This window comes from Shewanella corallii, assembly GCF_023349125.1.
Classification (GTDB): domain Bacteria; phylum Pseudomonadota; class Gammaproteobacteria; order Enterobacterales; family Shewanellaceae; genus Shewanella; species Shewanella corallii.
This window is the reverse complement of the sequence record NZ_JAKIKT010000014.1, coordinates 1-85242: the sequence shown is the minus strand read 5'-3', so window position 1 is coordinate 85242 and position 85242 is coordinate 1. Positions and strand designations below refer to the sequence as shown.

74 protein-coding genes are annotated in these 85242 nt (G+C 52.1%); 32 read left to right on the top strand and 42 right to left on the bottom strand.

Translation table 11 applies throughout. The annotated features are described in order from the left end of the window. A partial coding sequence (locus L2725_RS21990; RefSeq protein WP_249250941.1) for a hypothetical protein occupies nucleotides 1-280 on the top strand: 280 nt, incomplete at its 5' end. Between the two features lie 178 nt (nucleotides 281-458). On the opposite strand, the gene secA is transcribed toward L2725_RS21990, so the two are convergent. Continuing rightward, nucleotides 459-3182 carry a preprotein translocase subunit SecA gene (gene secA / locus L2725_RS21985; protein WP_249250940.1) on the bottom strand — a complete coding sequence of 908 codons (2724 nt, stop codon included), beginning with the start codon at nucleotides 3180-3182 and terminating at the stop codon, nucleotides 459-461. Between the two features lie 55 nt (nucleotides 3183-3237). Further along, nucleotides 3238-4140 carry a M23 family metallopeptidase gene (locus tag L2725_RS21980; RefSeq protein ID WP_248937633.1) on the bottom strand — a complete coding sequence of 301 codons (903 nt, stop codon included), beginning with the start codon at nucleotides 4138-4140 and terminating at the stop codon, nucleotides 3238-3240. 27 nt (nucleotides 4141-4167) lie between these two features. On the opposite strand from L2725_RS21980, the gene L2725_RS21975 reads away from it, so the two are divergent. Further along, a complete protein-coding gene (locus tag L2725_RS21975; protein WP_115138759.1) occupies nucleotides 4168-4620 on the top strand; it encodes a DUF721 domain-containing protein in 453 nt (150 codons plus the stop codon). A gap of 10 nt (nucleotides 4621-4630) precedes the next feature. Here the strand turns inward: L2725_RS21975 and lpxC are convergent, their stop codons facing one another. The 15 genes from lpxC to mraZ all read right to left on the bottom strand — a co-directional run bounded on the left by lpxC (nucleotide 4631) and on the right by mraZ (nucleotide 21651). Beyond that, entirely contained in the window at nucleotides 4631-5548 is a 918-nt protein-coding gene (lpxC, locus tag L2725_RS21970; RefSeq protein ID WP_115138758.1) for a UDP-3-O-acyl-N-acetylglucosamine deacetylase, read from the bottom strand. A 181-nt stretch (nucleotides 5549-5729) separates the two neighbouring features. Next, nucleotides 5730-6917: a cell division protein FtsZ gene (gene ftsZ / locus L2725_RS21965; protein ID WP_248937632.1), complete on the bottom strand. Its 1188-nt coding sequence runs from the start codon at nucleotides 6915-6917 to the stop codon at nucleotides 5730-5732. 32 nt (nucleotides 6918-6949) lie between these two features. Beyond that, entirely contained in the window at nucleotides 6950-8185 is a 1236-nt protein-coding gene (gene ftsA, locus L2725_RS21960; RefSeq protein ID WP_115138756.1) for a cell division protein FtsA, read from the bottom strand. Nucleotides 8186-8188: 3 nt separating this feature from the next. After that, nucleotides 8189-8953 (bottom strand): cell division protein FtsQ/DivIB, encoded by a 765-nt coding sequence (locus tag L2725_RS21955; protein WP_249250939.1) that lies wholly within the window; start codon nucleotides 8951-8953, stop codon nucleotides 8189-8191. A gap of 130 nt (nucleotides 8954-9083) precedes the next feature. Then, a complete protein-coding gene (gene murC, locus L2725_RS21950) occupies nucleotides 9084-10529 on the bottom strand; it encodes a UDP-N-acetylmuramate--L-alanine ligase (protein ID WP_249250938.1) in 1446 nt (481 codons plus the stop codon). Between the two features lie 2 nt (nucleotides 10530-10531). Next, on the bottom strand, nucleotides 10532-11638 hold the full coding sequence (gene murG, locus L2725_RS21945; protein ID WP_249250937.1) for an undecaprenyldiphospho-muramoylpentapeptide beta-N-acetylglucosaminyltransferase: 1107 nt from the start codon (nucleotides 11636-11638) through the stop codon (nucleotides 10532-10534). Nucleotides 11639-11641: 3 nt separating this feature from the next. Continuing rightward, complete coding sequence (gene ftsW / locus L2725_RS21940; protein WP_249250936.1) at nucleotides 11642-12856, bottom strand: cell division protein FtsW; 1215 nt, start codon at nucleotides 12854-12856, stop codon at nucleotides 11642-11644. Next, entirely contained in the window at nucleotides 12846-14189 is a 1344-nt protein-coding gene (gene murD / locus L2725_RS21935; RefSeq protein ID WP_249250935.1) for a UDP-N-acetylmuramoyl-L-alanine--D-glutamate ligase, read from the bottom strand. Before murD ends, ftsW begins: the two co-directional genes overlap by 11 nt. 5 nt (nucleotides 14190-14194) lie before the next feature. Further along, nucleotides 14195-15277 carry a phospho-N-acetylmuramoyl-pentapeptide-transferase gene (gene mraY / locus L2725_RS21930; protein ID WP_248937626.1) on the bottom strand — a complete coding sequence of 361 codons (1083 nt, stop codon included), beginning with the start codon at nucleotides 15275-15277 and terminating at the stop codon, nucleotides 14195-14197. After that, nucleotides 15277-16644, bottom strand: coding sequence for a UDP-N-acetylmuramoyl-tripeptide--D-alanyl-D-alanine ligase (locus L2725_RS21925; RefSeq protein ID WP_249250934.1), 1368 nt, complete (start codon nucleotides 16642-16644; stop codon nucleotides 15277-15279). Before L2725_RS21925 ends, mraY begins: the two co-directional genes overlap by 1 nt. Next, the gene (gene murE, locus L2725_RS21920) at nucleotides 16644-18134 is read right to left on the bottom strand and encodes a UDP-N-acetylmuramoyl-L-alanyl-D-glutamate--2,6-diaminopimelate ligase (protein WP_249250932.1); all 1491 of its coding nucleotides are present in this window, start codon (nucleotides 18132-18134) and stop codon (nucleotides 16644-16646) included. Before murE ends, L2725_RS21925 begins: the two co-directional genes overlap by 1 nt. Next, complete coding sequence (locus L2725_RS21915; RefSeq protein ID WP_115138748.1) at nucleotides 18131-19882, bottom strand: peptidoglycan D,D-transpeptidase FtsI family protein; 1752 nt, start codon at nucleotides 19880-19882, stop codon at nucleotides 18131-18133. Before L2725_RS21915 ends, murE begins: the two co-directional genes overlap by 4 nt. Continuing rightward, nucleotides 19879-20193 (bottom strand): cell division protein FtsL, encoded by a 315-nt coding sequence (gene ftsL / locus L2725_RS21910; protein ID WP_115138747.1) that lies wholly within the window; start codon nucleotides 20191-20193, stop codon nucleotides 19879-19881. Before ftsL ends, L2725_RS21915 begins: the two co-directional genes overlap by 4 nt. A gap of 20 nt (nucleotides 20194-20213) precedes the next feature. After that, a complete protein-coding gene (gene rsmH, locus L2725_RS21905) occupies nucleotides 20214-21155 on the bottom strand; it encodes a 16S rRNA (cytosine(1402)-N(4))-methyltransferase RsmH (RefSeq protein WP_115138746.1) in 942 nt (313 codons plus the stop codon). Nucleotides 21156-21180: 25 nt separating this feature from the next. Continuing rightward, nucleotides 21181-21651: a division/cell wall cluster transcriptional repressor MraZ gene (mraZ, locus tag L2725_RS21900; RefSeq protein WP_248937622.1), complete on the bottom strand. Its 471-nt coding sequence runs from the start codon at nucleotides 21649-21651 to the stop codon at nucleotides 21181-21183. Nucleotides 21652-22025: 374 nt separating this feature from the next. On the opposite strand from mraZ, the gene L2725_RS21895 reads away from it, so the two are divergent. From L2725_RS21895 to L2725_RS21885, 3 genes are read left to right on the top strand one after another with little or no spacing between them, the layout of a single operon-like run. Continuing rightward, nucleotides 22026-22721: a PepSY domain-containing protein gene (locus L2725_RS21895; RefSeq protein WP_283164412.1), complete on the top strand. Its 696-nt coding sequence runs from the start codon at nucleotides 22026-22028 to the stop codon at nucleotides 22719-22721. Continuing rightward, nucleotides 22718-23746, top strand: a complete 1029-nt coding sequence (locus L2725_RS21890; RefSeq protein WP_249250928.1) for a 2Fe-2S iron-sulfur cluster-binding protein — start codon at nucleotides 22718-22720, stop codon at nucleotides 23744-23746. The genes L2725_RS21895 and L2725_RS21890 overlap by 4 nt, the downstream gene beginning before the upstream one ends. Nucleotides 23747-23805: 59 nt before the next feature. Continuing rightward, nucleotides 23806-24171 carry a hypothetical protein gene (locus L2725_RS21885; protein WP_249250927.1) on the top strand — a complete coding sequence of 122 codons (366 nt, stop codon included), beginning with the start codon at nucleotides 23806-23808 and terminating at the stop codon, nucleotides 24169-24171. A 66-nt stretch (nucleotides 24172-24237) separates the two neighbouring features. Here the strand turns inward: L2725_RS21885 and glpK are convergent, their stop codons facing one another. Both glpK and L2725_RS21875 read right to left on the bottom strand, forming a co-directional pair. After that, nucleotides 24238-25722 carry a glycerol kinase GlpK gene (gene glpK, locus L2725_RS21880; protein ID WP_249250926.1) on the bottom strand — a complete coding sequence of 495 codons (1485 nt, stop codon included), beginning with the start codon at nucleotides 25720-25722 and terminating at the stop codon, nucleotides 24238-24240. Nucleotides 25723-25781: 59 nt separating this feature from the next. After that, a complete protein-coding gene (locus L2725_RS21875; protein WP_115138740.1) occupies nucleotides 25782-26399 on the bottom strand; it encodes a response regulator transcription factor in 618 nt (205 codons plus the stop codon). 150 nt (nucleotides 26400-26549) lie between these two features. On the opposite strand from L2725_RS21875, the gene L2725_RS21870 reads away from it, so the two are divergent. The 4 genes from L2725_RS21870 to nrfD all read left to right on the top strand — a co-directional run bounded on the left by L2725_RS21870 (nucleotide 26550) and on the right by nrfD (nucleotide 32492). Then, the gene (locus tag L2725_RS21870; RefSeq protein WP_249250925.1) at nucleotides 26550-28412 is read left to right on the top strand and encodes a sensor histidine kinase; all 1863 of its coding nucleotides are present in this window, start codon (nucleotides 26550-26552) and stop codon (nucleotides 28410-28412) included. A 279-nt stretch (nucleotides 28413-28691) separates the two neighbouring features. Continuing rightward, nucleotides 28692-30971, top strand: a complete 2280-nt coding sequence (phsA, locus tag L2725_RS21865; RefSeq protein ID WP_248937615.1) for a thiosulfate reductase PhsA — start codon at nucleotides 28692-28694, stop codon at nucleotides 30969-30971. A 4-nt stretch (nucleotides 30972-30975) separates the two neighbouring features. Continuing rightward, nucleotides 30976-31548, top strand: a complete 573-nt coding sequence (locus L2725_RS21860; RefSeq protein ID WP_115138738.1) for a 4Fe-4S dicluster domain-containing protein — start codon at nucleotides 30976-30978, stop codon at nucleotides 31546-31548. Next, nucleotides 31545-32492: an NrfD/PsrC family molybdoenzyme membrane anchor subunit gene (gene nrfD / locus L2725_RS21855; RefSeq protein ID WP_248937614.1), complete on the top strand. Its 948-nt coding sequence runs from the start codon at nucleotides 31545-31547 to the stop codon at nucleotides 32490-32492. Before L2725_RS21860 ends, nrfD begins: the two co-directional genes overlap by 4 nt. Nucleotides 32493-32621: 129 nt before the next feature. Here the strand turns inward: nrfD and L2725_RS21850 are convergent, their stop codons facing one another. The 5 genes from L2725_RS21850 to leuA form a co-directional block, all read right to left on the bottom strand. Then, a complete protein-coding gene (locus tag L2725_RS21850; RefSeq protein ID WP_249250924.1) occupies nucleotides 32622-33959 on the bottom strand; it encodes an outer membrane protein transport protein in 1338 nt (445 codons plus the stop codon). Between the two features lie 491 nt (nucleotides 33960-34450). After that, entirely contained in the window at nucleotides 34451-35056 is a 606-nt protein-coding gene (leuD, locus tag L2725_RS21845) for a 3-isopropylmalate dehydratase small subunit (RefSeq protein ID WP_248937612.1), read from the bottom strand. A 2-nt stretch (nucleotides 35057-35058) separates the two neighbouring features. Further along, on the bottom strand, nucleotides 35059-36477 hold the full coding sequence (gene leuC / locus L2725_RS21840; protein WP_249250943.1) for a 3-isopropylmalate dehydratase large subunit: 1419 nt from the start codon (nucleotides 36475-36477) through the stop codon (nucleotides 35059-35061). A 47-nt stretch (nucleotides 36478-36524) separates the two neighbouring features. Next, on the bottom strand, nucleotides 36525-37613 hold the full coding sequence (gene leuB / locus L2725_RS21835; protein WP_249250923.1) for a 3-isopropylmalate dehydrogenase: 1089 nt from the start codon (nucleotides 37611-37613) through the stop codon (nucleotides 36525-36527). Further along, nucleotides 37610-39178 (bottom strand): 2-isopropylmalate synthase, encoded by a 1569-nt coding sequence (gene leuA, locus L2725_RS21830; RefSeq protein ID WP_115138732.1) that lies wholly within the window; start codon nucleotides 39176-39178, stop codon nucleotides 37610-37612. The genes leuB and leuA overlap by 4 nt, the downstream gene beginning before the upstream one ends. Before the next feature lie 401 nt (nucleotides 39179-39579). Here leuA and L2725_RS21825 point away from each other — a divergent pair, with 401 nt between their 5' ends. Next, nucleotides 39580-41343, top strand: a complete 1764-nt coding sequence (locus L2725_RS21825; RefSeq protein WP_249250922.1) for a hypothetical protein — start codon at nucleotides 39580-39582, stop codon at nucleotides 41341-41343. Here L2725_RS21825 and recQ read toward each other — a convergent pair. Beyond that, nucleotides 41340-43145 (bottom strand): DNA helicase RecQ, encoded by a 1806-nt coding sequence (gene recQ / locus L2725_RS21820; RefSeq protein WP_249250921.1) that lies wholly within the window; start codon nucleotides 43143-43145, stop codon nucleotides 41340-41342. The two genes, L2725_RS21825 and recQ, sit on opposite strands and share 4 nt — an antisense overlap. 220 nt (nucleotides 43146-43365) lie before the next feature. Here recQ and L2725_RS21815 point away from each other — a divergent pair, with 220 nt between their 5' ends. Next, nucleotides 43366-43836, top strand: coding sequence for a thioesterase family protein (locus L2725_RS21815; protein ID WP_249250919.1), 471 nt, complete (start codon nucleotides 43366-43368; stop codon nucleotides 43834-43836). Between the two features lie 137 nt (nucleotides 43837-43973). Continuing rightward, nucleotides 43974-44882, top strand: a complete 909-nt coding sequence (gene rarD / locus L2725_RS21810; RefSeq protein WP_249250918.1) for an EamA family transporter RarD — start codon at nucleotides 43974-43976, stop codon at nucleotides 44880-44882. A 305-nt stretch (nucleotides 44883-45187) separates the two neighbouring features. Here the strand turns inward: rarD and L2725_RS21800 are convergent, their stop codons facing one another. The 5 genes from L2725_RS21800 to radC all read right to left on the bottom strand — a co-directional run bounded on the left by L2725_RS21800 (nucleotide 45188) and on the right by radC (nucleotide 48521). Further along, nucleotides 45188-45697, bottom strand: coding sequence for a PH domain-containing protein (locus tag L2725_RS21800; protein WP_249250917.1), 510 nt, complete (start codon nucleotides 45695-45697; stop codon nucleotides 45188-45190). Nucleotides 45698-45762: 65 nt separating this feature from the next. Then, complete coding sequence (gene argA / locus L2725_RS21795) at nucleotides 45763-47094, bottom strand: amino-acid N-acetyltransferase (protein WP_249250916.1); 1332 nt, start codon at nucleotides 47092-47094, stop codon at nucleotides 45763-45765. 211 nt (nucleotides 47095-47305) lie between these two features. Further along, nucleotides 47306-47479 (bottom strand): 50S ribosomal protein L33, encoded by a 174-nt coding sequence (gene rpmG, locus L2725_RS21790; RefSeq protein ID WP_011758450.1) that lies wholly within the window; start codon nucleotides 47477-47479, stop codon nucleotides 47306-47308. A gap of 6 nt (nucleotides 47480-47485) precedes the next feature. Next, entirely contained in the window at nucleotides 47486-47722 is a 237-nt protein-coding gene (gene rpmB / locus L2725_RS21785) for a 50S ribosomal protein L28 (RefSeq protein ID WP_011758449.1), read from the bottom strand. Nucleotides 47723-47843: 121 nt separating this feature from the next. Next, complete coding sequence (gene radC, locus L2725_RS21780) at nucleotides 47844-48521, bottom strand: RadC family protein (protein WP_249250915.1); 678 nt, start codon at nucleotides 48519-48521, stop codon at nucleotides 47844-47846. Nucleotides 48522-48700: 179 nt separating this feature from the next. Between radC and coaBC the strand changes: the two genes are divergently transcribed. From coaBC to folE, 6 genes are all read left to right on the top strand, one after another. After that, entirely contained in the window at nucleotides 48701-49897 is a 1197-nt protein-coding gene (gene coaBC / locus L2725_RS21775) for a bifunctional phosphopantothenoylcysteine decarboxylase/phosphopantothenate--cysteine ligase CoaBC (RefSeq protein WP_249250914.1), read from the top strand. Beyond that, nucleotides 49894-50352, top strand: coding sequence for a dUTP diphosphatase (gene dut, locus L2725_RS21770; RefSeq protein ID WP_249250913.1), 459 nt, complete (start codon nucleotides 49894-49896; stop codon nucleotides 50350-50352). Before coaBC ends, dut begins: the two co-directional genes overlap by 4 nt. A gap of 160 nt (nucleotides 50353-50512) precedes the next feature. Further along, entirely contained in the window at nucleotides 50513-51106 is a 594-nt protein-coding gene (gene slmA, locus L2725_RS21765; RefSeq protein WP_115138722.1) for a nucleoid occlusion factor SlmA, read from the top strand. 180 nt (nucleotides 51107-51286) lie between these two features. Continuing rightward, on the top strand, nucleotides 51287-53248 hold the full coding sequence (locus tag L2725_RS21760) for an alpha/beta hydrolase family protein (RefSeq protein WP_249250912.1): 1962 nt from the start codon (nucleotides 51287-51289) through the stop codon (nucleotides 53246-53248). A gap of 116 nt (nucleotides 53249-53364) precedes the next feature. Next, entirely contained in the window at nucleotides 53365-55332 is a 1968-nt protein-coding gene (locus L2725_RS21755) for an alpha/beta hydrolase family protein (protein WP_249250909.1), read from the top strand. A 164-nt stretch (nucleotides 55333-55496) separates the two neighbouring features. Continuing rightward, nucleotides 55497-56144 carry a GTP cyclohydrolase I FolE gene (gene folE / locus L2725_RS21750; protein WP_249250907.1) on the top strand — a complete coding sequence of 216 codons (648 nt, stop codon included), beginning with the start codon at nucleotides 55497-55499 and terminating at the stop codon, nucleotides 56142-56144. A gap of 82 nt (nucleotides 56145-56226) precedes the next feature. Here folE and pyrE read toward each other — a convergent pair whose 3' ends face one another. Together pyrE and rph are read right to left on the bottom strand one after the other, a co-directional pair. After that, complete coding sequence (pyrE, locus tag L2725_RS21745; protein WP_248937599.1) at nucleotides 56227-56868, bottom strand: orotate phosphoribosyltransferase; 642 nt, start codon at nucleotides 56866-56868, stop codon at nucleotides 56227-56229. 116 nt (nucleotides 56869-56984) lie between these two features. Next, nucleotides 56985-57698 carry a ribonuclease PH gene (rph, locus tag L2725_RS21740; RefSeq protein ID WP_249250905.1) on the bottom strand — a complete coding sequence of 238 codons (714 nt, stop codon included), beginning with the start codon at nucleotides 57696-57698 and terminating at the stop codon, nucleotides 56985-56987. Between the two features lie 268 nt (nucleotides 57699-57966). Here rph and L2725_RS21735 point away from each other — a divergent pair, with 268 nt between their 5' ends. After that, nucleotides 57967-58830 carry a YicC/YloC family endoribonuclease gene (locus L2725_RS21735; RefSeq protein WP_249250904.1) on the top strand — a complete coding sequence of 288 codons (864 nt, stop codon included), beginning with the start codon at nucleotides 57967-57969 and terminating at the stop codon, nucleotides 58828-58830. 67 nt (nucleotides 58831-58897) lie between these two features. On the opposite strand, the gene L2725_RS21730 is transcribed toward L2725_RS21735, so the two are convergent. The 7 genes from L2725_RS21730 to caiT form a co-directional block, all read right to left on the bottom strand. Further along, a complete protein-coding gene (locus tag L2725_RS21730; protein ID WP_249250903.1) occupies nucleotides 58898-59656 on the bottom strand; it encodes a TetR/AcrR family transcriptional regulator in 759 nt (252 codons plus the stop codon). Between the two features lie 301 nt (nucleotides 59657-59957). Continuing rightward, nucleotides 59958-60815, bottom strand: a complete 858-nt coding sequence (locus tag L2725_RS21725; RefSeq protein WP_249250902.1) for a MaoC/PaaZ C-terminal domain-containing protein — start codon at nucleotides 60813-60815, stop codon at nucleotides 59958-59960. A 130-nt stretch (nucleotides 60816-60945) separates the two neighbouring features. After that, nucleotides 60946-61731: a crotonobetainyl-CoA hydratase gene (caiD, locus tag L2725_RS21720; protein ID WP_115138707.1), complete on the bottom strand. Its 786-nt coding sequence runs from the start codon at nucleotides 61729-61731 to the stop codon at nucleotides 60946-60948. Nucleotides 61732-61802: 71 nt separating this feature from the next. After that, nucleotides 61803-63368, bottom strand: a complete 1566-nt coding sequence (caiC, locus tag L2725_RS21715) for a crotonobetaine/carnitine-CoA ligase (RefSeq protein ID WP_249250901.1) — start codon at nucleotides 63366-63368, stop codon at nucleotides 61803-61805. Between the two features lie 98 nt (nucleotides 63369-63466). After that, the gene (caiB, locus tag L2725_RS21710) at nucleotides 63467-64684 is read right to left on the bottom strand and encodes an L-carnitine CoA-transferase (protein ID WP_248937583.1); all 1218 of its coding nucleotides are present in this window, start codon (nucleotides 64682-64684) and stop codon (nucleotides 63467-63469) included. 61 nt (nucleotides 64685-64745) lie between these two features. Continuing rightward, nucleotides 64746-65879, bottom strand: a complete 1134-nt coding sequence (gene caiA / locus L2725_RS21705; RefSeq protein WP_115138704.1) for a crotonobetainyl-CoA dehydrogenase — start codon at nucleotides 65877-65879, stop codon at nucleotides 64746-64748. Between the two features lie 38 nt (nucleotides 65880-65917). Continuing rightward, nucleotides 65918-67516 carry an L-carnitine/gamma-butyrobetaine antiporter gene (caiT, locus tag L2725_RS21700; RefSeq protein WP_249250900.1) on the bottom strand — a complete coding sequence of 533 codons (1599 nt, stop codon included), beginning with the start codon at nucleotides 67514-67516 and terminating at the stop codon, nucleotides 65918-65920. A 943-nt stretch (nucleotides 67517-68459) separates the two neighbouring features. On the opposite strand from caiT, the gene L2725_RS21695 reads away from it, so the two are divergent. The 5 genes from L2725_RS21695 to L2725_RS21675 all read left to right on the top strand — a co-directional run bounded on the left by L2725_RS21695 (nucleotide 68460) and on the right by L2725_RS21675 (nucleotide 73231). Next, nucleotides 68460-69233 (top strand): electron transfer flavoprotein, encoded by a 774-nt coding sequence (locus L2725_RS21695; RefSeq protein WP_249250899.1) that lies wholly within the window; start codon nucleotides 68460-68462, stop codon nucleotides 69231-69233. Nucleotides 69234-69250: 17 nt separating this feature from the next. Further along, nucleotides 69251-70183: an FAD-binding protein gene (locus L2725_RS21690; protein ID WP_249250898.1), complete on the top strand. Its 933-nt coding sequence runs from the start codon at nucleotides 69251-69253 to the stop codon at nucleotides 70181-70183. 52 nt (nucleotides 70184-70235) lie between these two features. After that, entirely contained in the window at nucleotides 70236-71528 is a 1293-nt protein-coding gene (gene fixC, locus L2725_RS21685) for an FAD-dependent oxidoreductase FixC (protein ID WP_249250896.1), read from the top strand. Continuing rightward, nucleotides 71525-71812 carry a ferredoxin family protein gene (locus tag L2725_RS21680; RefSeq protein WP_115138699.1) on the top strand — a complete coding sequence of 96 codons (288 nt, stop codon included), beginning with the start codon at nucleotides 71525-71527 and terminating at the stop codon, nucleotides 71810-71812. Before fixC ends, L2725_RS21680 begins: the two co-directional genes overlap by 4 nt. 96 nt (nucleotides 71813-71908) lie before the next feature. After that, entirely contained in the window at nucleotides 71909-73231 is a 1323-nt protein-coding gene (locus tag L2725_RS21675) for an MFS transporter (RefSeq protein WP_249250893.1), read from the top strand. A 103-nt stretch (nucleotides 73232-73334) separates the two neighbouring features. Here the strand turns inward: L2725_RS21675 and L2725_RS21670 are convergent, their stop codons facing one another. Then, nucleotides 73335-73574, bottom strand: coding sequence for a hypothetical protein (locus tag L2725_RS21670; RefSeq protein WP_249250891.1), 240 nt, complete (start codon nucleotides 73572-73574; stop codon nucleotides 73335-73337). Between the two features lie 160 nt (nucleotides 73575-73734). Between L2725_RS21670 and L2725_RS21665 the strand changes: the two genes are divergently transcribed. From L2725_RS21665 to L2725_RS21630, 8 genes are all read left to right on the top strand, one after another. Then, nucleotides 73735-74013, top strand: a complete 279-nt coding sequence (locus tag L2725_RS21665; protein ID WP_249250888.1) for a 2Fe-2S iron-sulfur cluster-binding protein — start codon at nucleotides 73735-73737, stop codon at nucleotides 74011-74013. Nucleotides 74014-74323: 310 nt separating this feature from the next. Further along, nucleotides 74324-74671 carry a hypothetical protein gene (locus L2725_RS21660; protein WP_249250887.1) on the top strand — a complete coding sequence of 116 codons (348 nt, stop codon included), beginning with the start codon at nucleotides 74324-74326 and terminating at the stop codon, nucleotides 74669-74671. Nucleotides 74672-74827: 156 nt separating this feature from the next. Continuing rightward, on the top strand, nucleotides 74828-77071 hold the full coding sequence (locus L2725_RS21655; RefSeq protein WP_249250886.1) for a M14 family zinc carboxypeptidase: 2244 nt from the start codon (nucleotides 74828-74830) through the stop codon (nucleotides 77069-77071). Between the two features lie 90 nt (nucleotides 77072-77161). Then, nucleotides 77162-80047 (top strand): alkaline phosphatase family protein, encoded by a 2886-nt coding sequence (locus L2725_RS21650; protein ID WP_249250885.1) that lies wholly within the window; start codon nucleotides 77162-77164, stop codon nucleotides 80045-80047. A gap of 334 nt (nucleotides 80048-80381) precedes the next feature. Continuing rightward, complete coding sequence (locus L2725_RS21645; RefSeq protein WP_248937573.1) at nucleotides 80382-80984, top strand: paraquat-inducible protein A; 603 nt, start codon at nucleotides 80382-80384, stop codon at nucleotides 80982-80984. Between the two features lie 210 nt (nucleotides 80985-81194). Then, nucleotides 81195-82322 (top strand): S-(hydroxymethyl)glutathione dehydrogenase/class III alcohol dehydrogenase, encoded by a 1128-nt coding sequence (locus tag L2725_RS21640; protein WP_249250884.1) that lies wholly within the window; start codon nucleotides 81195-81197, stop codon nucleotides 82320-82322. A 116-nt stretch (nucleotides 82323-82438) separates the two neighbouring features. After that, on the top strand, nucleotides 82439-82765 hold the full coding sequence (locus L2725_RS21635; protein WP_249250883.1) for a DMT family transporter: 327 nt from the start codon (nucleotides 82439-82441) through the stop codon (nucleotides 82763-82765). A 69-nt stretch (nucleotides 82766-82834) separates the two neighbouring features. Then, nucleotides 82835-83353: a hypothetical protein gene (locus L2725_RS21630; RefSeq protein WP_249250882.1), complete on the top strand. Its 519-nt coding sequence runs from the start codon at nucleotides 82835-82837 to the stop codon at nucleotides 83351-83353. Here the strand turns inward: L2725_RS21630 and L2725_RS21625 are convergent. Both L2725_RS21625 and L2725_RS21620 read right to left on the bottom strand, forming a co-directional pair. Then, a complete protein-coding gene (locus L2725_RS21625; protein ID WP_283164408.1) occupies nucleotides 83325-83648 on the bottom strand; it encodes a CPBP family intramembrane glutamic endopeptidase in 324 nt (107 codons plus the stop codon). The two genes, L2725_RS21630 and L2725_RS21625, sit on opposite strands and share 29 nt — an antisense overlap. 7 nt (nucleotides 83649-83655) lie before the next feature. Beyond that, nucleotides 83656-84228, bottom strand: a complete 573-nt coding sequence (locus L2725_RS21620; protein ID WP_249250881.1) for a hypothetical protein — start codon at nucleotides 84226-84228, stop codon at nucleotides 83656-83658. Nucleotides 84229-85242 lie beyond the last annotated feature (1014 nt).

The window sequence follows — 85242 nt, the reverse complement described above, 5'->3', positions numbered from 1 at the left end:
ATTTTCAACCCCGAGGGCTGCGTATTCTACACAACCGCTTTTTGGCGTCAAGCCCTTTTTTCATGAGCTTTTTCATCTGTCGATGAAATGCTCAGAAGAGGCTTTTCATGCCAGGGTCAGTTGCCGTTGGCGACCTTCCCTTTCGACCTGCTCATCAAGCTTTGCTGCCCGTTGTGCCGTGTCGATGGAGGCGCATTATAGGGAGCAGAATTATTTGCGCAAGCCCTTTTTCAAAGAAAATTCGCACTTTTTGGTGATTTATGGGTTAAGCACAAACTAACTACGGGTTACCCCCAGAGTTATCAACAGAAGGCTTATTTTTAGCCAGTTTTTAGCCTGTATTAATCAAGCTAAGTTTATTTAATTCGGTGTTCAGCGAGTATTTGGTTAGTACTTATTAGCTATATAAGTAAAAAGGCGACCCTAAGGTCGCCTTTTCTATATTTGTACTATTGCTATCAGCTCAGTTTACCGTGGCACTGTTTGTACTTCTTACCACTGCCGCATGGGCAAGGATCGTTACGGCCAACTTTTTCGCCCTGGCGAACTGTTGGTACATGACCCTGTTGTTCTGGCATAGCTGGCTCGCCGGTAACTGATTCCGCTTCTGCGTGTTGGAAATCACGTTGCAGCTTAGCTTCTTCCTGGCGACGACGCTCTTCCATCTCATCTACATCAGACTGAGCCTGTACCTGAACCTTGGATAGAATGCTAATCACATCATGCTTCAGGCTTTCCAACATCTGCTGGAACAGCTCAAAGGATTCACGCTTGTATTCCTGCTTAGGGTTCTTCTGGGCATAACCACGCAGGTGAATACCCTGACGCAGATGATCCATTGCAGCGAGGTGCTCTTTCCACAGACCATCCAGAGTCTGCAGCATTACCGCTTTTTCGAATTGACGCAGAACCGGCGCACCGACCATCTCTTCCTTCGCTTTGTAAGATGTGCTCCAGGCGTCGATGATACGCTCACGCAGCGTATCTTCGTAAAGGTCTTCCTCTTCGTCCAACCATTTCTGTACCGGCAGTTGCAGAGCGAACTCCTGGTGCAGACGCTGCTCCAGGCCAGGTACGTCCCACAGTTCTTCAACAGACTGAGGTGGGATGTACTGATCGATCAGGGAAGCCAGTACGTCGAATTCGATATTCTTGATCGTGTCTTCAATGCTTTCGGCATCCATCAGCTCATTACGCTGAGCATAAACCACCTGACGCTGGTCGTTGGCAACGTCATCAAATTCCAGCAATTGCTTACGGATATCGAAGTTACGGGCTTCAACTTTACGCTGGGCGTTTTCAATGGCGCGGGATACCCACTTGTGCTCAATAGCCTCGCCCTCTTCCATGCCCAGCGCTTTCATCATATTGGATACACGCTCAGAGGCGAAGATACGCATCAGGCTGTCTTCCATGGACAGGTAGAAACGGGATGAACCTGCGTCACCCTGACGGCCGGAACGACCACGCAGCTGATTATCGATACGGCGGGATTCGTGACGCTCGGTACCCAGAATATGCAGACCGCCTGCAGCCACTACGGCATCATGGCGCTCCTGCCAATCGGCACGGATTGCAGCAACCTGCTCTTCGGAGGCTTCACCCAGAGCTTCAATTTCAGACTTCCAGTTACCACCCAACACGATATCGGTACCACGACCGGCCATGTTGGTAGCAACGGTGACTGCACCTGCACGACCCGCTTGAGCAACAATTTCAGCTTCTTTTTCGTGGAACTTGGCGTTCAGTACCTGATGCGGGATCTTATCCTGGTTCAGCAGGTGAGACAGCAATTCAGATTGTTCGATAGAAACAGTACCCACCAACACAGGCTGGCCACGCTCACGACAGTCTTTAATGTCTGCAATGATGGCGTTGTACTTCTCGGCAGCGGTCAGATAAACCAGATCAGCCATGTCGTTACGAACCATTGGACGGTTGGTTGGTACCACTACGGTATCCAGGCCATAAATGCTCTGGAATTCGAAAGCTTCGGTATCTGCGGTACCAGTCATACCGGCCAGCTTGTCGTACTGACGGAAGTAGTTCTGGAAAGTAATAGAGGCCAGGGTTTGGTTTTCGTTCTGGATCTTCACGCCTTCTTTGGCTTCTACCGCCTGGTGTAGACCTTCGGACCAACGACGACCAGCCATGGTACGGCCAGTGTGCTCATCAACAATCACCACTTCACCATTCTGAACCACATAATCCACATCCTTTTCAAACAGGGTGTGAGCACGCAGCGCGGCGTTTACGTGGTGCAGCAATGAGATGTTGGCCGCTGAATACAGAGAGTCACCTTCAGGCAGCATGCCTTTTTCAATCAGCAGCTGCTCAATCTTCTCCTGACCACGTTCAGTCAGGTGAACCTGCTTGGCTTTTTCATCTATGGTGTAGTCACCTTCACCAACATACTCTTCAGTATCTTCTTTATCCTGACGTACCAGATGCGGGATCAGGGTATTCATCTTGGTGTACAGCTCAGAGCTGTCTTCTGCCGCACCGGAGATAATCAACGGAGTACGGGCTTCATCGATCAGGATGGAGTCAACCTCATCGATCAGCGCGTAGTGCAGTGGACGCTGCACACGTTCAGCAGGAGAGAAGGCCATGTTGTCACGCAGATAATCGAAACCAAACTCGTTGTTGGTACCGTAAGTAATATCTGAGTTATAGGCGTCCTTCTTCTGGTCTGGGCTCAGACCGGCAACGTTGATGCCGACACTCATACCCAGGAATTCAAACAGTGGACGGTTGGTTTCGGCGTCACGACGGGCCAGGTAGTCGTTCACGGTAATAACGTGAACACCTTTGCCGGTCAGGCCGTTCAGGTAAGCTGGCAGAGTCGCGGTCAGGGTTTTACCTTCACCGGTACGCATCTCGGCGATGCGGTTACTGTCCAGTACCATGCCACCGATAAGCTGAACGTCGAAGTGGCGCATCTCAAATACGCGCTTGGACGCTTCACGCACAGTGGCGAAAGATTCAGGAATAAGGGACTCAAGAGTTTCGCCTTTCTCCAGGCGCTCACGGAACTCAGCAGTCTTTGCTTTCAGTTCTTCATCGGTGAGTTTTTCGAATTCTGCTTCCAGTGCATTGATTTTGTCGACGGCTTTGCCAAGGGACTTAAGGGTGCGGTCATTGCGACTGCCAAAAATTTTTGTCAGTAAATTACCAAACATCTGATTCACTTATTATCTTTGTAGGCTGTTCCACTATTCATGGTGTGAGCCAGGATTAATTATTTGCTTTGCGGTAGACATACTTACTCGGATCGATCTGCTGTCCACCCCGCAACACCTCATAATGCACATGAGGGCCTGTCGACCTTCCTGTGCTTCCCATACTGGCAATCTTTGCACCTTTGGCAACGACGTCACCTACGCTGACATGAACCGTCTTGTTATGGCCGTAACGGGTTCGAAGCCCATTACCATGGTCTATTTCAACCAAATTACCATAACCAAACATACTGCCTGCCCAAGTTACTACACCGCCGGCAGTGGCAATGACATCTGCCCCTTCACTGCCCGCGAAATCGATGCCTTTATGCATGGTGCGACGTCCATTAAATGGATCATTCCTTAGCCCATAAGGGGAAGACAACCAACCTTTGCCAATTGGTCGACCGGAAATATATCGCTCCTGATCTATATGGAGATTGGACGCCACAGTTTCAAGTAGCGGAAGCTGAACTTTGCTTGTGTCCATCCGCTGCACCATGGCATCCATGTCCTGGATCAACTGATCCAGTTCAATGCTTTGTCCGAGATCACTCATACCTCCCACACCGGCTTTGGCGGAGAAGTCGAATTGGTCTTCGAGTTTATAAGTTTGGGCAACCTGTTGCCCCATGGCTTCCAGACGGGTCATTTCCGCCTGCATACGCGCGACATGGGCAGCCAGGGTGGCCAATTGGGATTCGGTAGCGTGCTTAAGATCTTCAACTTGTTGCTGTTGAACTTTGCGAGCCTGACGCTCACTATCTACACGCGTTTCTTGATTGGAAAATTTTTCGAAGGAATATTGCGCGACACCAGCCCCTGCTGCCAATAATAGTATTGGCAGCACCAACCAGCTTTTGCCCGGTTGCCAACGGGTAACCCCGTTCCGACCCTGAATTAAAACTGTTACACTCATAGCCTTAGTTAGCCATCTCGTTTTTCTATGAAAAAGCACCCTCAAGACCTCAGTCGACTCATGCATCACTCAGGTAAACTGCCAAATCTGGCAGAGAAAGCAGAGTTACTGAGACAATTGGATCAGCAGGTCAAACAAATGCTGTCAGAGCACGTTGCCGAGCAGCTCCAGGTGGCTAATCTCCGCGAGGGCGTGCTGGTGATCGAAACCACCTCTGCTGCCTGGGCAGCCCGCATCAACTTTCAAAAGTCCATGTTATTGACGCAACTTCAGGCACAAACGCTCCCAATGCTTACTGCTATCGAGGTCAAAGTCAACCCGGCGTTGGCCATAAGAGCGACTGAGTCCAAAATCACGCACAGGCAACTATCGCCAGATGCTGCAGCTCATATTGAAGCCCTGGCAGAGCATACCGATGGCAGTCTGGCCCAGAAACTAAAACGGCTGGCTGCATTAGCCAGCCGTAATCGGCAGTCATAACATTTCGAATTTATGCCAGTGCCATTGCACCGGAGGCGAAGCGTACTGGCACTTCAGCTTCATTATCGAAGCTCACCAACTCCCAGGCATCTTCCTGTGCCAGCACAGCTCTAACCAATTGGTTATTCAGAGCATGGCCAGTCTTGTAGGCACAGAACTCACCCAGAATCGCATGACCTGATACATACAGATCACCGAATGCATCCAGAATTTTGTGCTTAACAAACTCATCCTCATAACGCAGACCATCGGGGTTGAGGACGCGGTATTCATCAAGCACAACCGCATTTTCCATGCTGCCACCCAACGCCAGGTTGTTGGCACGCAGGTATTCGATATCACGCATAAATCCGAAAGTACGGGCGCGGCTGATATCTTTGACAAAAGCATCGGTAGAGAAATCCATTACCATGTGCTGTTGACTGCGGGCAATTTCAGGATGCGCAAAGTCGATGGCGAAGTTCACACGGAAACCATTGAATGGGCGCAGTTCGGCCCACTTGTCTCCATCTTCAACACGAACGGTACGCTTAATACGCAGATATTTTTTGGCTGCACGCTGCTGCTCAATACCAGCGGTTTGCAACAGGAATACCCATGGGCTGGCGCTGCCATCCATAATTGGGATTTCAGGTGCATCCACTTCGATAATGGCATTGTCGATACCCAGGCCAGCCAGGGCAGCGAACAGGTGCTCGATTGTTGAGATACGTACGCCTTCATCGTTCACCAGTGCTGTACACATGGTGGTTTCACGAACCTGATCCGCAATAGCTGGAATCACCACTGCTGGTTCAAGATCGGTGCGCACGAGTTTAATACCCGAGTTAATCGGCGCGGGTTTGATGGTCAGAGTCACCTTGTTGCCCGAATGCAGGCCAACGCCGGTGGTCTTTACCATTTTTTGAACAGTTCTTTGAAAAATCATTCAGTTACCCGTGTAAGTCTCAACAAATCGCTGGTGTTATTGTTGCTAAAAACAGCCCCTCCAGCTCGAGCTGGTCGGATATGCTAGCACAAAACCACCAATTGGCAAAAATTCCTGCAATTGACGGGCGGGCAATCACCAGGCAACAGTGTCTGCCTTCGCCCTGTCAACACAGCTTTTATCAGTCTGCCTGCTTACGCAAAAACGCTGGAATATCCAGATAATCCAGATCATTCTTTGGCGCTGGAGCCGCTGCAGGCTGAGGCTTAGCCTGAGTCTGCTGAGGCGCAGTATTGCCCATGGCAGATGGCTGAGGTGCTGGAGTTTCCTCGGCGTAAACCGGAGTTTCCACACGCACTTCAGGCTCTGGACGAGGAGCAGGCTTGGATACCAGCTGGATATCAGGCTTCTTCTCAGCGCCAATACCAGTAGCAACCACAGTTACGCGCAACTCATCGCTCATTTCAGGATCGATCACCGCACCAACTACCACAGTGGCATTGTCAGAAGCGTAAGCCTTAACATGGTTACCTACAGTCTCGAACTCTTCGATGCTCATATCCATACCGGCGGTGATGTTCACCAGTACGCCGCGTGCACCTGCCAGATCGATATCTTCCAGCAATGGGCTGGCAACAGCCGCTTCAGCCGCTTCTTCTGCACGGTCTTCACCGGAAGCCACACCAGTACCCATCATCGCGTTACCCATTTCGGACATAACTGTCTTAACGTCTGCAAAGTCGACGTTAATCAGGCCCGGACGGGTGATCAGTTCGGCAATACCCTGTACCGCGCCCAGCAATACATTGTTGGCAGCAGCAAAGGCATCCAGCAGAGACGTACCACGCCCCAGCACTTTCAGCAGCTTTTCATTAGGAATGGTGATCAGCGAGTCAACATGCTTGGCCAGCTCACCAATACCCTGCTCCGCGAAGGTCATACGCTTCTTACCTTCAAACGGGAACGGCTTGGTTACCACAGCAACAGTCAGGATACCCTCTTCACGGGCAATCTGAGCCACAACCGGAGCAGCACCAGTACCTGTACCACCACCCATACCGGCCGCGATAAAGATCATATCTGACCCTTTGATCGCAGCACGGATGTTTTCTTTGTCTTCTTCAGCAGCAAGACGACCGATTTCCGGGTTGGCTCCAGCCCCCAGACCTTTGGTCACGTCACGACCCAGCTGAATAGTGGAGCCGGCTGCTGACTTACGCAGAGCCTGCGCATCTGTATTGGTTGCGATGAATTCAACACCTTCGATGTTGTGCTTCACCATATGTTCGACGGCGTTACCACCGCCGCCACCGACACCGATGACTTTAATCACCGCTTCGTCGGAATGGGTGTCCATGATCTCAAACATGGTCAATTCTCCGTTGTTGCCTGCGTTATCTTTTAAAACTCGCCTTTAAACCAGCTCTGAACCCGATTCCAGAGACTGGTAACCCCCTGGCGCTCAGGACGTTCGTACTGACGTTCCAGTACCTGTCTGGCGCCGTAATGCAACAAACCTACCCCGGTTGCATAGATAGGCTGGTCGACATATTCATGTAACCCTTTTACCGGCAGAGGTGATGCCACCCTCACCGGCATGCCGAAGGTCGCTTCCGCTACTTCGACTGCACCCTCAATGGATGCGGTACCACCGGTCAATACAATCCCGGCAGCAATCTGCTCCTCAAGTCCGCTGTCACGCAGCTCCTTGAGAACCAGTTCAAACAATTCCTGATACCTTGGCTCTACCACCTCCGCCAATGTATGGCGGGACATGGTGCGAGATGGACGACCACCCACGGAAGGCACCTCAATACTGTCTTCCCGACTCACTGCAGCACTGCGCGCACTGGCGTACTGCACTTTGATCTGCTCAGCGTGAGACAGAGGAGTACGGAAAATCTTGGCAATGTCATTGGTCACCTGGTTACCAGCTACCGGCACCACGGCGCAGTGACGCAAAGCGCCATTGGTGTAGACAGCGATATCTGTAGTACCACCACCGATATCCACTATGCAGACACCCAGATCTTTCTCGTCATTGGTCAGCACTGAATCAGCAGAGGCGATACCGGAAAACACCAGGTCATCCACCTTCAGGCCGCAGCGCTCAACACTCTTGGTGATGTTCTTGGCCATATCGTTGGCGCAGGTGACGATATGCACCTTGGCTTCCATACGCATGCCCGACATACCAATTGGGCTGCGGATACCTTCCTGAACATCAATCGCGTACTCCTGAGGCAACACATGCAGGATACGACGCTCTGTCGGTATTTTTACCGAGCGGGCGGTGTGGATGACGTTGTCCACATCTTCCTGGGTCACCTCTTCATCATTGATGGAGACCATGCCGTTTTCGTTCTGACAGGCGATATGCTTGCCGGAAATGCTCAGGTATACAGATGACACCTGACAGTCCGCCATCAATTCAGCCTGATCTAATGCCCGCTGCACGCTGCGAACGATTGAGTCGAGGTCGTTTACCCCACCCTTGTCCATCCCCCGGGACGGATGATTGCCCAGGCCGATCACACTGATCTCGCCATCAGGCATCACTTCACCGATGATCACGGCAACCTTGGACGTACCAATGTCCAGGCCAACAATGAGATTTCTATCCAGGTTCTTGGTCATTCTTTAACGACTCTCTTGTTGTGCATCATCCCAGCCGACTGCCAGCCCAGTGTCATAGCGCAGGTCTACCCGCGCGACCTTGTTCGGCTGCTTGGCCAATACCGGATACACATTAATAAACCTCTGTATCCGCGCCATTTTATCTTCGCGCCCCAACTCCAGCATCACGCCGTTGTCGAGCACGGCCCGCCAGGCATGACGGGCGTTCAAACTTAAACTCTTCAATCCGAAGCCATTGATTTGCAATAGCTCCCTGATTTGTCTGTAACTGGTCAACACATCCTTTGCCATGGCATCAGGACCCGCCAGTTGTGGCAGTTGATCTATCCCCTCTTTATGGGGGGCCTCAAACACCTGCCCGTGTTCGTTCAACCACTTGTCGCCATTCCAGTGGGCGACCGGTTGTTGTTCCTGCAAAAACACCTTCAGACGTGCCGGCCACTTTCTTCTGACCGATGCCTGATATACCCAGGGCAGCTCTTCCAGTGCTTCCTGTACCTGATTAACGTCTGCGCTGAAAAAGCTTCTGCGCATCAGGCTTTGCAAGGCGGCCTGGATTTCGGCATCACTGGTATATTGCCGATCGCCCTTGATAATCACAGACTCGATGGGCAGCGCCTCAGCGTCGCCAAGCAGGTCGTGTAACCTCAGTGCGCTCAGGGAAAAGGCACTGATCACCAGCAGCAAAAATGCCAGCCCACTGACCAAGTACCAATCCACTGCAGCAAGTCGTTGCCGCCAGTGGCGCATCTTATCCTTCCAGCTCACACTGTTTCCGCCCCATACACCGGCTACGCATGGCGAAAACCGGCAATTATATAGCGCTCACCCCCGGGGTCAAAAATTCATTTAAAGCACCGGGTTACAGTTCAAATTTCAAACTGCGATGGCGTTATTTTTACTTTTTATCAAAGCCCAGTTTGGTACTGGCAAGCTCACGGGATAATGCACCGATATTGCCCGCCCCCTGAGTCAGCAACAGATCACCATCCTGCAGAATGTCCGGCAGCATCTCCGGCAACTGTTCAGGGGTTGCAACAAACACAGGATCTACCTGTCCACGCACCCTGATGGAGCGACTTAACGCCCGGCCATCGGCACCGGCAATCGGTGTTTCTCCGGCGGCATACACATCCAGCAGCAGGAGCACATCCACCTGGGACAGCACATCCACGAAATCCTCATACAGATCCCGGGTACGGGTGTATCTGTGCGGCTGATAGGCCATCACCAAACGCTTATCCGGCCAGCCGGCGCGAGCAGCCTTAATGGTGGCAGCGACCTCACTGGGGTGATGTCCATAGTCATCAACCAGCATCACCTTACCGTTGGCAGTGTCGTACTCACCCAAATGCTGGAAGCGACGGCCAATCCCCTCAAAGCTCGCCAATGCACGCACAATGGCGCCATCGTCGATATCATCTTCAGTGGCCACTGCAATGGCTGCCAATGCGTTCTGCACGTTGTGACGGCCTGGCAAATTCAGCACCAGATCCAGATCGTCTTTATCTCTGCAGCGCAGGGTGAAACTGCACTGATGGCCATTCTGCTCAAAGTTCAGCGCCTGCACGTCGGCATCGTCACTGAAGCCGTAGGTCACTATATGGCGACCGATTCGCGGCAAAATTTCACGCACCACAGGATCGTCGATACACATCACAGCCACACCGTAAAACGGCAGGTTGTGCAGGAAGTCCACAAAGGTGGTCTTCAGTTGTTCAAAGTCACCGCCATAGGTATCCATATGGTCGGCTTCGATATTGGTGACCACACTCACCATAGGTTGCAGATGCAGGAAGCTGGCATCGCTCTCGTCGGCCTCGGCAATCAGATAACGGCTGCTGCCCAGGCGGGCATTGGTACCTGCACTGTTAAGCAAACCACCGATAACAAAAGTCGGGTCACGCTCAGCTTCGCCATACACGCTGGCGATCAAACTTGTGGTCGTGGTCTTGCCATGGGTACCGGCAACTGCCACACCGTGACGGTAACGCATCAGCTCAGCCAGCATCTCAGCACGGCGCACCACGGGAATGCGTTGCTCTCTGGCGTAGGCAATTTCAGGGTTTTCCTGATTAATCGCCGTCGATACCACCACCACGTCGGCATCCTTCATACACTCCTGTGTATGGCCTATGGTGATTTCGGCACCCAGTGCCAGCAGGCGATCTGTCAACGCGCTCTGAGCAATATCCGAACCGCTGACGTCATAACCTTCATTAACCAGTACTTCCGCAATGCCGCCCATACCGGCACCGCCGATACCCACAAAGTGGATTCGACGTACCCGACGCATCTCGGGGATCATTTTACGGAACTGCTTGTACTTCTCTGTCGTTCTCATGTTTAACCTTTTTCAGCCAGAGCCTTGCAGATATCTGCAACCCTGGTAGTGGAATCCAAAACCGCCACTTCTCTGGCTCTTTGTCCCATACGGACCAATTCTTCTCTGTCACTGGCCAGCATTTGCAGCTTGTCGGCCAGTTTCTCAACACTGACTATGGGCTGTGGCAGCAGGAACGCAGCACCTGCATCCACCAACACCTTGGCGTTCAGCGTCTGATGGTCATCCACAGCGTGTGGATATGGCACCAACAGACTCGGCAGCCCAACCGCGGCCAGCTCAGATACAGTCAAGGCACCACTACGGCAGACCACAACGTCAGCCCAGCGATAAGCCGCTTCCATATCATCGATAAACTCGGCGACTTTTACGCCGCCGTCCTGTCCCAGCTGCTGATAGTGCGCTTTAACCTGACTTTCATTATCTCTGCCAACCTGATGCCACACAGTGACCGACTGCTGCTTACTCAGCGCGGCAACCACATCCGGCATCAGATCGTTGAATACCTTGGCTCCCAGGCTGCCACCGACTACCAGGACTTTCAGTGCCTGATCGTCTTTACAGACTCTGGGACATGCCCCCAGTTGCATCAGCTCTTCCCGGATCGGATTGCCAACTACCTGAACGTCATCACGCAATCCGGTAAATGTGCCGTTATCAAAGGCGCAAAGCACCCTGGCTGCTATCCGGGACAACAACTTGTTGGTCATACCGGGAATCGCATTCTGCTCATGCAGAACCAAAGGCACACCGGCCAACCTGGCTGCTACACCGCCCGGGCCACTGGCGAAACCGCCCATGCCCAGCACGACATCGGGTTTGAACTCGTTTATCACAGTTCGCGCCTGCATAATGGAGCGCAGGATCTTAAATGGCGCTGCCAATTTGCGGATCAAACCGTTACCACGTACTCCTTTGATATCGATAAAGTTGATATCAAAGCCGTACTGAGGAACCAGTCGCGCCTCCATTCGGTCGGCTGTACCCAGCCATCTGACCTGCCATCCCTGTTTGGCCAATGCTTTGGCAACAGCCAGCGCCGGAAACACATGTCCCCCGGTTCCACCTGCCATTACCAGAATTCGTTTTTCCACTTTCTTCTCGGCCATCAGTTATTTGCCTTTGCCCTGTACCGTCTGGACCTGACTAAGGCGTCTCTCATAATCGATGCGCAGCAAAATCATGGCTGCGGCTGTCATAACCCATAAACTACTGCCCCCATAGCTGATAAAGGGCAGAGTCAATCCTTTGGTCGGCAACATGCCGATACTTGCACCTATGTTCACCACGGTCTGGAACCCTATCCAGATCCCCAGGCCATAGGCCAGATAACCTTCAAATGCTTTGTCTGAGGTCAGGCACCAGTTGCCAATCTGCACCGCCCGAATCACCAGGAACATAAGTACCGACAACACGGCGATAATGCCGACAAAGCCCAACTCTTCACCCACTACAGCGAAGATAAAGTCAGTGTGCGCTTCAGGCAGGTATTCAAGTTTCTGAATACTGTTACCCAGCCCCTGACCAAACCAGTCACCACGACCATAGGCCATCAAAGACTGAGTTAACTGGTACCCCGTACCAAAGGGATCCTGCCAGGGATCCAGGAAGGAGGTTACCCTTCGCATCCGGTATGGCTCGGCCACAACCAGCAGCACGAACAGCGCCAAACCCGCCATGATCAGGATAATGAAGTCCTTTAATCTGGCGCCCGCCAGCCACAGCAGGCCAACGGTAATCACAAACAGCACCACCACAGTGCCCAGATCCGGCTGCAGCAGAATCAGGAAGGCATAAACCGCCAGCACCCCAATCGGCTTGTAAAAGCCTTTGGCGTTTTCCCGAATCTCTTCGTGCCGTCTGACCAGGTAGCCCGCCATATAGATCGCAAAGGCAAACTTGGCCAACTCAGCAACCTGGATACGGATAGGCCCCACAGCCAGCCAACGGGTTGCGCCATTAACCGTGTGGCCCACGGCCAACACCAGCAGCAACATCCCCAGTACGGTAAAGAGCAATTTGTTGCTGTACTTATCCCAATAGACGATAGGTACTCTCAACACCCCGGCGGCAATCACCACACAACCGGCCAAATAGACCAAATGTCGAACCACAAAGTGGAACGGGTTACCGGTCAGGGTCTGGGCTTCGGCCAACGAGGCCGACATCACCATTACAAAACCAAAAGCGATCAGTGCCAGCACAGTACCCAGCAGGCTTCTGTCATACAGCTGCATGCCGGGTGCGTCACCACCGCCGAGCCAGTTCCGCCACGGCCAGTCAGGACGGCGTTCAAACAGCCCCAACTGACGTTCGTTACTGGCCATCCAGAGCCTCCACCTGAGCCCTGAAGTCATCACCCCGGGCCATAAAGTGCGGATACATATCCAGGCTCGCACAGGCAGGAGACAGGAGCACGATGTCACCGGCTTCAGCCAGCTGGGCGGCTCTGGTCACTGCCTGAGCCATATCCTGCACCTCAATGGCTCCCTCTTTCAGGGCAGCGATTCTGTGGCCGTCACGACCCAGAGTAATCACAGTCGCCACCTTCTCCAGCAATGGCTGCAGCGATGAGAAATCTGCGCCTTTACCATCACCACCGGCGATTAAAATCACCTTGCCCGGGTAATCTTCAAGTCCTGCCAACGCCGCGGCAGTTGCCCCCACGTTGGTCGCCTTGGAGTCATTTACCCAGGTCACACTGTTACGGCGGGCAACCCGCTCGCATCTGTGGCTCAAGCCGGCAAAGCTGGCAGCCACTTTCACCATGGCAGCCTTGCTGATACCTGCGGCGTAAGCCAATGCCATCGCCGCCAGCACATTGGCCACGTTATGACGGCCTATCAGCGCAACATCGCCTACAGGCATAATTTCTGATGTGCCATGAACCAACATGCCATCACGAATACCCCAGTCATCACCCTGGGGATTGTCCAAACCAAAGCTCTCGCGATTGCCCGGCTCCAGCGGCAGCGTTAACTCATCTTCTCTGTTGTACAGATCCAGGTGGCTCTGGCGATACAGACCCATTTTGGCGAATCGATAGCTAACCAGGTCTGTGTACCTGTCCATATGGTCTTCGCTGATATTCAGGCAAGTCGCCGCAACACAGTTCAGACTCTGGGTGGTTTCCAGCTGAAAACTGGACAACTCAAGTACATACAGCTCATGGCCTTTACCCAGCAGATCCAGCGCAGGCGTGCCAATATTGCCGCCAACACCCACAGACTTACCGTCGGCTTCAGCCATCAGTCCCACCAGAGTGGTCACAGTGCTTTTCCCGTTGGAACCCGTAATGCCAATGGTTTTGGGCGATTGATCTTTCAGGTCACGGGCGAACAGTTCGATATCACCAATCACCTCTATACCCATATCCAGCGCGGCGCGCACTTCCGGGGTGCTCAAGGCAATACCCGGGCTGATAATGATCTGCTGCGCCTGCACCAGATAACGACAATCAAAACCACCGCTGCCGAGCACCACATCAGGAAACTCACGGGCCAGATCGGCGGCACCGGGTGGGTTATCCCGACTATCCATCACCATGGGCACTATGCCCCTGGCGCAGAGGTAACGAACTACAGACAGGCCAGTAGCACCAAGACCCAGCACAATGTGGGTTGGGGCTGCGCCTGTCATAGCTACATCTGCACTACTCATCGCTATTACCTCAGTTTCAGGGTGGCCAGTCCCAGCAACACCAGGAACAGAGAGATAATCCAGAAGCGGACAATCACTCTTGGCTCAGGCCAACCTTTCAACTCATAGTGGTGGTGGATAGGAGCCATGCGGAAAATCCGCTGACCACGCAGTTTATAACTGCCCACCTGAAGGATGACTGAAAGGGTTTCCATCACGAAAACGCCGCCCATGATCACCAACAAAATTTCCTGACGCACCAATACTGCCATGGTGCCCAGCGCAGCCCCCAGAGACAGGGAGCCGACATCGCCCATAAAGACCTGAGCCGGATAGGTGTTAAACCACAGGAAGCCCAGACCGGCACCCACAATAGCGGTACAGACGATCACCAGTTCACCGGCACCCGGCAGATAGGGGATATGCAAATAAGCAGAGAACTGCACGTGACCGGACAAATAAGCGATCAGTGCAAAGGCGGCAGCAACCATGACAGTAGGCATAATTGCCAGACCATCGAGACCATCGGTCAGGTTTACTGCATTACTGGAACCCACAATGGTGAAGTAAGCCAGCAGGATAAAGAGCGCACCCAGTTGAGGCATCACGTCTTTGAAGAAAGGCACAACCAGCTGGGTTTCACCCGGAGCTGAAGCGCTGTAATACAGGTAGAAGGCGACAACCAGCGCACCCAACGACTGCAGCAGGTACTTCCAGCGTGCAATCAGGCCATCGGTGTTCTTGCGCACCACTTTGCGGTAATCATCAATGAAACCAATCAGGCCAAAGGCACCCAGCACAAACAGCATCACCCAAACGTAACGGCTGTCCAGATCCCCCCACAGCAGCACGGAAATAAAGATACCGGCGAGGATCAACAAACCACCCATGGTTGGGGTGCCACGCTTGCTGAAGTGAGACTCAGGACCATCATTGCGAACAACCTGACCGATCTGCAGCAATTGCAGACGCTCGATCAGACGAGGTCCCCACCAGAGACTGAAAGTAAGGGCAGTGAGCAGGCCCAGAATCGCTCTGAAGGTCAGGTAAGAAAATACGTTAAACCCGGTATAAAACTGGGTTAGATATTCCGCCAGATAAACCAGCATTAAGACAACTCCCCGCGCCCGAAGGCGGCTTTCAAAGCCTCAACAACGCGTTCCATCCCCGCGCTGCGCGACCCTTTTACCAATACCGTCACCTGTCCCGGTAACGCCTGTATATGGCTGATTAACGCGCTGACCAGTGCATCCAACTCTGTGTAATGAGCTGAGCCGAATGCTTCACTGGCCGCTCTGGACAGTTCTCCCAAACAAAACAGTTGGTTAATACCTGCCTGCTTCGCCGAAGCCCCCAGTTCGCCATGCAAAAGGGACGCATTGTCGCCTAATTCACCCAAATCGCCCAGTACCAGGGCGCGATTTCCTTCAATTTCTTTCAGCCAGTTGATAGCCGCGCCCACAGAGGCGGGGTTACCGTTATAGCTGTCATCAACTGCAGTCACCCGTCCCAGCTCCACCGGCATCATGCGGCCTTTTACCGGCTCAAGCAGGCTCAGGCCCGTCGCAATTTCCCCCAAGGAGAAACCCGCAGCCAGACAGATAGCGGCGGCAGCCAGTGCATTGGACACCTGATGACGCCCGGCCAGCGGCAACTGAATTTGTACCGAGTCATTACCTGCGCGGCACTCAAAGCTGAAACGACCAAAAGCATCCGGTTGAAGCTGTAAACCCTGCACGTCGGCGTGGTTTTCAATCCCAAAGGTCAGTTGTCTGTGTCCCTCGGCTGCGGCCAACATCACATCGCAATATTGGTCATCGGCATTGATGATGGCCACACCATCCTCAGCCAGATGATTGAAGATTTCAGACTTGGCTTTGGCAACACCAGCCTCAGAACCAAAGCCTTCGAGATGAGCACTGGCTACATTGTTCACCAGAGCGACATCTGGCCGCGCCAGCGCAGAGGTGTAATCAATTTCGCCGATATGGTTGGCACCCAACTCAAACACGCCAATCTCATCGCCGGGTTGCAAACGCAACAGCGTCAGCGGTACGCCGATATCGTTGTTGAAATTGCCTGCGGTATAGAGCACCCGGTGTTGCTGTGAGCAGATGGTCGCAACCATCTCTTTCACCGATGTTTTTCCGTTAGATCCGGTCAGTGCCAGACTCTTTGGGTTGACCTGCTGCCTGACCAGGGCTCCCAGTTGCCCCAATGCCTTGTGGCAATCAGCAACAATAAGTTGAGGCACATCAACGGCCAGTTGTCGTTCCACCAGAAGGGCAACGGCACCATTGTCCACTGCGGTCTGAGCAAAATCGTGCGCGTCAAAACGCTCACCTTTCAGGGCGATAAACAGACCATCAGCCTCTATGTTGCGACTGTCTGTGGTGACGCTCGAAATGCTTTTGTTATCACCCACTAAAATGGCCTGCAGTGGCTCAAGCAATTGGGTTAATTCAACGCGGATCATTACGCCTCCCCTACTGCCTGCGCAGCCAAGGTTGCGGCCAGAGCCCGCTCGTCATAGTCATGCTTCACGCCTGCTATTTCCTGATAGGTTTCGTGTCCCTTACCAGCCAGCAGCACTATGTCACCAGCACTGGCACGGGAATAAACTTGTTTGATGGCGTCACGGCGATCCGGATTAACCAGCGCTAAATCAGGCTGTTTAAGACCCGCCTGCATATCAGCAATAATCGCCATGGGATCTTCACTGCGGGTATTGTCGCTGGTCAGCATAATGCCGTCGGCGAATGCTTCCGCCACTGCTGCCATCATGGGGCGCTTGCCCTTGTCACGATCACCGCCACAGCCAAACAGACACCATAATTTGCCTTCGCTGTGAATGCGGGCCGCTTTCAATGCCTGCTCCAGACCATCCGGCGTGTGAGCATAGTCGACCACCAAAGTGGGCTTACCTTCAGCGGGGAAACACTCCATACGACCGGCAACCGGCTTGAGCCTGCACACAGCAGCACACATGGCGGACATATCAAAGCCACAGGCATGGAGTGCGCTCAGTGCAGCCAGAAGGTTGGACAGATTAAATGCACCCAACAAAGGGGACTGGATGCGTGCACTGGCTCCGGGCCAATTCACCGTGGCGCTGACACCGGCGGGGTGATACTCAACGTCGGTGACAAAATAGTCGGCGTCGGCATGCCCTTCGGTAGAGAAACCTGTGTACCGATCAGGGTTGGTGGAATACCAGGCCTGACCAATGGCATCGTCCAGATTAATCAGTGCCGACTGCACGCTGGCAAAGTCCAGCAGGCGCTTTTTGGCAGCGCCATAACTGATCATATCGCCATGATAATCGAGGTGATCGCGGCTCAGATTGGTAAACACCGCGACCTTGAACGGCACAGCATCCACCCGTCCCTGAACCAGACCATGGCTGGAGACTTCCATGGCGCAGGCACTCAGGCCGTCACGCTCAAAGCCATTAAGCTGACGCATAATAGTCAGAGGATCCGCGGTGGTATTGCCCACATCATGCAGGCTGGCAGGGTCAGCATTGCGCCACTCGCCGTTACCCATGGTGCCCATTACCGCGGCACGCTGGCCGTTGAGCACCAGCAGTTGAGCGATCAATTGGCTGACCGAGGTCTTGCCATTGGTACCGGTAATACCAATAACCTTGAGTTTTTCCGGTAGCAGGGGCCATGCCTGGGCTGCCAGGGCTGACACCTGATGAACAAGGTCATGGAAGTAAATCATCAGGCCATTGTCATTGGAGACCTGGCCATGCTGCTCCGCATCATCCGTGTGCACCAGACAGGCGACCGCGCCATTTTCCAGTGCTTTGGCAACATAGTTACGACCGTCAGTCGCGTGACCGGGCACAGCAACAAACACACTGCCGGGCTTGATGGCCCGGCTGTCCAAAGTCAAATCGCCGGTTTGTTCATTCCCGGCATAGTGCATCCAGGGAGCCAGCAGATCCCGTAAGTACATCATTCTGCTCTCCCCTTAACCGACGCCAACTGCAATTGTTCGCGTTGGGTTACAGGTTCTACATTCAACATCTGCAGCGCACCGGACATTACGTTCGCAAATACCGGGCCTGCCACGTCACCGCCGTAGTATCTGTCCCCTTTGGGATCATTCACTACCACGGCAATAGCCAATCTTGGGTTATTCACCGGAGCCACACCAGCAAACAGCGCCCAGTAGTCATCCCCATAGCCACCGGCAATCGCCTTACGGCTGGTACCTGTCTTACCGGCAACGGGATAACCTTCAATATGAGCTTTACGGGCGGTACCGCCCTTTTCCGTTACCCCGACCAGCATATGCATCACATCCTCTGCCACATCAGCAGACAGCACACGTTCGCCTTCAGGCGGGGTTTTCATTTTCAGAATTGATACCGGCTTGAGCAGACCACCCGAGCCAAGCGTGGCGTACATACGCGCCAGCTGCAGTGTGGTTGCAGTCAGGCCATAACCAAAAGAAAGAGTCGCGCGTTCGAAGTCAGACCAACGATAACGCTCGCGAATCAGACCTGAGTTTTCACCTGTCAGATCACTGCCTGACTGGCTGCCCAGCCCCATGCTGTAATAGGTTCCCAGCAACTGCTCAACCGGCATGGACAGAGCCAGCTTACTCACACCCACGTTACTGGACTTGACCAGAATTTTTGCCAGCGACATATCGCCGTAGTTGACGGCATCACGCACCTGACGGCCACCAATACGCATCCAACCGGGAGAAGTTGGGATAAGCTCGTCGGACTTCACCACACCTGCCTGCAGGGCTGCGGCCACCACAAAGGGCTTAAGGGTTGAACCCGGCTCAAAGGTATCGGTCACAGCGCGGTTGCGCATGCGGAAGCTTTGCAGCTGATCTCTTGAATTGGGGTTGTAGGATGGCGTATTCACCATGGCGAGGATCTCGCCCGAGTGTACATCCAGTACCACCACACTGCCGCCGGTAGCCTGATTCAGTTCGGTCGCTTTTTTCAGCTCGCGATAGGCCAGGGACTGGATTCGCTGATCAATACTCAGCACCAGATCATTGGGTTTCTCGCCCTCCTGAACCACACCCAGACGTTCAACCACCTTGCCATCGCGGGATTTACGCACCTTCTGCTTGGAAGGACTGCCGGTCAGCCAATCGTTGTAAGTTTTCTCAATCCCTTCAATACCGACATCATCGATATTGGTGATCCCCACAACCTGGGCGGTAATCTCGCCACTTGGATAGTAACGACGGGACTCTTCGCGAAGAGAAATACCTTTTAATTTCAGCTGCTTGATATACTCACCCACTTCCGGGGTGACCTGACGCTTCAGGTAAGTAAAGCGACTCTTGGGGTTGCGTTTGATGCGGGCAACCATATCGGCTTCATCCAGATGCAACACATCCGCCAGTGCCTGCCAGCGTTTGTCATTGCCCGGCTTGAAGCCATCATGATCAAACACCCGCTTGGGATCGGCATAAACCGCCTTAACCGGTACGCTGACCGCCAGCATTTCACCATTACGGTCAGTGATCAGTCCCCGCTGCACCTCGTTACTGGTGGTGCGCAGCGAGCGCATATCGCTTTCGTGGCGCAACTTGCCCGGTTCAATAATCTGAATATATGCAGCACGAGCCACCAGAGCGCCAAACAGCAGGCACACAAAAAACAGCACCACCTGAACCCGCATAGGGATCAAGGTAGGTTTCTGATTACGCTTGGCCTGTTTGGTTTTTCTGCTCATGGCACTCTCACGACCACTTCTTCACTCGGGGCAGGTCTGTGCATCCCCAACTCCTTGGTAGCAATGCGGGTAATCTTGCTGTGCTCTGTCTGGGCCTGCTCTTCCAGCAGTAAATTGCGCCATTCAATATCCAGCCTGTCCCGCTGTTGCAACAACTGATCCCACTTACTGATCTGCTGACGATTAACATGGCTGGCATACACCACAGCCACAGCATTCAGCACAACTGTCAGCGCCAACAGGCACAGCCACTTGTGATGCCAGAGATCCAGCAACACAATGCGGGTTAAGTTCAGTTGTGACTTGCTCACTCGCGTATCCAATTCCCTGTTCAGTAATCCAGACGCTCAGCCACACGCAAAACGCTGCTGCGGGCGCGTGGGTTACGCTCCAATTCCACCTCTGATGGTTTCATCGCTTTGCCCACAGGCTTGAGCTTACGGTTGCTGCTGATCTGCTCTTCAGTCACAGGCAAGCCGTAAGGCACCTCCTCCTTCTGGGAGTGCTTGCGGATAAAGCGCTTAACGATTCTGTCTTCCAGTGAGTGGAAGCTGATAATGGACAGCCTTCCCTGTGGAGCCAGTGCCTTAAGAGAACCTTCCAGCGCCTGCTCAATCTGCTCCAACTCACTGTTGATATAAATACGGATCGCCTGAAACACCCGGGTCGCCGGATGCTTGTTGCGCTCCTTGGTTTTGGCCACACGAGCGATCAAGTCAGCCAGCTGCTTGGTGCGTTCAAATGGCTCTTTTTCTCTGTCTGCTGCAATACAACGGGCGATATGACGGCCGTTACGCTCTTCACCAAAGGTTTTAAAAACCCAGGCCATATCTTCAATCTCGGCTCTGGCCAGCCACTGGGCAGCGGTTTCACCCTGACTGTTATCCATGCGCATATCCAAAGGACCATCGCGCAGAAAACTGAAGCCACGATCGGCATCGTCCAACTGAGGTGAAGACACCCCAAGATCCAGCAGTACACCGTCAATCTTGCCGGTCAGCCCCAGATCTTCCACATAGTCAGCCAGCTGGCCGAACCCACCGTGAACAATCTGGAAACGCTTGTCATCGGCAAACTGCTTAGCAGCTTCAATCGCCTGTGGATCGCGGTCAATGGCAATAAGGCGACCGTTTTCACCAAGCTGCTGCAGCACCAGACGAGAGTGCCCGCCACGGCCAAAGGTACCGTCGATATAGATGCCGTCAGGACGGATATTGAGACCGTCAACGGTTTCATCAAGCAATACGGTTAAATGGGCAAATTCCTGGCTCATGGCACTCTTCTTTCAATTAAATTCATTACAATGAGAAATCAGCCAAACGCTCATTGGCGTCCAGCTCAGTTTCCTGGATTACTTGTTGATCATCGGCAATCTGCTGCATCCAGCTTTGTTCATCCCATAACTCAAACTTGTTAAACTGCCCCACCAGCATGGCTTTCTTGTTCAGCCCTGCGTATTGACGCAAAGGTGGTGGCAACAGGATTCGACCATTGGAATCCAGTTCAAGTTCATGGGCGTATCCCAACAATTTGCGTTTCAGTGCGCGCTCAGTAGGTTGAGTGTCAGACAACTGGAAAAGCTTCTCTTCAACTTTGTTCCATTCCCAGAGGGGGTAGAGCAACAGGCAGGCAGACTTGATATCGACGGTAAGCACCAGGTGACCAGCCATGGCCGGATCCTGATGATCGCGCAGGGCTTCGCGGTACCGCACAGGTATGGCGATCCGTCCTTTGGCATCGAGATTAATCGAGCTGGCCCCACGAAACATTAGTCTTTATTCCTGTATTCCGATTACATGATCCACAAAAATCCACAAATTCCCACAACTGCTAAGTTTAGGGACAGGCTGCAAGCATTGTCAAGCTGCCCAAGGCCAGTCTTCAAGCGGGTTATAAGGGAGTTTTCAGGGTATGAACACTTGGTTGATAAAGTGGGAATTTGTGGAAAAGCTGAACGCTAATTAAGTGAATTTTGGTGAAAAAATGCACCCACAGCAGGCCTGCGGGTCAGTTGAGTGGGAAATCAGGTGGCGAAAGTATCGTCAACATTCAGATCAGCAATCCAGATTGATTACCTGACTGGTCACTGGCGGAAAGAATAAGTTAACATATTGACAACACTCATCAATTTATTCCAACTGAGATGATTTCCAGTGCTGGCACAAGAAAAATACATAACAGCCTGAACCTGGTGGTTGGCATTCAAATAATGATCTGGCTGATTACCGGTTGTTACATGGTATTGATGGATATTAATTTTATCCGGGGCCAGCATCTGATCGCGCCAACTCAGACTGCCGTCATTGCAGCGGATACCGTTAAAGTGCAACCCGCTGACATACAAAGCCGTCTAGGGCCCATTTCATCGTTTCGCCTGTTGGCCCATCCCAGTGGCCCGGCCTATCTGGTTAATCAGAACGAACGGAGTTTACTGATTTCTGCTGTCGATGGACGGACCTTGCCCGAGACACTGAACCGCAATCAGGCAATTGAGGCGGCCCTGGCCAGATTTAATGGCGCGGGTGAACCGATTACTGCCGCTTTATTGGAAACTCCACCTGACGAAGTCAGTTGGATCACACCACCGGTTTGGCAGGTGAGCTTTACAGGTGTGGGACAGCCCCGACTCTATCTCAACGCGCAAACGGGAGAGCTGATCAGCAAACGCCACGACTACTGGCAGGTTTTCGATCTGTTCTGGATGCTGCACATTATGGATTATGACACCCGCGAGAATATCCATAATCCACTGCTGCAAATAGCCGCCTCTCTGGCATTGATTTCAGCACTGAGTGGCATAGTCCTGCTGTGGGTCAGTCGCAGGAGGCGTCCATTATGAAATGGCAAAAGTGGCACCGGATATTGGCCTGGATGGCCGGACTACAGATGATACTCTGGCTGATAACCGGCCTCACTCTGAGCCTTCTGCCTGCAGATCTTTTGAATGACAGCAAGGACAGAGTCAGAAGCTCCCCCAATGTGATAGCAACACCTCTGCCGGATTTGACTCCATTACTGAGAGAACATGGAGACAAACTGCTGGGAGTCGATGTCGCTCATCACCTTCCCCAGGCTGTCTATCAGGTAAAAACGACCGAGGGGAACCATTGGTACCGTATCAAGCCTCTTGCACCTTTCACTCCGACCATGGCAGAGCTGACTTGGGTTGCGGCAGCCAGTTACAGTGGCAGTGCTCCTCTGTCCCGGCCTGAACTGATCACTTCTCCGGCACAGAGCATTTCCAGCACGCCTGTCTATCTGGTCACCGCCGGTGATACCCAAATCTATATTGATGCAGCCTCAGCCAGGGTCATTGCCCATAAACATGCCGGCAGTCAGATAAAGCAGTGGCTGTTGATGATCCACTTTATGGATTACTTCCCGGACAATGGGTTGGGGTTCAATGCCCTGCCAATACAGATTATGGCGCTGCTGGCGCTGACCATCGGACTAAGCGGTGTTGCTACCCTGATATCCAGAGGACTGGCCGGTACTCTGGTACTCCCCTTTAATCTGGCGGGCAGTAAAACCCTCGAAGTCTTCGATCTGGAAAACAGACCATTGGCGGAGTTCAAATGCCGCGGCAGCCTGCTGCAGAGCATCAACCATAAGCAAAAAACACTGACAACACGCTGCGGCGGCGGTGGCAGCTGCGGTATGTGCAGATTACGCTGGCTTGAGGATGCCCCCGAGCCAACCAAACAGGACAGGTTCGCGTTGTCGGAAGCCATGCTGGCAGAAGGTGTAAGACTCGGTTGTCAGCACAAAGCAGGCAATATGAAAGTTGCCTTGTCCACGCCTGCTCAACAAAAATACTGGCAGCGACAAACCTATGACGATACACACCCGGCCACTAAAGACTAAAATTTAACCAGACGCGGTCGATAAACAGGTAAGACTGGATTACAGGTCGGGACTGACTTATGGGATTGGATGCTATTTACAATATGCTGGCAAAACCGGTGAAGGCCGGGATTGAGCGTGCCCGCAAAGTACAGAAGGTCACCCCCGAGGCCGCCACCAACGCCGATGACCACCAGCCGGTCACCGACAAACCCAGCTATCAAATCGAGCGGCGTAAACAGAACTCAAGTCGCCGAAAGTTCAGGCTCGGCGGTCGACGTCGCACAGATCGATCAGCTGCCGTTCACCAACATGAAGACAAATTCGTCCCTGCCACAGAGGAAGAGCTGGAAAGAGAAGCCAGAGAGTTGGCTCAGGAGCAACAGGGAAAACTCAGTACCGGCCCCAGAGATGCCAAAGGCAACCATGTGGATATCGAGGCGTGATAACTCACCAATAAATAACAAAGCCGGGCGATTGCCCGGCTTTGTCATGAGATGGATCTGTAAAAGTCAGCTGCGGGTTCTGGCCACCGCCTGCTGCCAGCCCAGATACAGAGCTTCTTTACTCTGCTCATCGATTTGCGGCGTAAAGCAGCGCTCCACTGCCGCCTTATGCTTAAGCTCCTCAGTAGATTGCCAGAAACCCACCGCCAAACCGGCAAGGAATGCCGCGCCCATGGCCGTGGTTTCTGTCAGCTCAGGCCGTAACACTTCGGCGTGGGTAATATCCGCCTGGAACTGCATCAAAAAATCATTGGCAACTGCGCCGCCATCCACCTTGAGTTGCTTCAGTGGCACTCCACAATCCTTGGCCATGGCATCCAACAGATCCCGGCTTTGATAGGCAATGGACTCGAGTGCGGCGCGAATAATATGGTTTCGGTTAGCGCCCCGGGTCAGTCCCACCAGCGCCCCCCTGGCATTGGGATCCCAGTAAGGTGCACCCAGGCCTACAAAGGCGGGCACCAGATATACACCATTGGTGTCAGCGACTCTGGAGGCAAAGTACTCGGTATCCTGAGCATCACGGATAAGCCCCAGCTCATCCCGCAGCCATTGAATGGTGGCACCGCCCATAAATACCGCGCCTTCCAACGCATAATTCACTTCGCCTTTGGCGCCAACGGCTACTGTAGTCAGCAGGCCATGCTCTGAAGACACAGGCTTGTCGCCCGTATTCATCAACAGGAAGCAGCCAGTACCATAGGTATTTTTAGCCGTGCCCTTGTCGGTGCACAGCTGACCAAAGAGCGCAGATTGCTGATCCCCGGCCATACCGGCCACAGGGATCTCCTGGCCCTGACCGGCGATACGGGTTTTGCCCACTATCTCAGATGAGCCTTTCACTTCCGGCAGTATTGATGCTGGGATACCGAAGATCTCCAGCAGGCGCTCATCCCACTTAAGATCGTGAATGTTATACAGCATGGTGCGGGCAGCATTGGTGGGGTCAGTCACATGCACTTCGCCCTCGGTCAGCTTCCAGGTCAACCAGGTGTCTATAGTGCCGAACAACAGCTCGCCCTGCTCCGCCTGCTCACGGGCACCGGGGACATTATCCAGCAACCATTTTATCTTGGATGCTGAGAAGTAAGGATCCAGTACCAGCCCGGTGCGGCGGCGTACTTCATCTTCCAGCCCCTGAGCTTTGAGCGCATCACATATATCTCCGCTGCGGCGACACTGCCAGACAATGGCATTATGGATAGGTTTGCCTGTGGACTTGTTCCACAGCACTGTGGTTTCCCTCTGATTGGTAATACCGATGGCGGCCACTTCGCGGCTGCGAATATTGGCACGAGCCAGAGCCTCTATCAGAGTGGAAGACTGGGATGCCCAAATCTCCATGGGATCATGTTCAACCCAGCCTGGCTGAGGGTAGTGCTGGGTAAACTCCCGTTGGGAGACGGATACTATGTTGGCATCATGGTCGAATACAATGGCCCTTGAACTGGTAGTGCCCTGATCCAGCGCCACCACATATTTCTTTGTCACCCTTGGGTTTCCTTGTGAAACTTTACCTGTTTGCATTTAACCATAGCTGACGCCGAGCGTCATTCCTCATGGTCAGGGCGATGCAGCAGTGGCGCCAGTTTAAGCAGCTGTGCCATATTGGATGCCCCCAGCTTCTTCATCACCTTGGCTCTGTGTACTTCTATGGTGCGCACCGCTACAAACAGGGCTTCCGCCATCTGCTTATTGGTATTGCCATTAACCACCAGCTGAAAAATCTCCTTCTCCCTGTCAGTCAGACTGTCGATCAGCGCCTGATGCTTCAGTTTCCAGCTCTGACGTTCACTGTGAGCCAGACCTTTATCAATCGCTTCAGCCAAAGCTTTGCCCTGCACCGGCTTTTGGAAGAAATCAAACGCGCCGTTCTTAAATGCATCCACCGCCATAGGCACATCACCGTGTCCGGTGAGGAAGATAACTGACAAGGGGCTGGCAGTTTCATTCAACAACTGCTGCACCTGCTGACCACTTAACCCCGGCATGCGGGAGTCGAGAATGGCGCAGCCTGGCTCACTCAGGTCAACAGTGTCCAGAAACTGCTGACCATCATCGAACCACACCACCTGATAGCCAAAACCTTCCAGCAAAAAACTCAGGGAGTCAGCAATCGCCTCATCGTCGTCCACCAGATAAATCTTTTGTTGAGCAGCAAGTGTCATTGCTTTGTACCTCTGTAGGGTTAACTACCTGAGTCATATCCCAGTTTTGTCACTCAGGCGAATCCGGCGTGCGGAAATTTGAATCCCGACACACTGGTTATACCAACACTGAGTTATGGTTCCGCTTTTGCTGACACTGGAGTTGATATCTTGCCCCGGCCTTTGCTGCTTTCCCTGTGTTTAACCCTGTCTCTCACCTGGCTGCTTTGTTTTTGCTGCCTGCCCGGCTATGCATCTGAAGCGGTGCACTCCAAGCCAACGTCTCCAGCTGTGGCCAATGAAAAAACGAATGAAGACAAGGTGTACAAAGTCGGGGTACTGGCTAATTGGGGATATCAAAAGGCCAAAGAACGTTGGCAACCTATGATGGTTTACCTCAGTGAACGTGTGCCCGGCACCAAGTTCGAAGTCCAACCCGGTACCTTTGAAGAACTGAATCAGGCGCTGCTTGATAACAGAATCCAGTTCATCATCACCAATCCGGGTCAGTATCTGTATCTGTCCAATCAGTATCCTCTGTCCTGGCTGGCGACCATGCGCTCGCGTCAGCACAATGGCACCACCAAGGCCATAGGCTCGGCCATTTTGGTGCGAGCCGACAGTGACTATCGCACTCTGTATGATCTTAAAGACCAGACAGTGGCTGCCAGCGGCCCCCATGCGTTGGGGGGCTATCAAGCCACTGTTGGCCTGATGAATAAACTGGGTATGGATCCGCAGCACTGGTTTAAAGAAACCCGCTTTCTAGGCTTCCCACTGGACCCTCTGGTATATCAGGTACGGGATGGCAATGTGGATGCAGCGATTACCCCTCTTTGTACTCTGGAAGAGATGGTGAAGCGCGGTCTGGTGAAAGAGCAGGATTTCAGAGTACTCAACCCCAGCCGTCCCGAAGGTTACGACTGCCAGTGTTCAACCAACCTCTACCCCAACTGGTCGTTTGCCGCCAGTGAGCATGTGAACGCCCGCCTGACCAAACGTATCACCCAGGCCCTGCTGTCTCTGCCCAAAGACAGCCCGGCTGCGATCAAGGCCGATTTGGCAGGCTGGACTTCACCTATCAGCCAACTACAGGTCATTAAGCTATTTGGCGAGCTGAAGGTCGCTAAAGATCAACATCCCAAATGGGAGTCAGTTATGCACTGGCTTAAAGCCAATCAGCACTGGGGCATACTGGCGGTGCTGATCTTTCTGGTCGCCACTATCTATCACCTCTGGATTGAGTATAAGTTCCGCCAGAAGAGCGACACCCTGGTAGAGACTGAGCGCCAGCTGAAGCTCAAGGCCGTTGCCATGGAGCGTCTGCAAAGCAGCGCCATTCTCGGTGAAATTGGTGCCGGTCTGGCCCATGAACTCAATCAACCCATCGCCGCAATCACCAGTTACAGCGAAGGTGGTTTTATGCGTCTGCAGGCCAAAGGAGAAGGCTTTGAGGAGTGCGTGGCCCTGCTGGAGAAAATTAACCGTCAGTCGGTGCGCGCCGGCGAAGTGGTGCATCGTATTCGTGGCCTCCTTAAACGCCGGGAAGCCGTAATGGAAGATGTAAACCTGCTGTCTTTAGTGGATGAATCCCTGGCACTGCTCAAGCTGGAGTTGGACAGACGTGGCGTCAGAGCCACCACCAGGGTAGAAGGCGAGCCCTTCTTTGTGATCGCCGACAGGGTTGGCCTGTTGCAGGTACTGGTAAACCTGCTCAAGAACAGCCTGGATGCGCTGGCCGAGATGCCACAGCCCCATGAAGGCTCCATTGCCATCCATTTCGATTTTCTGGAGCATCAGGTCAACCTGTCCCTGACCGATAATGGTCCGGGTCTGGCACTGCCTGGCGATGAGTTGATGGCCACCTTCTTCTCCACCAAGGCCAATGGTCTGGGACTGGGTCTGGCTATCTGCTCCGATGTACTCAAGCAACACGAAGGCAGCTTCAACCTGAGTAACCGCAGCGACCAGGAGACAGGCTGCACTGCCACCCTAAAGCTGAAACGCAGAGGCAGTACTGAAGCTGTGAATTGACCTCCTTAAGAGCTAAATCCTGGTTCACACTGAGATGGCAAAGTGACGTATTTCTCGCACTTTGCCGCTGCTCTCCGCCTAAATGTGGTTTACCACAATAGACATTCCACGTCTTAACTGTTGGTCAAAAAGCGAACTTTGAGGGGTCTCACACTGGAGAAAAGATTTTTCTCTGTATGTGGTTTACCACAATATCCCGTCCCAGTTTCTCACCACAGAATGTCCCCAGATGACGGGCTGACCCGCCCGCAGCAACAGCAATAAACGGGGACAATAATAATGAATTTAGATCGGCGAACCTTTATCAAAGGTGCCGGCGCAGGTACCGCAACCTGTGCTCTGGCAAGCATGCTGCCGGGCTCACTGGCCGCGCTGGAACGCACCGAACTGAAAGGCACTGGCAGCGAAGTCGCCAGTATCTGTGAAATGTGCTCTACCCGATGCCCAATCTCTGCCCGCATTGTTAACGGTAAAAACGTTTCCATTCTGGGTAACCCTAAGGCCAAATCATTTGGCGGCGCAGTGTGTGCCCGCGGTGGTGCTGGCCACAGCCAGCTGTATGACAAGCAGCGTATCGTTAAACCACTTAAGCGGGTTGGTGAGCGTGGCGAAGGTAACTGGCAGGAGATTGAGTGGGATGAAGCCTATGCCATCATCGCCGATAACCTGACCCGTATTAAGAATGAGCACGGCCCGGAAGCCGTCGCCTTCTCATCCAAGTCCGGCTCCCTGTCCGGCCACCTGTTCCATCTGGCTAAGGCCTATGGCAGCCCCAACACCTTTACCCACGCCTCTACCTGTCCGGCCGGTTATGTAATTGCCGCCAAAGCCATGTTCGGCGGCAAGATCAAACGGGATCTGGGTAACTCCAAGTACATCATTAACTTCGGCCACAACCTGTACGAAGGCATCAACATGTCGGAAACCCGCGGCATGATGAACGCCCAGATGGAAAAAGGCGCCAAGTTGGTCGTGTTCGAACCAAGATTCTCCATCGTCGCCGACAAGGCGGACGAATGGTACGCCATCAAACCGGGCACTGACGTTGCCGTAGCACTGGCTATCTGTCATGTCCTGATCGAAGAAGAACTTTACGACAAAGCCTTTATCGACCGCTATGTCACCGGCTTCGACTCCTTCGCCAGCGAAGTAAAAGCCTATACCCCTGAGTGGGCCGAATCTGTATCCGATGTACCGGCCGAAGATATCCGCCGCATCACCCGTGAATACGCCGCTGCCGCGCCTCACGCCTGTGTCGACTTTGGTCACCGCTCAACCTTCACCACTGAAGAGTTTGAGATGCGCCGCGCCCTGTACGCCGCCAACGTTCTGATCGGCAATATCGAGCGTAAAGGTGGTCTGTATTTCGGTAAGAAAGCCTCCGGCTACAACAAGTTTGCCGGTGAGCAGGTTGCCCCGGTACTGGCCAAGCCAGGCGTTAAAGATATGCCCAAGTCCGACGCTAAACGCATCGACATGGTGGATGAGCAGTACGCCATGATGTGGTCCTCAGGTGGTATCTACCAGACCATTCTGGACTCAACTCTGGAAGCTAAGCCTTATCAGCTGCGTGGCTGGGTGATGAGCCGTACCAACCCAATGCAGACCATGACAGACAGGGCCCGCATTGTGGAAACACTGAAGAAACTGGATTTCGTGGTCTGCTGCGATATCTATATCAGTGAAAGCGCCGCCTATGCCGATATCTTCCTGCCTGAATCCACTTACCTGGAGCGGGATGAAGAGATCGCCGACAAGTCAGGCAAGAACCCGGCCTACTATGTGCGTCAGAAAGTGGTTGAGCCTATCGGCAACACCCGTCCAAGCTGGCAGATCTGGAAGGAAGTGGGCGAATCCATGGGACTGAATAAGTACTTCCCATGGGACAACATGGACACTCTGCAGCTGTTCCAGGTAGGCAGTGATGTCGCCCTGTTGAATAAGATTAAACAGGATGGCTTTGTCAGCTATGGCAAACCTCTGATGCTGCGCGAACGCGCCATGGTGCAGAACTTTGTCTCTGCCTACCCCAATGCCACCGCACCAGATGGTGATGGCACCTACGCCAGCCACCTAAAGTTCAAGACCCCAAGCGGCAAGATTGAGCTGAGCTCAGACAAGGTTGAAAAGATGGCACCGGGCCGCGGCGTAATCCGCTACCGCGAAGTGACCATGAAGAAAGCCGACGAGCTGTTCTTTATTCAGGGCAAGGTGGCAGTACATACCAACGCTGGCAGCCAGAACGTGCCTATGCTGGCCAATCTGATGTCTGACAACGCTGTGTGGATCCACCCGGTCACGGCAGGCCTGCTCAATATCCAGAGCGGCGACAAGATCCGCATCTATAACGATACCGGCAGCGAAGAAGGCCATGCACTGGTCACCCCGGGGATCCGCCCCGACACAGTATTCGCCTATATGGGCTTTGGCAGTAAAAACAAAGAGCTGGCCCGGGCAACCGGCAGAGGCGTGCACTGTGGCAACCTGCTGCCCCATGTGACCTCACCGGTAACAGGTATGAACCTGCACACCACTGGCGTAAAGATTGAGAAGGCTTAAGACTATGACCAAGCGTTATGTTCTCGTGCACGATGAAAACAAGTGCATCGGCTGTCAGGCCTGCAACGTGGCCTGCCGCAGTGAAAACAATGTACCTGAGTCAGTAACCCGACTGCAGGTTCGCATCGAAGGCCCTTACGGCAACTACCCGCATCTGCACTTCAAGTACAACCGGGTGTCCTGTGAGCAGTGTGAAAACGCCCCCTGTGTGAAGGTGTGCCCAACCGGCGCCGCCTATGTGGATGACAACGGCATTGTCTCCATCAAAGAAGACAAGTGTGTTGGCTGCCTCTACTGTGTTGCCGCCTGCCCTTACAAAGTTCGCTTTATCAACCCTGAAACCCGGGTACCGGACAAGTGTAACTACTGTAAGGACACACGTCTGGCCCGCGGCGAACAACCTGCCTGTGTCAGCGTATGTCCAACCCAGGCTCTGGTGTTCGGCGATGCCAATGATCCGGACAGCGAAGTTCGCAAGGTACTGGATACCAAACCAAGTTATCAGCAAAAGGTACACCTGGGCACTCAGCCACGCCTGTACCGTATTCCTGGCCGTAAAGGAGGGATCCAAGCATGAACAATATCTGGGGCTCCATGGAGCAATATGATCCCGTCGTCTGGAACTGGATTATCGCCGTCTACCTGTTTATGGCCGGTCTCTCCGCCGGCTCCATGTTGGTGGCAATCGGCCTGAAGTGGTACAAACAGGCCCGCGGCCTGCCATCGGAAGGCCTGCCGGTTATCAAGGCAGCCGGAGTGCTTGGCCCACTGGCTATCTGTTTGGGTATGGCACTGCTGGTACTGGATTTGACCAAGCCGTTCCATTTCTACCTGATTTTGATTAACTACAACCTGACCTCTGTGATGGCCTGGGGTGTGATTGCCCTGCTGCTGTATATCCCACTGGTGTTTGTATTCGCAGGTCTGGTATTTGAAAAACAGGTGCTTAAGTTCGCTCCCTGGCTGGGGGGAGTATTGAAAGCCTGCCGTCAGGTAGAAGGCACGCTGAACAAGTTAATCTTCGCCCTGGCGCTGGGTGTAGGTGTGTACACAGGCTTCCTGCTGTCGGCCATGATCAGTTACCCAATCCTGAACACCGCAGTACTGCCTGCGCTGTTCCTGGCCTCAGCACTGTCCGTGGGCTCAGCCGGGAACATCCTGGTGGCGACTTTGTTCTTCAGCAAGAAAGAGTCTGACTGTATCGAGCAGGTACACAGAATCGAGTACCCGGTCGCCTTTAACGAAGCCCTGTGTCTGGTGCTACTGTTTGTGGGTCTGAACTTCTCTGGTCCAGCCGCGCAGGCCGCTACTTCAGCCATCACCACAGGTGCCTGGGCCGGGGTATTCTGGATTGGCGTAGTGGGCCTTGGCCTGGCGGTGCCGGTACTGGCTTCCACTCTGGCGCCCAAGTCCTGGAAACACAGCAAAGGTTTTTTGATTGCCGTATCCAGCTGCACCATCCTTGGGGTACTGGCATTGAGACACTTCGTGGTGTACGCGGGTCAGAGCTACATCAGCTAATCCCGGGCCTTTAACTCCTGCATCACCGACAGACACAAGGAAAAAGGGGCGCCAATCGGCGCCCCTTTTTTATTCAATTTACAGCCTGAACAACTTGTCTATACAAGCCAGGCTGCATCCGGCTCCAGCTTAGAACTTGTAGCTGGCCTGTACGCCGAACAACACCAGATCACCACTTGTGGTACCGGTAAAGGCGCCGCCGAAGATGGCAGAAGAGTTGTCAGACTCAATACCCGGACGAGGCTCAGTCACAGGAGACTCATCAGCCAGGATATAGGTCAGGCCCGCATCGAAAGTCAGATTATCGCTGTACTCATAGCCGTACCCCACACTGAACCAATATCTGTCCATTTCAGGAATAGTCAGAGTACGGTTGGCATCGGTTACTGCAGACTTGTCGTAAGCCACACCGGCACGCAGAACTGATTTGGCATCCAGCTGATAAGTACCGCCAATCGCGAAGCGGTAGTTATCACGCCAGTTTTCCTGCTTCACCAATTGAGCAGGTTGCGCGGCCAGATATGGGATCTGGGCTTCCAACTTTTCAAAGGAGCTCCAATCGGTCCAGTTGATACTGGCGTGCATGGCAAACTTATCAGTCAGCTGATGGAAAGAAGCAATTTCAGCAGTCGCTGGCAGAGTCAGCTCCATGCTGCCGGCATACTCAGCCTGAGGAGCCAGACCCATTTGTACTGCAGCCAGATTGAAGGCAAAACCTTTGGCATGACCTTCCAGGTTCAGATCCACAGCAGAGCGGTAGTTAACACCGATACGGTTGTCAGCGTTAATCTGCCAGGCACCGCCCAACTGCCAACCCCAGGCGATATCATCGCCTTCCATATACTTAAGTGTGTCACCGGCTTCTACACCGAACATAGGAACATCGGCACTGCTCTTGGCACCAATGCTGCCCTCACCCAATACCAGACGTACTCCGGCACCGACGCTGAACTGATCATTAATGCGGTAAGCGATGTTTGGGTTAATCTCCATAGTGGTCACGGCAGCTTCGTTACCGAACTGGGTGCCCTTGAAGCTGTCTTCCAGCTCGGTGGCCATACCAAAGTTGGTACCCAGCGCCAGACCCAGGTACAGATCATCGTTTACCTGATGGCTAACATAGAAGTTAGGCACGAAAGCAGCGTCAGCAATGTCTTTGGACTGAGTAGCTATAGGGGCACCGGTAGGCTTGCCATCCAGACCGACAGGCACTGAATAACCTTCGATATCAATATTAGGCACAACCAGAATACCACCGGCAGAAACCTGAGTTCCCTTGAGGTAAGTCAGCATAGCCGGGTTACGGAACTGGGCTGCGGCATTGTCGGCCATCGCCGCTTCACCTGCATAAGCACGGCCCAAACCTGTGGAAGAGTATTCAGCCAACTGAAAACCGGCTGCCTGAACCTGAGCCGTCATCCCCAAAAGCGCCGAAGCTACGGCAAGAGTCAATGTACGCTGTTTCATTGTTATTCTCTGTTTGTTTACGACAACAAATTAGAGTTAGCACTCTAAAATTTAGTCAGGCAGTGTACTCATGCAGCATATTTTTGCAATAACGGAACCCGAAACAGCATAAATCACCACAAAATATGCCAGACACATACCTAAATGTGAGCACCTTCACCAAACCTATGGAATTCATGGCGTACAAACTCAGAAAAAAGCTCGCTGAAGCCACGAGCCAAACCGATGCAAACACAACAAAAGAACTTAAAGATCAGCAAAATAAAGCAAATACAACTTAAAAACACATGTACCGAATTTATCAAGATTCAAAGCAGAACAAATCACTAACACATGTACAGGCGGTCTAAAAACCACTCAACCAAAAACACCAAAGAACTTTAATTTCAAGTAGATACAAAAACCTCACCAAACTAAAAAAGAAAAAGCTGCATAAGCCTGGGCTCATGCAGCTTGTTCAGCGAACAGGCGTGGTACACGCGTACGCCTGACTATTGTCTCCAGGCAGGGACTTGAGTTTCGTATCCAGCTATCGCATCGCTGTGCTCCAGAGTCAGGCCCACAGCATCCAGGCCATTAAGCAGCTTATGACGGGCAGAAGGAGCGATTTCAAACACAAACTGGGACCCCGAAGGCGAAGTCACAATCTGGGACTCGAGATCCACAGTGACAGCCGCGCCCTCTGCCGCCATCACTTCATCCATAATCAGCTGAACCTGCTCTTCAGCAAGTGCCACCGGCAGCAAACCATTATTAATGGAGTTACCATAGAAAATATCGGCAAAGCTGGGAGCAATGATCACCCGCAGTCCGTAATCTGCCAGCGCCCAGGGAGCATGCTCCCGGCTGGAGCCGCAACCAAAGTTCTCACGGGCCAGCATAATGGATGCCCCTTCAAATCTGGGTTTGTTCATCACAAAATCAGGATTGGGTTGCTCGCCGGCGTCATCCAGATAACGCCAGTCATGGAACAGGTGCACACCAAAACCGTCACGGGTCACTTTGGACAAAAACTGCTTAGGAATAATCTGGTCTGTGTCCACGTTGGCATTATCCAGCACCACAGCCAAACCTATATGTTGAGTAAATGCTTGCATGATCAGGCTCCGGTAGCTGTCTGTGAAGGTTGACGAATATCGACAAAGCGACCGGCAATAGCGGCAGCCGCAGCCATAGCCGGGCTCACCAGGTGGGTACGGCTGCCCCGCCCCTGACGCCCTTCGAAGTTACGGTTACTGGTTGATGCGCAACGATCGCCCGCCTCCAATCTGTCATCATTCATCGCCAGACACATGGAACAACCTGGCAAACGCCACTCAAAACCGGCAGCCACAAACAGCTTATCCAGACCTTCAGCTTCAGCCTGCAGTTTGACCTGTCCCGAACCCGGCACCACGATGGCCGTTACACCATTTGCCACCTTGCCACCTTTGATTTGGGCAGCGGCAGCACGCAGATCCTCAATGCGGGAGTTGGTACAGGAACCAATAAACACCTTGTTGATGGCGACATCTGTCATACGGGTACCGGCTTCCAGCCCAATATAATTGAGGGCTTTCTCCATGGAATCCCGTACTGAGGCATCAATATGATCTCTGGGGTTGGGCACAGGCTGATCAATTGCAACCACCTGTCCGGGATTGGTTCCCCAGGTCAGTTGCGGCGCAATGTCTTCTCCCTTGAGCTCAACCACAGCATCGAAGCTGGCACCATCATCTGTTTTCAATGCCTGCCAGGCTTCCACCGCCTGCTGCCAGGCATCGCCTGATGGCGCAAACTCGCGGCCTTCCAGATAGGCCACTGTTTTGGCATCAGGTGCCACCAGCCCGGCCTTGGCGCCCATTTCAATGGCCATATTGCACAGGGTCATACGACCTTCCATGGAAAGATCGCGAATCGCTTCACCGCAGAACTCCACCACATGGCCAGTGCCGCCATCCATACCTATCTTGCCGATAATGGCCAACACAATATCTTTGGCTGTAATGCCCTCACCTACTTTGCCTTTAACCTCAATCTTCATGGTTTTGGCTTTCAGTTGACGCAAGGTTTGAGTCGCCAGCACATGCTCTACCTCAGAGGTACCAATACCGAAGGCCAGCGCGCCAAAAGCGCCATGGGTAGCAGTGTGGGAATCGCCACATACAATCACAGTGCCCGGCAGAGTAATGCCCAGCTCAGGCCCCATCACATGAACAATACCCTGATTGGGATGGTGAATGTCATACAGGCGAATGCCGAACTCTTTGCAGTTCTGCGCCAGGGTTTCCACCTGAGTACGGGCCATGGGGCTCAGAGCATCCAGACTGGCACTCTTGGTGGAGGTGTTGTGGTCCATAGTGGCAAAGGTTTTTTGAGGTGCACGCACAGGACGACCCGCGGCCTTTAACCCGCTGAAAGCCTGAGGCGAGGTCACCTCATGTACCAGATGACGATCAACGTAGAGGATCGGAGCCTCTCCATCGGGCTCAGTCACCAAATGGCTGTCCCAGATTTTTTCATACAGGGTTCTAGGCACTGGGTTATTAGCAGCTTGGGTATTCGAGGCTTGTGTATTGTCAGTCATCAGATCCCCTCCGCAACGGCCCTGGCGATAAAGTCACCCATCTCAGCAGTGGTTTTGGCTGCGGCAGCATCTGTCGCCAGTTCGCCGGTCAGGAAGCCTTCTGACAAGGCCTTGCCCACGGCGCGCTCGATAGCCGCTGCTGCGTCCTCCCGCTTAAGGCTGTGACGCAGCATCAAAGCAGCAGACAGAATTTGGGCAATCGGGTTGGCAATCCCTTTGCCGGCAATATCCGGCGCGCTGCCACCGGCAGGCTCATACAGGCCAAAGCCGGATTCATTCATACTGGCAGATGAGAGCAGTCCCATGGAGCCGGTTAACATGGCGATTTCGTCAGAGATAATGTCACCGAACAGGTTAGAGCACAGCATCACATCGAACTCGTCAGGACGGCGCAGCAGCTGCATGGTGGCATTATCGATATAGATGTGTTCCAGAGTGACATCAGGGAACTCTTTGGCGACCTCTTCTACCACTTCGCGCCACAGCACCGAGCAGGCCAGCACATTGGCCTTATCCACAGAGGTGACCTTACCGCGACGGCCACGGGCCGTTTCAAAGGCGATAGTGGCAATACGACGGATCTCTTTGCGGCTGTATCTCATGGTATCGAAAGCTTCTTCAGCTTCGCCTTCCCCCTGACGGCCTTTTGGCTTACCAAAGTAGATACCGCCGGTCAGTTCACGCACACACACCACATCAAAACCACGGGCAGAGATATCAGCACGCAGCGGGCTTAAGTGCTCCAGCCCTTCGTGGAGCTTGGCCGGACGCAGGTTACAGAACAGACCGAAATGGGCACGCAATGGCAGCAAAGCGCCACGTTCAGGTTGGCTGTCAGGCGGCAGACCTTCCCACTTGGGACCACCTACTGAGCCAAATAAAATGGCATCGGCGGCTTCACAACCTGCCAGGGTTTCTTTGGGCAATGGGCAACCATGATTGTCGATGGCAATACCGCCAATATCGTATTCACTGTATTCAATGTTCAGCTCGAATCTTTGCTCAGCAGCCGCCAACACCTTACGCGCCTGCGCCATCACTTCCGGGCCAATACCGTCGCCCGCCAATACTGCAATCTGGTAACTCATACTCCACCTAACTCCCTAGCTTTTTGAATCTCTTGTTTTTTATCTGCAACTTCATCGGCTCTGTGCACCAGGTTCATCACATGCACCAGGGCTCTGGCTGACGCTTCAACCACGTCAGTCGCCAGCCCCACGCCGTGGAAATTGCGGCCATGGTAACGGGCGGTAATATCCACCTGGCCCAGGGCATTCTGGCCTTCTCCTTTGCCGCCCAGCTTATAGGAGGCGATATCTATCTTGCGGTCGGTCGCTCTGGCGATGGCGTTATAGGCCGCATCGACAGGACCATTACCTGTTGCCGCTTCTGTGACTTTCTCGCCGCCAATCTCCAGCCTGACGGTAGCGGTCGCTTCACCCTCTTTGGAGTCTGAGTGCACCACCAGTTGCTTCAGTCGGTAGTGGTCATCGTCCTGGCGCTGAGCCTTAATAAACACCAAAGCCTCGAGGTCGTAATCAAACACCTGTCCCTTCTTGTCCGCCAGCTTGAGGAAGGCCTTGTACAAAGCATCCATGTCATAGTCCTGCTCGCTATAACCCATCTCACTCATGCGGTGCTTAATGACATGGCGACCAGAACGTGAGGTCATATTCAGGTTGTTGCGGGTCAGGCCTATGCTTTCCGGCGTCATAATTTCATAGGTGTTCTGAGCCTTTAACATGCCATCCTGGTGAATACCGGATGAGTGACTGAAGGCATTGGTGCCGACAATCGCCTTGTTGGACTGGATTGGCATATTGCACAGCTGACTGATCAGGGCCGATGTTCTATGGATCTCTTTGGCGTTGATATTGGTCTCCAGTCCCAGCAGATGCTTGCGGGTTGCCAGAATCATGGCCACCTCTTCCAGCGAGCAGTTACCGGCACGCTCACCGATTCCATTAACGGTACACTCAACCTGTCTGGCCCCTGCTTGCACCGCCGCGATGGAATTGGCCACCGACAGCCCGAGATCATCATGGCAGTGAACCGAGATCACCGCCTCGTCGATATTGGGTACACGGTTAAACAGGGTCTGAATGATGCCGCCAAATTCGCTGGGAACTGTGTAACCCACAGTGTCAGGGATATTGATGGTACGGGCACCGGCTTTGATCGCCGCCTCTACCATGCGGCACAGGTTATCGATCGGGGTGCGACCAGCATCTTCACAGGAGAATTCAACATCGTCGGTAAAGCGGCGTGCATATTTGACGGCGCCTACCGCCATATCCAGTACATCGTCGAAAGAGCGCTTGAGCTTGCTCTGCACATGAATATCCGAGGTGGAAATAAAGGTATGAATACGGAACTGATCGGCCACACTCAGTGACTGGGCAGCAGCATCAATGTCCTTTTCCAATGCCCGGGACAGTGCACAAACCCGACTGTTTTTAACTTCTCTGGCAATGGTTTGCACCGACTCAAAGTCACCGGGAGAAGATACAGGGAAGCCTACTTCCATCACATCGACTCCCAGACGTTCCAGGGCCAGCGCGATTTGCAGTTTCTCCTTCACTGACAAGCTGGCTGCCAGCGCCTGCTCCCCATCCCTTAACGTCGTATCAAAAATTATCACACTGTCAGTCATATCCTTCTCCACTGCCCTGTATCTCCACTGCTCAGGAGACAAAAAAAACCCCGCGACATTTGCGCGGGGTTATGGAATTTGGGTGTTAACACTTAACCATGATTAAACCTTCCGCGCTTCTGGTGCCAGAATGAGTAGGTTTAGTAGCAACTGAGTTGAAAAGTTATGCATTAAGTTAGTATCTATTTTCAGTTTACGGTTAAGATAACGATTAACTTTTAACCCGCTGGGCTAAAAGGTGTCAACCAAATTTTGTTCAAGTTGCAGAAACTTTGGTCGCATTGATAATTCATTAGATCTCTCCGGTGGAGGTAAAATTGATCTCAGCCTGCAAAATTTCTGCAAACCTTGTTACCATGATGGGAGCAATTTGCACATTCCTCTTTCTCCCGGAGCGTTAAATGGATTTATACGCCTTCATTCTCGGGATCATCCTGAGTATTACAGGCATGGGCGCACATGCGGCCATGAGCAAGATGGATCAGCTCAATCAACTGGTTTATCAGTCTCCCTCGTTGGCCCAACAGCAGATCTCTGAACTGGAGAATCAGCTCTCCCCCTCATCACCGCCAATTCATGCTGTCAGACTGCAAATGCTCAAGTGCGAGCTTCTGATCCAGCAAGGCGAATACCAGGCAGCCATTCAGCTGGCCTCACTGGGGAGGGTTAACGCAAAAAAGCATGATCTTGAGCAAGCCGTTCCCTACTTCAATGCCTGTGAAGCGGAAGGACAAGCCAGTACCGGCGATTTCAAATCAGCAATGCCATTACTGGAAACCGGTATCGCTCAGGCCAAGCAATTCAAACAGCCACAGGCGCTTGCCAATCTCCTGCGTATGCGCGGCCAGTTGGATACAGATCAGGAAAACTATCTTCCTGCGATGGAAGACCTGAGGCTGGCACTTGATGTTGCCGAGCAGTACCACACCCAGGAAAACTCCTGGACCTGGCCTCCACAAGCCTACTTATTAAGTGCAATGGGTAACCTTTTGTATGCCAGCGGTGACCTGCTGCAAGCGGTACAGTACGCTTATCGGGCGCTGGAGCAGGATGATGCCAAAGGTAAGGTTCGCCATATCCTGCTGCTGAATGCAGCAAGAATGCTGAGAGACGCCGGTGACTACAGCGCCAGCGAAAATCTGCTGAATGAAGGCAAGCAATTACTGCCCACTTTATCCACTCAACTGGAGCAAGCCTACAGTTACGCCATCATAGCCTCCATCGAAGTGGAGAAAGGCAATTTCAGCAAAGCTGAAGAACTTGCGCAGCAAAGCCTGTCGACCTTCGTCAGATTCCGTCAGCGTTTGAGCATAATGCAAACCAACAGGTTATTGGCCGACATTAAGTTCGAACAAGGTAACACTGCAGAAGCTGTCGACTATACGCTGGCCGCCATCAATACCGCACAGCAAATGGGACAGCAGGGCTACCTGCAGCAACTTTATCTGACCCTCAGCGATTATTACGAAAACAGAGGCGAGGCCCAGCTGGCATACGACAATCTGCAATTGGCTTTCCAGGCAGCGCAACTAGCCAACAAGCAATTGGCTGATATCAGGTTTGTTCAATACAAGGCACGGCTGAACCGGGAGCAAAGTGCGGAGCCAACGAGTGTTAATGAATCGGCTATTCTGATTCCGCTGGGCTGGATGTGGGTACTGGTCATATTGGGCGTGATACTGCCGGCCACCTGTCTTTACCTGCTGATTTATCGCAAGCAGAAAGTCACCACCGACTTCAGCATCAGCAGTCGTGCGCCAATCCACTATCAGGTGCTGGAACTGGCGATGAACAACGCCAAGCGGGCTCAGAATCCGTTAACCATTTTATTGTTTGGCTTAAGCCCAACAGTGGCAGATGATCTTCCGACTCTGGAGGAGAAGATAAAGTCCAAACTCAGAGAGCAGGACAAGCTGGTTTACCTGTCTCCCGAGTCTTTGATGGTGATCTTGCCAGGTACTTCCCACACGGGGGCACAGCAGGTGATGGAACAGCTGATCGGCCGCATACAGCCCTGGCACAAGCACGCCATTATCAGCATAGGTGTCGCCAGTATGCAGCAGTTTGACACCTCCACCTCACTGGTCAAACGGGCGATGGCGAGTCAGGTTTCCAGACAAAAGTCCAATGAAGTCAAACTTTACCAGATAGGTGCCCGGGGTTAGCCTCGGGTCAGGTAAGATTCAATCTCATCCAGGAAGGCATTGCCAAAGCGCTCAAGTTTGCGCTCTCCCACGCCGTTCACCGCCAGCATTTCCGCTTCGGTGGTGGGCAGCATGGATGCCATTTCTGCCAGTGAGGCATCATTGAATACCAGATACGGCGGCACATCATGCTCCTCTGCCAAGGCCCGTCGCAGCACCTTGAGTCGGGCGAACAGTTTTCTGTCGTAGTTGATGGGTGCCTTGGTTGAATTACGACGGCGGGTGGTGACCGGAATGGCAAGACGCGGTACCGCCAACATCAATGCCACTTCCCCTTTGAGCACAGGTCTGGCCGATGGGTTTAGTCTGACCCGGGAGCCCCGGGTGATATCCTGACTGGCCAGTCCCAGGTGAATAAGCTGACGGGTCACACTGAGCCAATGCTCATGACTCTTGTCTTTACCTATCCCCCAGGTCGACAGCTTGTCATGACCTCTGTCCACCACATTGGCAGCCTTGGAACCTCGCAACACTTCAATCAAGTGATTAATACCAAACCCCTGATTCAACCTGTAAATACATGACAGTACCTTCTGGGCATCCTGAGTACCGTCATACTGCTTGGGCGGATCCAAACAGATGTCGCAGTTGCCGCAGGGTTGATTGGCACTCTCATCAAAGTAATGCAGCAATACCTGACGGCGACAGGTTTGAGCCTCGGCAAAAGCTGCCATTGAGTTTAATTTATGGTGCTCCACCTGTTGCTGTGGCCCCGGCTCATGCTGCTCAATCAAATGACGCACCCGCCCGATATCCGCCGGGTCGAACAGCATAAACGCTTCGGCCTCCATCCCATCACGACCGGCACGACCGGTTTCCTGATAGTAGGACTCGATACTCTTGGGGATATCATAATGCACCACATAGCGCACATTGGACTTGTTAATCCCCATCCCAAAGGCCACTGTCGCCACCACGATATCCAGCTGATCATTGATAAAACGCTCCTGCACACTGGCGCGTTCATCCTGGGTCATGCCCGCGTGATAACCTTCGGCTCTGTAACCCTGCAGTCGCAGGCGCTCAGCCACTTCATCCACCCGGCGACGACTGCCACAATAAATAATGCCGCTGGCACCTTTCTGTGACTCGATAAACTGACGCAGCTGGTTGGAAGCATTCAATTTTTCCGCCACTGTGTAGCGAATATTGGGCCGGTCAAAACTGGATAGCAGGGTATAAGGCGTGATGCTCAAGCGGTCGCATATATCTTTTCTGGTCGCCTCATCTGCCGTCGCAGTCAGCGCCATTAAAGGGATATGGGGAAATTCCTGCTTAAGCTTGCCCAGGGACGCGTACTCGGGGCGGAAGTCATGGCCCCACTGACTGATGCAATGAGCCTCATCAATGGCAAACAGGCTGATATTCCATGAGTGCAGGCGATCCATAAAATCGCCTCCCATGAGTCTTTCAGGCGATACATAAAGGAGCTTGATCTCCCCCATGCGCAACTGGCGGTAAACCTCCATCGCCTGCTCTCTGGGCAGAGTTGAATTCAGGAACGCGGCGGAAATTCCAGTTTGGATCAGGCTATCGACCTGATCCTTCATCAGTGATATCAGGGGAGAGACCACCACGGTCAAACCGGGCAGCATCAGCGCGGGAAGCTGGTAACACAGGCTCTTACCTCCGCCTGTAGGCATAATCACCATGCAGTCCTCTCCACGGCAACTGCGCTCAATCACATCCTGTTGGCCGTCGCGAAATTCCCTATATCCAAAGACCTGTTGCAAACAGCTCAGGAAGGGATCCTGTGGAGACATTTGTGTGTTTTCTTGCATGCTGACCCTGAAAAACAACCCCGAAAACAGACACCCTCAACGGGTGCCAAAGCGCCCTATTCTACCTGCAATGACGATGAAAATGCAGGCACTATCAGCGGCAAATTCAGATAATGGTAATTGCTCAATCCGGTCATAGGGTTGCAGCCTGGCAACACGAAGTTATAGAGTGATAACCCCACTTTTTAACGGATTGAAAAGTATGTCCCAATCAGAAGCTATCTCAAAGAAAGTTCTGGCAATGGTGGCTGAGGTATTTGACCAACACATCCCTTTCCATAACCTGCTGGGAATGAGAATCCAGCGATATGATCTGGAAGGTGTCGAGGTCACGGTAGAAATGAAGCCTGAATTGATAGGCAATATCCATCAGCAGATCCTGCATGGTGGCGTGACGGCAACGGTATTGGATGTTGTGGGTGGACTGACAGCATTCGCTGCGCTGGTCGCCGGTCGGGACGACTGGCAGGAGGAAGAGCTGAGGGCCAGATTACAAACCCTGGGTACCATAGATATGCGGGTGGACTACCTTCGTCCAGGCCGTGGACAAAAGTTTACCGGTACCGGCCAGGTGATTCGCTCCGGCAATAAGGTCTCAGTTTGCAGAATGGAGCTGCATAACGAATCAGGACAACATATTGCTTTTGGAACAGGCACCTATTTAACTGGCTGAGCATTTAGCTCATAAAAGCTTGTCTTGTATATACAAGCTTAAGACAGTGAAATTTGTACAGCATGCCGCCACTTCTGCTGACAATTCCACCGCCAGGCCTTACAATCGCCGGCCTTGTCTGAACGAATCTGATATCCATGGAAAATACTGAACACCGCAAAGGGGTGGCATTGGCCCTTTGCGCATACAGCCTTTGGGGATTTGCCCCGCTCTACTTTAAGTTGCTGCAACAGGTGTCAGCGACCGAAATTCTGCTGCACCGCATCATTTGGTCCTTCGTCTTTATGATGCTGCTTATGACCTTTGTTGGTAATTTCAAAAAGGTCCGTGATGTTCTGAAGAACCCCAAACAGCTCGGCATTCTTTGCATCACATCCGTGTTGATCGCAGGTAACTGGCTGCTGTTCATCTGGGCGGTTAACAATGACCATATGCTGGATGCCAGCCTGGGCTACTATATTAACCCCTTGATTAACGTCATGTTGGGCATGGTGTTTCTGGGCGAGCGCCTGCGTAAACTGCAGTGGCTTGCTGTCACGCTGGCCGCCATTGGTGTCGCAATTCAGCTGATCTCATTCGGCTCTGTACCTGTGGTATCCATCGGCCTTGCTGTTTCTTTTGGCCTTTACGCCCTGTTGCGTAAGAAGGTAAACATTGATGCTCAGAGTGGCCTGCTGCTGGAAACCGCGCTGCTGGTTCCTTTGGCTATTGGCTACATTATCCTGATGCCTCAGGACGCCAGCGCCAACATGCTGACCAACAGCTGGGATATGAACCTGCTGCTGATAGCAGCCGGTATTGTTACCTCCATTCCTCTGTTGTGTTTTGCCGGTGCCGCGATCCGCATCCCTCTGACCGTACTTGGCTTCTTCCAGTACATTGGCCCAAGTATTATGTTCATGCTGGCTGTGGTGCTGTATGGCGAGCCTTTCGATATGGAAAAGAGCATTACTTTCGGCTTTATCTGGCTGGCACTAATCGCCTTTACCATGGATATGGTTTACAAGCGCAAGCGTGAAATCAAATCGAACAAAGCGACTCAATAACAAAGAAGGGAGCCAATCGGCTCCCTTTGTTATTCTAGGGTCTGTTGACCTTTCATGGTTGAATTTTGCTCGAGATAGACGCGCTTTAATCGCGGCGCTAGGTGTGCCGCCTAGTGGGCCTAAGCAAATACCTGGCAACAAAGAGTAAAGCGCGGATAGCCGAGCCCTTCGGGCAGCGTTTGTCGTCGCTTTCTACTGCATTAACGCTCATTTATGTAGAACAACTACACATCAATCGCGTTGCTTTGTATAAAACAACGACAAAGTGCTGCAAAAACCATCTTCAAAGGTCAACAGACCCTGGCTCAAAGCGCCTTCATCAGTCGCTCGGCATCATCCGTCGTCACCATTATCAGATAGTCCTGACGGGTCGGGATCACCACCCAATCACCCTGTCCACCGGCGACCAGCGCCTTACGGCCATCCTTCAGTCTGAACCAACCCAGCTGAAATCCCGGCATACCTATACCGTTGCTGCGCAGATCCGGCATTAAGCCCGGCTCTTCATTACGGTCCCACTGGCGAATTCCAGCAGATAAAATATCGGTACGCGGCAAGGTCACGCCATAGAAAGGCACATCCAGTTCGAACTCTTTCATATCCAGTGCAATATTGGCGCTTTGCGCCTTGTACCACACCCAGGAGAACATGAGGATGACGCCAATCATCAGAGTACCTGAGACTTTCCTGGCCGCATCCGGCATGGACTTGCGCCACACCAACAACAGCACGCCAGCCAGTATCAACAGCAGTACCAGGAAACTCAGATTCCCGGTACTGCTAAGTTGCGCAATATCGTATGTCTGTTCATGCATAGCAGGACTTCCCCATTTACCCCCTTCGGAAGCTCAGACTTGCACGCAAGACATATTATGTCAACTTAAGCGATCGCTTTCAGCTCCAGTGCCAGTATTTTTGAACGGCGTTGCAGGTTATAAATCTGCTGCTTTTTCGCCGGCAGAGCGTCCACTTCAACTATGCTGAAACCCTGCTCAAGGAACCAGTGAATGCTGCGGGTCGTCAGCGCGAACAGTCTGTCATAACCTCTGGCTCTGGCCTGACCTATGATCTGCTGCAGCAACAGGCTGCCTCTGTCTGCATCCCGATAGTCCGGGTGTACCACCAGACAGGCAAATTCACCGGCGTTATCTTCTTCAAACGGATACAAAGCAGCGCAGCCGATAATCAGGCTGTCCCGTTCGATCACCATAAACTGCTCGATTTCCATCTCCAGCTGTTCACGGGAACGGCGCACCAGTATGCCCTGCTCTTCCAGTGGCCGAATAAGATTCAGTACACCGCCAATGTCCGCAATATTGGCTCTGCGCAGGCGTTCGGCGCTCTCGGTGACTATCTGGGTGCCAATTCCCTCCCGGGTAAACAGCTCCTGCAACAGGGCACCATCTTCCTGATGGCTGATAAGGTGACATCTGGGCACACCACGGCGGCAGGCTTCTACGCTGGCACCGATAAACGCCTGGGCTGAGGCGCAAATATTATGCTGTGGCTGAGAAACATAGGCGTGGGCTTCATTGGGCATCATTTCACTGATCACCTGGCCTTCATCATCCAACAACCCCTGCTGTTGGCTAAAGCCAATGATCTTGTCAGCTTTAAGCCGAATAGCCACCTGAGTTGCGACCTCTTCCGCCGTCAGGTTAAAGCTCTCGCCGGTCACTGACGCGGCGATAGGTCCAAGCAGCACAATACAATGTTTGTCCAACTGGCTTTGCAAACCTTCCACATCGATACGACGAACACGGCCAGACAGACAATAGTCCACACCATCATCCACTCCCAGGGGCTGAGCAATCACAAAATTGCCACTGACCACATTGATTTTGGCTCCCTGCATCGGGGTATTGGATAAGCCCATAGACAGGCGGGCGGTAATATCAAACTGCAGTGCGCCACACACTTGCCTGATAACCTTGAGGGAAGTTTCATCTGTTACCCGGATGTCGTTATGAAACCCAGCCTCCAGGCTCCTTTCAGCCAGCTCACTGTCTATCTGTGGACGGGCACCGTGAACCAGCACCAGGCGAATCCCCAGGCTATGCAGCAGCGCAACATCATTGATGATGGCTCGGTATTGTCCGGTTTCAATGGCTTCTCCTCCCAACATCACCACAAAAGTTTTGCCTCTGTGGGCATTTACATAGGGGGCAGAATGACGAAAGCTGTCAATCAGCTGCGCGGTGGCGGCGTTCAATGGACTACCTCACTGTAAAAACATACAAATTCATTTAAACCGAATAATAATGCATTAATATGCAGATAAAAAGCATTTGTTTGCATCAAAGTCAGATTGGAGTGAGAGTTTGATCACAGTGAGTTAGCGAAATGGTCAAAAGGTGGAGAAACGCAGGCGAAAAAAAAGCCCCTCATGAGAGGGGCTTTTCCAAGAACTGCTATAAAACCAATTACTTGATTTTAGCTTCTTTGTAGATAACGTGCTGACGGATTACAGGATCAAACTTCTTGATCTCCATCTTTTCAGGCATGTTACGCTTGTTCTTGTCAGTAGTGTAGAAGTGACCAGTCTTGGCGCTTGATACCAGCTTGATCTTCTCGCGATTACCTTTAGCTTTAGCCATGATCTATTACACCTTCTCGCCGCGGGCACGAAGTTCAGCAACAACTACTTCGATACCTTTCTTATCGATGATACGCATACCTTTAGTGGAAACACGCAGCTGTACAAAGCGCTTTTCAGTTTCCAACCAGAAACGGTGGTTCTGCAGGTTAGGTAAAAAACGACGACGGGTCGCGTTTTTTGCGTGCGAACGGTTGTTACCAACCATTGGTCGCTTGCCAGTAACTTGGCATACTCTTGACATGTCAATCTTCTCCAAAAAACAATTTTAACGCTCGAGCATTAATGTGCCTCGTATGGCCGTCGCCCGAGGCACACGAAGGGCGCATTTTATACAGGATTGCCGGGGAAAGATCAAGCGGTGATTAAGTAATCCACCCTCTTTCTGCAAAGGAAACTATCTCACGATCCCCTACAACCATATGATCCAGCAAGGATACGTCTATGGTTGCCAACGCATTTTTCAATCGCTCAGTTATTCGCCGGTCAGCCTGACTGGGCTCGGCGATACCAGACGGATGATTATGACAAACAATGACGGCCGCAGCATTATGCTCCAGCACCATAGCCACCACTTCTCTTGGATAAACCGAAGCCGAGTCTATGGTTCCACGGAATAATTCGATAAATTGAATCACCCTGTGTTGGCTGTCCAGCAGCAAGATGGCAAACACTTCATAAGACCTGTCTGCCAACTGTGTCATCAGGTAATCCCGGGTTAAATCGGGATTGGTCAATACCTGCCCTCTGAGCAGGTTTTCGCGGGCAATACGGCGCGCAATTTCTGCGGCCGCCTGAAGCTGCGCGTATTTTACCGATCCCACGCCATGAAGTCGACATACCTTGGGCTTAGAAGCGCAAAACAGTGCTCTTAAACCACCAAATTCTGTTAAAAGCCGCCTGCCAAGGGCTACTGCACTCTCTCCCTGGGCACCATTTCGTAACAATACCGCCAGTAATTCCGCATCAGAAAGCGTGCCACTGCCGTGTTGCAACAACTTATCCCTGGGGCCTTCCCCCTCTGGCCAATCCTTTATTCCCATACTGTCTTCCCTGAGCCAACTCCCAAACAAGTATGGTTCAGTTTCAGAAATCGGCCTGGCAGATACCATGTTGTACATAAAACAAAGAAATCAGAGTCTGTTGCGATAACACTGATACCTAACCCAAATGGGAATATGGTAAGGTTAGCGCCATTGGATTGAGCCTTGGGAAAACGACCGTGAGCCTGAATCACAAGAAAATTTTGTTGGGTATTGGCGGAGGTATTGCCGCCTATAAAAGTGCAGATTTGGTTCGCCGCCTGAAAGAACGTGGCGCCGAAGTGCGCGTGGTAATGACCCAAAGTGCTATGGAGTTTATTACGCCTTTAACACTGCAGGCGCTGAGCGGTCATCCCGTAGCCTCAGACTTGCTGGATCCCACTGCTGAGGCCTCTATGGGCCATATCGAGCTGGCTCGCTGGGCCGACCTGTTTGTTATCGCACCGGCAACCGCGAATGTGCTGGCCCGTATGCAGGCTGGCATGGCCGATGAGCTGCTGACCACCTGTGCCCTGGCTACCGGCTCTCCAGTCGTTGTATGTCCAGCCATGAATCAGCAGATGTATCAGCACCCTGCGACTCAACATAACCTGAGGGTTCTGAGTGAGCGCGGCATTCATATCTGGGGACCTGGCGCTGGTAGTCAGGCCTGTGGTGAAATTGGCCCTGGACGTATGCTGGAACCTTTGGATATTGCACAGCGCTGCGAAGCCTTCTTCGGTGACAAGCCACTGAAAGGTCAAAAGCTGCTGCTGACCGCAGGGCCAACCCGCGAAGCCATTGACCCGGTGCGTTATATCTCCAATCACAGTTCAGGCAAGATGGGCTTTGCCATCGCCGCCCGCGCAGCTGAAATGGGTGCCAAAGTCACTCTGGTTGCTGGCCCGGTTAATCTGCCAACCCCAATTGGGGTGAATCGCATTGATGTGCAATCAGCCAAGCAGATGCTGGATGCGGTAATGGCTGAAGTCGCCACCCAGGACATATTTATTGGTTGCGCAGCTGTGGCCGATTATCGTCTGGATAAAATTGCCGAGGCAAAGATCAAGAAGTCAGCGGAATCCATGCAGCTTGCACTGGTTCGCAATCCTGATATCTTAGCCACGGTCGCGGCGCAGGATGCCCGACCTTTTACTGTTGGCTTTGCTGCAGAAACCCATGACGTTGAACATTACGCCAAAGATAAAATGCAGCGTAAGAAACTGGATATGATAGCCGCCAACGACGTATCTATTTCCGGACAGGGCTTCAACGCCGATACCAATGCACTGAAAGTCTTCTGGCCACAGGGCTGTGAAGAGCTGCCAGCAACAGATAAGTACACCCTCGCCGGGCAATTGCTCGGTTTGATCGCCAGAGTTAAAGAAGCAAGATGAAAACACCTATTGAACTGAAAATCCTGGATTCACGTATCGGCTCTGAGTTTCCATTGCCAGCCTATGCAACTCCCGGCAGTGCAGGAATGGATCTGCGAGCCATGACAGAAACCACTCTGACCATAGTTCCCGGCGAAACCGTGCTGATCCCAACAGGTATCTCTATCTATGTGGCAGACCCCTCTCTGGCGGCTGTTATTCTGCCTCGCTCTGGTCTGGGACATAAACACGGCATTGTGCTGGGCAATTTGGTTGGTCTGATTGACTCCGATTACCAGGGACCTTTGATGGTGTCCTGCTGGAACCGCAGCAGCGAACCTTTCACCATTGAGGTGGGCGACCGTCTGGCGCAGCTGGTATTTGTCCCTGTGGTTCAGGCCGAGTTCCGTTTGGTGGATGAGTTTGCCAATACCGATCGTGGTGAAGGCGGATTTGGTCACTCTGGTACCAAGTAACAAGGTACTTATTACCGGGCTGACTGCCAGTTCGGGCATCAAATAATAATACTCAGCGTTAACACCGCTCCGCGCCTATGGCTGCCAATATTGGATTGTGCAGTGCCCGGCAGAGCGGCTCCTGCTGAATAAAAGTTGTAATTGAGCGAAGGATACTGCAATGGCCGTAAGCCAAAAAATCAATCGTCGTGAACACATTCTCCAATGCCTGGCACAGATGCTGGAAACCAATCCAGGAGAGCGTATCACGACCAAAAAACTGGCTGCCGAAGTAGGCGTTTCCGAGGCGGCACTGTACCGCCACTTTCCCAGCAAAGCACGGATGTTTGAGGGGCTGATCGACTTCATCGAAGAGTCATTGCTGACCCGCATCAACCTCATCATGGATGAGGAAAAAGACACTATGCGCCGCTGTCAGCTGTCGCTACAGTTGCTGCTGGTATTCGCTGAACGTAATCCGGGCATTTCCCGCGTGTTGAACGGCGATGCCCTGTTGGGAGAAAACGAGCGCCTGCGTAGTCGTATCAGCGGTTTGTTTGCCAAGATTGAAACCCAGCTGAAGCAGATCCTCCGCGAAAAAACTCTGCGTGAAGGCAAAGGCTTTAACCTGGATGAAGCGATTCTCGCTAACCTGCTGCTGGCCGTCGCCGAGGGCCGTATTGCCCAGTTTGTGCGCAGTGAATTCAAACTCAAGCCAACCTCCCACTTTGATCAGCAGTGGACCTTTATCCAGCAGCAACTGCTGCAAAGCTGAGTCAAAGTATCCAATGAAAATGCCGCCACAGTGCGGCATTTTTTATGCCTGAGTGTGCGACTCGCTGTCGAAACTACACCCTCCGAAATTGGTCACACTTATTTAACAATTGTCACTTTTCCCCTATAGTGCTCATTCAAAATAATAAGATTCAATTGTAGTTTTCAGGGAAGTGACTCAATGAATAAGACAGCGTTAGCCGCTATCTGCGGCTTGTTTTCCGCATTTAACCTGCCCCTTCAGGCATCAGAAAAGCCTCTCTCAGCTGCAGAACTTTTTGCAAAAGGCTCGGAATATTTCAACCCCAAGCTCTCACCAGGAGGCGATTACCTCGCACTGGAAACACATTCAGATGGCAAGGATGTTTTATTGGTGTTGGATGCAAACACCTTAACTCCAATCAATGAGTTGTCATTTAGAAAGAATGCTGAAGTGGGTAACTTTTACTGGGCTAATGATGAACGCCTGGTGGTTTCCAAAGACTATCTGGTTAGAGATAGAAGCTCCCCGGTTTACTACGGTGAATTGCTGGCGACCAATGCCGATGGCAGTAAAACAGAATACCTGGTTGGATACGCAGATCGGGATATCCTTAAGCACAACAGCAACGCCCTCAGAGCAACTTCATATGTGCTGGATCCGCTTCCAAATGATAAGCGTAAAGTGCTAATAGCCTCTATACCCTGGACAGATCGTACCGATGGCTTTGTGGATATGGACAACCGTCAGTTTGTGTATTTATTGGATATATACAATGGCAAACGTCGACGGGTAACTGTAGCCCCCCTGGGTAACAGCCAGTTTCTCACAGACGCTGAGGGCGAGCTGAAAATTGCCATGGGCCTCAACGCTGAGCATCAAGCCGAAGTATACCGTTACGAAGATGAAAAATGGCAGCGGCTGACCAATCCAGCAATAGGCAACTTAACCAGTTTATCTCCAATATCTCTAGAAAGTGCTGAAAGTGTCATTATTCAGGCCAGTGACAAAGGCGCCCCCCTGTCTATCTACCGGTTGAATCTTGAAAATGGGACCAAAGAGTTGGTCACCACCAATCCAAATGCTGACCCCAGTGACTTCCTGCTTGGTGCCGATAACCAACTGTATGCCGTTGGCTACGAAGACGGCTATCCATCAACCATAGTTGTTAACCCGGCAGATCCGAGAAGTCAGTATCTCAAACAGATTCAAACATCAGTGCCGGGAAAACGGGTGCGGTTGATCAGTGAGACCCGAAAGGCTGATAAATTTATCGTCCATATATCCAGTGACCGCAATCCCGGGGACTATTACCTGCTATCGACCAATCCCATGTCTTTAGATTACCTGTTTGCGCAGCGACACTGGCTGCACCCGGATAAAATGGCGGAGATTCGTCCACTCTCATTTAAAAACCGACAAGGTCAGCAGATTGGCGCTTACCTGACCCTGCCTCCCTCTACACCAATGAAAAACCTGCCCTTGGTTGTAATGCCCCATGGTGGCCCCATAGGAGTAAGAAACAGCTGGCAGTTTGAAGAGGAAGCCCAGCTGCTCGCGAACCAGGGTTATGCGGTACTACAGGTTAACTTTCGGGGAAGCGCAGGCTATGGCCCTCAATTTACCCATGCTGGTTATGGTCAGTGGGGAACGGGCATCCAGGAAGATATTATTGACGGCACACAGTTTTTGATTAACCAACAAATTGTTGATGCCAAACGTATATGTATTTCTGGATCGAGCTTTGGTGGCTACAGCGCAATGCAAAGCGCAATAATCGAACCTGATCTGTTCAAGTGTGCCATTGGCTATGCCGGTGTGTATGACCTCGAAATGCTCTTCACCGAGGGGGATATCCGAAAATCTGCTTCTGGCATCAACTACTTGAACAAGGCTCTGGGCAACAATCCAACACAACTCAAGTCCATCTCTCCCTCCAACAGTGCTGATAAAATCAAAGCGGCGGTGATGCTGGTTCATGGTGGTAAAGATGAAAGAGCGCCACTTGAGCAATATGAAGCCATGGCGGAGGCGCTTGAGAAAGCCAATCATCCATTCAAGACTCTGGTCGTGGACGACGAAGGTCATGGCTTCTACAAGGATGAACACAGGGCGAAATACTATGCCGAGATGCTGGCATTCCTGGAGCTGCACCTGAACTAAGACTAATCACCCAAACGGGCGCTATATCTAGCCTGTTTGGGTGGTTGTTTCTGAAGTTATCTCAAACATACAGTAAGTAATACACGAAAAATAATAGGCACAACCAAGGAACAGGTATGCATAAGATCACAAAACTATTTGCCGTTATGCTGGCAATTTCAGGCACTCAGGCGCAAGCCGAAAACACCAACCTTAAGCTGGCAGAAGTGTTTGCCAAAGGTAGTCAGTTCTTCAACCCTAAAATTTCTCCGGGAGGAGAATACATAGGGGTGGAATCTAAAGTCGACGGTAAAGACATCCTGGCGATATTGGATATCAAAACCCTCAAACCGATACATGCTGTGCACTTTGGAGAGCGTGGCCAGGTGCGTGACTTTCACTGGGTTAACGACGAGAGAGTTGTCGTATCTAAAGAGTACCTGAAGGGTTGGAGCGACCACCCTCTTTATTACGGTGAAATACTGGCTACCAATGTGGATGGCAGCAGGACCTCATATGTGTTTGGATATAACAATCAAAACATGCAAACCGGCTCCAACATCAAACGTTCAACCGCAATTAATGCCACGGGCTTTGTGCTGGATCCGCTGATCGATAATCGCAAAAAAATGTTGGTTTCTGCTCTTCACTGGGATACCTCAACCAGCTTTGCAGATCAGCCAAAGTTTGTTTACCAAGTTGATGTCTACTCGGGTAAACGCAAAAAGGTGACTAAGGCTCCTGTTGGTAATACTCGCTTTTTAACAGATCACGATGGCAACGTCAGATTCGCAATGGGTTATGACACAAACTCGGATGTAAAAATCTATCGTTGGAAAGACCGTGATTGGGTAGATACCAATAATATCAAGGGGCTCGATCTTAATGGCTTTGCGCCAATTTCATTTGCGGAAAATGACCAAGCAATATATGCGGAAGCCAGTGCTAACGGCGAGCCTAGGCAAATACTGCATATAGACTTGAAAACTGGTAATCACACCCCGATCGTCAGTGACGACAGTGTCGAAGCCAGCAACTACTGGATTGATGGGAATACCAAGCAGCTCTATGCCGTAGAATATGAAGATGGCTATCCCGAATACGCCTTTGTCGACAAGGACAATGCAAAGAGTAAGTACCTCAAGCAACTGCTGGCCAGTTTACCCGGACATCAGGTACGTATTGTCAGCGAAAACCGTGACGCCAATAAATTCCTGGTTCACGCATTTAACGACAGAAACCCGGGAGACTTTTACCTGTTCACAACAGATCCAGTAAAGCTGCAGTATCTATTCTCCTCAAAAAACTGGCTGGACCCAGACCAGATGGCAGAGGTCAAACCCATCGAGTTCACTAATCGTGAAGGACAAACTATTAAGGGTTACCTGACCTTACCGATGAACGCTGAAGCCAAGAGCCTGCCCATGGTCGTTGTCCCCCATGGTGGTCCTCATGGTCCTCGGGACTGGTGGCAATTCGATCCAGAAAACCAACTGCTGGCCCAAAAGGGATTCGCCGTACTCCAGGTCAACTTCCGGGGAAGCGGTGGCTATGGCGATGCATTTGAGTACGCAGGATATCGAAAGTGGGGAACAGGTATTCAGCACGATATTATCGATGGCACCAAATATGTGATCGAGCAGGGAATTGCTGATGCTGACCGGTTGTGTATTTCAGGAGGGAGCTTTGGTGGTTACAGCGCTCTGCAAAGTGCTATTTTGGAGCCGGATATGTTCAAGTGTGCCATTGGTTTTGCCGGAGTCTATGACCTGCCAATGATGTATGAAGAGGGCGACGTACCTGACAGCCGGATGGGGACCAGCTACCTAAAGAAAGCCATTGGCACAGACGAGGCTGAATTGAAAGCGATGTCGCCTACTCATAATGCAGACAAACTGAAGGCTGCAATTATGTTGGTTCATGGCGAAGAGGATTTCCGGGCTCCAATCGAGCAATATGAAGCCATGGCAGAAGCGCTAAAGAAAGCCAATCACCCGTTCCAAACTTTGGTGATGGACGACGAAGGTCATGGCTTCTACAAGGATGAACACAGGGCGAAATACTATGCCGAGATGCTGGCATTCCTGGAGCAGCATCTGAACTAATTTCCCCCATAGAAGAACGAAAACCGGTTAGCCCAAATACTTGAGTAGGTTAATCGGTTTTTTTATGGGTCAAAATGTATGAATCTTCCACAAATCGCGGTATTCTCCTCCCCCCTGAACGTCAGCCCAATCCGGCGGCCAGGTGAGTTTTTTGTGGAGGTAATATGGCATTAAGTGAAGCAGCATCTCAGGTGCAGGCGGCTCTGTTGGAGCGTGGTTTGGAAACCCCAATGACGCCCAATACCCTGTCATCCGATGAGCGCAAAGTGAAGATTGAAGAGCATATGCGCGCCATTATGGAGCTGATGTCATTGGATCTGAGTGACGACAGCCTGATGGAAACACCAAAGCGTGTCGCCAAAATGTATGTTGACGAGATCTTCTCCGGCCTGGACTATTCCAACTTCCCCAAGATCACTGTTATCGACAACAAGATGCAGTTTGATGAAATGGTGCGGGTACAGGACATCAGTGTGACCAGTACCTGTGAACATCATCTGGTGACCATAGACGGCGTAGCCACTGTCGCTTATCTGCCGCGCACCAAGATTATTGGCCTGTCCAAGATTAACCGCATTGTGCGCTTCTTTGCCCAGCGCCCTCAGGTGCAGGAACGTCTGACTCAACAGGTGTTGGTTGCCCTGCAGACACTGCTGGAAACCAAAGATGTGGCGGTAAAAATAGATGCGGTGCACTACTGCGTGAAATCCCGCGGCGTGATGGATGCCACCAGCTCCACTACAACTACTGCACTGGGCGGTATCTTCAAGTCCAATCCGGCTACCCGTGCTGAGTTCCTGCTGAAGGCCTGATGCCTTCAAAGCAATAAAAAACGCTGCAATCACGCAGCGTTTTTTGTATCCATCATTTGTGACTTAAACGTCTCAGATACAGTTAAATTCCGTACTGCTCGCGGTAGGCACTCACGGTTTCCAGCTCTTTCTCCATACCAGGCTTTTCGGCCAGGTAAGCAATCAGGTCAGCCAGCTTGATAATGGAAATCACGGCGCAGCCGTAGTCACGCTCAACTTCCTGAATCGCAGACAGCTCGCCCTTGCCTTTCTCCTGACGGTCCAGCGCAATCAGTACGCCAGCCAGAGACGCTTCGTGGGCATTGATGATATCCATAGATTCACGGATAGCAGTACCGGCAGTGATCACATCATCCACCAGCATGACCTTGCCTTTCAGCTCGCTACCGACCAGAGAGCCACCTTCACCGTGGTCTTTCTTCTCTTTACGGTTGAAGCAGTATGGCATGTCCACATCATGGTGCTCAGCCAGAGCGACTGTGGTAGTAGTCGCGATTGGGATACCTTTGTAGGCAGGACCAAAAACCAGGTCATAGTCGATGCCTGAGTCCACCAGAGCAGCAGCATAGAAACGACCCAGACGGGCCAGGTCACGACCGGTATTGAACAGGCCGGCGTTAAAGAAGTAAGGACTCTGACGGCCCGACTTAAGCGTAAATTCGCCAAATCTCAATACCTGACGCTCAAGGGCAAACTCAATAAACTCACGCTGATAGGCTTTCACTCTAACTCCTCACTATTCTCTTTCTAGGGTCTTTCCTGGGGTACCAGGTGCAAATATCTGTATTTCAGTTTTTTGCACTTAAAAAAAGGACCCTCAACGGGTCCTCTTTTAAAAAATCAATTCAGTGCAGCTTTCTGCACATCAATAATCTCGCGAATGCCATGCTTGGCCAGATCCAACATGGTCAACAGCTCTTCGTGGCTGAATGGCTCGCCTTCTGCAGTGCCCTGAACCTCAATAATCTTGCCGGTTTCAGTCATCACCACATTCATATCAGTTTCTGCGGCGCTGTCTTCAACATATTCCAGGTCACAGATAGCTTCGCCTTCAAAGATACCTACGCTGACCGCAGCGATCAGGAATTTCAGCGGATTAGTCTTCAGTGAACCTTTGGCACGGGCCCAGTTCAGTGCATCAACCAGGGCCACACAAGCACCGGTAATTGCAGCAGTACGGGTACCACCGTCAGCCTGAATCACGTCACAGTCAATAACAATGGTGTTTTCGCCCAGAGCCTTCATATCCACGGCTGCACGCAGAGCACGACCGATCAGACGCTGGATCTCCTGGGTACGACCGGATTGCTTGCCACGGGCAGCTTCACGATCCATACGGCTGTGGGTAGAGCGAGGCAGCATACCGTATTCGGCGGTGACCCAACCCTGGCCTGAACCTTTCAGGAAGCGAGGCACGCCTTCGGTAAAGCTGGCAGTACACAGCACCTTGGTTTCACCAAACTCAACCAACACAGAGCCTTCAGCATGGGCAGTGAAGTTACGGGTGATGGTGATTGGACGGGTCTGGGCCGGAGTTCTGTTACCTGGACGCATGGCAATTCCTGTCTTGTTATCTGTAAACACGCAAATTTGGCTGGATATTATAAGGAGTTGCAGCGCCGGATGCCATGCCAACAAAGACAAAGCCGCTCACAAGATGATCATCAATAACAAAGCTGAGCCTGAATCACACCACAAATTCAATTGGATAAGATCCCTATCCCGCTTTCAGTCAGGATTGAATACTCCATGTGAAGGTTCGTTACTTACACAGATAGGTATATAATCCCTTCGACTAACTTACAGATATTCAGGAACTCACATGATCCAAAGCATGACAGCCTATGCCCGCATCGAGCACAAAGCCGATTGGGGAACTGCTTCTTGGGAAATCCGCTCAGTAAACCAGCGCTACCTGGAGACTTACCTGAGACTGCCAGAGCAATTCCGCAGCCTGGAGCCTGTCCTGCGTGACCGTCTGCGCAAACGCCTGCACCGCGGTAAAGTGGAAGTGAACCTGAGAGTTGAACTGGCGGACAAAGCCGATGCCGAACTGCAGGTCAACAAAGAGTTGGCCAAGCAACTGCTGGGCGCTGCCAACTGGCTTAAGCAGGAGGCCGGTAACGGCGAAATCAGCCTGACTGATATTCTGCGCTGGCCCGGTGTTGTCGCCACTGCCGAGCAGGATATGGATGCTATTGGTGTCGAACTACTGAGTGCTTTCAATGGTGCCGTCGATCAGTTTATCGAAGCCCGTGGCCGCGAAGGCGACGCCATCAAGACCATGCTGGAGACCCGACTGGACGCCGTTATGGCACAGGTAGCCATTGTGCGTGAACATATGCCTAAAGTGATGCAATGGCAGCGTGACAAGCTGACCAATCGTCTGGCAGAGATCCAGGGCGAGCTGGACCCAGCCCGTATCGAACAGGAAATGGTACTGCTGGCACAAAAGCAGGATGTTGCCGAAGAGATGGACCGCCTGGAGGCTCACGTAACCGAAGCCCGCCGTATCCTTAAAAAAGGTGGCGCCGAAGGCCGTCGTATGGACTTTATGATGCAGGAGTTCAACCGCGAGTCGAACACCCTGGCCTCCAAGTCCATCAGTAGTGAAGTCACTGCCGCTGCTGTAGAACTGAAAGTTGTAATCGAGCAGATGCGCGAACAGATCCAGAATATGGAATAAACAAGTTATTCCATTTAAAATAATAAAAAGCCCTGCTTTGCAGGGCTTTTTATTTTCAATCCATATATCAGTGAGTCACTTTTTCCTGTGTTTCACGAATATAAATACAACGCTCGCAGTCGATACCATCTCTGGCGTCATGGAAATAATCGACTACCCGTTTATAGGCATCCTCTAATTCTTCTTTAGTAACTGCTTCTTTCCAGTTGTGATGACTGGTGAGCGATATCAAACTCTGTACTTCATTCTTTTTTAAACAGGCTAACGGACGATAGTTGGTAATAATTAACGGTACAGAAGCGAGTTTTCCAAGGCAGTAATAATAGAGGTCATCAGTCAGTGCGTCGCACTCTTCCTGGGTCACTTCCAGAATGCCTGCATCCACAGCTTGTCTGGTGGCATCACGGATACACTTGTAGTATCTCTCATCCAGCATACGCAGCAGCCGCATCTTCTCCTCGCTGGCAAGCTGCCACACACTGGAGTTATTGGCGATCAGACAGGCGGATACATAGACGGGATCAACCCTGGAGATCTCAAGACTGATAAGGGTAGGAATGAATACCTGCACCTTTTTCGACAGGTCCGGGTTCTTTGCCAGAAAATGCTCTACATCCCAGGTGATGCTGCGACGCATCAGGGTACAAACCAGTATGTCTTCACGGCTGGAAAAATGCTTATAGAACACCCGTGCGGAGCAGAGGTTTTTCTTGATAATGCTGGTATAGGGAAAAGACAGCACTCCGTGTTCCAAAATCAGCTTTTCTGCTTCCCGCATAATTCCATTGCAGATCTCACGATCCTGCTCGGACTTTTGGCACCCCATAGATAGATCCTTAGATTGGATACTTTTTCAGTATCGACAACATTTAAACGAGTATTGGTCTGACTTATTGCCCAGTCAACCAATTCAGAGTTTTGAAAGCTGCAACTGTGATTACCGTAGGGGTTTATTTTACTGATAAATTCATTGCTAATTTAATTCATTAATTATGATGAATCTATATTTATCACTCCTACTTTGAATAGTTAAATAAAAACCAGATGTTCGTCATAATTCCAATATTGATTTTAAATACAGATAAGCAGGCCTGAACCAAGCCTGCTTTGTCACTTTAAAACCGGGATTAACGCCACTCCACCAGCCCGTAATTAAGATAGAAAACCTCAGGGTCCTCAGCATCCTGGACATTGAAGTGAACGCAATTTTCACCCCATTTCCAGATACGGGTTTTCAGGGTACTACCGGGATAGATAGACTTGGTTAACCGGGTCTTGAAGCGGGTCAAACGCTCTGGCTCACCCGGGATCACCACTTGAATAATATGGCGACAGGCTACACCTGCGGTACTCACTCCATGCAGATTTGGCTTGGGATGACCAAATTCCTCGGCATACTCCCAATCCACATGCTGAGGATGATCGTCACCGGACAGGCGATAGATCAGCGCCTGATTCAACGGCACCTGCTCAATAATCTCAAAATCCGGCTCTCTGTTGGGGATCTCCACGATATCCACAGGTGCTTTGGGACCACCAAATCCACCGTCATACAAAGCGCAATCCCAACTTTCGGTGGTAAACAGCTTCTCACCCGCTTGGTTAACCGTTTCACCAATATGCTGAGCCAGACAGCCCCTGCCCTCGCCTCTGTCATACAGGGCTTTGAGCAGCACACTGGTGCTGAGTTTGCCGGTAACGGCCTCTGGAGTCAGAGGTTGATGAATGTGGAAGTCAAAGCCCCAGTGCAAACTGCCACCCCATTCAAAACCATAATCTATGGTCTTGGTGACTTCGCCATCCACTATGGGCATGGCAGCGAACATAGGCAGGACTTTAAGCTGTTTTTCGTAGACATATTGCAGATCAGTCTGGCCATCAAAGCCGGCACCGCAGCCAAGGCCAAACAACATCAAATCACGTGGGGTGTATTCATTGATAAAAGGGCCATAGGTCTGGCCCTGCATTTCCAGTTTCAATGCCATGATCAATCCTTATCAAAAAGCATCAAACAAACCGGACTGTTGCCAAAGGGGGTTTGGAAAAGGGAAGTTCGATAGCAGCCAGTCCGGCGTGCAGGGATCCGGGAGGCGCGGCTCCCGGATCAGTATGGAATTACTTACCCTTCCACACAGGCTCACGCTTTTCAGCAAAGGCTGCCGGGCCTTCCAGCGCATCTTCAGAGTGCAGCACAGAAGGATAGTTCTTCAGAGTGCCACTGCGAATATGCTTGTAGCCTTCTTCCACCGACAGCTCGCTGGTCTCGCGGTACACTTCCTTGATGGCTGCCAGCGCCAGAGGCGCACTTTGACCAATCTGCGCAGCCAGTTCACGGGCAGCATCCATCAGCTTGTCGCTTTCAACAACTTGGTTGACGACCCCCCAACGCAGGGCTTCCTGCGCGTCCATGCGACGGCCAGTCATCATAAGCTCGTTAACAATGGCAGGAGGCAGCAACTTAGGCAGGCGCAGCATACCGCCGCTGTCTGGCACGATACCCAGTTTGGCTTCTGGCAGCGCGAAACTGGCATTTTCAGAGCAAACAATCATGTCCGCAGCCAGTGCCAGTTCGAAGCCACCACCGAAGGCATAACCGTTAACCGCCGCAATTACCGGCTTATCCAGATCGAAAATCTCGGTCAGACCGGCAAAACCGCCCGGGCCAAAGTCAGCATCAGGCGCTTCGCCTTCAGCGGCGGCTTTCAAGTCCCAACCGGCAGAGAAGAACTTCTCACCACCACCGGTAATAATGGCTACCCGCAGCTCTGGGTCTTCGCGGAACATCAGGAAGACTTCACCCATTTCATAGCTGGTCTTGGCATCAATGGCATTGGCTTTTGGACGATCCAGAACGATCTCCAGAATATGACCATTGCGGGTAACGTGTAACGATTCGCTCATCTTCATTCTCCATAAAGAGTCAGAACTGACTCCATTCACTGTTTTCATTTGCAGACGGGAAAATCCCCATCTCAGTTCATGCCACACAAAAAATGTTTCTGAACCTTGCCGGTACTGGTTCGGGCAAAGGTTTTGCGGATTTCAATGCTGGAAGGCACCTTGAAGCGGGCCAGATGGGTTTCGCAGTAAGTGAGCAACTCATCCTCTGTTACTTCCATGCCTTCCTTGGGGATAACAAAAGCTTTGATGGCCTGACAGCACATGGCGTCATCCACGCCAACAACCGCAGCTTCAAAAATCTTGGGATGAGCCGAGATGACGTTCTCAATCTCGACACAGGAAACGTTCTCGCCGCAACGTTTAATCATGTTGATATTGCGGTCAACAAAGTAGAAAAAGCCTTCCTCATCCATGTAGCCGGCATCACCGGTACGCAACCAGCCATCACGGCTCAGTGCTTTGGCTGTCGCTTCTGGGTCACGATAGTACTCTTTGAATATGGTCTTGCCCGGCTCGCCTTTGACACAGATCTCCCCCATCTCACCCACAGCGGCTACCGCGCCTTCACTGTTGATGATTTGGGCGTCGTAGCAAAAACCGGTACGACCGATAGAGGGCCAGCGACGCTTGTCTCCGGGGCGGTCACCAATTAAGCCCACTATGGTTTCCGTCATGCCGTAGGAGGTCAGAAACGATACCTGGTACCTGTCGAGGAAGGCCTGCTTTTCCTGATCCGACAGGGTCAGATAGAAGAAGACCTCACGCAGGCAATGGTTCTGCTCCCAGGGTGTTTTGGGCTGCAGCATCAGGGTGCGCACCATCAAGGGTATACACTCGGTAATGGTTGCCCGGTATTTGCAGACCTGACTCCAGAACTTGCGGGCGCTGTACTTCTCCAGCAGCACAAAGGTGGCACCGGCACTGAAGGCCGCCATAGCCGCGGTACATTGACAGTCGATATGGAAAGCAGGCATCACAGTGAGATACACATCATCGCTGCGAATGGCCGCCTGCCAGGCGGTGTAGTAACCGGCAAAACGCAGGTTGTAGTGGGTGATCACCACCCCTTTGGGACGGGATGTGGTCCCTGAGGTGAACAGGATCTCCGCTGTGTCCTCAGCACTGAGAGGCACATCGGACATCAGGATCGCCGATTGTTGGTGCAGCAGTTGGTTGAAGTTAAGTGTGCCTTCATAGCTTTCGCCATCATGACAACGGGCCAGCATCAGCTGATTAAGGTTGTGCTCCGGCAGTTCCGCCAGTTCTTCATAGATATGCAGAAACTCTTTTTCGGTGACCACAGTGTGCACATCGCACTTGGTCAGCAGGTAACTGCACTCATTTCTGAGGTAATGGGCATTTACAGGCACCACAATGGCACCTATTTTTGCCAGGCCAAACCAGCACAAAATAAACTCGGCGCAGTTACGTAAATGCACTGCCACCTTGTCACCTTTGACTATGCCCTGCACGGTAAACAGGTTGGCAGCCCGGTTTATCTCTTCGTTCAATTCCCGGTAAGAGTACTGCTGGGTATGACCGGCAATATCCTCGACAATCAGGGCTGTCTTTTCACCATAGAGTTCAGCCAAATCATCCCAGGTCTGACGTAGACTCTGCCTTCCAATAATATCCATCGTGCACCTTTCAAATACGTAGAGAGACTCAATGCCAGCTCCCCGGGGCGGGAGAGAGTGAAAGGCCCCGGGGAACTGGTTAACTGCATGGCTGTGCCTTACTCGCCGGTCTTGGCCAGACCTTTGGCTACCAGATCCTGAATAGCGTCTTCGCCATAACCGATATCGCTCAGAATGGCGGCGGTATCCATGCCGTGGGTTGGCATACCGCGCCAGATCTTGCCTGGGTTGTTCTTGAACTTAGGCATCACGTTCGGACCCTTGCAGGTCTTGCCATCCATGGTTTCCCAGGTGGTGATGGATTCACGGGCCACATACTGTGGGTTGGATTCCAAATCGGCGTGGGTCAGTACCTTGGCGCAGGCGATGTTCAGTTCAGCAAAGCGCTCACGCACCTGCTCAATGGTGCGCAGACCTATGTAACGCTCCAGTGCATCTTCGATTTCCTGACCGTGTGGACACTCGATACGGTGGATCAGCTGGCAACCTGTCGGGACTGCGTCGGTGTGCAGGTAATGCGCCAGACCGATATCCTTGAACAGCTCTTCAATCTGGTTGGCACCCACCATCTCCATGACGATGTAGCCGTCTTCACACTTGTACAGACCACAACCTGCGTAGTAAGGATCGCGTCCTTTGTACTGACGTGGAGCCATTTCGCCGCCGTTGAAGTAATCCATCATGAAGTACTGGCCCATGCGCAGCATCACTTCATACATGGCCACATCGATGCTCTCACCCACGCCGGTTTGCTGTGCCTTATGTAGCGCTGCCAGTGCAGAGGTAGTCACTGTCATGCCTGAGAAGTAGTCAGCGGTATAAGGGAAGGCTGACATAGGCTGGTCAACATCACCGTTCTGCATCAGGTAACCACTGAAGGCCTGAGCAATGGTGTTGTACGCCGGCAGATGGGTGTATTCATCGGTGCCGAACTGGCCGAAACCGGACAGGTGAGCGATAACCAGCTTGGGGTTGTGTTGCCACAACAGTTCGTCGGTAATGCCGCGACGGGCAAAGGCAGGGCCTTTACTGGCTTCGATAAAGATATCAGTGGTTTCCATCAGCTTGAGGAAAGCATCACGACCTTCATCCTTGAAGATATTCAACGACAGCGCATGCAGGTTACGACGGGACAGCTGTGGGTAGTTTGGCTGCACACGGATGGTATCGGCATAGGCCACGTTCTCAATCCAGATAACCTCAGCACCCCACTCGGCAAACATCTGACCGGCGAAAGGACCGGCGATCTCAATACCTGAGAACACAACACGCAGGCCTGACAGTGGGCCGAACTCTGGAACATTCAGTTTGGACATACTTAAAATCCTTCTTAAATTCAGTGAGGAGGCCGAAGCCACAAGGCTCCGGCCGGCCTTATCAGCGATAGCGCTTCAGTACTTCACGACCCAGGGTCAGGATCTGCATTTCGTCAGAGCCGCCTGACAGACGGTCTACACGCAGGTCACGCCAGAAGCGACCTACACGGTGACCGGTCACGCCGATACCACCCAGTACCTGCATGGCGTCGTCCACCACTTCAAAAGCCATGTTGGCGCAGAAGTATTTGCACATGGCGCTGTCGCCAGAAGTCATATTGCCGTTGTCGCACTTCCAGGCCGCTTCGAAGATCATGTTCTTCATGGCGTTCAGCTTCATGGACATATGAGCGAACTTCTCCTGGATCAGCTGGGTGCGGCCGATGGTTTCACCGAACTGCACACGCTGGTTGGCATACTTGGCCGCATCTTCGAAGGCACACAGAGCCACACCATAGTTGGTACAGGCCACCAGCCAACGCTCGGCGTCAAACTCTTCCTTCACGCGGTTAAAGCCGTTACCTTCCTCACCGAAGAAGTCCTTCTCTTCCAGCTCAACATTGTCGAAGCTCAGCTCACAGCAGCTGTCCATGCGCAGACCCAGCTTGTCCAGCTTGTTCATCTTGATGCCAGGCTTGCTCATATCGACGAAGAACTCTGAATACACAGCACCTTCGGCGTCAGCATCGCGGGCCATCACCACCAGGAATGGTGAGTTGGCGGCGCTGGTGATAAAGCACTTCTGGCCATTCAGGTAGATCTTGCCGTCGCGACGCTGATATGTGGTCTTCAGGCTGCCTACATCAGAGCCAGCGCTTGGCTCAGTGATGGCAGAGTTCCACATCTGCTTACCGGTACCACGGTATTCGAAGATCTTGTCGATCTGCTCCTGGGTCCCCCAGTGAAGAATGGTGTTGAAGCCAGGCAGGTGGAACAGCACATAGGTAGGTGCGCCATGGCGGCCCAGCTCTTCCCAAATCGCTGCCAGAGTCACCATGTCTGCGCCCATGCCGCCGTGCTCTTCCGGCAGTGTCATGGTGTCGATACCCAGATCAGCCAGCTCTTTTACCCAGCGGATTGGGTACTCATGCTTGTCATCACACTCGGCAAAGTAGGCTTCCCAGTTTTCACGGGTCATCAGCTCGCGTACACCGGCGACAAACAGCTCTTGCTCTTCACTCAATTTGAATTCCATAACTCACTTCCAATTGTTCAGTTAAATTCGGTTGATAATTACTTGGCTTTAGCCAGTTGTGGCCTGGCTTCGGTGACTGCAGGCTCAGCTACAGGCTCCTCGGCGACATCACGGGTGCCCCAGGCACTCTGCTTGGCATCCTTGAGGAAGGACCAGATGATCATGATGTTGATAAAGAACAGTGGGCAGCCACCGGCGATAATGGCGGTCTGCAGCGGCTTGAGGCCCCCCAGTGCCAGCAGCACGATACCGATAACACCCACCAGCACAGACCAACCCACACGGATCCACACAGGTGGCTCATCGTAGGCAGACACGTTCTTACAGGTGGACATCGCCAGTGTGTAAGAGCAGGCGTTAACCAGCGTCAGGGTTGCCACGAAACACAGCACAAAGAACACAGCGATGGTGAAGCCACTGAATGGCAGGGCTGCCCAGGTTTCGATAACTGCACGAGGCGCGCCGTATTCAGCCACCAGCGCAGGCATATTGATCAGTTCCTGCTGGATCAGGTTCATGGTGTTGGAAGACAGTACAGTCCACATAAACCAGGTAGACAGAGTCAGGCCCAGTACCATACCCAGACACACTTCACGCACGGTACGACCGCGGGAAATACGCGCCAGGAACACACAGGTTTGAATGGTGTAGATAACCCACCAGGCCCAGTAGAACACGGTCCAGCCCTGTGGGAAGCCGCCCTGACCGATAGGGTCGGTGGAGAACAGCATGCGACCGAAGTTGTTAAGCAGGATGCCGACAGAATCGGTGAAGTAGTTAACGGTAAAAGTAGAGGCACCAATCAGCAGTACCCAAACCAGTACGAAGATACTCAGGTAAGAACGGATATCACTGGCAATCTTGATACCACTGGACAGACCGAAAGCAACGCAGATGGCGTTAAAAGCAATCCAGAAAGCGATAATGGCAGCATCCAGACCCAGGGTGTGTGGAATACCAAACATCCACTGCAGACACTCAGTTACCAGCGGTGTCGCCAGACCCAAACTGGTACCCATGGCCAGGATCAGCGCCACAATGTAAAGGTTATCGACGATGACGCCGAAAGCACCGTAAGCATGCTTTTTACCTACCAGCGGCTCCAGGGTGGCACTTGGACGGATAACATCCAGACGCTTCACAAACAGGAAGTAACCAAAGGCCACGGTAAAGAAGGCAAATACAGCCCATGGCAGCGGTCCCCAGTGGAACAGGGAGTAAGCCAGACCATACTCTTTCGACGCCTGCGAGAAAGGCTCCATACCGAAAGGTGGTGTTGCCACGTAGGAGTAGGCTTCAAATGAGGCCCAGAACAGCACCGCCGCCGAGGTACAGGAGGCGAACAACATAAAGATCCAGTTTGCAGTATTAAACTCAGGCTTCTCATCACCCAGTTTTTTATTGGCGTATGGGCCGAACAACATCCAACCCCAACCGATAGCCATGGCCACCATGTACCACTCGAACGCCCAACCGAAGTTATGGGTTACATAGGTAAAAAAGGCACTAATCACCCGGTTGGATGCCTCAAGATCCTGTACCGTCAGGTAACAGAGGAGGCCCACGATGATCAGCGGCGGAAAAAAGACTTTTGGCTCAATGCCAATCTTCTTTTTCTGTGTGTTTGCATCACTCATCTTTCATATTTCCTAATAATGAAGTTATCCGTTAGCACCCATCCCGGCATGTTCAGTCGCAGCTCCGGAACGGAGTGATGCAATTGGCCATGCATGCTATAGGAACAATCCCGTACTATTACCAAGTTAACTTTTGACAGTTAAATGCTTTGTGATAGGTCTGACTGTATTTATTAACTCAGTAATTAACAGCCAGATTTAAATTGCGAAATAATCTTGCCGACAGAAATAACAACATTCAGTGATTACAATCACGATTAAATACGAAAAGCGATTTTTATATTTATGAGAGTCCGGAATAGGTTTAACAACAGATATCATAGTTAGTCTGCAAAATGTGATCACACACGCATAAGACTTTGATAAACAACGGCTTGAAACCATGTTCAAAAAACACAGCAAAGCACATAAAATCAATGAGTTACATGATAAGCGAAGTTACCAGCACTCACATGAACAAGCCACTGGCGCACTTTGGAAATAAGTTGGTGATCGGTATAACATTTAATAAATCACATCGAATTTTCTATTTACCTTAAAAATTTAAATATATATCTTCGAACTCAGACAAAGCGTTACCACAATATTTATTGAACAAGTTCCGGAATAAATTTCCAGCCAATAAAAAGTGATTTATCAGCGGAAATAAATTCCAGAAACAATTAATAGATATTTGTCCGGAAATAAGTTCCAGAATTTAATTTCAAATAAATGTCCGGAACTTATTTCCACACTGTTCCCACAAAATCTGGCAGCCACAGATACAGGGAATAAAAACATCACTTACGTCGTCAGTGACAACGAACCTGGTGAACCAGAAGGAATTTGGCTCACATGCCGCCCGCGGCATGCACCGACAATCAGCCCTGCCCCGCGCAGCTGACACCTTCTTTGCCACCCGGTAACGGGTTACCGAATCATTGAAATGTAAATCGGAGAGAAGATGAACATTATCGCCTGCTACAAATTGGTTCCTGAAGATCAGGACATCACAGTCAACCCAGACGGCAGCCTGGACACCTCCAGAGCCGAATTCAAAATTAATACCTTTGACCTGAATGCCATTGAAGCGGCTGTAGACATCAAAGCCATGCAGGGTGACGCCACCATTACCGCACTGAGTGTGGGTGGCAAAGCGCTGGAAGCGGTTAAAGCGCGTAAAGACGTGCTGTCCCGTGGCCCTGACTCACTGGCTCTGGTGATTGATGAGCAATTTGAGCAGGCACTGCCTCACCACACTGCCCGTGCTATCGCGGCAGCTGCACAAAAAACCGGTTTCGACCTGATTATCTGCGGCGATGGCAGCGGTGACCTGTACGCCCAGCAGGTAGGTCTGCTGGCAGGCGAACTGCTTGAGGTGGCCACCATCAACGGCGTCAGCAAGATTGTTGCAGCCACTGAATCCAGCATCACTGTTGAGCGCGCTCTGGATGACGAAGTAGAAGTGCTGGAAATCACTCTGCCTGCGGTTATCGCTGTATCAGCCGATATCAACAACCCAAAAATCCCATCAATGAAAGCCATTCTGGGCGCGGCCAAGAAGCCGGTTAATGCCATGACTGTGGCCGATATCGAGATGACACAAGTGCCAGCACTGGCGGAAACCATCGCCGTGAATGCACCTAAGCAAAAGCAGCGTCAGCAAATCGTTATCGAAGGCGATGACGATGAACAAATTGCTGCCTTCGTCGCTCACCTGCGCAACGCCATCAACTGATTTTTGGGAGAACTAAGATGACCAAATTAACCAACGCCTGGGTATTCAGTGACAGCGAAGCCCGTCTGGCCGACATCATCGCCGGTGCCAAAGCTCTGGCTGACCAAGTAAATGTGTTTGTTATCGGTGCCGAAGACAAGATCACTAAGGCGCAAATTCTGGGTGCAGATAAGGTGCTGTATCTGGGCGACAAGGATTCAGCTCGTATCGTTGAAGACTACGCAGCCACCATGGCATCTGCCATCGAAGGCAATGGTCTGGTACTGATGGCCAACAGCCGTCGCGGTAAGGCGCTTGCCTCCCGCCTGGGTATCAAACTGAATGCTGCAGTATTCAACGACGCCAGTGAAATCAGCATTGAAGATGGTGCAGTGCGCGCCAAACACATGGTATATGGCGGTCTGGCACTGGGCGAAGAGCGCCTGCTGTCTGACATCAAAGTAGTCACCCTGACTGCCGGTGTGTTCGAGCCAGCTCAGGCCGGTGAAGCTCAGGGCGAGGCCGTGAACGTCGCTTTTGTTGAGCCAAAGGGCCAGATCAAGTGCATCGAGCGCCGCGTCAAAGAAGGTGAAAGCGTCGACTTGAGCGTAGCCAAGAAGGTTATCGGTATCGGTAACGGCATCAGCAGCCAGGAGAACCTGGGCATTGCCGGTAAGTTGGCTGAGCTGATGGGCGCCGAACTGGGTTGTACCCGTCCTATCGCTGAAACTGAAAAGTGGATGGAAAAAGAGCGTTATATCGGCGTAACCGGTGTAATGCTCAAGCCCGAAACCTACCTGGCACTGGGTGTATCCGGTCAAATCCAGCACGTAGTTGGCGTCAACACTGCCCAGACTATTCTGGCAGTGAACAAAGACAAGAACGCGCCAATCTTCCAATACGCAGACTATGGTCTGGTGGGCGATATCAACAAGGTACTGCCTGCTCTGGTGAAGGCGTTGGAAGCCTGATGCGGCAAGGGCGCCCAAGGTGCCCTACTCCCCTGAAAATAGTGAGTTGATTATGTCTGAAGAAGCTTTTGACGCGATCATCGTTGGGGCTGGTCTGGCGGGATGTACCGCCGCTCTGGTTCTGGCTCAGGCAGGTGCCGATGTACTGGTGATCGAACGCGGCAACTATGCCGGCAGCAAGAATATGACAGGCGGTCGCCTGTACGCCCACAGTCTGGAAAAGCTGATCCCCGGGTTTGCCAAAAATGCCCCCATCGAACGCCTGGTCACCAAGGAGAAGATCTCCTTTATGACAGACGATACCGGCGTGACCATGGACTACCACACAGTGCGCCCTGATGCACCGGTGAAAGAGTCTTACACTGTGCTGCGCGGTAAGTTCGATCAGTGGTTGGCAGAGCAGGCTGAAAACGCCGGGGCTCAGTTTATTACCGGTATTCGGGTCGATAACCTGCTGATGCGCGATGGCAAGGTGGTGGGCGTGGAAGCCGACGGTGATGAGCTGGAAGCCAAAGTAGTGATTCTGGCTGATGGGGTGACCTCCATCCTCGGCGAAAAGCTGGGCATGGTAAAGCCAAGAGTCTCGGCCCATGCCACCGCAGTTTGCGTTAAAGAGCTGATTGAGCTGCCAAAGGGTCAGCTGCAGGACAGATTCAATATCACAGATGAAGAGGGCGTCGCCTGGTTGTTCGCCGGTAATCCTTCCAACGGTTTGATGGGCGGCGGCTTCCTCTATACCAATGAATCCTCTATCTCTCTGGGTCTGGTTTGCGGCCTGGGTCATATCGAAGACTCAGACAAAACCGTGCCTCAGATGATGGAAGACTTTAAAAACCATCCGGTTATCAAGCCACTGATCGCAGGCGGCAAGATGACTGAATACTCAGCCCACGTAGTTCCCGAAGCCGGGATTAACATGCTGCCTGAACTGATCCGCGACGGCGTAATGCTGACCGGTGATGCCGCAGGTCTGTGTATGAATCTGGGCTTTAACGTTCGCGGTATGGACTTGGCAATTGCCGCCGGTGAAGCCGCAGCCAAAGCGGTACTCAAAGCCAAAGAGTCCAATGACTTCAGCGCTACGGGTCTAGCCAGCTACCAGACTTTGCTGGACGAGAGTTTCGTGATGCAGGACATGAAACTCTACAAAAACGCCCCGGCGTTTATGGAAAACCCAAGGATTTTCAACACTTATCCCAAAATGGTAGCCAATATTATGGCAGATATGTTCACTGTCGACGGTACCCCATCAGAGCCTCTTCGTAAGAAGATCATGAAGCGCTGTAAAGAAGTGGGCTACATGAACCTGATTAAAGACGGAATTAAAGGGGTACAGGCAATATGAGCGACGCAGTCAATGTGGATGTCAAACTTGGGGTTAACAAGTTCTATGTGGATGAAGAACAGCCCCATATCGTCATCAAAGATCACCCTGATATGCAAGAGTTCCGCAAGCTGATGATCGCCTGCCCAGCAGGCCTGTACAAGTTGCTGGACGACGGCTCCATCCGGTTCGATTACGCTGGTTGCCTGGAGTGCGGCACCTGCAAAATCCTCTGTGGCGACACCATTCTGGAGAAGTGGGAATTCCCACGCGGCACCTTCGGTATTGAATACAGATACGGCTGATAAACAGCATTAACGGGCAACCGCAGTCAGCGGTTGCCCTTTTCTGTATTTACACAATAAAAGCAATTCAATACCGCTATTTGCAGGTAAGTTATTATGGAAAAGAGCAAGAGTTTTGATGACCTGGAATTCACCCCTCTGCACCGAAAAATCATGTTGTGGGGCAGCGGCGGACCTTTCCTCGACGGCTTTGTACTGGTCATTATTGGTATCGCGCTTGAACAACTGATCCCCACACTGCAGCTGGACGCCCAAATGATAGGTTTGGTGGGCGCAGCCACTCTTGCAGGTTTGTTTATCGGTACCGCATTGTTTGGCTATGTAGCCGACCTGATTGGCCGCAAGCTGATGATTATGGTCAATGTGGTGGCCATTGCCGTACTGTCGGCCGCCACCATGTTTGTCACCTCGCCGGTTGAACTTATCGTATTGCGCTTTCTTATCGGTGTGGTGATCGGCGCCGATTATCCCATTGCCACCAGTATGGTCGCTGAATTCTCCAGCACCAAGCAGCGCGCCTTTACCATGGGCTTTATTGCCGCCATGTGGTACGTGGGTGCCACCGCCGCTAACTTTGTGGGATACATGTTCTACGATATGCAGGACGGCTGGCGCTGGATGTTCGGCAGCGCGCTTATCCCCTGTGTGATCATCTTTTTTGGTCGCTTCAGCCTGCCGGAATCTCCCCGCTGGCTGATGAAAAAGGGGCGCTATGCTGAAGCTCAGGCCATTATGACCAAGTATTTTGGCAAGGGAGTCACCCTGGAAGAGGAGGAGGCGACTCAAACTTCCTACCGCACCCTGTTTGAGCCAAGACACCTGAAGAACATCCTGTTTATCGGCACCATCTGGAGCTGCCAGGTAATCCCCATGTTCGCCATCTACACCTTTGGCCCGCAAATTATCGGCCTGTTTGGTTTGGTGGATGGTCGGGATGCAGCCCTGGGTAACATAGTTATCAGCGCCTTCTTTATGGCGGGCTGTCTACCAGCGGTATTCTGGCTCAACTCTATAGGTCGCAGGCCTTTGCTGATCGGCAGTTTCGCCATTATGACAGCGGCGCTGGCCTTGTTGGGATTGTTTGAAAATCCAAGTATCTGGGTGATTGTTGCAGCCTTCGGTCTATACGCCTTCTTCTCCGGTGGCCCGGGTATTCTGCAGTGGCTGTATCCCAATGAGCTGTTTCCAACTGAGATCAGGGCATCGGCCGTCGGCGCAGTCATGTCTGTCAGTCGCATAGGTACCATTATCTCCACCTATGCCCTGCCGATTTTTATGACCACTTACGGCATTTCTGCCACCATGATGGCTGGTGCAGCAATCTCTTTAATTGGTTTAGGTATCTCCATTGTTATGGCACCGGAGACCAAGGGGATGTCACTGGCAGAAACCAGTCAAATGGGGCTAAAACAGGCCTGATACCCGTTTGATAATCAGTTTGCACACTGCGCAAAACAACCTTAATGGTTGACCTTCTGCCGGCACAAAGCCACCCTTTTTGTGCCGGCTTTTTTGCAGCTCATCAGGCTCGCTTGAGGTTGTTAATCTCACGCTTGAGCGACTCACCATCATCGGTAGCCAACTCTTCCAATACCTGAATACGGTGTTTCAGTTCAGCAATCTCGTCACACAGTGCCGTCAATTCAGCCTCCTGCTTCTTGCTCATACGGCCCTGCTGCTTTTGAATCTTCATCGCTGAGATAATAAAGCTGCCAACGATAGCCACGATTGGGATAAGTAACGCCAGTGTTCCTGCATTCATAATTAAGCTCCTTTTGAAGTAATATGGTTCCAGTATGCGCAATCGTTCAAAGTACCACCAGTGACAAACGTCATCTTCTGCCACCTGAATTTGTCACCATAGTGCAAGCCAATGAAATTGGAACTAATCTGATATTGAGTCAGTGTCCAAGGAGACAGCAATGCCAAAAGTGACCATAGTCGGGATTAGCAAGCCACTGGAAATTCCGTCGGGAACATCATTACAGGAACTCCAATTCGAGCAGGATGTCCTGCCATTTGGTTGTTGCTCTGCCGCCTGTGGCACCTGCGCCATGGAAGTATTGAGTGGGATGGAAAACCTCAATCCCAAAAGCGAAGAAGAAAATGATGTGCTGGATAATATTGACGAGAACGGACACAAACGTCGACTCGCCTGTCAGTGCATCCTGACCGGAGATATCACCATTCAGCCCCTCTGAGTTATCCTGGTTGGCACCCAGGTGCCAACAAATCCTCTTGACCTCGCAAACATCTGCCAATAGCTTGTTATTTAAAAGATATTTAAAAACACTGATATAGCTTTGATAACAAACCTGGTTTGAGCAAAGCGAGATAGCGCTTTGCCTTCGGAAGTCCAAAGGCACCCTCTCAGACTGACCATATCACTGCTATCTATGCCTCGGTGGCAGAGTTATCCCACTTGATAAAACAGCTCAAATTTTGATGACCGACTCTTTTGAGGTATGCTGGATGTGATTCCGCCAGAAGTGAACAGACGGGAGAATGCCTATGAACACAGAAAGACGACACATGGTAGCCGATCCGCTGAGCAGCCTGATCCGCATCGTGAATCTGTTGTGCTGGGCGCTATTCTTTACCGCGTTGCTATTGTTCCACTATGCCCGTCCCGAGATAGATTACGGCCTGCTGCGCTATATGCAGGTAGATGTCCGGGAAGACTGGCTCACAGGAACCAAGCCACTTCTGTATATCATACTCATGGTTTGCTCCATGATGAGTCTGGCGGCATTTTCCCTGCTCAGACAGCGCAGCCGTCGTTCAGAAGACAGCCGAGGTTATAACCTTTTAGGTATTACCCTGTTCAGTATCGCGCTACTACTTATTATCAGCCTCTAAGACTGAGACTGACACTCCCCTAAGCCCTCGCCCGAGGGCTTTTTTGATCCCGCTGAATTTGCCTTTATTAGCGATAACTGAATAATGAAGTGTGGCTAATTTTTGTTCCCTGCTTGCAAAATCAGGGACAGCTCCCGCAAAGAGGAGAGGAATACAATGAAAACCCCAAGACTCGCCCCATCCCTGCTGTTGTCAGCAGCCTTTGCTACGCCGACGGTGGCAGATCCAGTTTATCGATTGGAATTTAACGATAAGACCCGTTATCAACAGGCAGGCATCAGCCTGCACAGCCAACTGCTGAAAAGTGACAGCCAGGCGCTTGTCCACTGGGCAGAGCTGGATGCTGAAACCCTGGAAAAATTGCAGACGCTGGGAATAAAGATGGCCCAGGACAAGAGGGTAACAGCGCCGACAGGCCTTTCCCCTGAGGCAGTCACTTCCCTTAATGCTACCCAGAGCAGCGGCATTCCCGGCTATGCCTGTTACCCCACAGTGGAAGAAACCTTTGATGCCATGGATTCACTGGTCAGTCAGTACCCCAAGCTGGCCAGCCTGACTGATATCGGCGATTCCTGGCTGAAACAAAATGGTATCGGTGGCTTCGATCTCAAAGTGCTTAAACTCACCAATGAAGGAACCTCAGGCGACAAACCCAAGCTGTTTATTCACGCCGCCATGCATGCCAGAGAGTACGCCACTTCGCCGCTGGCACTGGATTTTGCCACCCACCTGCTGCAAACCTATGAAACCGATGCCGACAGTCAGTGGATACTCGACCGTCATGAGATCCATCTGCTGTTGCATATGAACCCTGATGGTAGAAAAGAGGCTGAAAAGCAGGTCTACTGGCGCAAGAATATGAACCAGAGTGTCTGTTCAAACCCAGACGCCAAAGGGGTGGATCTTAACCGCAATTTCAGCTGGGGTTGGAACACTACCGGAGGTGTGGGCTCCAGTGGTAATCAGTGTGCCGAAACCTATCGAGGTCAGTCCGCAGCCTCTGAGCCTGAAACCCAGGCGGTTGAAGCATATCTCAGAAATCTGTTTGGCGATCATCGCGGACCAAACCGCGCCGATGCCGCCCCGGCAGATACTCCCGGCATGCATATCGACATCCACTCTTACAGCGAATTGGTTCTCTGGCCCTGGGGAGATGTCGACACCCCGGCTCCCAATGGCACTGCCCTGCAAACACTGGGGCGTAAACTGGCACGCTTTAACGGCTATACCCCGATTCAGAGTGTTGGCCTGTACCCTACTGATGGCACCAGCGATGACATCAGTTATGGCGAATTGGGGATTGCTCACTTTACCTTTGAGCTGGGCACGGCCTTCTTTCAGGCCTGTGATACATACAACAGCAAAGTCAAACCGGACAACCTGAAAGCGCTCAAATACGCCGCCAAAGTGGTTAAAGCGCCTTATCTGATCCCGGCGGGCCCGGACATTACCGCCATCAAGCTCAATGACGGAGATGACTTCAGTATTCCTGTCAATTATGACGCCAAGCTTCAGGTCACCTCATCAGATGCCGGATTTAACAATAGCCGGGGTACAGAGCCTACCCAGGCGATCAGCCAAATCCAGCTGTTTATCAACAACTACCCCGAAGAGATCAATGCCCAACCCATCACGCTGTCGCCAACGGATGGCAGCTATGATGAAGTGACCGAATCAGCGGGCTACAGCCTTGACCTGACTGAGCTGGGCGAAGGTAAACACAGGCTTTACCTGCGCAGCAGCGATACTTCAGGTCAGTTCGGCAGCGTGTCCGCTATGTTCCTCAATGTCACGGCAGCCGCAAACCGCTTGCCGATAGCGGATTTCAGTGTCAGCTGTGACAAACTCAAGTGCGACTTTGATGCGTCGAACAGCAGCGATCCGGACGGCAGCATCAGCAGCTATCAATGGCAATTCGGCGATGGTGAAACCGGTTCGGGTCAAAGCCTGAGCCATGATTACGCAGAGGGTGGGGACTTCACTGTCACCCTGACTGTCACCGACGATGCCGGTGCTCAACAAAACACTCAAAAAACGGCGACGCCAGTGGGTAATCAAAAACCTGTGGCCAGCTTCAGTATCAGTTGTACCGAACTGAGTTGTAGTGCAGATGCAACCGGCAGCAGCGACCCCGATGGCTCCATTGCCAGTTACAGCTGGAACTGGGGAGATGGCAGCAGCAGTACCGGGGACAAAGCCAGCCACAGCTACAGCAGCAGCGGCAGTTATCAGGTACAACTGACAGTGACAGATAATGAGGGGGCAACCCAAACCAACAGTCGCAATGTATCGGTATCACAACCCTCATCCGGTGGGTCCGGCGGCGGTTCATTAAGCCTGTGGTTGCTGGCTTTGTTGCTGTTAATCCCGACACGCACAGCTTTCACAAGTCGAGAGTAACAGCGACGAGCCTCCAGGGCGGATAAACTTTAACCCGCCCTGAGACTCAAGTATGCTGAGCAAAAAATAGATACCAACTCCAAGCAACTGATGAATATAAAGAAGCTGACCCTCGCCGTCCTGACAGCCTCCCTGCCATTGTCTGTAGCAATAGCCGAAAGCACCGAAGAGTTGGGAAACAAGCCACTGATTGGCACCGTCTATAACAGCAGCAAGATACTCTATTCAGGCATATTCAACTCTATGGAGTTCGGTCTCGACGCCTCAAGAGACCTGTCGCTGTTTACTGCAGGCAGCGTGACACTCGATACCCTTATTCTGACTCTGCCCCTGGAGGCAAAGGTCAAAACCCGGGTCATGGGCCAACTCACCAACCCCAGATACTCCATCCAGCTGGGGCATCTGCTCTACAGCTTCTACGACAAGTACACAGGGGAAGTGGTTAATCAGGACATCTTCCGACAGCACCTGCTGACCATCTACAGCGAAGAGGAGCTTAAGCCCTGGCAACATACACTGTTCACCCTTGAAGAGGCGCCTGAGAGTAGCGAGTCTGCGCAAGAGTCAGCGGTCACCATGAACCGCACTTTTATTGCCGCTCTGGTGACCCTGTACGATGCCCTGTTTGGTAAAGATAAGCTGCTGTATGGCGATGAGATCCCGGATCAATATCAGTATCTGACCGACAGCGAGCAAGACTGGCAGACCGTTGCCCGGGTGCAAAATATTCTGATAGCCACTCTGAGCAACTACAGCGACAGTCTGCCTGAAGGTGATATCAAAGCAGCGGTCCAGGCCATCATCGAAGATGGAAAACCTGAGAATCAGAACAAGCCCAACAACAAGGCTCAGGCAATTACCATCAGTCTGGTGGATTTTGTACGCCTGACCGTTATCAAGGGCTACCGTCAATTCTTGCTGGAGCAAGCCAAGGCCAACAGTCTTAACGACTGGATGCAGGAGCTGTTCGATGAAGATCCCAACAAGCTTATCAGCTACCTGCTGCACCAGAACCACAGACCTTTGGCAGTGCAGATCACTGTCGATGGTCTGCAGCAGGGGTTAATGCAGGCATTGGTCAGCCCAGAGCCATCCCGGTTTTTGCAGCAAGTAATGGCAGACGAAGACAATGCCCAGTCCATGGCCCCCAGGGGAATGGACGTCACTGCGCCTGAGCACATACCGGATAACAGCTTTGCTGCACAACTGGCACGAAAACCCATGACAGATCCCAGATACCTGCCCTACTTCAAGAGCATCTACCGGAATTACAGGGCGGGCATTGTCGAGTTTGGCGTTTCCACCACACCCACCATCAGCGTGCGGAACCTGCCCATTATCAAAACCGGTGCTGACGTCGCAGGCCCAGGCGGCACGGGTATTCCCAACTTCCACTTTGTCGACCGGCATCAGGACAGGGCCTACTACTTCTTTGGCAATGATGCCCTGCAGCTGGACAGAATCTTCGCCGACAATGGCGCCAGGACGCAATTCGAGCGACTGGTCCCCATGGTCACCCTGAACTGTAATGCCCAGTATGACTGGTACGCAGAATCCAGCTTTGAACCCCTGATTAACCTGGGGGTAGGTGAAGCCATCCGTGACTTTGGCGAGCAAAGGTGCCTGAAAGAACTGGAGCGTCGGGGCGAGCAGGAAGTTAACCTGCAACAGGCCAGATTGGATCTGATCGACATGATAGCCGACCACAGCGAGATATCCTGGTGGACACCGGCAACTCGGGTCTCCAAGAGCCTTCGCATAGAGCAGTTGATCCGGGAATATGCAGATAAATCTCAACAGGGGCTGCCGGACTTTGTGCTGGCCTATAATCCCTGGCCCGATCATTTCGCCCACTTCACCGGCCCTTTCGCCAATGAGATTCTCGCCCCCACCGGCGAGCTTAACCGGCTGGATTACTGGCTTGGACAAATGGACAAGGTATATCGAGATGCCGGGGTATACGACAGAGTGCTGTGGGGTATGGCTGGCGACCATGGTCTGACCCCCATCCACCACATAGTGAACCCGGAACAGCAGGTATTCGACGGTATCAGCAGTGACCATGATGTGTCGCTCAAGATCCGCAAGATCTCGTCCGACGAGGGGGAAGGCCCCAAGATCACCCACACCTTCAACTATCCCAGTAACCGGGGAATCGATCTGATTGTCGCCTCCACCGCAGGTGGCAACTATATGATTGACCTGTTCAACTCTGCACAGGGCTGGCAAACCCAACCAGTACTGACGGAGATAAATCAGTGGCGACCTTTGAATGGTGCTGAAGATGCAGCGCCAATCGAGCTGCTGAGTGAAATCACCGACAGGCTGGGTGACAGCCTCGACTATCTGGCGGTAAGGGAGTCAGCCTGCAATCTGCAAACCTGCACCCTGAGGCTGCAAGCCCTGCACAACGGCAAACTGCTGGACGAGCGCATCACACGTATCGGCAACAAAAGTCTGTATCAAAGCCTGAACGGTAACCCACCCGAATTGCTGCAGCTGTATGAGCTGAACCCTTATGCCGATGAATTGAGCGAACCCGAACAGGCGCAAAGACAAAAACTGCTGGACGCCTGTATGACCAAAGCTGTCACCAACAAACCTGAGACCTGGTGCGACGCCACCCAATGGCGGCAGCTGACCCGCTTCTCCCCCAGACCGGACAGCGTGAATCAGCTGGCTCATCTGTACGACGAAGACAGAGCGGGCACCATCAACCTGTTCCCTGCTCAGGGTATCGGCTTCAACACCAAGGTTCCCGGTCGCCATGCCGGTGAGCACTTCCACGAAAAAGATGCCTTTATTGGTTTCTGGGGCACACCGGTGACTACCAGGCAGCCTATAGCAACTGCGGTAAATGGGTCATTGGCCCCCACTATTTATCAATACCTGACAAATTATCCCGTAGTGGCAGGTGAAGATGGTTGGGGATTCCCTTCTCTGTGGCCGCAGCTGCAAAGCGATAACAGTAAATGATACCAATCCGCATAGGAGTTTAGTCACTCAGCGAGAATTTAAAGGTGTGAAGACAATCAGAGCGAACGAAGGTCTATCGGGATAAATCAAGAGAGCTCTGGGCAGTATCCGCGCCTTTAAAACTCGCCCTTCGGGAGCCTGTCAGCCACACGATTACTGCACAAAATTGTCTAGTCAGAGAACCACTATGCCGTCACCAATTTCACTTGTACTCGAATGGCTGACACGGCTCTGATGAGATCAATCTTCTATGCGGATTGGTATTACACCGGAGTCGAAATGGAATGGGTCCTGAGTTAGGATCCATTCCACTGTATTTATCACTGGAGCTGCCATGTCAGCCAAACGCAAACTGGCCCATCTACTGCTGATCCTTATCGCCCTCGCCCTGCTTATTCCCGGGGTCACTCAACCCATGTTGAGCCTGACTGCCGACGCAGATAAGGCGCAATTCGCCAAAACCACAATCGATATGGTGACTCAGGATAATGATGTTCGCGGCCTGCTGGCTTCTGTTTCAGCGTTTATGGGATTCAATGATCTGCAGGGACATGTAGAAATTTTCCATAAAACCCGCAGCATTATGGGCACAGTGGAAGACCTGATGCGCGGTGGCAACCTGTTGGTCGGTCTGTTAATTGCGACTTTCTCTGTGATTATCCCAACCCTGAAGCTGTTGTCTCAGGCAGCGCTGCTGTATATAAAGCCAGGCGAGATCTCTGCCGCGCTTTATGGTTTCATCCGCGCGGTCAGCAAGTGGAGCATGGTGGATGTATTTGTTGTCGCCATTATTGTCAGCTATATGGCGGGCAGTGCCTCAGGTCAGATGGGCGATCTCATCATCATGAATGCCCAGCTGGAAATGGGTTTCTGGTTGTTCACCGGCTACTGCCTGTTTGCCATCGCCTCCAATCAGTTGATGCCAAAGAGCCAATAGCGAACTGGCTCTGACACTCACCTTTTACTATGCGGGCTAATAACAGCCCGCATCAATAATCCACTTCCCTTTCCCGCAATTATTACCAAACAGCAAAGATTAATTGCATAAAAAGCGGATTATCACCTCTCAAGAAATAAATATACTGTGCCCCATCGAAACACAGTGCCTGCCTGATGCATGCACCCGGTCAATTTTTTTGGAGCACAAATGACTGCACAAGTTATCAAATCAAAAGCGGCTGTTGCCTGGGGCCCAGGTCAGCCACTGTCTATGGAAACCGTTGATGTAATGCCACCACAGGCTGGCGAAGTACGTATTCGCATGGTTGCTACCGGCGTCTGTCATACCGATGCCTTCACCCTTTCAGGTGACGACCCTGAAGGTATCTTCCCTTGTATTCTCGGCCATGAAGGCGGCGGTATTGTTGAATCTATCGGCGAAGGCGTAACCAGTGTTGCCGTGGGCGACCATGTTATTCCTCTGTACACCCCTGAATGTGGTGAGTGTAAATACTGCCGCTCAGGTAAAACCAACCTGTGCCAAAAGATCCGTGAGACCCAGGGTAAAGGCTTGATGCCAGATGGTACGACCCGCTTCTCCAAAGACGGTCAGCCTATCTATCACTACATGGGCACCTCTACCTTCTCTGAGTACACAGTACTGCCAGAAATCTCGCTGGCAAAAGTAAACCCTCAGGCACCACTGGAAGAAGTGTGTTTGCTGGGCTGTGGTGTCACCACAGGTATGGGCGCTGTAATCAACACAGCGAAAGTACAGCCTGGTGACACAGTAGCAGTGTTTGGTTTGGGTGGTATTGGTCTGTCTGCCATTATCGGTGCAACCATGGCAAAAGCCGGACGCATCATTGCTATTGATATCAATGAAAGCAAGTTCGAACTGGCCCGTAAGCTGGGTGCCACCGACTGTGTTAACCCAATGAATTTCGACAAGCCTATTCAGGACGTAATTGTTGAAATGACTGATGGCGGCGTGGACTACTCATTCGAGTGTATCGGTAACGTCAACGTGATGCGCAGTGCGCTGGAATGCTGTCACAAAGGCTGGGGTGAATCCGTCGTTATCGGTGTTGCCGGTGCCGGCCAGGAGATCTCAACCCGTCCATTCCAACTGGTAACCGGTCGTGTATGGCGTGGCAGCGCATTCGGTGGCGTAAGAGGCCGCAGCGAACTGCCTGAATATGTAGAACGCTACATGAAAGGTGAGTTCAAACTGGACGACTTTATTACCCACACCATGAAGCTTGAAGATGTGAACCACGCCTTCGACCTGATGCACGAAGGCAAGAGCATCAGAACCGTGATTCATTTCGACTAACGCACTCGAGATGCCAACTGTCAGGCTGGCATTTAATTAAACATTGACTCCAAAGCAGTAAGAACACAGTTCTTACTGCTTCTCTTTTCATCCTCTTTTTAGGTCAGGTAAATAAAATGAGCTGGCTTTTTCTGATTTTAGGCGTTGTTGCCGAAGCCCTTTCACACCTTGCCCTGAAAGCGACTGATGGCTTCAACAAACCTTTGCCACTGGCTATGGTGGCGCTTGGCCATCTGTTTGCATTTATCTTCCTCGGCCTGGCGATGAAAGGGATCCCCGTCGGAATTGCCCATGCCGTCTGGGCGGGTCTGGCCATTATGACAGTTACCCTGCTGTCGACCTTTATCTATCAACAACACCTGGACACTTCTGTCTGGGTGGGGATGGCATTTGTTGCTGTGGGATTGGGCCTGATCGCCCTCAGCCAGGGTCACAGTCACTGACTGTAAAAGCGTTAATCCTGTGGTAAATTGTCTTACTCTGGCAATACCAATAAAAACAGGATGTTGAATATGAAATTCAAGTTTGGAAAGGCCGCCCTGGTGGCTCTGAGTACAGGCTCTGTGCTCCTGTCATCCAATCTCATGGCAATGGACGCCGAACAATTGGAAGGCAGCTGGGAGCTGGTATCGGGCCGTTATCTGGACGGCAATGGCAAATGGGTGGAATACAAAACACTGGGGCTGGAGGCAATCAAGGTGGTTGCTGACGGTCATTTCAGTTTCACCACAGTCGCCCCGGACAAGAAGAATAAAGGCAAAACCAAAGCCCTTTGGGCCGCAGGCAGTGGCCACTTCATCCTGGATGGCAATCAATATACCGAATACCCCACCCTCAACTCATTCAAAGTGCCTGAAGGTCAGGGATTCAGCTTTCAGTTTAAGCTGGTCGGCGACCAATGGCATACCCAACGTATCGAAGATGGTGTGTTGAAAGAAGAGGAGGTCTGGCGCAGATTACCGAATAATACTGCCTCCTCTGCCAAAGTTACTGTTACTGAAGTTACTGAGCCTGCAACACAGGATAAGTGAAGCAGGCCAGATGGATAAAATTGAACAGGAAGTGGGTCAGCACTGCGGCCCACAACCTGCCGGTTAAGGTAAACACAGCACCATAGCCCAGACCCGCCAGAGTCGCGAATACCACGAGCAACACACCGCCCCCCACATGCGCCACACCAAACAGCACACTGGCCAACACTAATCCCGAGATTAATCCAAAACGCTTTGCCAAAGTCTGCTGTATCACTCCCCGAAACAAGGTCTCCTCTGCCACACAAGTAAACAGCAAGTTGTTCAATGCAAACAGCCACCACCATGCTGGCAAGCCGATTTCAGGCCGTAATGCACCTAAACCTGCACAGGGCAAAAAGCGGAAGCAGGATCAGTAACAGCTTGCGATAGTCAAACGCTCTGGGCTGCCCCAGAATACCCGGCAGCGCCAGCAACCAGGCAAAGAACACCAGGGGCTTATCAAGGTTCAGATACAGGCTGAAAGGCACACTGCCTGGTTTAGCGATAACGCCATCCAGCACCTGCTGATTAAACACACCCGGCAGCCAATGCAGGAACATGGCTATCGACCAGATCAGCAGCAGTGCATAACCGGCAGCAGTGGCAAAAGAGCGCCACCTCAAGTGACTCTCTGAGTCATTGGCAGGCATATCTGTATTATTGCCCTGACGTCCAAGCAGCCATCCAAGAGCGAGACCCAACCCCGCACCGGCAAGCCCCATCAGCGTCAGGTAATCCATGGCCCAAGCCATCCCCAATGCCATCAGCACCAGAGCCGGCGCTACCATCCCCAACACAGGCAGCCGCTGCCGACCAAACCCAAGCACAACAGCCAGGCCCAAAGCCCCCCAGATCACCCCATTGATCATCACTATCCTAATACCAATCCGCATAGGAGTTTAGTCACTCAGCGAGAATTTAAAGGCGTGGAGACAATCGGAGCGAGCGAAGATCTATCGGGATAAATCAAGAGAGCTCTGGGCAGTATGCGCGTCTTTAAAACTCGCCCTTCGGGAGCCTGTCAGCCACACGATTACTGCCCCAAATTGTCTAGTCATAGAACCACTATGTCGTCACCAATTTGGATTGTACTCGAATGGCTGACATGGCTCTGATGAGATCAATCTTCTATGCGGATTGGTATTCGATCCATCTCCCCAAGCCGAAGACAAGATACTACGGAATAAAAAGAGAAGTAGTTAATAAGGCAATTGGATCATTTAATAAGTTACGAAGTATCGGCGCTAACTGAGTGCTAAATCTGCGGGTCATTGTTTATTAGACGCTTGGCAATGAGCAGCTGTCAGTGATGGATTTACGCGGAGCGGAGTATGAGCGTAGCCGGGAGGCAAACTACAAGGACGTAGTGAATACCGGAAATGCAGGGAGCAATTTCCGGTTAAGGCATATGGATGGTGAGAATGGCGGAAGCCATATGCTCTCGAACGAGAGACAGGGATATCGAACTGGCTTTTGTACAGGGAAGTATCAAAGTGCGAATGTCGGTAACGCAGGAGCAGGTACCGACCGTTTGGAAGGGCTGACATCGAGGGTAGGCGCTTGGCAATGGCCAGCTATCTATGCCTTTCTCTCACATGGGGGTTAAGCAAGTCCGCTTTGGAAGCGAAGCTTTCAGGACTTGATTAACGCGGAGCGAAGTATGAGCGTAGCCGGGAGTCCGCTCAGCGCGGGCTGACGTCGGGAGTCGGTCTTTTCAGCTTTCTTATAAGTGGATAAGTCACCTGACAATGACGTGCACCCAACTTGCAGATACCCTTAAAAATTTTTAAAACCCTAAACGCAAAAAAGCCACCTTATTCAGGTGGCTTCTTCACTTATTGGGCGCTTGGCAATGACCTACTCTCACATGGGGAAGCCCCACACTACCATCGGCGCAGCTGCGTTTC

What these genes read in the sequence shown, in the direction of transcription:
- murC (WP_249250938.1), bottom strand. Translation starts at nt 10,529, where the DNA reads ATGAGAACGACAGAGAAGTACAAGCAGTTCCGTAAAATGATCCCCGAG.
- murE (WP_249250932.1), bottom strand. Translation starts at nt 18,134, where the DNA reads ATGATGTACTTACGGGATCTGCTGGCTCCCTGGATGCACTATGCCGGG.
- L2725_RS21860 (WP_115138738.1), top strand. Translation starts at nt 30,976, where the DNA reads ATGACCAAGCGTTATGTTCTCGTGCACGATGAAAACAAGTGCATCGGC.
- L2725_RS21645 (WP_248937573.1), top strand. Translation starts at nt 80,382, where the DNA reads ATGTCAGCCAAACGCAAACTGGCCCATCTACTGCTGATCCTTATCGCC.
- murD (WP_249250935.1), bottom strand. Translation starts at nt 14,189, where the DNA reads ATGAGTAGTGCAGATGTAGCTATGACAGGCGCAGCCCCAACCCACATT.
- secA (WP_249250940.1), bottom strand. Translation starts at nt 3,182, where the DNA reads ATGTTTGGTAATTTACTGACAAAAATTTTTGGCAGTCGCAATGACCGC.
- L2725_RS21815 (WP_249250919.1), top strand. Translation starts at nt 43,366, where the DNA reads ATGTCCCAATCAGAAGCTATCTCAAAGAAAGTTCTGGCAATGGTGGCT.
- L2725_RS21650 (WP_249250885.1), top strand. Translation starts at nt 77,162, where the DNA reads ATGAATATAAAGAAGCTGACCCTCGCCGTCCTGACAGCCTCCCTGCCA.
- dut (WP_249250913.1), top strand. Translation starts at nt 49,894, where the DNA reads ATGAAAACACCTATTGAACTGAAAATCCTGGATTCACGTATCGGCTCT.
- ftsW (WP_249250936.1), bottom strand. Translation starts at nt 12,856, where the DNA reads ATGGCCAGTAACGAACGTCAGTTGGGGCTGTTTGAACGCCGTCCTGAC.
- caiC (WP_249250901.1), bottom strand. Translation starts at nt 63,368, where the DNA reads ATGGATATTATTGGAAGGCAGAGTCTACGTCAGACCTGGGATGATTTG.
- L2725_RS21675 (WP_249250893.1), top strand. Translation starts at nt 71,909, where the DNA reads ATGGAAAAGAGCAAGAGTTTTGATGACCTGGAATTCACCCCTCTGCAC.
- rpmG (WP_011758450.1), bottom strand. Translation starts at nt 47,479, where the DNA reads ATGGCTAAAGCTAAAGGTAATCGCGAGAAGATCAAGCTGGTATCAAGC.
- L2725_RS21925 (WP_249250934.1), bottom strand. Translation starts at nt 16,644, where the DNA reads ATGATCCGCGTTGAATTAACCCAATTGCTTGAGCCACTGCAGGCCATT.
- L2725_RS21690 (WP_249250898.1), top strand. Translation starts at nt 69,251, where the DNA reads ATGACCAAATTAACCAACGCCTGGGTATTCAGTGACAGCGAAGCCCGT.
- L2725_RS21850 (WP_249250924.1), bottom strand. Translation starts at nt 33,959, where the DNA reads ATGAAACAGCGTACATTGACTCTTGCCGTAGCTTCGGCGCTTTTGGGG.
- leuB (WP_249250923.1), bottom strand. Translation starts at nt 37,613, where the DNA reads ATGAGTTACCAGATTGCAGTATTGGCGGGCGACGGTATTGGCCCGGAA.
- L2725_RS21660 (WP_249250887.1), top strand. Translation starts at nt 74,324, where the DNA reads ATGAACACAGAAAGACGACACATGGTAGCCGATCCGCTGAGCAGCCTG.
- L2725_RS21980 (WP_248937633.1), bottom strand. Translation starts at nt 4,140, where the DNA reads ATGAGTGTAACAGTTTTAATTCAGGGTCGGAACGGGGTTACCCGTTGG.
- L2725_RS21640 (WP_249250884.1), top strand. Translation starts at nt 81,195, where the DNA reads ATGACTGCACAAGTTATCAAATCAAAAGCGGCTGTTGCCTGGGGCCCA.
- lpxC (WP_115138758.1), bottom strand. Translation starts at nt 5,548, where the DNA reads ATGATTTTTCAAAGAACTGTTCAAAAAATGGTAAAGACCACCGGCGTT.
- L2725_RS21630 (WP_249250882.1), top strand. Translation starts at nt 82,835, where the DNA reads ATGAAATTCAAGTTTGGAAAGGCCGCCCTGGTGGCTCTGAGTACAGGC.
- L2725_RS21890 (WP_249250928.1), top strand. Translation starts at nt 22,718, where the DNA reads ATGAAATGGCAAAAGTGGCACCGGATATTGGCCTGGATGGCCGGACTA.
- L2725_RS21635 (WP_249250883.1), top strand. Translation starts at nt 82,439, where the DNA reads ATGAGCTGGCTTTTTCTGATTTTAGGCGTTGTTGCCGAAGCCCTTTCA.
- L2725_RS21915 (WP_115138748.1), bottom strand. Translation starts at nt 19,882, where the DNA reads ATGAGCAGAAAAACCAAACAGGCCAAGCGTAATCAGAAACCTACCTTG.
- L2725_RS21875 (WP_115138740.1), bottom strand. Translation starts at nt 26,399, where the DNA reads ATGACACTTGCTGCTCAACAAAAGATTTATCTGGTGGACGACGATGAG.
- leuA (WP_115138732.1), bottom strand. Translation starts at nt 39,178, where the DNA reads ATGACTGACAGTGTGATAATTTTTGATACGACGTTAAGGGATGGGGAG.
- L2725_RS21620 (WP_249250881.1), bottom strand. Translation starts at nt 84,228, where the DNA reads ATGCGGATTGGTATTAGGATAGTGATGATCAATGGGGTGATCTGGGGG.
- L2725_RS21670 (WP_249250891.1), bottom strand. Translation starts at nt 73,574, where the DNA reads ATGAATGCAGGAACACTGGCGTTACTTATCCCAATCGTGGCTATCGTT.
- rsmH (WP_115138746.1), bottom strand. Translation starts at nt 21,155, where the DNA reads ATGAGCCAGGAATTTGCCCATTTAACCGTATTGCTTGATGAAACCGTT.
- L2725_RS21730 (WP_249250903.1), bottom strand. Translation starts at nt 59,656, where the DNA reads ATGGGGTGCCAAAAGTCCGAGCAGGATCGTGAGATCTGCAATGGAATT.
- L2725_RS21895 (WP_283164412.1), top strand. Translation starts at nt 22,026, where the DNA reads ATGATTTCCAGTGCTGGCACAAGAAAAATACATAACAGCCTGAACCTG.
- L2725_RS21760 (WP_249250912.1), top strand. Translation starts at nt 51,287, where the DNA reads ATGAATAAGACAGCGTTAGCCGCTATCTGCGGCTTGTTTTCCGCATTT.
- L2725_RS21680 (WP_115138699.1), top strand. Translation starts at nt 71,525, where the DNA reads ATGAGCGACGCAGTCAATGTGGATGTCAAACTTGGGGTTAACAAGTTC.
- leuD (WP_248937612.1), bottom strand. Translation starts at nt 35,056, where the DNA reads ATGCAAGCATTTACTCAACATATAGGTTTGGCTGTGGTGCTGGATAAT.
- rarD (WP_249250918.1), top strand. Translation starts at nt 43,974, where the DNA reads ATGGAAAATACTGAACACCGCAAAGGGGTGGCATTGGCCCTTTGCGCA.
- phsA (WP_248937615.1), top strand. Translation starts at nt 28,692, where the DNA reads ATGAATTTAGATCGGCGAACCTTTATCAAAGGTGCCGGCGCAGGTACC.
- caiT (WP_249250900.1), bottom strand. Translation starts at nt 67,516, where the DNA reads ATGAGTGATGCAAACACACAGAAAAAGAAGATTGGCATTGAGCCAAAA.
- rph (WP_249250905.1), bottom strand. Translation starts at nt 57,698, where the DNA reads ATGCGTCCAGGTAACAGAACTCCGGCCCAGACCCGTCCAATCACCATC.
- L2725_RS21800 (WP_249250917.1), bottom strand. Translation starts at nt 45,697, where the DNA reads ATGCATGAACAGACATACGATATTGCGCAACTTAGCAGTACCGGGAAT.
- L2725_RS21725 (WP_249250902.1), bottom strand. Translation starts at nt 60,815, where the DNA reads ATGGCATTGAAACTGGAAATGCAGGGCCAGACCTATGGCCCTTTTATC.
- L2725_RS21735 (WP_249250904.1), top strand. Translation starts at nt 57,967, where the DNA reads ATGATCCAAAGCATGACAGCCTATGCCCGCATCGAGCACAAAGCCGAT.
- caiD (WP_115138707.1), bottom strand. Translation starts at nt 61,731, where the DNA reads ATGAGCGAATCGTTACACGTTACCCGCAATGGTCATATTCTGGAGATC.
- recQ (WP_249250921.1), bottom strand. Translation starts at nt 43,145, where the DNA reads ATGTCTCCACAGGATCCCTTCCTGAGCTGTTTGCAACAGGTCTTTGGA.
- slmA (WP_115138722.1), top strand. Translation starts at nt 50,513, where the DNA reads ATGGCCGTAAGCCAAAAAATCAATCGTCGTGAACACATTCTCCAATGC.
- rpmB (WP_011758449.1), bottom strand. Translation starts at nt 47,722, where the DNA reads ATGTCAAGAGTATGCCAAGTTACTGGCAAGCGACCAATGGTTGGTAAC.
- L2725_RS21655 (WP_249250886.1), top strand. Translation starts at nt 74,828, where the DNA reads ATGAAAACCCCAAGACTCGCCCCATCCCTGCTGTTGTCAGCAGCCTTT.
- L2725_RS21665 (WP_249250888.1), top strand. Translation starts at nt 73,735, where the DNA reads ATGCCAAAAGTGACCATAGTCGGGATTAGCAAGCCACTGGAAATTCCG.
- L2725_RS21825 (WP_249250922.1), top strand. Translation starts at nt 39,580, where the DNA reads ATGGATTTATACGCCTTCATTCTCGGGATCATCCTGAGTATTACAGGC.
- L2725_RS21885 (WP_249250927.1), top strand. Translation starts at nt 23,806, where the DNA reads ATGGGATTGGATGCTATTTACAATATGCTGGCAAAACCGGTGAAGGCC.
- L2725_RS21755 (WP_249250909.1), top strand. Translation starts at nt 53,365, where the DNA reads ATGCATAAGATCACAAAACTATTTGCCGTTATGCTGGCAATTTCAGGC.
- nrfD (WP_248937614.1), top strand. Translation starts at nt 31,545, where the DNA reads ATGAACAATATCTGGGGCTCCATGGAGCAATATGATCCCGTCGTCTGG.
- mraZ (WP_248937622.1), bottom strand. Translation starts at nt 21,651, where the DNA reads ATGTTTCGTGGGGCCAGCTCGATTAATCTCGATGCCAAAGGACGGATC.
- fixC (WP_249250896.1), top strand. Translation starts at nt 70,236, where the DNA reads ATGTCTGAAGAAGCTTTTGACGCGATCATCGTTGGGGCTGGTCTGGCG.
- caiB (WP_248937583.1), bottom strand. Translation starts at nt 64,684, where the DNA reads ATGTCCAAACTGAATGTTCCAGAGTTCGGCCCACTGTCAGGCCTGCGT.
- ftsZ (WP_248937632.1), bottom strand. Translation starts at nt 6,917, where the DNA reads ATGTTTGAGATCATGGACACCCATTCCGACGAAGCGGTGATTAAAGTC.
- L2725_RS21695 (WP_249250899.1), top strand. Translation starts at nt 68,460, where the DNA reads ATGAACATTATCGCCTGCTACAAATTGGTTCCTGAAGATCAGGACATC.
- L2725_RS21975 (WP_115138759.1), top strand. Translation starts at nt 4,168, where the DNA reads ATGAAAAAGCACCCTCAAGACCTCAGTCGACTCATGCATCACTCAGGT.
- radC (WP_249250915.1), bottom strand. Translation starts at nt 48,521, where the DNA reads ATGGGAATAAAGGATTGGCCAGAGGGGGAAGGCCCCAGGGATAAGTTG.
- murG (WP_249250937.1), bottom strand. Translation starts at nt 11,638, where the DNA reads ATGGCCGAGAAGAAAGTGGAAAAACGAATTCTGGTAATGGCAGGTGGA.
- folE (WP_249250907.1), top strand. Translation starts at nt 55,497, where the DNA reads ATGGCATTAAGTGAAGCAGCATCTCAGGTGCAGGCGGCTCTGTTGGAG.
- caiA (WP_115138704.1), bottom strand. Translation starts at nt 65,879, where the DNA reads ATGGAATTCAAATTGAGTGAAGAGCAAGAGCTGTTTGTCGCCGGTGTA.
- ftsA (WP_115138756.1), bottom strand. Translation starts at nt 8,185, where the DNA reads ATGACCAAGAACCTGGATAGAAATCTCATTGTTGGCCTGGACATTGGT.
- mraY (WP_248937626.1), bottom strand. Translation starts at nt 15,277, where the DNA reads ATGCTGGTTTATCTGGCGGAATATCTAACCCAGTTTTATACCGGGTTT.